Source organism: Streptomyces sp. PKA51, from assembly GCF_057552455.1.
Genome location: NZ_BAAJPZ010000020.1, coordinates 1 through 96829 on the forward strand (window position 1 = coordinate 1; position 96829 = coordinate 96829).

Annotated in this window: 94 protein-coding genes and 1 pseudogene; 34 read left to right on the plus strand and 61 right to left on the minus strand. The window is 71.8% G+C overall.

All coding sequences use genetic code 11. From position 1 onward, the window contains the following. Window positions 1-167: 167 nt before the first annotated feature. Both AC27L3_RS24060 and AC27L3_RS24065 read right to left on the minus strand, forming a co-directional pair. Complete coding sequence (locus tag AC27L3_RS24060; protein ID WP_487236140.1) at window positions 168-713, minus strand: hypothetical protein; 546 nt, start codon at window positions 711-713, stop codon at window positions 168-170. A gap of 20 nt (window positions 714-733) precedes the next feature. After that, window positions 734-1039 (minus strand): SH3 domain-containing protein, encoded by a 306-nt coding sequence (locus AC27L3_RS24065; RefSeq protein WP_487236141.1) that lies wholly within the window; start codon window positions 1037-1039, stop codon window positions 734-736. Between the two features lie 115 nt (window positions 1040-1154). Here AC27L3_RS24065 and AC27L3_RS24070 point away from each other — a divergent pair, with 115 nt between their 5' ends. Beyond that, window positions 1155-3302, plus strand: coding sequence for a serine/threonine-protein kinase (locus AC27L3_RS24070; RefSeq protein WP_487236216.1), 2148 nt, complete (start codon window positions 1155-1157; stop codon window positions 3300-3302). Between the two features lie 226 nt (window positions 3303-3528). On the opposite strand, the gene ilvD is transcribed toward AC27L3_RS24070, so the two are convergent. The 4 genes from ilvD to AC27L3_RS24090 all read right to left on the minus strand — a co-directional run bounded on the left by ilvD (window position 3529) and on the right by AC27L3_RS24090 (window position 8031). Further along, window positions 3529-5379: a dihydroxy-acid dehydratase gene (ilvD, locus tag AC27L3_RS24075; RefSeq protein ID WP_487236142.1), complete on the minus strand. Its 1851-nt coding sequence runs from the start codon at window positions 5377-5379 to the stop codon at window positions 3529-3531. A 204-nt stretch (window positions 5380-5583) separates the two neighbouring features. Next, a complete protein-coding gene (locus AC27L3_RS24080) occupies window positions 5584-6219 on the minus strand; it encodes a TetR/AcrR family transcriptional regulator (protein WP_487236143.1) in 636 nt (211 codons plus the stop codon). Next, window positions 6216-7040: a sugar phosphate isomerase/epimerase family protein gene (locus AC27L3_RS24085; protein ID WP_487236144.1), complete on the minus strand. Its 825-nt coding sequence runs from the start codon at window positions 7038-7040 to the stop codon at window positions 6216-6218. The genes AC27L3_RS24080 and AC27L3_RS24085 overlap by 4 nt, the downstream gene beginning before the upstream one ends. Before the next feature lie 58 nt (window positions 7041-7098). Then, window positions 7099-8031 (minus strand): Ppx/GppA family phosphatase, encoded by a 933-nt coding sequence (locus AC27L3_RS24090; RefSeq protein ID WP_487236145.1) that lies wholly within the window; start codon window positions 8029-8031, stop codon window positions 7099-7101. A gap of 45 nt (window positions 8032-8076) precedes the next feature. Between AC27L3_RS24090 and AC27L3_RS24095 the strand changes: the two genes are divergently transcribed. Continuing rightward, a complete protein-coding gene (locus tag AC27L3_RS24095; RefSeq protein WP_344438898.1) occupies window positions 8077-8883 on the plus strand; it encodes a DUF3109 family protein in 807 nt (268 codons plus the stop codon). 15 nt (window positions 8884-8898) lie between these two features. On the opposite strand, the gene AC27L3_RS24100 is transcribed toward AC27L3_RS24095, so the two are convergent. Next, window positions 8899-10620 (minus strand): BACON domain-containing protein, encoded by a 1722-nt coding sequence (locus AC27L3_RS24100; protein ID WP_487236146.1) that lies wholly within the window; start codon window positions 10618-10620, stop codon window positions 8899-8901. A 241-nt stretch (window positions 10621-10861) separates the two neighbouring features. On the opposite strand from AC27L3_RS24100, the gene radA reads away from it, so the two are divergent. Then, the gene (gene radA, locus AC27L3_RS24105; RefSeq protein ID WP_487236147.1) at window positions 10862-12325 is read left to right on the plus strand and encodes a DNA repair protein RadA; all 1464 of its coding nucleotides are present in this window, start codon (window positions 10862-10864) and stop codon (window positions 12323-12325) included. A gap of 171 nt (window positions 12326-12496) precedes the next feature. Further along, window positions 12497-13630 carry a DNA integrity scanning diadenylate cyclase DisA gene (disA, locus tag AC27L3_RS24110; protein ID WP_487236148.1) on the plus strand — a complete coding sequence of 378 codons (1134 nt, stop codon included), beginning with the start codon at window positions 12497-12499 and terminating at the stop codon, window positions 13628-13630. Between the two features lie 77 nt (window positions 13631-13707). On the opposite strand, the gene AC27L3_RS24115 is transcribed toward disA, so the two are convergent. Continuing rightward, window positions 13708-14532 carry a hypothetical protein gene (locus AC27L3_RS24115; protein ID WP_487236149.1) on the minus strand — a complete coding sequence of 275 codons (825 nt, stop codon included), beginning with the start codon at window positions 14530-14532 and terminating at the stop codon, window positions 13708-13710. A gap of 90 nt (window positions 14533-14622) precedes the next feature. Further along, window positions 14623-15114: a pyridoxamine 5'-phosphate oxidase family protein gene (locus AC27L3_RS24120; RefSeq protein WP_487236150.1), complete on the minus strand. Its 492-nt coding sequence runs from the start codon at window positions 15112-15114 to the stop codon at window positions 14623-14625. 129 nt (window positions 15115-15243) lie between these two features. On the opposite strand from AC27L3_RS24120, the gene AC27L3_RS24125 reads away from it, so the two are divergent. The 5 genes from AC27L3_RS24125 (at window position 15244) to cseC (ending at window position 19693) form a co-directional block, all read left to right on the plus strand. Further along, window positions 15244-16200 carry an HhH-GPD family protein gene (locus AC27L3_RS24125; RefSeq protein ID WP_487236151.1) on the plus strand — a complete coding sequence of 319 codons (957 nt, stop codon included), beginning with the start codon at window positions 15244-15246 and terminating at the stop codon, window positions 16198-16200. Window positions 16201-16411: 211 nt separating this feature from the next. Beyond that, the gene (locus AC27L3_RS24130; RefSeq protein WP_344438911.1) at window positions 16412-16963 is read left to right on the plus strand and encodes a SigE family RNA polymerase sigma factor; all 552 of its coding nucleotides are present in this window, start codon (window positions 16412-16414) and stop codon (window positions 16961-16963) included. Next, entirely contained in the window at window positions 16951-17610 is a 660-nt protein-coding gene (locus AC27L3_RS24135; RefSeq protein ID WP_487236152.1) for a hypothetical protein, read from the plus strand. Before AC27L3_RS24130 ends, AC27L3_RS24135 begins: the two co-directional genes overlap by 13 nt. Before the next feature lie 7 nt (window positions 17611-17617). Further along, a complete protein-coding gene (cseB, locus tag AC27L3_RS24140) occupies window positions 17618-18328 on the plus strand; it encodes a two-component system response regulator CseB (protein ID WP_344438914.1) in 711 nt (236 codons plus the stop codon). A 66-nt stretch (window positions 18329-18394) separates the two neighbouring features. Next, entirely contained in the window at window positions 18395-19693 is a 1299-nt protein-coding gene (gene cseC / locus AC27L3_RS24145) for a two-component system sensor histidine kinase CseC (protein WP_487236153.1), read from the plus strand. 4 nt (window positions 19694-19697) lie between these two features. Here the strand turns inward: cseC and AC27L3_RS24150 are convergent, their stop codons facing one another. After that, complete coding sequence (locus AC27L3_RS24150; protein ID WP_487236154.1) at window positions 19698-20423, minus strand: M23 family metallopeptidase; 726 nt, start codon at window positions 20421-20423, stop codon at window positions 19698-19700. Window positions 20424-20694: 271 nt separating this feature from the next. Here AC27L3_RS24150 and AC27L3_RS24155 point away from each other — a divergent pair, with 271 nt between their 5' ends. Both AC27L3_RS24155 and AC27L3_RS24160 read left to right on the plus strand, forming a co-directional pair. Further along, window positions 20695-21039 (plus strand): trypco2 family protein, encoded by a 345-nt coding sequence (locus AC27L3_RS24155; RefSeq protein ID WP_487236155.1) that lies wholly within the window; start codon window positions 20695-20697, stop codon window positions 21037-21039. Beyond that, entirely contained in the window at window positions 21036-24344 is a 3309-nt protein-coding gene (locus AC27L3_RS24160; protein WP_487236156.1) for an NACHT domain-containing protein, read from the plus strand. Before AC27L3_RS24155 ends, AC27L3_RS24160 begins: the two co-directional genes overlap by 4 nt. Window positions 24345-24431: 87 nt before the next feature. On the opposite strand, the gene AC27L3_RS24165 is transcribed toward AC27L3_RS24160, so the two are convergent. Continuing rightward, window positions 24432-26957, minus strand: a complete 2526-nt coding sequence (locus tag AC27L3_RS24165; RefSeq protein ID WP_487236157.1) for an ATP-dependent Clp protease ATP-binding subunit — start codon at window positions 26955-26957, stop codon at window positions 24432-24434. A 501-nt stretch (window positions 26958-27458) separates the two neighbouring features. Between AC27L3_RS24165 and AC27L3_RS24170 the strand changes: the two genes are divergently transcribed. After that, window positions 27459-28196, plus strand: coding sequence for an SCO3374 family protein (locus AC27L3_RS24170; protein WP_487236158.1), 738 nt, complete (start codon window positions 27459-27461; stop codon window positions 28194-28196). Here the strand turns inward: AC27L3_RS24170 and AC27L3_RS24175 are convergent. From AC27L3_RS24175 to AC27L3_RS24220, 10 genes and pseudogenes are all read right to left on the minus strand, one after another. Beyond that, window positions 28127-28465, minus strand: coding sequence for a histone-like nucleoid-structuring protein Lsr2 (locus AC27L3_RS24175; RefSeq protein ID WP_365966198.1), 339 nt, complete (start codon window positions 28463-28465; stop codon window positions 28127-28129). The two genes, AC27L3_RS24170 and AC27L3_RS24175, sit on opposite strands and share 70 nt — an antisense overlap. Window positions 28466-28628: 163 nt before the next feature. After that, window positions 28629-29147, minus strand: coding sequence for an amino-acid N-acetyltransferase (locus AC27L3_RS24180; protein ID WP_487236159.1), 519 nt, complete (start codon window positions 29145-29147; stop codon window positions 28629-28631). Window positions 29148-29156: 9 nt separating this feature from the next. After that, window positions 29157-29552, minus strand: a complete 396-nt coding sequence (locus AC27L3_RS24185) for a BlaI/MecI/CopY family transcriptional regulator (protein WP_365966195.1) — start codon at window positions 29550-29552, stop codon at window positions 29157-29159. Window positions 29553-29683: 131 nt separating this feature from the next. Further along, complete coding sequence (locus AC27L3_RS24190; protein ID WP_487236160.1) at window positions 29684-29851, minus strand: hypothetical protein; 168 nt, start codon at window positions 29849-29851, stop codon at window positions 29684-29686. A gap of 114 nt (window positions 29852-29965) precedes the next feature. Beyond that, window positions 29966-30568 (minus strand): hypothetical protein, encoded by a 603-nt coding sequence (locus AC27L3_RS24195; protein ID WP_487236161.1) that lies wholly within the window; start codon window positions 30566-30568, stop codon window positions 29966-29968. 207 nt (window positions 30569-30775) lie between these two features. After that, a complete protein-coding gene (locus tag AC27L3_RS24200; RefSeq protein ID WP_344438935.1) occupies window positions 30776-31573 on the minus strand; it encodes a type III pantothenate kinase in 798 nt (265 codons plus the stop codon). Further along, window positions 31573-32595 (minus strand): carboxylating nicotinate-nucleotide diphosphorylase, encoded by a 1023-nt coding sequence (gene nadC / locus AC27L3_RS24205; protein ID WP_487236217.1) that lies wholly within the window; start codon window positions 32593-32595, stop codon window positions 31573-31575. Before nadC ends, AC27L3_RS24200 begins: the two co-directional genes overlap by 1 nt. Window positions 32596-32613: 18 nt before the next feature. After that, window positions 32614-34296 (minus strand): annotated as a pseudogene (locus AC27L3_RS24210) (L-aspartate oxidase); the annotation flags it as partial. Next, window positions 34293-35174 (minus strand): pantoate--beta-alanine ligase, encoded by an 882-nt coding sequence (panC, locus tag AC27L3_RS24215; RefSeq protein ID WP_487236162.1) that lies wholly within the window; start codon window positions 35172-35174, stop codon window positions 34293-34295. The pseudogene AC27L3_RS24210 and the gene panC, both read right to left, overlap by 4 nt. Beyond that, window positions 35171-36091 carry a Rossmann-like and DUF2520 domain-containing protein gene (locus AC27L3_RS24220; RefSeq protein WP_365966190.1) on the minus strand — a complete coding sequence of 307 codons (921 nt, stop codon included), beginning with the start codon at window positions 36089-36091 and terminating at the stop codon, window positions 35171-35173. The genes panC and AC27L3_RS24220 overlap by 4 nt, the downstream gene beginning before the upstream one ends. A 199-nt stretch (window positions 36092-36290) precedes the next feature. On the opposite strand from AC27L3_RS24220, the gene AC27L3_RS24225 reads away from it, so the two are divergent. Next, window positions 36291-37457 carry a threonine aldolase family protein gene (locus AC27L3_RS24225; RefSeq protein WP_487236163.1) on the plus strand — a complete coding sequence of 389 codons (1167 nt, stop codon included), beginning with the start codon at window positions 36291-36293 and terminating at the stop codon, window positions 37455-37457. Window positions 37458-37787: 330 nt separating this feature from the next. Beyond that, entirely contained in the window at window positions 37788-38906 is a 1119-nt protein-coding gene (locus AC27L3_RS24230) for a DUF5937 family protein (RefSeq protein WP_487236164.1), read from the plus strand. Between the two features lie 184 nt (window positions 38907-39090). On the opposite strand, the gene AC27L3_RS24235 is transcribed toward AC27L3_RS24230, so the two are convergent. Then, entirely contained in the window at window positions 39091-39771 is a 681-nt protein-coding gene (locus tag AC27L3_RS24235) for a response regulator (protein WP_487236165.1), read from the minus strand. A 79-nt stretch (window positions 39772-39850) separates the two neighbouring features. Then, entirely contained in the window at window positions 39851-41044 is a 1194-nt protein-coding gene (locus AC27L3_RS24240) for a sensor histidine kinase (protein WP_487236166.1), read from the minus strand. A 121-nt stretch (window positions 41045-41165) separates the two neighbouring features. On the opposite strand from AC27L3_RS24240, the gene AC27L3_RS24245 reads away from it, so the two are divergent. Continuing rightward, a complete protein-coding gene (locus AC27L3_RS24245; RefSeq protein ID WP_487236167.1) occupies window positions 41166-42251 on the plus strand; it encodes an SAM-dependent methyltransferase in 1086 nt (361 codons plus the stop codon). Further along, window positions 42248-43390 carry an NADH-quinone oxidoreductase subunit D gene (locus AC27L3_RS24250; RefSeq protein WP_487236168.1) on the plus strand — a complete coding sequence of 381 codons (1143 nt, stop codon included), beginning with the start codon at window positions 42248-42250 and terminating at the stop codon, window positions 43388-43390. Before AC27L3_RS24245 ends, AC27L3_RS24250 begins: the two co-directional genes overlap by 4 nt. 35 nt (window positions 43391-43425) lie before the next feature. Here the strand turns inward: AC27L3_RS24250 and AC27L3_RS24255 are convergent, their stop codons facing one another. The 4 genes from AC27L3_RS24255 to AC27L3_RS24270 form a co-directional block, all read right to left on the minus strand. Next, a complete protein-coding gene (locus tag AC27L3_RS24255) occupies window positions 43426-44370 on the minus strand; it encodes a hypothetical protein (protein WP_487236169.1) in 945 nt (314 codons plus the stop codon). 89 nt (window positions 44371-44459) lie between these two features. Then, window positions 44460-45467: an ABC transporter substrate-binding protein gene (locus tag AC27L3_RS24260; protein ID WP_487236170.1), complete on the minus strand. Its 1008-nt coding sequence runs from the start codon at window positions 45465-45467 to the stop codon at window positions 44460-44462. Window positions 45468-45499: 32 nt separating this feature from the next. Beyond that, window positions 45500-46183, minus strand: coding sequence for an ABC transporter permease (locus AC27L3_RS24265; RefSeq protein WP_487236171.1), 684 nt, complete (start codon window positions 46181-46183; stop codon window positions 45500-45502). After that, window positions 46183-46917, minus strand: a complete 735-nt coding sequence (locus AC27L3_RS24270; RefSeq protein ID WP_487236172.1) for an ABC transporter permease — start codon at window positions 46915-46917, stop codon at window positions 46183-46185. Before AC27L3_RS24270 ends, AC27L3_RS24265 begins: the two co-directional genes overlap by 1 nt. A 154-nt stretch (window positions 46918-47071) precedes the next feature. On the opposite strand from AC27L3_RS24270, the gene AC27L3_RS24275 reads away from it, so the two are divergent. Next, the gene (locus AC27L3_RS24275) at window positions 47072-48214 is read left to right on the plus strand and encodes an ABC transporter ATP-binding protein (RefSeq protein WP_487236173.1); all 1143 of its coding nucleotides are present in this window, start codon (window positions 47072-47074) and stop codon (window positions 48212-48214) included. Window positions 48215-48362: 148 nt separating this feature from the next. Here AC27L3_RS24275 and AC27L3_RS24280 read toward each other — a convergent pair whose 3' ends face one another. From AC27L3_RS24280 to AC27L3_RS24305, 6 genes are all read right to left on the minus strand, one after another. Further along, window positions 48363-48848 carry a DUF3180 domain-containing protein gene (locus AC27L3_RS24280; RefSeq protein WP_487236174.1) on the minus strand — a complete coding sequence of 162 codons (486 nt, stop codon included), beginning with the start codon at window positions 48846-48848 and terminating at the stop codon, window positions 48363-48365. A gap of 50 nt (window positions 48849-48898) precedes the next feature. After that, the gene (gene folK, locus AC27L3_RS24285; RefSeq protein ID WP_487236175.1) at window positions 48899-49492 is read right to left on the minus strand and encodes a 2-amino-4-hydroxy-6-hydroxymethyldihydropteridine diphosphokinase; all 594 of its coding nucleotides are present in this window, start codon (window positions 49490-49492) and stop codon (window positions 48899-48901) included. Then, window positions 49489-49848, minus strand: a complete 360-nt coding sequence (gene folB, locus AC27L3_RS24290) for a dihydroneopterin aldolase (RefSeq protein WP_487236176.1) — start codon at window positions 49846-49848, stop codon at window positions 49489-49491. Before folB ends, folK begins: the two co-directional genes overlap by 4 nt. A 283-nt stretch (window positions 49849-50131) precedes the next feature. Next, a complete protein-coding gene (locus AC27L3_RS24295) occupies window positions 50132-50599 on the minus strand; it encodes a nuclear transport factor 2 family protein (RefSeq protein WP_487236177.1) in 468 nt (155 codons plus the stop codon). Beyond that, window positions 50596-51483, minus strand: a complete 888-nt coding sequence (gene folP, locus AC27L3_RS24300) for a dihydropteroate synthase (protein ID WP_487236178.1) — start codon at window positions 51481-51483, stop codon at window positions 50596-50598. The genes AC27L3_RS24295 and folP overlap by 4 nt, the downstream gene beginning before the upstream one ends. Window positions 51484-51617: 134 nt before the next feature. Then, window positions 51618-53468: a phosphatidylglycerol lysyltransferase domain-containing protein gene (locus tag AC27L3_RS24305; RefSeq protein WP_487236179.1), complete on the minus strand. Its 1851-nt coding sequence runs from the start codon at window positions 53466-53468 to the stop codon at window positions 51618-51620. 169 nt (window positions 53469-53637) lie between these two features. On the opposite strand from AC27L3_RS24305, the gene AC27L3_RS24310 reads away from it, so the two are divergent. After that, window positions 53638-54750 carry an alpha/beta hydrolase gene (locus AC27L3_RS24310; RefSeq protein ID WP_487236180.1) on the plus strand — a complete coding sequence of 371 codons (1113 nt, stop codon included), beginning with the start codon at window positions 53638-53640 and terminating at the stop codon, window positions 54748-54750. Between the two features lie 52 nt (window positions 54751-54802). Here AC27L3_RS24310 and folE read toward each other — a convergent pair whose 3' ends face one another. The 6 genes from folE to dacB all read right to left on the minus strand — a co-directional run bounded on the left by folE (window position 54803) and on the right by dacB (window position 62653). Further along, entirely contained in the window at window positions 54803-55411 is a 609-nt protein-coding gene (folE, locus tag AC27L3_RS24315) for a GTP cyclohydrolase I FolE (protein WP_487236181.1), read from the minus strand. A 142-nt stretch (window positions 55412-55553) separates the two neighbouring features. After that, entirely contained in the window at window positions 55554-57566 is a 2013-nt protein-coding gene (ftsH, locus tag AC27L3_RS24320; protein WP_487236218.1) for an ATP-dependent zinc metalloprotease FtsH, read from the minus strand. 268 nt (window positions 57567-57834) lie between these two features. Beyond that, window positions 57835-58374: a hypoxanthine phosphoribosyltransferase gene (gene hpt, locus AC27L3_RS24325; RefSeq protein ID WP_344439083.1), complete on the minus strand. Its 540-nt coding sequence runs from the start codon at window positions 58372-58374 to the stop codon at window positions 57835-57837. A 77-nt stretch (window positions 58375-58451) separates the two neighbouring features. After that, window positions 58452-59477, minus strand: coding sequence for a tRNA lysidine(34) synthetase TilS (gene tilS / locus AC27L3_RS24330; RefSeq protein WP_487236182.1), 1026 nt, complete (start codon window positions 59475-59477; stop codon window positions 58452-58454). A 210-nt stretch (window positions 59478-59687) separates the two neighbouring features. Then, the gene (locus AC27L3_RS24335) at window positions 59688-60800 is read right to left on the minus strand and encodes a zinc-dependent metalloprotease (RefSeq protein WP_487236183.1); all 1113 of its coding nucleotides are present in this window, start codon (window positions 60798-60800) and stop codon (window positions 59688-59690) included. Window positions 60801-61243: 443 nt separating this feature from the next. Then, the gene (dacB, locus tag AC27L3_RS24340) at window positions 61244-62653 is read right to left on the minus strand and encodes a D-alanyl-D-alanine carboxypeptidase/D-alanyl-D-alanine endopeptidase (RefSeq protein WP_487236184.1); all 1410 of its coding nucleotides are present in this window, start codon (window positions 62651-62653) and stop codon (window positions 61244-61246) included. Window positions 62654-62799: 146 nt separating this feature from the next. On the opposite strand from dacB, the gene AC27L3_RS24345 reads away from it, so the two are divergent. Further along, window positions 62800-63297, plus strand: coding sequence for an inorganic diphosphatase (locus AC27L3_RS24345; protein WP_344439087.1), 498 nt, complete (start codon window positions 62800-62802; stop codon window positions 63295-63297). 110 nt (window positions 63298-63407) lie between these two features. Here AC27L3_RS24345 and AC27L3_RS24350 read toward each other — a convergent pair whose 3' ends face one another. Both AC27L3_RS24350 and AC27L3_RS24355 read right to left on the minus strand, forming a co-directional pair. Further along, a complete protein-coding gene (locus tag AC27L3_RS24350) occupies window positions 63408-65096 on the minus strand; it encodes a threonine/serine exporter family protein (RefSeq protein ID WP_487236219.1) in 1689 nt (562 codons plus the stop codon). 135 nt (window positions 65097-65231) lie between these two features. Then, window positions 65232-66398 (minus strand): DedA family protein, encoded by a 1167-nt coding sequence (locus tag AC27L3_RS24355; protein ID WP_487236185.1) that lies wholly within the window; start codon window positions 66396-66398, stop codon window positions 65232-65234. A 200-nt stretch (window positions 66399-66598) separates the two neighbouring features. Here AC27L3_RS24355 and AC27L3_RS24360 point away from each other — a divergent pair, with 200 nt between their 5' ends. Further along, window positions 66599-66967 carry a YbjQ family protein gene (locus tag AC27L3_RS24360; protein ID WP_344438993.1) on the plus strand — a complete coding sequence of 123 codons (369 nt, stop codon included), beginning with the start codon at window positions 66599-66601 and terminating at the stop codon, window positions 66965-66967. Between the two features lie 46 nt (window positions 66968-67013). Here AC27L3_RS24360 and AC27L3_RS24365 read toward each other — a convergent pair whose 3' ends face one another. Beyond that, on the minus strand, window positions 67014-67778 hold the full coding sequence (locus AC27L3_RS24365; RefSeq protein ID WP_487236186.1) for a MerR family transcriptional regulator: 765 nt from the start codon (window positions 67776-67778) through the stop codon (window positions 67014-67016). A 165-nt stretch (window positions 67779-67943) separates the two neighbouring features. Between AC27L3_RS24365 and AC27L3_RS24370 the strand changes: the two genes are divergently transcribed. Further along, window positions 67944-68570: a Uma2 family endonuclease gene (locus tag AC27L3_RS24370; RefSeq protein ID WP_487236187.1), complete on the plus strand. Its 627-nt coding sequence runs from the start codon at window positions 67944-67946 to the stop codon at window positions 68568-68570. Window positions 68571-68577: 7 nt separating this feature from the next. On the opposite strand, the gene AC27L3_RS24375 is transcribed toward AC27L3_RS24370, so the two are convergent. Both AC27L3_RS24375 and AC27L3_RS24380 read right to left on the minus strand, forming a co-directional pair. After that, complete coding sequence (locus AC27L3_RS24375) at window positions 68578-69567, minus strand: aromatic ring-hydroxylating oxygenase subunit alpha (protein ID WP_487236188.1); 990 nt, start codon at window positions 69565-69567, stop codon at window positions 68578-68580. A gap of 25 nt (window positions 69568-69592) precedes the next feature. Further along, window positions 69593-70099 carry an ATP-binding protein gene (locus AC27L3_RS24380; protein WP_487236189.1) on the minus strand — a complete coding sequence of 169 codons (507 nt, stop codon included), beginning with the start codon at window positions 70097-70099 and terminating at the stop codon, window positions 69593-69595. A gap of 187 nt (window positions 70100-70286) precedes the next feature. Between AC27L3_RS24380 and AC27L3_RS24385 the strand changes: the two genes are divergently transcribed. From AC27L3_RS24385 to AC27L3_RS24395, 3 genes are all read left to right on the plus strand, one after another. Then, entirely contained in the window at window positions 70287-71051 is a 765-nt protein-coding gene (locus AC27L3_RS24385) for a helix-turn-helix domain-containing protein (RefSeq protein WP_487236190.1), read from the plus strand. Further along, window positions 71048-71251: a DUF397 domain-containing protein gene (locus AC27L3_RS24390; protein ID WP_487236191.1), complete on the plus strand. Its 204-nt coding sequence runs from the start codon at window positions 71048-71050 to the stop codon at window positions 71249-71251. The genes AC27L3_RS24385 and AC27L3_RS24390 overlap by 4 nt, the downstream gene beginning before the upstream one ends. 201 nt (window positions 71252-71452) lie before the next feature. Beyond that, a complete protein-coding gene (locus AC27L3_RS24395) occupies window positions 71453-72271 on the plus strand; it encodes a hypothetical protein (RefSeq protein WP_487236192.1) in 819 nt (272 codons plus the stop codon). A 334-nt stretch (window positions 72272-72605) separates the two neighbouring features. Here AC27L3_RS24395 and AC27L3_RS24400 read toward each other — a convergent pair whose 3' ends face one another. Then, on the minus strand, window positions 72606-73142 hold the full coding sequence (locus tag AC27L3_RS24400) for a DUF4232 domain-containing protein (protein ID WP_487236193.1): 537 nt from the start codon (window positions 73140-73142) through the stop codon (window positions 72606-72608). A gap of 182 nt (window positions 73143-73324) precedes the next feature. Between AC27L3_RS24400 and AC27L3_RS24405 the strand changes: the two genes are divergently transcribed. From AC27L3_RS24405 to AC27L3_RS24415, 3 genes are all read left to right on the plus strand, one after another. Next, window positions 73325-74569, plus strand: a complete 1245-nt coding sequence (locus AC27L3_RS24405; protein ID WP_487236194.1) for a helix-turn-helix domain-containing protein — start codon at window positions 73325-73327, stop codon at window positions 74567-74569. Window positions 74570-74728: 159 nt separating this feature from the next. Beyond that, window positions 74729-75580 carry an LLM class flavin-dependent oxidoreductase gene (locus tag AC27L3_RS24410; RefSeq protein WP_487236195.1) on the plus strand — a complete coding sequence of 284 codons (852 nt, stop codon included), beginning with the start codon at window positions 74729-74731 and terminating at the stop codon, window positions 75578-75580. Between the two features lie 100 nt (window positions 75581-75680). Beyond that, window positions 75681-76418 carry an SDR family oxidoreductase gene (locus AC27L3_RS24415; protein ID WP_487236220.1) on the plus strand — a complete coding sequence of 246 codons (738 nt, stop codon included), beginning with the start codon at window positions 75681-75683 and terminating at the stop codon, window positions 76416-76418. Between the two features lie 387 nt (window positions 76419-76805). Here the strand turns inward: AC27L3_RS24415 and AC27L3_RS24420 are convergent, their stop codons facing one another. From AC27L3_RS24420 to AC27L3_RS24435, 4 genes are all read right to left on the minus strand, one after another. After that, window positions 76806-77264, minus strand: coding sequence for a GNAT family N-acetyltransferase (locus tag AC27L3_RS24420; RefSeq protein WP_487236196.1), 459 nt, complete (start codon window positions 77262-77264; stop codon window positions 76806-76808). Window positions 77265-77274: 10 nt separating this feature from the next. Then, window positions 77275-77787: a carboxymuconolactone decarboxylase family protein gene (locus AC27L3_RS24425; protein ID WP_487236221.1), complete on the minus strand. Its 513-nt coding sequence runs from the start codon at window positions 77785-77787 to the stop codon at window positions 77275-77277. Between the two features lie 333 nt (window positions 77788-78120). After that, on the minus strand, window positions 78121-81951 hold the full coding sequence (locus AC27L3_RS24430) for a wHTH domain-containing protein (protein WP_487236197.1): 3831 nt from the start codon (window positions 81949-81951) through the stop codon (window positions 78121-78123). Beyond that, on the minus strand, window positions 81929-82780 hold the full coding sequence (locus tag AC27L3_RS24435) for a nucleotidyltransferase domain-containing protein (RefSeq protein WP_487236198.1): 852 nt from the start codon (window positions 82778-82780) through the stop codon (window positions 81929-81931). Before AC27L3_RS24435 ends, AC27L3_RS24430 begins: the two co-directional genes overlap by 23 nt. A 101-nt stretch (window positions 82781-82881) precedes the next feature. Here AC27L3_RS24435 and AC27L3_RS24440 point away from each other — a divergent pair, with 101 nt between their 5' ends. Together AC27L3_RS24440 and AC27L3_RS24445 are read left to right on the plus strand one after the other, a co-directional pair. Next, window positions 82882-84108, plus strand: coding sequence for a protein kinase domain-containing protein (locus AC27L3_RS24440; protein WP_487236199.1), 1227 nt, complete (start codon window positions 82882-82884; stop codon window positions 84106-84108). Between the two features lie 71 nt (window positions 84109-84179). After that, on the plus strand, window positions 84180-84353 hold the full coding sequence (locus tag AC27L3_RS24445) for a CsbD family protein (protein ID WP_365970067.1): 174 nt from the start codon (window positions 84180-84182) through the stop codon (window positions 84351-84353). A gap of 146 nt (window positions 84354-84499) precedes the next feature. Here AC27L3_RS24445 and AC27L3_RS24450 read toward each other — a convergent pair whose 3' ends face one another. The 5 genes from AC27L3_RS24450 to AC27L3_RS24470 all read right to left on the minus strand — a co-directional run bounded on the left by AC27L3_RS24450 (window position 84500) and on the right by AC27L3_RS24470 (window position 89538). After that, on the minus strand, window positions 84500-85567 hold the full coding sequence (locus AC27L3_RS24450) for a cobalamin-independent methionine synthase II family protein (protein ID WP_487236200.1): 1068 nt from the start codon (window positions 85565-85567) through the stop codon (window positions 84500-84502). A gap of 109 nt (window positions 85568-85676) precedes the next feature. Next, entirely contained in the window at window positions 85677-86261 is a 585-nt protein-coding gene (locus AC27L3_RS24455; RefSeq protein ID WP_487236201.1) for a PadR family transcriptional regulator, read from the minus strand. An 81-nt stretch (window positions 86262-86342) separates the two neighbouring features. Further along, the gene (locus tag AC27L3_RS24460) at window positions 86343-86897 is read right to left on the minus strand and encodes a DinB family protein (protein ID WP_487236202.1); all 555 of its coding nucleotides are present in this window, start codon (window positions 86895-86897) and stop codon (window positions 86343-86345) included. Window positions 86898-87062: 165 nt separating this feature from the next. Next, window positions 87063-88529, minus strand: a complete 1467-nt coding sequence (locus tag AC27L3_RS24465) for an aldehyde dehydrogenase family protein (protein ID WP_487236203.1) — start codon at window positions 88527-88529, stop codon at window positions 87063-87065. A gap of 145 nt (window positions 88530-88674) precedes the next feature. After that, on the minus strand, window positions 88675-89538 hold the full coding sequence (locus AC27L3_RS24470) for a helix-turn-helix domain-containing protein (protein WP_487236204.1): 864 nt from the start codon (window positions 89536-89538) through the stop codon (window positions 88675-88677). A gap of 332 nt (window positions 89539-89870) precedes the next feature. Between AC27L3_RS24470 and AC27L3_RS24475 the strand changes: the two genes are divergently transcribed. After that, window positions 89871-90413 (plus strand): ATP-binding protein, encoded by a 543-nt coding sequence (locus AC27L3_RS24475; protein ID WP_487236205.1) that lies wholly within the window; start codon window positions 89871-89873, stop codon window positions 90411-90413. A gap of 9 nt (window positions 90414-90422) precedes the next feature. Here the strand turns inward: AC27L3_RS24475 and AC27L3_RS24480 are convergent, their stop codons facing one another. The 4 genes from AC27L3_RS24480 to rpmG form a co-directional block, all read right to left on the minus strand. Then, window positions 90423-90662 carry a DUF397 domain-containing protein gene (locus AC27L3_RS24480; RefSeq protein WP_487236206.1) on the minus strand — a complete coding sequence of 80 codons (240 nt, stop codon included), beginning with the start codon at window positions 90660-90662 and terminating at the stop codon, window positions 90423-90425. Window positions 90663-90871: 209 nt separating this feature from the next. Continuing rightward, the gene (locus AC27L3_RS24485) at window positions 90872-92035 is read right to left on the minus strand and encodes a GTP-binding protein (protein WP_487236207.1); all 1164 of its coding nucleotides are present in this window, start codon (window positions 92033-92035) and stop codon (window positions 90872-90874) included. Beyond that, window positions 92035-92298, minus strand: coding sequence for a type B 50S ribosomal protein L31 (locus tag AC27L3_RS24490; RefSeq protein ID WP_487236208.1), 264 nt, complete (start codon window positions 92296-92298; stop codon window positions 92035-92037). The genes AC27L3_RS24485 and AC27L3_RS24490 overlap by 1 nt, the downstream gene beginning before the upstream one ends. 2 nt (window positions 92299-92300) lie before the next feature. Next, on the minus strand, window positions 92301-92468 hold the full coding sequence (rpmG, locus tag AC27L3_RS24495; protein ID WP_487236209.1) for a 50S ribosomal protein L33: 168 nt from the start codon (window positions 92466-92468) through the stop codon (window positions 92301-92303). Between the two features lie 50 nt (window positions 92469-92518). Between rpmG and rpmB the strand changes: the two genes are divergently transcribed. Beyond that, window positions 92519-92755, plus strand: a complete 237-nt coding sequence (gene rpmB, locus AC27L3_RS24500) for a 50S ribosomal protein L28 (RefSeq protein ID WP_487236210.1) — start codon at window positions 92519-92521, stop codon at window positions 92753-92755. Then, on the plus strand, window positions 92755-93060 hold the full coding sequence (rpsN, locus tag AC27L3_RS24505) for a 30S ribosomal protein S14 (RefSeq protein WP_487236211.1): 306 nt from the start codon (window positions 92755-92757) through the stop codon (window positions 93058-93060). Before rpmB ends, rpsN begins: the two co-directional genes overlap by 1 nt. Before the next feature lie 18 nt (window positions 93061-93078). Here rpsN and AC27L3_RS24510 read toward each other — a convergent pair whose 3' ends face one another. Beyond that, window positions 93079-93381, minus strand: coding sequence for a UBP-type zinc finger domain-containing protein (locus tag AC27L3_RS24510; protein WP_487236212.1), 303 nt, complete (start codon window positions 93379-93381; stop codon window positions 93079-93081). Between the two features lie 206 nt (window positions 93382-93587). On the opposite strand from AC27L3_RS24510, the gene AC27L3_RS24515 reads away from it, so the two are divergent. Further along, on the plus strand, window positions 93588-94616 hold the full coding sequence (locus AC27L3_RS24515) for a rod shape-determining protein (protein ID WP_487236213.1): 1029 nt from the start codon (window positions 93588-93590) through the stop codon (window positions 94614-94616). Window positions 94617-94726: 110 nt separating this feature from the next. After that, on the plus strand, window positions 94727-95182 hold the full coding sequence (locus tag AC27L3_RS24520) for a tellurite resistance TerB family protein (protein WP_344439069.1): 456 nt from the start codon (window positions 94727-94729) through the stop codon (window positions 95180-95182). A gap of 97 nt (window positions 95183-95279) precedes the next feature. Here the strand turns inward: AC27L3_RS24520 and AC27L3_RS24525 are convergent, their stop codons facing one another. Beyond that, complete coding sequence (locus tag AC27L3_RS24525) at window positions 95280-96377, minus strand: type III polyketide synthase (RefSeq protein ID WP_487236214.1); 1098 nt, start codon at window positions 96375-96377, stop codon at window positions 95280-95282. Window positions 96378-96570: 193 nt separating this feature from the next. After that, window positions 96571-96829: acyl-CoA carboxylase biotin carboxyl carrier protein subunit (locus AC27L3_RS24530; RefSeq protein ID WP_487236215.1), on the minus strand; the 259-nt coding region annotated here is incomplete at its 5' end.

Genomic DNA, 96829 nt, shown 5'->3' on the forward strand with positions numbered 1-96829 from the left:
GGCCTTTCGGCCCCCGGCGTGATCACTACTTTAGCGGATTTCCCTCCCGGCTCCTAATCGGAGCCCGGTCCGAAATTCGGACACGCCGAATTCCATCCCGTTAAGGGGACCCGTACACGTAGTGGGGTGTGCTGCCGTGTGGCAACCCGGAGAACTCTACACGAGGTTCAGGGGTGCTTGCGCCGTCCCTTGGGCTTGTTCTTCCCGGGGCGGGCGGCCGGGTTGCCGGTGCGGGCGGAGCGGCGGCGCTCGTGGCGGGCCAGGGCCTGCTCGTACTCGGTCCGGTGGAGCTTCTCGCCCGGTGCCTCCATAAGGCTGCGGGCGAAGTAGGCGAGGAGGGCGCCGATGAAGCCGATCATGCGGAGGCTGTGCATCGACCGCTCCACGGCCGGGTCCGCCGGCGCCTCGGGGCGCCGGACGAACCCCTCCCACGTGCGACGGAAGGCCAGGGCGCTGCACACCGCGAAGGCGACGACGACCATGGCGTTGACGAAGCCGCCGACCTTGGCGATGGTCAGTCCCTCGTAGCCGAGGCGCAGGACGAAGGCGCCCGCCGCGGCTGCCGCCAGGGAGCCGAGGGCGACGCCGGCGCGGCGCAGGGCGTAGCCGCCGTCGTGGTCGACCCAGGTCGTCCCGAAGAACCGGATCGGCTCCGGTCGGGGGCCGCCGGGCTCGGGGGCGGCCCCGTTGGTTGCCTTGTTCTCACCGCTCATGGGCCGATTATCGCCGTCGCTCAGCCCGAGCAGTGCGGGGCGACGAGGCCGCTGCTGCCGGTCTTCACGTACGCGTCGGAGACGTACTGGCCGGGGGCGATGCAGTCCCAGACGTCCGTGGTGCCGCAGGGGCCGGAGACGGTCTCGCCGCGGGTCTGGCAGCGGATGGGCACGCTGGAGCCCTGCGGGAGGGTCTTGACGACTTCGCTGTCGGTGCTCGGGCCCCGGCGGACGTTGACCTGGTAGCCGGGCGCTATCGGGTAGGTGGCCATGTGCGGGTCCCCCGTGTTCTGGTGCCGGAAGTGTCCGGGAAAGTCGAAAGGCATGCGCAGGCTAGCAACGCGCGGTGCCGCCTCCCCGTTCGGCCCGGGGCGATCGATTAGGCTCCGCAAGCCGGAGATGCGGCCGGATTTCATGGGTGACGGTGACACGGGGGTGGGCATGCCGCCGCTGCGCAATGCCGGGACGGGACCGGGGGCGGACGACGATCCGGAATATGTGGGCCGGTACCGGCTGGAGGGTCGTCTCGGTTCCGGTGGCATGGGCGTGGTGCATTTGGCGCGCTCGGCGTCCGGGCTGCGCCTCGCGGTGAAGGTGGTGCATGCCGAGTACGCGGAGGATCCCGAGTTCAGGGCGCGGTTCCGGCAGGAGGTGGCGGCGGCCCGGCGGGTGAGCGGTGCGTTCACCGCGCCCGTGGTGGACGCGGATCCGGAGGCGGAGCGGCCGTGGATGGCGACGCTCTACATTCCCGGTCCGACGCTTTCCGCTCAGGTGAAGCGGAACGGTCCGCTGAAGGCGGACGAGCTGCGGCGGCTGGCGGCCGGGCTGGCCGAGGCCTTGCGCGACATTCACCGTGCGGGCGTGGTGCACCGGGATCTCAAGCCGAGCAATGTGCTGCTGGCCGCGGACGGCCCGAAGGTCATCGATTTCGGTATTTCCCGTCCGTACGACAGTGAGCTGCATACGGAGACGGGCAAGCTGATCGGTACTCCTCCGTTCATGGCGCCCGAGCAGTTCCAGAGGCCGCGCGAGGTGGGGCCGGCGGCGGACGTGTTCGCGCTGGCGTCGTTGCTGGTGCACGCGGCGACGGGACGGGGGCCGTTCGAGTCGGACAGTCCGTACCTGGTGGCGTACCAGGTGGTGCACGACGAGCCGGATCTGGCGGGTGTGCCGGAGGATCTGGTGCCGGTGGTGCGGGCGTGCCTGGCGAAGGATCCGGCCGATCGCCCCACGCCGGACGCGGTCATGGCGATGCTGCCGCCCGCGGCGGCCGGTGCTCCCGTGTGCGTGCCCGTGCCGGTAGCCGTACCAACGCCGCCGGTGCCGGTCGCCGCGTCCGGTCGGCGGCCGCGGGGTCGGCGACGGATCACCAGCGGCATAGTGGCCGCGGTGGCGGTCGTGGCGGCGGTGGTGACCGGGGGCGGCTGGTTGCTGGACGAGGTGCGCGAAATAGGGGCGCTGGACGGGCGGCCGTCCGCGTCCCGCTCCGCGCCCGCCGCCGCGGCCTGGCGCCCGTGGGAGACGTCCGTGCCCGCCGATGCGGCGGGCACCGGGGAGGCGCGGGCAGGTTTCTGCACGTACGCGGCGGGGGCGCTGTACTGCTCGGCGCGCGGGGTGCACGCGGCCCGGATCGAGGCCGGGAGCGGCACGGTGGCCTGGCGGCGGGAGGCGTCGGGCCGCGCGCCCGGCGCGGGTGTGCCGAGTGCGCCGGTGGTCTGCGGCGGGCTGGTGCACGTGCTGGATCCGGGCAAGCGGGAGCTGGTGGCCCTGGACCCGGCCGACGGCCGGCCGCGATGGACGCGGGACGTGTCGGCGTACGGCGGGCGGGTGTACCACGCGGGCGACACCGTGCTGCTGGTCGCCGGCGACGGCACGGTGACGGCGGTCGACGGCGCGACGAACAGGGAGCGGTGGCGGCACGGACTGCCGGGTACCGGTGGAGCGAAGGCGGTGTTCTCCTCCTTCGGCAGTGGGCCGGCCTTCGGTGTCACCTTGTCGCCGGACGGGCGGCGTACGCATGTGGTGGCCGTCGATCCCGTCAGTGGCAGGACGCTGTGGGAGTGGACGCGGGACGGCAGTCTGACGGTGGTGGGGGCCACGGCCCGTGGTGACGTCGTCTATTTGTCGGAGGCGGATTCTCAAACGCGGATTTCCGCGGTGATTCGTTACGCCCCGGGAATCGGACGGGAGCGTCGGGTTCCGTTGGAGACGCCGCTGGAGGCGATGGGGGCCACGGCGCGCGGCGACACGGTCTACGTCCTGTCGGCGGACGGTGGCCTGACGGCCGTGGACACGGGGGCTTCCGGGACGGGGAGCAAGTGGCGGATGGAGACGTCCGTGGCCAACGGGTCGGGGCTGGTGGCGGACGGGGACCGGCTCTACTTCTCCGCTGCCGACGGCCGGCTGCTGGCGGTGGATGCGGCGCGGGGTGCCCTGCTGGGGCAGACGTCACCACGGCTGGGCCGGGCGGGGCGGGGCTTCCTGCAGCTGCTGCCGCTGCCGGTGGTGGCGGAGGGGAAGGTGTTCGGCGCGGCGCCGGACGGGACGGTGTTCGCGGTGGACGCGCGGAATCCCGCGGCGTGGCGATGACGCGGCCCGCGACCGGGCCCTAGGGCCTGTCCGGCGCCACCACGGCGCCCCGTAGGGGCGCGGGGAACTGCGCGACAAGCCACGACGCGCCCGCACGTGAGTGCCGTGCTGCGCCCGGGTCCCAGGGTGGTGCGTCGACTGCGGGCCGTCGGTGGCCGATCGCGCAGTTCCCCGCGCCTCTGACGGGGCGCCATGGTGCCCCGCGACGAAGACCCGCCGACAGGCCCTAGCCCAGTTTGGTCACGTCGCGCACCGCGCCCTTGTCGGCGCTCGTCGCCATCGCCGCGTAGGCGCGCAGGGCCGCGGAGACCTTGCGGTCGCGGTTCTTCGGGGCGTACGTGCCGCCCAGGGCTTCCCGGCGGGCGGCCAGTTCGGCGTCGGGCACCAGGAGCTCGATCGACCGGTTCGGGATGTCGATGCGGATCCGGTCGCCGTCGCGGACGAGGGCGATCGTGCCGCCGGAGGCGGCCTCCGGCGAGGCGTGGCCGATGGACAGGCCCGAGGTGCCGCCCGAGAAGCGGCCGTCGGTGATCAGGGCGCAGGCCTTACCGAGGCCGCGGCCCTTGAGGAAGGAGGTGGGGTAGAGCATCTCCTGCATGCCGGGGCCGCCGCGCGGGCCCTCGTAGCGGATGACGACGACGTCGCCCTCCTTGATCACCTTGCCGAGGATCTTCTCGACCGCTTCCTCCTGCGATTCGCAGACGACTGCGGGGCCCTCGAAGGTCCAGATGGACTCGTCGACGCCGGCGGTCTTCACCACGCAGCCGTCGACGGCGAGGTTGCCCTTGAGGACGGCGAGGCCGCCGTCCTTGGAGTAGGCGTGCTCGGCGGAGCGGATGCAGCCGTTCTCGGCGTCGAGGTCGAGCGACTCCCACCGCTCGGACTGCGAGAAGGCGGTCGCGGAGCGGACGCAGCCGGGGGCGGCGTGCCACAGTTCGACGGCTTCGGCGGAGGGGGAGCCGCCGCGCACGTCCCAGGTCTTGAGCCAGTCGGCCAGCGTGGGTGCGTGCACGCTGTGCACGTCCTCGTCGAGCAGGCCGGCGCGGTAGAGCTCGCCGAGGATGGCGGGGATGCCGCCGGCGCGGTGGACGTCCTCCATGTAGTACGTACCGCCGGGGGCGATGTTGGGGGCGACCTTGGCCAGGCAGGGGACGCGGCGGGAGACGGCGTCGATGTCCTTGAGGTCGTAGTCGAGCCCGGCCTCCTGGGCGGCGGCGAGCAGGTGGAGGATCGTGTTGGTGGAGCCGCCCATGGCGATGTCGAGGGCCATGGCGTTGTCGAAGGCGGCCCGCGTGGCGATGTTGCGCGGCAGGACGGACTCGTCGTCCTGTTCGTAGTAGCGCTTGGTGATCTCGACGACGGTGCGGCCGGCGTTCTCGTAGAGGGCCTTGCGGGCGGTGTGGGTGGCGAGGACGGAGCCGTTGCCGGGCAGGGAGAGGCCGATGGCCTCGGTGAGGCAGTTCATGGAGTTCGCCGTGAACATGCCCGAGCAGGAGCCGCAGGTCGGGCAGGCGTTCTCCTCGATGCGCAGGACGTCCTCGTCGGAGACCTTCTCGTCGGCCGAGTCGACGATGGCGTTGATCAGGTCGAGCTTGCGGACGGTGCCGTCGACGAGGGTGGCCTGGCCGGCCTCCATGGGGCCGCCGGAGACGAAGACGACGGGGATGTTCAGGCGCAGGGCGGCCATGAGCATGCCCGGGGTGATCTTGTCGCAGTTGGAGATGCAGATCAGCGCGTCGGCGCAGTGGGCCTCGACCATGTACTCGACGGAGTCGGCGATCAGGTCGCGGGAGGGCAGCGAGTAGAGCATGCCGCCGTGGCCCATGGCGATGCCGTCGTCGACGGCGATGGTGTTGAACTCGCGCGGCACGCCGCCGGCGGCCTTGATGGCGTCGGAGACGATCCGGCCGACCGGCTGCAGGTGGGTGTGGCCGGGGACGAATTCGGTGAAGCTGTTGGCCACCGCGATGATCGGCTTGCCGAAGTCCTCGCGCGCTACGCCCGCGGCGCGCAGAAGGGCTCGGGCGCCCGCCATGTTGCGGCCGTGGGTGACAGTGCGGGACCTCAGCTCGGGCATCGGGCTCCACTCCTCGCGTCCTGGGTGCTGGGCCTTCGAGCCTACGCGGACGGCCCGCGATCCGGACAGTGTTTCCGGGATGCGAGACGTCGGCGGGGGGAGAGAGACGGGACGCCGGATACGAGGCTGCTTCCCCGGACCGGACCGAACCGAACCGGACCGAACCGGACCGGACCGGACCGGACCAGACCAGGCCGGACCGGCTCAGCCCTCGGCGCGGAGGTGGTGCTGCACCACCGGTGCCGTCGCCGCGACGATCTCCTCCAGGTCCGCCGAGGCCAGTGGCTCCAGCCCGATGACGTGGCGCATCATGACCACCCCCACCAGCTGGGCGGCCGCGAGCTCGGAGCGCAGCCGGGTGTCGGGCCCTTCCAGCCGGCCGGCCACCCGGGCCATCAGCCGGGTGGCGACGAGGTCGCGGAAGACCGCCGCCGCGGTCCGGTTGGCCACGGCCGAGCGCAGGACGGCCAGCAGAGGCTCGCGGGTGACGGGGTCCTCCCAGATGCCCAGGAAGAAGCGGGTCAGCCGTTCCCCGGCGCCCTCGGGGTCGCCCTCGGCCACGGCGTCGGGGGCGCCGAGGGCGGGCGTCATGGTCACCTCCACGGCGGCGGCGAAGATCTGCTCCTTCGGGCCGAAGTAGTGGTGGACGAGTGCGGGGTCGACGCCGGCGGCCTTGGCGATGCCGCGGATGGATGCCTTGTCGTAGCCGTGCTCGGCGAACTCGGCGCGGGCGGCGCCCAGGATCCGCTCGCGGGCGCCGGGGCCGGAGCCCGCGTCCGTACGGGCGGGCCGGCCGCGCCGGCGGGGGGCGGGCGTACGGGGGGCGTCGTCGTCCGTCACCGGCCCGGCACTCCCGTGGGCGAGGCCAGGTGCAGGCGGGTGTAGGCCAGGGCCTCGGCGAGGTCGGCCTCGCGCTCGGCGGCGGACATGGCCCGCCGGGTGTTGACCTCGATCACCACGTGGCCGTCGAAACCGCTGGTCGCCAGGCGTTCGAGCACCTCGGCGCAGGGCTGCTTGCCGCGGCCGGGGACGAGGTGCTCGTCCTTCGCGGAACCGTTTCCGTCGGCGAGGTGGATGTGCGCGAGCCGGTCGCCCATGCGCTCGATCATCTGCAGGGCGTCGCTGCGCGCGGTGGAGGTGTGCGAGAGGTCGATCGTGAAGTGGCGGTAGTCGTCGTTGGTGACGTCCCAGTCGGGCGCGTAGGCGAGCATCTCGCGGTCGCGGTAGCGCCAGGGGTACATGTTCTCGACGGCGAACCGGACGTCGGTCTCGTCGGCCATGCGCCACAGCCCGCGCACGAAGTCGCGCGCGTACGAGCGCTGCCAGCGGAAGGGCGGGTGGACGACGACGGTGCTCGCGCCGAGCTTCTCGGCGGCGGTACGGGCGCGCTGGAGCTTGACCCACGGATCGGTGGACCACACGCGCTGGGTGATCAGCAGACAGGGCGCGTGGACGGCCAGGATCGGCACCCGGTGGTAGTCGGACAGTCTGCGCAGGGCGTCGATGTCCTGGCTGACGGGGTCGGTCCACACCATGACCTCGACACCGTCGTAGCCCAGCCGGCCGGCGATCTCGAAGGCCGTCGCCGTCGACTCCGGGTAGACCGATGCCGTGGACAGCGCGACCTTGGCGTCCGGGATGCGCACCACTGGCTCTGTCACGAGGGACAGCGTATGCCCGCCCCTTCCGTGGCGGGCAGGTGGTCCTGCGCACGGGCCCCTAGGGAGTGGGCAGGTGGTCCAGTCGGCGCAGGATGACGCCCTCGCGCAGGGCCCACGGGCAGATCTCCACTTCGTCCACGCCGAACAGTTCCATGGCCGCCTCCGCGACGAGGGCTCCGGCAAGTACTTGTGCCGCGCGCCCGGCGGAGACGCCGGGCAGCGCGGCGCGCCGGGACTCGCTCATCGCGGCGAGCTTGGGTACCCACTCCTCCAGCGACTTGCGGTTGAGCGTGCGCTGGACGTACAGGCCGTCGGCGGAGCGGGCGGCGCCGCAGATGCGGGCGAGCTGGCGGAAGGTCTTGGAGGTGGCCACGGCGTGGTCGGGGCTGCCGTGCCGGGCGAATGCGCCGACGTGCCGGGCGATCTCGGTGCGCACGTGGCGGCGCAGGGCCCGTACGTCGGCGGGGTCGGGCGGGTCGCCGGGCAGCCAGGCGGCGGTCAGGCGTCCGGCGCCGAGCGGCAGGGAGGCGTCGGCGACGGGTTCCTCGTCCAGGCCGAAGGCGACCTCCAGGGAGCCGCCGCCGATGTCGAGGACCAGGAGCTTGCCGGACGACCAGCCGAACCAGCGGCGGGCGGCGAGGAAGGTCAGCCGCGCCTCCTCGGTGCCGGTGAGAACCGGGAGGGTGACGCCGGTCTCCTCCTTGACGCGGGCGAGCAGCGCGTCGGCGTTGGTGGCCTCGCGCACGGCGGAGGTGGCGAACGGCAGCACCTCCTCCACGCCCTTGTCCTCGGCCGCCTGCAGCGCCTCGTGGATCACCGTGATGAGGCGCTCTATGCCCGCGTCGCCGATCGCGCCGGCCTCGTCGATCAGCTCGGCGAGGCGCAGTTCGGCCTTGTGCGAGTGGGCGGGCAGGGGGCGGGCACCGGGGTGTGCGTCGACCACCAGCAGGTGGACGGTGTTGGAACCCACATCGAGGACGCCGAGTCTCATGGCCTGAACGCTACTGCTGTCGCTCCGGCCACTTACGCTTGAGGGGTGGCGAAGACGAAGAAGTCCAAACCGGACAAGACGCGAGAAAAGTCGCGGGGAGCGGCCGTGGCCGACGAGGTGGGGCTGGATTTCGCCCGCGCCTGGGTCACCTTTCCCGATCCGGCGGACGACGACCAGGTCTTCCGCTGCGACCTGACCTGGCTGACCTCGCGCTGGCACTGCGTGTTCGGCAGCGGCTGCCAGGGGATCAAGGCGGGGCGCGCCGACGACGGCTGCTGCACGCTGGGCGCGCACTTCTCCGACGAGGAGGACGAGCAGCGGGTCGCCGGGCACGTGGCCCGGCTGACGCCCGAGATGTGGCAGTTCCACGACGTGGGCGCCGATTCGGGCTGGACGCAGCTCGACGACGACGGCGACCGGCAGACCCGGCGCTGGAAGGGCTCGTGCATCTTCCAGAACCGGCCCGGTTTCGCGGGCGGTGCGGGCTGTGCGCTGCACATCCTGGCGCTGAAGGAGGGCCGCGAGCCGCTGGAGACCAAGCCGGACGTGTGCTGGCAGCTGCCGGTGCGGCGGACGTACGACTGGATCGACCGGCCGGACGACACCCAGGTGCTGCAGGTCACGATCGGCGAGTACGACCGGCGCGGCTGGGGCCCGGGCGGGCACGACCTGCACTGGTGGTGCACCTCGGCCCGGTCGGCGCACGGCGCGGGCGACCCGGTGTACGTGTCGTACCGGGCGGAGCTGATCGAGCTGATGGGCAAGAAGGGCTACGCGCGGCTGGTGGAGCTGTGCGAGGAGCGGATGGCCTCGGTGCTGCCGATGGCCCCGCACCCGGCCGACGCCCGCTGACCCGGGCGCATCCGGTCAGCCGGTGCGCGAGGGGTCGGGGGCCTGGCCGGCCGGGGGCGGCGGCGGGCTCGTCGGGCCGGCCGGCGGGGGCGTGGTGGGCTGCGGCTCGGCGCCGCGCCCCTGGATGGTGACGACGGTGCCGCCCGGTGCGATGGCCACGCGGGCGGTCCAGGGCCCGGCCGGTTCGCGGCCGTGGTCGACGGTGACGGTGATCGTCACGCACTGGCCGGGCTGGAGGACGCCGCCCGGCTGGCTCAGGTGCAGCCAGGGCGCGGTGGCGGACATCGACCAGCTGACCGGCTCGCCGCCGTCGGCGCTGAGGGTGATGAGGGTGCTGGTGCCGCTGGGCCGGGCCGTGACGGTCAGCCGGCCGGGCCCGGCGACGACCCGGCCGGACCGGGCGGCCTGCGGCGGTGCGTCCGCCATGGCCGGCGGCGTCGGCCCGGCGGTGACGGGCGGGGTGCTCGTGCCGTCGGGGCCGAGGACGGCGACGGCGACCTGGGGCGCGTGGCGGCCGGGTACGGGAGCCGTGCCGCCGGTGCTGCGGGTGGGGCCGGCGGGTGCCGGCTGTTGTTGGTACGGGCCGGTGTACGGGTCGGCGTAGGGGTCCGGGTAGCTGCTGTGGTGGGCGCCGCCGCCGAGGCTGTCGGTGTCGGTGGCGGAGACGGAGGCCCCGCCGGCGTCGGAGTCGGCGCCCAGGGGGCCGCTGCGGTAGGCCGCCCACAGGGCGAGCAGCGGCGCGGCGACGACGGTGGCCACGACGGTGGTGGTCAGGGCGCGGGTGCGCAGGCGGCTGCGGCGGCCCGAGCGGTCCTTGGGGGCGAGGGGGAAGCCGCCGCGGTCGAAGCGCGGGGCGCCGGCCGAGCGGCGGCGCGGGGCGCGGGGGGCGAGCGCGTCGAGCATGGCGGCGTGCGTGGCGCCGCGGGGCGCGGTGACGACGGGCAGGGGGGCGCAGGAGGCGGCGGTGCCGGGCCAGGGCTCGCCGGCGGTGGCGCGCTCGGCGGTGCGGCGGCAGTCGGCGCACTCGTCGACGTGCCGGACCAGTTCGCGCCGCAGGGCGGCGCCCAGCAGGACCTCCTTCCCGCCGTCGCCGGTGAAGCGGCTGACGACGGGGCAGCGGCCGGACTCCACGACGGCCAGCGCGGTGCGGGTGCGCTCGACCTCGCAGGCGGCGGTGGCCAGCAGGGTGCGGGCGGCGTCGTGGTCGAGGCGCAGGACGCAGGCGACCTCGTGGGGGGCGAGGCCGTGGCGGACGGCCAGTTCGAGGGCCTCGCGCTGTTCGGCAGTGGTGCCGGCGGCCTCGGGCCAGGCGAGCCGGGCCAGTTCGGCGGCCTCGGGGCCGGTAGGGGCGGCGCTTTCGCCGGCCGGGAGGTCGTCGGCGGTGCCGCGCTCGGCGAGCCGGCGCAGGCATTCCCAGCGGGCCAGGGCGTACAGCCAGGCGCGGTGCGTCTCCTCGGCGGCGGGCGCGCGGTCGGCACGGCGCTCGGCGAGGGCGAGGACCTCGCCGAGGGCGGCGACGGCGGCGGCGTGGTCGCACAGCACCGACAGGCAGTAGGTGAACAGGCCGTCCAGGTGCGGCTCGTAGCGGGAGGGCGGGGTCTGGACGAGGGTGTGGTGCTCGCCGGCGGGGTGCGGGGGGCGCTCGGCGGCCGGGGACAGGTCCGTGCGCGGCGCACTGCTGGGTGCGCGGTGCGCGCCGGTGGCATGCGTGGGGGGCTCGGGCCTGCTCGTCATCATCCCGGGACGGTAAGGGGGTGCCACGGGCCCGTCGGCCCTGCTCACGGAGGTTTAGCCCATACGGGTGACCGTCTCCCTCGAAAGGGGACAGGAACGACACATTCCGACCCGATCAGGTGACTCCTGGACCGTTGGTACGCGCGGACGATCGAACGCCTGCCGTCCCGCGCCCGCCCGGCGCCGGACGGTCCCCGCACCGTCCCGGCCGGCGTTGTCGGTGCCCGCCGCTACGGTGGTGCGCATGGCTGCTGCCCGTACCTCCCGCTCGTCCGCCAAGGACCGGCCGTCCTTCCGCTGCACCGAGTGCGGCTGGACCACCGCCAAGTGGCTCGGCCGCTGCCCCGAGTGCCAGGCGTGGGGCACGGTCGAGGAGTTCGGCGCGCCCGCGGTGCGCACCACCGCCGCGGGCCGGGTGACGTCCGCGGCGCTGCCCATCGGCCAGGTCGACGGCCGCCAGGCGGCCGCGCGCAGTACGGGCGTGGCCGAGCTCGACCGCGTCCTGGGCGGCGGCCTGGTGCCGGGCGCGGTGGTGCTGCTCGCCGGCGAGCCCGGTGTCGGCAAGTCGACGCTGCTGCTGGACGTGGCGGCCCGGGCGGCCGGCCCCGAGCACCGCACGCTCTACGTCACCGGCGAGGAGTCGGCCGGGCAGGTGCGGCTGCGCGCCGACCGCATCGGCGCCCTCTCCGAGGACCTGTACCTGGCGGCCGAGACCGACCTGTCGGCCGTCCTCGGCCACCTCGACGCGGTCAAGCCGTCCCTGCTGATCCTCGACTCCGTCCAGACGGTGGCCTCCCCCGAGATCGACGGCGCCCCGGGCGGCATGGCGCAGGTGCGCGAGGTCGCCGGCGCCCTGATCCGCGCCTCCAAGGAGCGCGGCATGGCCACGCTGCTGGTCGGTCACGTCACCAAGGACGGCGCCATCGCCGGCCCGCGTCTGCTGGAGCACCTGGTGGACGTGGTGCTGCACTTCGAGGGCGACCGGCATGCGCGGCTGCGCCTGGTGCGCGGGGTGAAGAACCGCTTCGGTGCCACGGACGAGGTCGGCTGTTTCGAGCTGCACGACGAGGGCATCACCGGTCTCGCCGACCCCAGCGGCCTGTTCCTGACCCGTCGCGCCGAGCCGGTGCCGGGCACCTGCCTGACGGTCACCCTCGAAGGCCGCCGCCCGCTGGTGGCCGAGGTCCAGGCGCTGACCGTGGACTCGCAGATCCCCTCCCCGCGCCGGACGACCTCGGGCCTGGAGACGTCCCGGGTCTCGATGATGCTCGCCGTCCTGGAGCAGCGCGGCCGCATCAGCGCCCTGGGCAAACGGGACATCTACAGCGCCACGGTGGGCGGAGTGAAGCTCTCCGAGCCGGCCGCCGACCTGGCCGTCGCGCTCGCCCTGGCCAGCGCCGCCAGCGACACCCCGCTGCCGAAGAACCTCGTGGCGATCGGCGAGGTGGGCCTGGCCGGCGAGGTCCGGCGGGTCACCGGGGTGCAGCGCAGGCTCTCGGAGGCGGCCCGTCTGGGCTTCACGCACGCCCTGGTGCCGGCCGATCCCGGCAAGGTGCCCGAGGGCATGCGGGTGCTGGAAGTGGCCGACATAGGCGAGGCCCTGCGGGTGCTGCCGCGCCGGCCGCGGCGCGAGGGCGGCCCCGCCGCGGGCGGGCAGGCCCGCGGCAGAGCGGCGGCGGGCGCGGCGGCCGTGCCGGAGGACGGCTGAGGACAGCTCCCTAATAGGCTGTGCGCCAGTAGACTTTCCCCTGGTCCCGCCCGCCCGTACGTACGCTCCGACGCACACGGCCCGCGCGACGCGCACGGCGTGCACGACGGCGCGTGGTACGAGCAGCCGGGCGGCCCGCGGCACCGTTGACCTTGCGACCGGAGGAGTGCAGTGGCAGCCAACGACCGGGCCTCGGGCCCCGGCAAGGCCGGAGGCGGCTCCGGTGGCTCCGGCCTCGACGCGCTGATGCGCGCTTCGCTGAGCGCCGTCGCGCCCGGCACGGCCCTGCGCGACGGCCTGGAGCGCGTCCTGCGCGGCAACACCGGCGGGCTCATCGTCCTCGGCATGGACAAGACCGTCGATGCGATGTGCACCGGCGGCTTCGTCCTGGACGTGGAGTTCACCGCCACCCGGCTGCGCGAGCTGTGCAAGCTGGACGGCGCCCTGATCCTCGACAAGGACATCAGCAAGATCGTGCGGGCCGGCGTCCAGCTCTACCCGGACGCGTCGATCCCCACCGAGGAGACCGGCACCCGGCACCGCACCGCCCAGCGCGTGTCCATCCAGTCCGGCTTCCCCGTGGTCTCCGTCAGCCAGTCGATGCGGCTGATCGCCCTGTACGTGGGCGGGGAGCGCCGCGTCCTGGAGGAGTCGGGCGCGATCCTCTCCCGCGCCAACCAGGCGCTGGCCACCCTGGAGCGCTACAAGCTGCGCCTGGACGAGGTCGCCGGCACCCTCTCCGCCCTGGAGATCGAGGACCTGGTCACCGTCCGGGATGTCACCGCCGTCTCCCAGCGGCTGGAGATGGTCCGCCGTATCGCCACCGAGATCGCCGAGTACGTCGTCGAGCTCGGCACCGACGGCCGGCTGCTGTCCCTGCAGCTGGACGAGCTGATCGCCGGCGTCGAGCCGGAGCGGGAGCTCGTCGTGCGGGACTACGTGCCCGAGCCGACCGCCAAGCGCACCCGCACCGTCCCCGAGGCCCTCGCCGAGCTGGACTCCCTCACCCACGCCGAGCTGCTCGAACTGCCCATCGTGGCCCGGGCGCTGGGCTACAGCGGCTCGCCCGAGACGCTGGACTCCGCGGTCTCCCCGCGCGGCTACCGGCTGCTGGCGAAGGTGCCGCGGCTGCCCGGCGCCATCATCGAGCGGCTCGTGGACCACTTCGGGGGGCTGCAGAAGCTGCTCGCCGCGAGCGTGGACGACCTGCAGACGGTCGACGGCGTGGGCGAGGCGCGCGCCCGCTCGGTGCGCGAGGGCCTGTCGCGGCTGGCGGAGTCCTCGATCCTCGAACGCTACGTGTAGGAACCGCTGCGTGTAGGAACCGGCATGGCTGAGGGGCCCCGCATCGCGGGGCCCCTCAGCCATGCCGTGCGGTGCTCTCAGGCCCGTTCCAGGACGAAGTCGGCGTGCTCGGTCACCCCGGCCACCTTCACCTCGACCCGATAGGTGCCCGGCGTCACGGCCTGCGCACCGGACGGCGTGGCGCACTGCGGGGCGCTGGGCCGGCGGTCCCACTCCAGCGTGTGCCGGGACTCGCCCGCGCCCGGCACCTCGAAGAGGACGGCGCCGGTGCCGCGCGGGCAGTCGTCGGACTGCCACACGTGCGCCTCGCCCTTGCTGTCGGTGATCTTCAGCAGGGCGGCGGTGGCACCGAAGTTCACCTTGCAGGCGCTGTTGCCGGCGTTCTTCACGACCAGCTCGAACTTCGGCTTCTCGTCGGGCTTGTAGGAGTCCTTGACGCTGCGGATGGCCAGCCGCACCGACCCGGGCCCGCAGTCGGGCAGGGACGAGGCGGCCGGCACCGTCCTGCCGCCGCCGACCTGCACCCCGGCGCCGCCGCCGAAGCCGCCGGCCGCACCGCCGCCCGTACCGCCGGCCCCGGTGCCACCGGTCCCGCTGCCCCCGCCCGTACCGCCGCCACCGCCGGTGGTGCCGCCCGCGCCGGAGTCGCCGCGGCCGCCGGGGCGTTGGCTGATATGCGGGCCCGAGGGGGTGGGTCCGGGGGTGATGGTGCTCTCGGCCGGGGACTCGCCGTTCTTGGAGCCCTCGCTCTGGGCACCGCCCGATCCCCCGCCGTCACCCCCCAGGCTCATCAGCCACATGACCAGCAGGACGAGAAGAACGAGCAGACCAAGCGCAACTGCCCTCCGCCGCCAGTAGATGGAGGAGGGAAGCGGCCCGATCGGATTGCGCAGTGATCCCACGCGAAGACTCTACGAGAGAACCGGGGGCGGACCAGCCAGTACCCGCCGTTGGAGTGCCTACTTTTCCCATGATCTGCCCGCAAGCGGGCTCTAAGCGGGCGGCGTCCACTCGGTCTTGTGCCCGAAACCCCGTCCGTTGTCGATGAGGCGAAGCCAGTTCGGGCGCAGCTCCCACAATCCGGTGCGCGCCATCGCCTCTTTCAGCCGCTCGGTGCTTTCGACATAGGGGAAGCGCGAACTGTAGGCGTTCCAGGCCGCTTCGCGTGCTTCTCCTGTCAGCAGGCGGCAGGTGCCGCGTCCCTGAATACCGGTCAGCACCGACCAGTCCTGGCCATCGGCCTGCGCGGTGAAGGCGACGCGCGCGTCGCCGGAGAGCAGAGCGCGGCCGTGGCGGGTGGTTTCGGCGGTGACGAAGAGCAGGGTGGGGTCGGAGCCGGGGCCGTCCGCGAGGGCGTACAGCACGGCGCATGCCTGGGGGCCCTGTTCGTCCACGTAGGCCAGGGTGAGCGTGGTGTGCGCCCGGAGGGCCGACCGGATCGCATCGAGGGGCTGCTGTGACGGCTGGGGCGCTGCGGCAGTCATGGGAACCAGCCTAGGCGGGCCGGTTGCGCGGCTGCGGTCACCCGAACGGGGCGGCTCCGGGCGCTCGTGGCCGACGCGGGCCCGGTCCGTTTCGCGGCGTGGCGCGGGCGTGCCAGGATCGAAGGCGACATGACTGCGACGCCCGACACCACCGCGATGCCCCGCCCGGCGGCCCCCGTCCGGGCGGCCGTACCGGCCACCACGCCCCAGACGTCCACCCTGCTGCACGCCCCGGTGATCGACTGGTTCGCCGTGCACGCCCGCGACCTGCCCTGGCGGCGCCCCGAGGCGGGCCCGTGGGGAGTGATGGTCAGCGAGTTCATGCTGCAGCAGACGCCGGTGAGCCGGGTCCTGCCCGTGTACGAGGAGTGGCTGGCCCGCTGGCCGCGCCCGGCCGACCTGGCGGCCGAGCCGCCGGGCGAGGCGGTGCGCGCCTGGGGCCGGCTGGGCTACCCGCGGCGGGCGCTGCGGCTGCACGCGGCGGCCTCGGCGATCACCGAGCGGCACGGCGGCGAGGTGCCGCAGGATCACGCCAAGCTGCTGGCGCTGCCGGGCGTGGGCGAGTACACGGCGGCCGCCGTGGCCTCCTTCGCGTACGGGCAGCGGCACGCGGTGCTGGACACCAACGTCCGCCGGGTCCTGGCGCGGGCGGTCAGCGGCGTGCAGTACCCGCCGAACGCCACCACGGCCGCCGAGCGCCGGCTCGCCCGCGCCCTGCTGCCCGAGGACGAGCCCACGGCCGCCCGCTGGGCCGCGGCCACCATGGAGCTGGGCGCGCTGGTGTGCACGGCGCGCACGCCCTCCTGCGCCCGTTGCCCGATCGCCGCCGAGTGCGCCTGGCTGGCCGCCGGCTCGCCCGCCCACGACGGCCCGCCGCGGCGCGGTCAGACGTACGCGGGCACCGACCGCCAGGTGCGCGGCAAGCTGCTGGCGGTGCTGCGCGAGGCGGTGTCACCGGTGCCGCAGGCGGCGCTGGACGCGGTGTGGCACGAGCCGGTGCAGCGCGCCCGGGCGCTGGACGGGCTGGTCGCGGACGGCCTCGTCGAGCCCCTGGCGGACGGACGGTACCGACTGCCGCTGACGTAGGTACCGGGGCGATGTGACCTTGGTTCCGAAACGGACAGAGCCGCTCTTTCTTTGATCTATTCCTCCGGCTGTTACACAACCTATGGACAGCTGTGCCTCAGCCGAAGGGCTGGTGCACATCGCGTCGCAACAGCCCCTCCGTAGCGTCCTACCCGTGCTGGAGGACCACCAGCGTGGCGCGGGGAACGCGAGTGGAATGGAGGCTGTGAGTATGGCCAGCAGCAGCGGTCAGGTTCTGGACTTCGAAGAGTACGTGCGCAACCGTCAGGACGCCCTCCTGCGCAGCGCCCGGCGGCTCGTCCCGGACCCCATCGACGCGCAGGACCTGCTCCAGACCGCCCTCGTGCGCACCTACGGCCGCTGGGACGGCATAGCGGACAAGTCGCTGGCGGACGCCTACCTGCGCCGTGTCATGATCAACACTCGTACGGAGTGGTGGCGCGCCCGCAAGCTCGACGAGGTGCCCACCGAGCAGCTCCCCGACGCCAGCGTCGAGGACGGCACCGAGCAGCACGCCGACCGTGCGCTGCTGATGGACGTCCTCGGGGTGCTCGCACCCAAGCAGCGCAGCGTCGTCGTGCTGCGACACTGGGAGCAGATGAGCACCGAGGAGACCGCGGAGGCGCTCGGCATGTCGACCGGCACGGTCAAGAGCACGCTGCACCGGGCCCTGGCCCGGCTGCGCCAGGAGCTGGAGAGCCGCGACCTGGACTTCCACGCCCTCGAGCGCGTCGACCGGGGGCGGGAACGGTGCGCCGCCTGAGCAACACCGCCGGCCGGGTGCCGGCTGCGATCACCGGTGGCACGGTCACGGCGTTGGCCGCTGCCGCCGGTCTTCTGCTTGCCGGGTGCGGCACCGGCAGCGAGGGCGTGCGCAAGGAGGGGCCCGCGCAGAACCAGCCCGCCGCCAAGGCCGCCACCCGCACCCCCTCCGCCTCGGCCTCGGCCAGCCCGGCCCGGAAGGTCGACGCGGTCGCCCTGATCAAGGCCGACCCCAAGGTCAGCGAGCAGGTCAAGAAGAACCTCAAGCCCTGCGTGAAGGACCAGTACCCGGTCGACGTCACCTACGGCCAGCTCACCGGCACCGGCCGCGCCGACGTCGTGGTCAACGTGCTGACGTGCGGGGATTCCCTCGGCATCGGCTCGTATGTGTACCGTCCCAAGGGTGAGTCGTACGAGAATGTGTTCACGGTCGAGCAGTCGCCCGTGTACGCGGACATCGACCGGCGGGACCTGACGGTCACCAAGCAGGTCTACGGCCCGGGCGACGCGGTGTGCTGCCCCTCCGGAGTGGACGTCCTGACGTACCACTGGTCGGGCGGCGCCTTCCAGGAGACCGGCCGTACGCACACCGACTACAACAAGGCCGGCAACACCGGCAAGGCGCCGAGCGAGGGATCGGAGGGCTGAGGACAGCGTGGCCGATACGCATGTGCTCTTCGTCGAGGACGACGACGTCATCCGGGAGGCGACCCAGCTCGCCCTGGAGCGCGACGGCTTCACGGTCACCGCGGTACCGGACGGCCTGCTGGGGCTGGAGAGCTTCCGGGCCCGCCGCCCCGACATCGCCCTGCTGGACGTGATGGTCCCCGGGCTGGACGGCGTGAGCCTGTGCCGCCGGATCCGCGACGAGTCCACCGTTCCCGTGATCATGCTGTCCGCGCGGGCCGACTCCATCGACGTCGTGCTCGGCCTGGAGGCCGGCGCCGACGACTACGTGACCAAGCCCTTCGACGGCGCCGTGCTCGTCGCCCGCATACGCGCCGTCCTGCGCCGCTTCGGGCACGCCAGCGGTGCGGCCGGCGGCGGCGCCGGCAACGACGCGGACGAGGGCATCGAGGGCGGCCTGCTGCGCTTCGGCGACCTGGAGGTCGACACCGAGGGCATGGAGGTCCGCAAGGCCGGCACGCCCGTCGCACTGACCCCCACCGAGATGCGGCTGCTGCTGGAGTTCTCCGCCGCGCCCGGCACGGTGCTCTCCCGCGACCGGCTGCTGGAGCGCGTGTGGGACTACGGCTGGGGCGGCGACACCCGGGTCGTCGACGTCCACGTCCAGCGGCTGCGCGGCAAGATCGGCCAGGACCGCATCGAGACGGTCCGCGGCTTCGGCTACAAGTTGAGGGGCTGACGATCCCGGGACCGGCGACCTCGGAGGTCGGCGGTCCCCCGAGGTTTTCGGTGACATGGTGAAGTCGTGGTGAAGCTCGCGCTCCGCAGTGGTCTGCGCTGGAAGGTCAGCCTGGCCATCGCGGGCGTCGGCGCGCTCGTCGCCGTCGCGCTCAGCCTCGTCGTCCACAACGCGGCCCGCGTCTCCATGCTCAACAGCAGCCGCGACCAGATGGACGACCGGGTCCAGATCGCCCAGCGCTACTACGAGTCCACGGGCGGCAAGCGCATGCTGCGCGCCCAGGTCAACGACCCCGCCCTGCCCAAGCCCCTGCGCGAGGCCGCCGAACTGGGCATGCGCGCCACCTACCTGCAGGACAACGGCAGCGGGGCACCCGAGGTGTGGGCCTCCACCCCGCTGCGCGACGGCAAGATCCTCTCGATCCACACCCGGTTCAAGGACCGCTACGACATCCTCAAGGACCTCGACCGCGCCCTGATCATCGGCTCTGTCTCCGTCGTGCTCGGCGGCACCGCCCTCGGCATCCTCGTCGGCGGCCAGCTCTCCAGCCGCCTGCGCAAGGCCGCCACCGCCGCCCGCAAGCTCGCCGACGGCGACCCCGACGTGCGCGTGCGCGACGCCATCGGCGGCCGCGTGCGCGACGAGACGGACGACCTCGCCCGGGCCGTCGACGGCATGGCCGAGGCCCTGCGCGACCGGCTGGAGGCCGAGCGGCGCGTCACCGCCGATATCGCCCACGAGCTGCGCACCCCCGTCACCGGCCTGCTCACCGCCGCCGAACTGCTGCCGCCCGGCCGGCCCAGCGAGCTCGTGCGCGACCGCGCCCAGGCCATGCGCACGCTGGTGGAGGACGTCCTGGAGGTCGCCCGTCTCGACGGCTTCGCCGAGCGGGCCGAGATGCAGGACATCGAGCTCGGCGAGTTCGTCCAGCGCCGGGTGCACTCCGTCTCGCCGGAGGCACAGGTCACGGTGGTGCGGCGGGCGTACGTCTCGACCGACCCGCGCCGCCTGGAGCGGATCCTGGGCAACCTGCTCGCGAACGCGGCCAAGCACGGCAAGGGCCCGGTCGAGGTCACCGTCGAGGGCCGGGTGCTGCGCGTGCGCGACCACGGCCCCGGCTTCCCGGAGGAGCTCCTGCGCGAGGGCCCCAGCCGCTTCCGCACGGGCAGCGAGGACCGCGCCGGCAAGGGCCACGGCCTGGGCCTGACGATCGCCGCGGGTCAGGCCCGCGTCCTGGGGGCACGGCTGACCTTCCGCAACGCCGACCCCGGGACGGAGGGCAGCGGCGCGATCGCGGTGCTGTGGCTGCCGGAGTCGTCCCCGACCAGTACGGGGACGTTCCCGATCATCCAGGTGCCGGACTGAGGGGTCAGAGCTCCCCGCCGCGCTCCTTCAGGAAGCCCACGGGCTCGACGGCGGTGCCGTAGTTCGGGGTCGTGCGGACCTCGAAGTGCAGGTGCGGGCCGGACGAATTGCCGGTGGAACCGGACAGGCCGATGACCTGGCCGGTGGTCACGCTCTGGCCGACCGAGACCTTCACCTGCGAGAGGTGGGCGTACTGCGAGTACGTGTTGTCGTCGTGCTTGACGACGATGGCATTGCCGTACGCGGGACCGTCACCGCCACCGTTGGGGCCGGCCTTGACGACGGTGCCGCCGTGCACGGACTTCACGGCCGTACCGGTGCCGACCACCAAGTCCTGGCCACTGTGCTTGTTGGCCCACATCGAACCGGCCTTACCGAACGGCTGGCCGATCTGATAGCCCTCCACGGGCGCCACCCACTCCGCGGTGCGCTTGCGCGAGGCCTCGGCCTTCTTACGGGCCTCCTCGGCCTCCTTCGCACGCTTCTCCTGCTCGGCCGCCTTGCGCATGGTCTCGGCCTGCTTGTGCAGCGCGTCGCTCGCGGCGACGACGGAAGCGAACGCGGGGAACTCCGCGACCGGAGCGGCCTGCGCCTCGGTCTCCGTACCGGCCGCCAGCGCAACCCCGGAACCCAGCACGACCGACGCGCCCACGCCTGCGGCGACGAAGCCGGCGACACGGGTACGGAAAGCGGCCTTGCTCGGATTACGGAAAACGGTGCGCTTCGACATACGGATGGAAACCTCCGGGAAAAGACAGGTCCCGGCCTTCCGACCGGGATCGCCATTCCTTGGTAACCAGCGCTCGGGGGGCCTGCCAAGCCGGGCATTCACCGGGTGCGGTAGTAACGATCAGCGGCGGAATCTCGCGTCGGCCTGGCGCTGTGCGGACTCCCAGCCGCTAAGCCGCCTAGTAGACGCCGAAAACCCTGTGCGTCTTGTCACCTCGCGGTACGCTCACCGTCATCCGACAGGCACGCGGCGTCGCGGGGGGAGCCAGGGGATGGGCAACGCTTTCGAGGACATAGAGCTGGAGGAAGCGGTCCGCGCCATCCGGGCCGGCCTGACCGGCGCAGCAGCCGCCGGCGCCGGCGAGGACCTGGCCTTCGACGTCGGCGACATCGCCCTGGAGTTCACGGTCGAGCTGCGGCGCGACGCGAAGGCGGGCGGCAAGGTGAAGGCGTGGATCGTCGAATCGGGAGCCGACGCCTCCCGGTCCTCCGCCCGCACCCACAAGGTCGCCTTCACGCTGACGCCGAAGGACCGGCGGACGGGAGAGGGCTGGAAGGTCGGCAACGACAGGCCGCCCGGCTTGTCGGGATTCGGGGCGGCGACACCTGACCGGTGACCACCGGGAAGGCGTTCCGCGCCAACGAGAGTCGTCTGGCGGCGGTTCTCGGGGAACGGCAGGGCAGCGGGGTGCTGCTCACGTCGGACCTGGTGCTCACGAGCGCTCACGTCGTGGGTTCCCGGAGCACGGCAACGGTCCTGCCGATGGGCGGCTATACGCACAGCAATTGCGACGTCGTATGGCTCGACACGGACTGTGACGCGGCGCTTCTCTTCGCAGGCACACCAGTGCTTTTGACCGCGAGACCGCCGGTGCGCATGGGCACCCTGGCCGGTGACTGGCCCGTGCCCGACTGCCAGGCCTTCGGCTTTCCCCAGGTGCAGCGGTACGGGCGCGGGCAGCTGGAAGCCGTGCAGGTCACGGGCACGGTCATGCCGGTGTCGGGGCGCTCGCGCAAACGGTACGTCCTGCGCAGCGAGCACCACCCGCCGGCCGATGTACCGGACGGTTCGTCGCCGTGGGCGGGGCTGTCCGGCGGCCCGGTGTTCGCGGGTCCGGTACTTCTCGGGCTCGTCACGGAGGACTCGGCGGGCTGGGAGCATTCGGCCCTCACCACGGTCCCGATCGAATCCGTCCTCTTCGCCCCGGGATTCTCGGCCACGGCGCGGGCGCACGGCCTGCGCCATGCGCTGGAAATCGTCGGTTCCGGCGGACCGGCGGACCTTTCCTACGAGGACCGGTACGCCAAGTCCGTCAAAGCCCGCTACAGCCGCATGGAAATCTTCGGCCTCGACGACCTGGGCACCAACGAGAACAGCTGGGATCTGGACACCGCCTATCTCAGCCTGGAAGCACTGACCTCCCACGGCACCGCCCACGTCCGGTCCGAGCCGCAGCGCATCGAGGAGGTGCTCGCCCGGCGTCCCCGGGCCGTTCTCCGCGGCGAGGCGGGCGCCGGAAAGACGACGCTCGTGTGGTGGCTGGCCTCCCACGCCATTTGCCGGACGATGCCGGAGGAACTCGCCGCGCTCAACGGGCTCATTCCCTTCGTCGTCCCCCTGCGCAGCCTGGCCGCACGAGGCATCACCACTCCTGCTCCGGCGCAATTGCCGACCATCGCCCAGCTCCAGGTGGACGAGGCGCCCGCAGGATGGGCCGGGCGCGTCCTGGAAATGGGCAGGGCCCTGCTCCTGGTCGACGGCCTGGACGAATTGCCCCGGGCCGATCGCGGCACGGCGCGCCGGTGGCTCGCCGATCTGTTGCGGATGTACCCGGCCACCCGCTGTCTGGTGACCGCGCGCCCGCTGGCGGTCGAGCGTTCGTGGCTGGAATCCGAGGGCTTCGAGGAGCTGCAGCTCCTGCCCATGAGCGACCACGACATCCAGGAGTTCGTGGCGGCCTGGCACCGGGCCGCCCGCCTGGAGTGCGGCGCTTTCGCCGACCCGCTGAGGGCCGAGCAGGAACGCAACCGGCTGGTCGGGCTCGAACGCAACCTCTCACAGGAGTTCGAGCGCACTCCCGCCCTGCGCGACCTGGCCCGTACGCCCCTGCTGTGCGCCGTCATCTGCGCCCTGCACCGCCGCCGCAGCGGTCTGCTCCCCCGCACGCGCTGGCACCTCTACGAGGCGGCCCTTGCCATGCTCCTCGGCAACCGTGACGCGCACCGCCGCATCGGCACGCCGGAAGGCATCGCCCTGGACGTCGAGGAAAGCCGCCAGCTCCTGCAGCGGATCGCCATCTGGCTGGTGCGCAACGGACGCGCCGAGCTGTCGCACGAGCAGGCCGTCCGCCAGCTGGAAGCCGCGCTGCAGGGCCTGCGCAAGGTCCGCGAGCAGGGATCGGCGGAGCAGGTCCTGGCGCATTTGCTCAACCGCAGCGGGCTTCTCCAGGAGCGCGCCACGGACTCCCTTCATTTCATTCACCGGACGTTCCAGGACTATCTCGCCGCCAAGGAATTCCAGGACAGCGACAGCCTCGACGAACTGCTGTCGCACGCCGCGGAGGAACAGTGGCAGGACGTCGTCCGGCTGGTGATCGGCCACTGCGGACGCGGTGAAGTACGCCGGGTCGTCGCCGGGCTGATCGCGGCCGGTGACGCCGCATCCGAGCGGGAGGCCCGCTGGTCGCTGCGCACGCTGGCGGCGGAGTGCGCCCAAAGCGCGCGCTATCTCGACGAAGAGCAGCACGACGAGGTGTGGAGGAAGGTCAAGGAGCTCGGCCCTCCCCTCGGCGACCGGGACGTCGAACTCCTGAGCTCGCTCGGGCCGGACGTCCTGTCGGTCCTCCCCGACGCCGAGGGCATTCGCAGAAGGGCCGCCCTGCACGTCGTGCACCTGCTCTCGCAGCTGGGCGACGCGGCGATCCCGTCACTGGCGCCTTTCGGAAGACTCAAGTCCAGGACCGTCCGGCACAAGGTGGCCGACGCGTGGTCACGCATGGACGCCCGGATGTATGCGGAGCAGGTTCTCGCTCCTATGGACCTGCACAACATTCTGATCGCCGTGGGGTCCGCGTCCAGGCTTGAGGTGATTCCCTCCCTGGGTCCGGTCGGCTCTTTCCGGATCCGGGGCGATCATCCGCATGAGAGCCTGGCCCGGGCATTCGCCGGACGGGCGATTCGCTCCTTGGACATCCGGCGCAACCAGGCACTGCACGATCTCGGCTTCCTCGCGGACCATCCGGACCTCGAAGAGCTGAAACTTTCCGAGTGTCCAGGGGTCCGCGACATCACGGCCCTGCAGAGGACTTCCGTACGCGCCCTGCACCTGCGCCATGTACGACTCCCCCACCCGGCCGTCGAAACCATCGCCGGTCTCGCCGACCTCTCGCTCCTGTCCTTGGACTCGGTGTGGAGCGATGCGAGAAACAGGCTTCCGCCACCGCACCCGGGCGTTTCGCGACTATGGGTCTCCGGCGATACGGGCGCCCCGCTCGATCTGGACGGCATCGACTGCTGGACGGGGCTTCAGTCGCTGAGCCTCGCCGTACCGCTGGCCGCTCCGAAAGATCTCGGAAAACTGGCCGGGCTTTCGCAGCTGCGCAGCCTGAAGGTCCGATTGGACAGCGCTCGCGTTCTCGCCGGGGTCGCTCCCCTGCCCGAGGTCAGGTCGGTGGCTCTCACCCTGTGCGACGAGCCTCGCGTGGACGCGACGCTCTTCACGGTTTTCCCCGGTCTTCGCACGCTGCGGCTGACGAGTCTCCTGCCCGGTCGCATCGTGCTCGATCTTTCCGGCCTGCCGGTGCTCCCCGAGCCCTTGGAAGTGTGGCCGGGGCATTCGGACAACGAGCTGGAGCTGATCGACGCCGACCGTTTCGGCGACCGTCTGGAGGTCAGGGGCGCCGGGCTCGACGCCGGCGATTAGCCGAAAAACGGGTCGGCCCCGGAAGCCGTGCTGCACACGGTTCCGGGGCCGCCTGTTTGCTGGGCCGCCAAGGGGCGCTACGCGCCTTTAGGCGTCCTTCGAGAGGTTCGGGCCGGCACCGCCGGTCGCCGACTCCACCGGCGGGGTGTCGGGCAGGGCCGACTTCTCCTCGCCGCGGAAGGTGAACTTCTTCTCCTCGCCCTCGCCCTCCGTGCCGACGACCACGATGTGGCCGGGGCGCAGGTCGCCGAAGAGGATCTTCTCCGAGAGGACGTCCTCGATCTCGCGCTGGATGGTCCGGCGCAGCGGGCGGGCGCCCAGGATCGGGTCGTAGCCCTTCTTCGCCAGGAGCTGCTTGGCGTCCGCGCTGAGCTCGATGCCCATGTCGCGGTCCTTCAGCCGCTCGTCCACCTTGGCGATCATCAGGTCGACGATCTGGATGATGTCTTCCTGCGACAGCTGGTGGAAGACCACCGTGTCGTCGACACGGTTGAGGAACTCCGGCCGGAAGTGCTGCTTGAGCTCTTCGTTGACCTTCGCCTTCATCCGCTCGTACCCGGTCTTGACGTCGCCCTGGGCGGCGAAGCCCAGGTTGAAGCCCTTGGAGATGTCCCGGGTGCCGAGGTTCGTCGTCATGATGATGACGGTGTTCTTGAAGTCGACCACGCGGCCCTGGGAGTCGGTCAGGCGACCGTCCTCCAGGATCTGCAGGAGCGAGTTGAAGATGTCCGGGTGGGCCTTTTCGACCTCGTCGAAGAGGACGACGGAGAACGGCTTGCGGCGCACCTTCTCGGTGAGCTGGCCGCCCTCCTCGTAGCCCACGTAACCGGGCGGGGAGCCGAAGAGGCGGGAGACGGTGTGCTTCTCGCTGAACTCCGACATGTCGAGGGAGATCAGCGCGTCCTCGTCGCCGAAGAGGAACTCCGCGAGCGTCTTGGACAGCTCGGTCTTACCGACACCGGAGGGGCCGGCGAAGATGAACGATCCGCCCGGACGCTTGGGGTCCTTCAGGCCCGCACGCGTGCGCCGGATGGCCTGGGAGAGCGCCTTGATGGCGTCCTTCTGGCCGATGACGCGCTTGTGCAGCTCGTCCTCCATGCGCAGCAGGCGCGAGGACTCCTCCTCGGTGAGCTTGAAGACCGGGATGCCCGTGGCGGTGGCCAGCACCTCGGCGATCAGCTCGCCGTCGACCTCGGCGACGACGTCCATGTCGCCGGCCTTCCACTCCTTCTCCCGCTTGGCCTTGGCGGCCAGGAGCTGCTTCTCCTTGTCGCGCAGGGAGGCGGCCTTCTCGAAGTCCTGGGAGTCGATGGCCGACTCCTTCTCCCGGCGCACGTCGGCGATCTTCTCGTCGAACTCGCGGAGGTCCGGCGGAGCGGTCATCCGGCGGATGCGCATCCGGGAGCCGGCCTCGTCGATCAGGTCGATCGCCTTGTCCGGCAGGAAGCGGTCGGAGATGTAGCGGTCGGCGAGGGTGGCCGCCTGGACCAGGGCCTCGTCGGTGATGGAGACGCGGTGGTGCGCCTCGTAGCGGTCGCGCAGACCCTTGAGGATCTCGATGGTGTGCGGCAGCGACGGCTCGGCGACCTGGATGGGCTGGAAGCGGCGCTCGAGCGCGGCGTCCTTCTCCAGGTGCTTGCGGTACTCGTCGAGCGTGGTGGCACCGATGGTCTGCAGCTCGCCGCGGGCCAGCATCGGCTTGAGAATGCTGGCGGCGTCGATGGCGCCCTCGGCGGCGCCCGCGCCGACCAGGGTGTGCAGCTCGTCGATGAACAGGATGATGTCGCCGCGGGTGCGGATCTCCTTGAGCACCTTCTTCAGGCGCTCCTCGAAGTCACCGCGGTAGCGGGAGCCGGCGACCAGCGCGCCGAGGTCGAGGGTGTAGAGGTGCTTGTCCTTGAGGGTCTCGGGCACCTCCCCCTTGACGATGGCCTGGGCCAGGCCCTCGACGACGGCGGTCTTGCCGACGCCGGGCTCGCCGATGAGGACGGGGTTGTTCTTGGTGCGGCGGGACAGCACCTGCATGACCCGCTCGATCTCCTTCTCGCGCCCGATGACCGGGTCGAGCTTGGATTCGCGGGCCGCCTGGGTGAGGTTGCGGCCGAACTGGTCCAGAACGAGGGACGTCGAGGGGGTGCCCTCGGCGGGGCCGCCGGCCGTGGCGGCTTCCTTGCCCTGGTAGCCGGAGAGCAGCTGGATGACCTGCTGCCGCACCCGGTTCAGGTCGGCGCCCAGCTTCACGAGGACCTGGGCGGCGACGCCCTCGCCCTCGCGGATCAGGCCGAGCAGGATGTGCTCGGTGCCGATGTAGTTGTGGCCGAGCTGAAGGGCCTCGCGGAGCGACAGCTCCAGGACCTTCTTGGCACGGGGGGTGAAGGGAATGTGGCCGGACGGGGCCTGCTGGCCCTGGCCGATGATCTCCTCCACCTGCTGGCGGACCGCCTCGAGCGAAATCCCGAGGCTCTCCAGGGCCTTAGCGGCGACACCCTCACCCTCGTGGATCAGGCCCAGGAGGATGTGCTCGGTGCCGATGTAGTTGTGGTTGAGCATCCGGGCTTCTTCCTGAGCCAGGACGACAACCCGCCGCGCGCGGTCGGTGAACCTCTCGAACATCGTTAATCGCTCCTCAGAGCGGTCAGGCAGTAAGGGGTCGGTCCCCTCCCTGTCCTTCCGCATGCTAGTCCCGCTGGGCGGGACAGCTCATTCCAACTGCCGACACCCGTCCGGATCACCCCCGCGTTGGCGGGGAAACCTGCTGCCGAACAGCCGACATCTCCTCCAACCCGATGGTGGGAGACGATGTTCCCGCAGGCCAGGCATATACGCCCACCACCACTACGCCGACGGCGAACGCCGGGCCTTCCCGGCGCGCCCGCCCGCGACGGGGCGGAACCCCCCGGCAATACGCCCCAGCCCCCGCATTACCGCCTCTTCCTACGGGGAATGTCCTACCCCTGGCCACCGGCACTCCATGCGGCGCGACCCCTCCGCATCCGCTACGGGCGAACACCCCCGCACCACCCGGAGCGCCTGTGCGCCCCGGAGGTCTTATACGCAGCGTGCCCAACTCTCCACACTGCGTAACCTCTTGGGCTTTCCACAGTTGCACCGTTCATGACGGTAGTCCTTCCGCGCCCGTGCCGCCCCTTGGACGAGCCGCCCCCGGCAGGGGCGGGCCCGGGGCACTGGCGCCGCCACCGCCAGTGGTACGAGTGCGTCCTCGGCTGGCCCACGGCGCCGACCGCGGCCGGGCGGCCCGTCGAGCTGCTGACCGGCGTCCGGTTCGACGCCCTCGGGATGCCCGCCGAGGCGGGCGTCGCGGTGCTCGCCCGCGTCCCGGCCACCGGGCCGGTGGCGCTGGACGGGCGGGCCGGCAGGATGTGGTTCCTGACCGCCCCGGGAAGCGCGGAGGAGCTGCCCGGGCTGCTCACCTGGCTGGAGTGGAGCGGCATCGCCCTGGAGCTGAGCGCGCTGGGGCGCGGCGGCAGGATCCCCGCTCCGGCCCCTGTGGGCGCGGCGGGGCCCGGCTGCGCCCCGGAGGGCGGGGCCGCCGCCCACGGCGCCGTGGGCGGCCCGGGAAGGGCTGTGGAGGCCGTCTGGGTGCGGCCTCCGGAGCCCGGGTGCGAGGTCGAGACCACGTTGCCGGTCACCGGCCTCGGGGACGGGGCGGGCGCCCCCGATCTCGTACGGCTCGTGGGCGCGGCGGCCACGGAGTGCCACCGGACCCGGCTGCTGCGCGCCGCGGCGGCGCGCAGTGATCGGCCACCGGACGGGGCGGACGGTCAGCCGTTGGCCTTCTCGTACGCCTCGCGGATGTCGGCGGGGACACGGCCACGGTCGTTGACGTTGTAGCCGTTCTCCTTCGCCCAGGCGCGGATCTTGGCGGTGTCCTGGGCGCCGGCGGTCGCGACGGCACGACCCTTGCCGCGGGCGGCGGCGGCACGGCCACCGGTGCGGCGGGCGGCCTTCACGTAGTCGGCGAGCGCCTCGCGCAGCTTGTCCGCGTTGTCCGTGGTGAGGTCGATCTCGTAGGACTTGCCATCCAGGGCGAACGTCACCGTCTCGTCGGCCTCGCCGCCGTCGAGGTCGTCGACAAGAAGGACCTGAACCTTCTGCGCCACGGGGGATTCCTTTCGTCAGCGGAAAAGGGATTACGGAGGAATAGCAAACCGCCTTTCCCGGAAAAACACAAACCCCCCGGGAAGGTTCAGCCGGGCATCCGCATGGGAACGATGGCTTCCGGGCCCGCGCGATAGGGGCGCGATTCGGACATAGGGACCGCGATCACAGATGCAGAAGCATCCGGCTGTTGCCAAGGGTGTTCGGCTTCACTCGTTCGAGACCCAGGAACTCGGCAACGCCCTCGTCATAGGAACGCAGCAGCTCGCTGTAGACATCACGGTCCACGGGGGTCTCGCCGATCTCGACGAAGCCGTGCTTCGCGAAGAAGTCCACTTCGAAGGTGAGGCAGAAAATGCGCCGCACGCCCAGCCAGCGCGCCGTCCGGACGAGCTTCTCCAGCAGCTGGTGGCCCACTCCGGTGCCCTTGGCCTCCGGGTCGACGGCCAGCGTGCGCACCTCGGCGAGGTCTTCCCACATCACGTGCAGGGCCCCGCAGCCGATGACGGTGGCGTCCTCGTCCCGCTCGGCCACCCAGAACTCCTGGATGTCCTCGTAAAGCGTCACCGTGGCTTTGTCGAGGAGGATGCGGTCGCGCGCGTAGGCGTTGATGAGCCGGCGGACGGCGGGCACATCGCTGGTGCGGGCCCTGCGGACGGTGACGGCTTTTGAGAGACGCGGCATGTCCGGACGCTATCGCCCCGGCTCTCCCGGGGTCTCGTCGGGCCCGTCCAGTTGCACGACCCGGATCGCGTCGCGCAGCGCTTCGCGTTGTTCGGCCGACATCATGCCGAAGAAGGCGACGAGAGCGGCCGCGGGGTTGTCGCTGAGCGACCAGGCTTCGTTCATCAGTGCGGCCGAGTAGGCGGCGCGGTTCGAGACCGCCTCATATCGATAGGCCCGCCCTTCGGCTTCCCGGCGCAGCCAGCCCTTCTGATACAGGTTGTCCATTACGGTCATCACCGTGGTGTAGGCGATGGACCGTTCCTGCTGAAGGTCTTCCAGGACTTCCCGAACGGTGACCGGCCGGTTCCACTCCCACACGCGCGTCATCACGGCGTCTTCCAGTTCACCCAGGCGTCGAACCACACGCGAATAATAGTGGGAGATGTCTTGAATGCCGGTTTATCGGCGCGGCAATCCGGGCGGCAAAAAGGGTGTACGGACCGCTGCGCGGTCCGTACACCCGGTGTCGGTGCGGGGCCGAGGCCCCGGGCGGCTCAGGCGCCGGTCTGCTTCGCCGCCTCGGCGCGGGCGAGGGCCGCGTCGACGATGGCGTCCTCCTTGGCCTTGTTCGCCCCGCCCTGGCTCTTGACGATCGTGACGACGAGCGCGGTGAAGGCGACCGCCATCACCACGGGCGGGACCAGCGCGGCGACATAGTCCATGGCCGTCGGCTCCTTCTGGATCGGTGGTGCTGCGAGCGACCCGTCCAGAGTACGCGCCCGCCCGTTTCGCCCCACCGACCGGGTGGGGCGAAACGGGCGGGCGTGCGGCGTACGTCAGTGGCGGGCACCGGCCAGCCGGGACCCGGCCGGCGGCGCGGGTTTGCGGCGGGGCGGGAAGACCTCGCCCGGGGTGGGAATGGGCCGGTCCGGCCGGGGCGGCTTGGGCGAGGGAGCCGCCGGCGGGGGCGTCGGGGCGGGCTTGGAGGGCGGAGCCGGACGGGGCTGCCGGGCGGGCTCCTGCTCGCCGGCCAGCTCCGTGCAGCGGGCCAGCAGGGCCTGCCGGCGCGCGGTCTCCCGGGGCCCGGCGGGCAGGGCGCACAGCGAGCGCAGGGCGGCGAGGTCCGCCCGCTCGGGCCGGTGGCCGCCCGCCAGGGCGTCCTGCAGGCGCCGCAGGTAGCCGGGGGCGGCGCCGGGCAGGGCGGAGCGGTGCCGGTCGAGGTCGGCGACCAGGAAGGCGTGCAGCCTGTCGCCTTCCCGGCCGGCCTCGGCCACGGCCTCGGCGAGCCGGAGGCAGTCCCTCACCTCCGCGTCCCGGGCGGGCCCGGGACGGCCGGTGGAGGAGTGGGGGCGGAGTGCGATGTCGAGGGCACGGCGCAGCACGCGCAGCTCGTCCGCGCTGAACGCCATGCCGCCGCGGGATCCATAGGGCGTGGGCATGGGGCGACTTTAAGTGCTAAACGGACAAAATCCGCTGAGCCCCGCCCCCCGGCGTGGCACGGCCGCAGGGGCGGGCCCCGCCGGGGGCGGTCGGCCGCAGGCACGGCCGGCCGCGGGGGCCGGTCGGCCGCGGGGGCCGGTCGGCCGCGGGGCACGGTCAGCCGCGGGGGGGGGCAGCCGCGGGGGGGGGGCAGCCGCGGGGGGCGGTCAGCCGCGCATCATGTTGCGCTCGTAGACCAGACGCAGACCGATCAGTGTCAGCCAGGGCTCGTGCTCGTCGATGACCGTCGCCTCGCCCAGCACCAGCGGTGCCAGGCCGCCGGTGGCGATGACGGTGACGTCGTCCGGGTCGTCCGCCAGCTCCCTCGCCATCCGGCCGACGACGCCGTCCACCTGGCCGGCGAAGCCGTACAGGATGCCGGACTGCATGGCCTCGACGGTGTTCTTGCCGATGACGCTGCGCGGCCGGGCGATCTCGATCTTGCGCAGCTGGGCGCCGCGTACGCCCAGCGCCTCCGTGGAGATCTCGATGCCCGGGGCGATCACCCCGCCGGCGTACTCGCCACGGGCACTGACCGCGTCGAACGTGGTGGCGGTGCCGAAGTCGACGACGATGGACGGGCCGCCGTACAGCTCGACGGCCGCCACCGCGTTGATGATGCGGTCGGCGCCGACCTCCTTGGGGTTGTCCATCAGGATCGGCACGCCGGTCTTCACACCGGGCTCGATCAGCAGCGCGGGCACGTCGCCGTAGTAGCGGCGGGTCACCTCGCGCATCTCGTGCAGCACCGAGGGCACGGTCGAGCAGATGCAGATGCCCTCGATGCCGTCGCCCAGCTCGTCGCCGAGCAGCGGGTGGCGGCCCATCAGCCCCTGCAGCAGGACGGCCAGCTCGTCGGCGGTGCGGCGCGGGTCGGTGGAGATGCGCCAGTGCTCGACGATGTCCTCGCCGTCGAACAGGCCGAGGACGGTCTGGGTGTTGCCGACGTCGATCGTGAGCAGCATCAGGCGCTCTCTTCCCTCAGGTCCAGCCCGATGTCCAGGATGGGCGACGAGTGGGTGAGCCCGCCGACCGCCAGGTAGTCGACGCCGGTCCCGGCGTAGGCCCGGGCGTTGGCCAGCGTCAGCCGTCCGGAGGACTCCAGCTTGGCACGGCCGGCGACCAGTTCCACGGCCTCGCGGGTCTGCTCGGGGGTGAAGTTGTCGAGCATGATCAGGTCGGCGCCCTCGGCGAGCACCGGCTCGATCTGGTCGATCCGGTCGACCTCGACCTCGATGGGCAGGCCGGGGAACTCCCTGCGCACCGCGCGGAACGCCTCGGCCACCCCGCCGGCGGCGACGACGTGGTTGTCCTTGACCAGCGCGGCGTCCGACAGCGACATGCGGTGGTTGACGCCGCCGCCGCAGCGCACCGCGTACTTCTCCAGGGCGCGCAGGCCGACCGTCGTCTTGCGGGTGTCGCGCACCGCGGCGCCGGTGCCCTCCAGCGCGTCGGCCCAGGCGCGGGTCGCGGTGGCGATGCCGGACAGGCGGCACAGGAGGTTGAGCATGCTGCGCTCGGCGGTCAGCAGGTCGCGGGTGCGCGTGCGCACGGTCAGCAGCTTCTGGCCGGCCTCCACCCGGTCGCCGTCCGCGACGTGCCGCTCGACCTCGAACTCGTCGGTGGCCACCACCGACAGGATCGCCTCCGCCACGCGCAGGCCGGCGATCGTGCCGGCCTCGCGGGCGGTGAAGTCGCCGGTGGCCACCGCGTCCTCGGCGATGGTGGCGACGCTGGTGACGTCGACGCCGCCGTCGAGGTCCTCCTCGATGGCCAGGTGCGCGATGTCCTCGACCTGCAGCGGGTCCAGGCCGGAGGCGACCAGCAGGGCCGCCAGCTCCGGGTCGAGGCCGCACTCGAGGGTGCCCTCGCCGAACTCCTCGCCCGCGCAGCCGCAGGCGTCGCCGCAGCCGCCGGCCGTGGCCTCGGCGGCCTCCTGGCCGGGGCGGCCGATCTGGTGCAGGGGGCGGTCTTCGGACGTGCTCACGGTGTTCTCCTCGGAGGCGGCGGCAGGAGTGACGGGTGGGAAGGCGGCCGTTGCCGTGGCGGACACGGCGAGGGTGCGGTCCGGGCGCAGGGCCAGGAGCAGGTGACGGCGGGAGTGCTCGTCGTCGCGGTCCGGGCGGTCCTCGCGCCAGTGGCAGCCGCGGGTCTCCTCGCGGCGCAGCGCGGCTTCGACAAGTACTTGTGAGACCAGCAGGAGGTTGGTGGTCTCCCACGCCTCCGTGCCCGGGACGACGGCCTTGTCGACGCCGTCGCGGATGCGGGCGAGCTCGGCGGCCGTACGGCTCAGGGACTCCGCGGAGCGCAGGACGCCGGCGCCCCGGGTCATGGCGCGCTGGATCGCCGTACGGGCCTCGGGTGCGACGAGCCGCAGCTCGGTGCCCTCCGGAGCGGGCTCGGCGGCCGGTGCGGGCTGCTGGGCCTCGGGCAGGTCGGCGATGCGCCCGCCGATGTGATCGGCGATGCGCTCGGCGAAGACCAGGCCCTCCAGCAGCGAGTTCGACGCCAGGCGGTTCGCGCCGTGCACACCGGTGCAGGCGACCTCGCCGCACGCGTACAGCCCCGGCACGGTCGTACGGCCGTGCAGGTCGGTGCGCACCCCGCCGGAGGCGTAGTGGGCCGCCGGCGCGACCGGGACGAGCTGGGTGACCGGGTCGATGCCGTGCGAGCGGCAGGCGGCGAGGATGGTGGGGAAGCGCTGCTCCCACTTCTGCGCGCCGAAGTGCCGGGCGTCGAGGTACATGTGCTCGGCGCCCTTCTCCTGCATGCGCCGCATGATGCCCTTGGCCACGATGTCGCGCGGGGCGAGCTCGGCCAGCTCGTGCGCGCCGACCATGAAGCGGTGGCCGTCGGCGTCCACCAGATGGGCGCCCTCGCCGCGCACCGCCTCGGAGACCAGCGGCTGCTGGCCCTCGGCGTCGGGGCCCAGCCACAGCACGGTGGGGTGGAACTGCACGAACTCCAGGTCCGAGACCTCGGCACCGGCGCGCAGGGCCAGCGCCACGCCGTCACCGGTGGAGACCGCCGGGTTGGTGGTCGCGGAGAACACCTGGCCCATGCCGCCGGTGGCCAGCACCACGGACCGGGCGCGCACCGCGCCCACGCCGTCGTGCTGACCCTCGCCCATGACGTGCAGGGAGACGCCGGCCGCGCGGCCCTCGGCGTCCTTGAGCAGGTCCAGCACGAGGGCGTGCTCGATCGTCTCGATGCCCGCGGCGCGCACGGCCTCGACCAGGGCGCGGGAGATCTCGGCGCCGGTGGCGTCGCCGCCGGCGTGGGCGATGCGGTTGCGGTGGTGGCCGCCCTCGCGGGTCAGCAGGATCTCGCCGGTGCCGGCGTCGGTGTCGAAGCGGGCGCCGGTGGAGATGAGGCGGCGCACGGCGTCGGGGCCCTCGGTGACGAGGGTGCGCACGGCCTCCTCCGAGCACAGCCCGGCGCCGGCGACCAGGGTGTCGTCGAGGTGTTGCTCGGGGGTGTCGCCCTCGCCGAGCGCGGCGGCTATGCCGCCCTGGGCCCAGCGGGTGGAGCCGGCGTCCAGGCGTGCCTTGGTGACGACCGTGACCCGGGCGCCGGCTGCGGCGCAGCGCAGTGCGACGGTCAGCCCGGCGACGCCGGAGCCGATGACGACGACGTCGGCGTCGACCGCCCAGCCGGGGCGGGGGGCGGTCAGTCGTATGCCGGTCATCGCGTCGCTCCCAGCGGGGTCGGTCCCAGGGTCAGGGGGAGGTTGTCGATCAGGCGGGTGGTGCCCACCTTGGCGGCGACGGCCAGGACGGCCTCGCCGGTGTGGTCGTCGGGGACCTCGGTGAAGTCGGCCGGGTCGACCAGGGCGGCGTAGTCCAGCTGCAGGGGTGGCTGCAGGCCGGCCGCCTCCGTCAGCACGTCCTGCGCGGCGCGCCGTACGGCAGCGGCGCCGCGCGGCGCCTCGGCCTCCGCGGCGAACAGGGCCCTGGACAGGGCGAGTGCGGTGACCCGGTCGGCCTCGGAGAGATAGCGGTTGCGGCTCGACAACGCGAGGTTGTCGCCTTCGCGGACCGTGGGCACGCCGAGGATCTCGACGGGGAAGTTCAGGTCGCGCACCATGCGCCGGATCAGGGCCAGCTGCTGGGCGTCCTTCTGGCCGAAGAGGGCGACGTCGGGACGGGTCAGGTGCAGCAGCTTGGCGACGACGGTGAGCATGCCGTCGAAGTGCCCGGGACGCGAGGCGCCTTCCAGGCGCTCGCCCATGGGACCTGCGGTGACGCGCACCTGGGGCTCGCCGCCGGGGTAGACCTCCTCGACGGAAGGGGCGAGGACGAGGTCGGCCCCGGCCTCCCGGGCGACGACCATGTCGGCGTCGAGGGTGCGGGGATAGCGGTCGAGGTCCTCGCCGACCCCGAACTGCAGGGGATTGACGAAGACGGTGACGACGACCTGGCCCTCGGGGCCGGCGGCCTGCCGCGCGGTGCGGATCAAGGTGGCGTGGCCCTCGTGCAGGGCGCCCATGGTCATCACGACGGCGCGGCGGCCGCCGCCCGGGAGCGCCTGCAGCTCCTCGGCGGTACGGATGAGCCGGGTGGTCACTGGTTGCCTCCGTCCGCGAGGACGCCGAGCAGGTCCTCCGCCAGTTCGGGTTTGAGCAGGCCGTGCGCGAGCGCGCGGTCGGCGGTCGTACGGGCCATGGCCAGGTACCCGGCGACGGCCTGGGGCGCGTGGGTGCGCAGCTGCTCGATGTGGGCGGCCACGGTGCCGGCGTCGCCGCGTGCGACCGGGCCGGTCAGGGCGGCGTCACCGCTGCGCAGGGCGTTGTCGAGGGCGGCGCCCAGGAGCGGGCCGAGCATGCGGGCGGGGTGCTCGACGCCCGCGGTGCGCAGCAGCTCCATGGACTGGGCCACCAGGGTGACCAGGTGGTTGGCGCCGATGGCGAGGGCCGCGTGGTAGAGCGGGCGGGCGGACTCCTCGATCCACTCCGGCTCGCCGCCCATCTCGATGACGAGGGCCTCCGCCGCCAGCCGCAGCTCCTGGGGGGCCGTGACACCGAACGAGCAGCCGGCCAGGCGCTGGACGTCGACGGGGGTGCCGGTGAAGGTCATGGCCGGGTGCAGGGCCAGCGGCAGGGCGCCGGCGCGGGTGGCCGGGGCGAGCACGGCGGTGCCGTGGCGGCCGGAGGTGTGCACCAGGAGCTGGCCGGGGCGCACGGCGCCGGTCTCGGCGAGCCCGGCGACCAGGCCGGGCAGCGCGTCGTCGGGCACGGTGAGCAGGACGAGGTCGGCGTGGGCGAGCACATCGGCGGGCGCCATGACGGGGACGTCGGGCAGCAGGGCGGCGGCGCGCCGCAGGGAGGCGTCCGAGACCGCCGAGACCGCGACCGGTCGGTGCCCTGCGAGCTGCAGCGAGGCGGCGAGGGCGGGGCCCACGCGGCCGGCGCCGACGACGCCGACGGCGAGCCGGGCCGGGCGGTCCTGGGGGCCCGGGTGGTCCGGGGAATGAGGTGCGTTCACGCGGCGGGGTGCCTTCCGTTCCAGTCCGCGGGGGTACCGGACGATTCCTTTGTCATGCTACGCGAGGCGTGGCGCGCGCCCTCCCGGCTGTCCACAGGGGTGGAAGGACCATCACACCGCACGGTGGATTGTCGTACTGCAGCCCTGGACTGTGGATATCCCGTCGCAGCCGAGCCGGGTGCCGGGCCATGCTCTCCCCATGAGCGACGAGATGACCTTGGCCCGCAGGATCGCTGCCGTGCGCGGCTCCGAACGGGTGCTGTCGGGCGGCCGGATGGGGGTGTCCCTGGGCGAGCTCCTGAGCGACCTGGCCGAGACGGCCCCGGAGCTGTACGCCATGGACGATCGCCCCGACATGTACGGCGACGGTGTCGTGGCCCGGCTGGAGGAGCGGGTCGCCGAGCTGCTCGGCATGGAGGCGGCCGCGTTCTTCCCCACGGGCACGATGGCCCAGCAGGTGGCGCTGCGCTGCTGGGCGGGGCGGACGGGCAACCCGACGGTGGCCCTGCACCCGCTCTCGCACCTGGAGAGATTCGAGCGCAGCGCCTATGCGCAGGTCAGCGGCCTGCGCGGGGTGCACACCACCGATGAGCCGCGGACGCCGACGGCGGACGAGATCCGCGAGCTGGCGGAGCCCTTCGGCACGCTGACCCTGGAGCTGCCCCTGCGCGATGCCGGGTTCCTGCTGCCGACCTGGGAGGAGCTGGTCGAGGTGGTCGAGGCCGCCCGGGAGCGGGAGGCGGTCGTCCACTTCGACGGGGCGCGGCTGTGGGAGTCCACCGAGCACTTCGGGGTGGGGCTGCAGGAGATAGCGGCCCTGGCGGACTCGGTGTACGTCTCCTTCTACAAGTCGCTCGGGGGCGTCTCGGGCGCCGCGCTGGCGGGCCCGGCGGCCTTGATCGAGGAGGCGAAGACGTGGCGGCACCGCTACGGCGGCACCCTCTTCCAGCAGTGGCCGGCGGCGCTGTCCGCGCTGGCGGGGCTGGAGCGGGAGCTGCCCCGGCTGCCGGAATACGTGGCGCACGCCAAGGTGGTCGCGGGCGCCCTGCGGGAGGGGTTCGCCGAGGCCGGGGTGCCGTGGTCGCGGGTGCACCCGGAGGTGCCGCACACCCATCAGTTCCAGGTGTGGCTGCCCTATGAGGCGGACGCGCTGACCGCGGCGGGGACACGGCTGGCGGAGGAGACGCGCACGACGCTCTTCGGCGGCCGCTGGATGCCGGCGCCGGTGCCGGTGCCGGGGCTGGCGTTCACGGAGGTCACCGTGGCCGAGTCAGCTCTGGCCTGGACGGCTGCAGACGTCCGCGAGGCGGTCGGCGCCCTGCTGGACCGGCTCGACCGGCCGGAGCGGGCGGGCGGAGGCCGGTGAGGAAGGGGCAGCGGCCGGGCGAGGCGTCGTGGCCGGGCGGAGCCTGGAGAGCAGGGCCGTCCAGTGGGCACGGCGAGCGGCGACGCGCTCGTCCACCACTGCCCGGAACCGCCACCAGGTGCGCACTTCCCGCAGGGTCCGCAGGTCGGCGGTGCCCGGCGCCGGAGGGGCCGGGTCCTGGTGGGAGGCGGAGCGGTAGAGGTCGAGCAGGTGCTGCTGGGTTGCGTTCATGCACTCCACGGTGGGCCGCCTCCGACGCCGCTTGCGCATGGATTGACGAGGAACGTCAAATGACGGCCCGGCCCGCCGGGAGAGAGGCACGATGAGCCCATGAGCGTCATGATCGACATTGCGGGGCTGCCGCCCGAGCGCATGGTCTTCCGGGCGTCCCCGCTGGCCGAGCTGTGCGCCGCCCTGCACGCGCTGGCCGAGCCGGTGCACCACCCGGGGCTGCACGGCTGGACCACCGCGACCAACTCCGCCCTCAAGCCGGACCTCGCGGACCGCCTGTGCGAGGCGGACTTCCTGTGGCGTTCGACGTTCTCCGACATCTCCTTGCCGTGCGCCGCGCTGCCGCACACGCAGGGCGTGCCCGGCGCCACCCTCGCCGAGGACCTGGACCTGCTCGACCGGCTCGACGACGAGGTGTTCGTCAACGCGGCGCTGGAGATCTCGTGCTCCAGCCGCTACAGCCGGCCCGGGCCGTCCCCCCTGGTGGACGCCGAGGCCCGGCACTACGCGATGGAGCGCGCCATGGCGCGCGGGCCCCGGGCGGTGGAGTTCGCCCGCCGGATCCTGGACGACCCGCCGGCCGTGCGTGCCTGGCTGCGGCGGCTCTTCGAGGACTGCGCCGACGCCTTCTTCAACGACACCTGGCAGCGGGTGCGCGTGCAACTGACCGCCGACGCCCGGCACAAGACCGAGGTGCTGCGCCGCAAGGGCCTGACCGAGGCCCTCGCGGAGGTCTCGCCCGCGGTGACGCTGACCGAGGACGGCACCCGGATCAACGTCGACAAGCTCGGCAACGGCCGGACCACGGCGGTCGACCCCGCCATCGGCCCGGGCGTGACCTTCGTGCCGTCCTCCTTCGGCTGGCCCCATGTGTGGGTGCTGCACGCCCCCGGCTGGCGGCCGGTGATCCACTACCCCGTGGCCGCGGCGGAGCTGCCCGGGCCGGAGTCCCTGGAGCTGCTCAAGCTGCGCCTGGAGGCCCTGTCCCACCCGATGCGCATACGGATGTGCCGCTACCTGGCCCGCTCCGCGTACACCACGGGCGAGCTGGCCACGGCGCACGACATCAGCGCGCCGGAGGTCTCGCGGCACATATCCGTGCTGAAGAAGGCGGGCCTGCTGACCACCCGGCGCCGCGGCCGGTACGTGCTCCACCAGCTGGACCTGACCGTGGTGGCACGGCTCGGCAGCGACTTCCTGGAGGGCGTCCTGCGGTAGGCCGTGTCCGGCGGATCATGCGGTGCCCCGTAGGAGCGGGGGGCAGTGCCGATCTGCGGCTGCCGCCGCGTGGGCGCGATCGGCCGGCGACGGCCCGCGGCCGAGGCACGGCAGTCCGACTGCGGGCACGCTGTGGCTCATCGCGCAGTTCCCCGCGCCCCTACGGGGCGCTTCGAGGAGGCCCCTACTGGGCGGCTCCGCCGCCTCCGGCTCGGACCAGACCGCTCTCGTAGGCCATCACCACGACCTGCACGCGGTCCCGCAGGCCGAGCTTGGTGAGGATCCGGCCGACATGGGTCTTCACCGTCGCCTCGGACAGCACCAGGCGGGCGGCGATCTCGCCGTTGGACAGGCCCTGGGCCACCAGCAGCATGACCTCGCGCTCCCGCTCGGTCAGGCGGGAGACCTCGGCGCTGACCGGCTCGGCGCTGGTGCTCGGCAGCATGGGGGTGAAGCGGTCGAGCAGCCGGCGGGTGGTGCTCGGCGCGACCACCGCGTCGCCGCTGTGCACGGCCCGGATGGCGCCCAGCAGCTCGTTGGGCGGCACGTCCTTGAGCATGAAGCCGCTGGCCCCGACCTTGAGCGCGGAGAAGGCGTACTCGTCGAGGTCGAAGGTGGTCAGGATCAGCACCTTGGGCGGATCGTCCTGGGCGCAGATGCGGCGGGTCGCCTCCACCCCGTCCAGCCGCGGCATGCGGACGTCCATCAGCACCACGTCCACCTCGGTGCCGGCCAGCACCTCGAGCGCCTCGGCACCGTCCCCGGCCTCGGCGACGACCTCCATGTCGGGCTGGGCGGCCAGCACCATGCGGAAGCCGGTGCGCAGCAGCACCTGGTCGTCGACGAGCATCACGCGGATCGCCATGCGGGGTTCCCTTTCACAGGTTCACGGATCGAGCAGGAGCGGGGGTTGATCGATGGAGGGTTCCATGGTGGCGGCGGGGTCAGCGGCCCGGCCTGATCGGCAGCAGCACGCTGATGCGGAAGCCACCGCCCGGGCGGGGCCCCGCGTCCAGAGTGCCGCCGACCATGCCCACGCGCTCGCGCATGCCGATCATGCCGTGACCCATGCCGTCGGCGCCGCCCGCCTCGTACAGCTCCTGCTGCGCGCCCCGGCCGTCGTCCTCCACCAGCAGCCCCAGGCCGTCGTCGAAGTACGTCAGCCGCACGCTGGCGCCCACGTCCGGGCCGCCGTGCTTGCGGGTGTTGGTCAGGGCCTCCTGCACGATGCGGTAGGCGGTCAGCTCCACGCCGCTGGGCAACGGGCGCGGCGCGCCCTCGATCTTGAAGTCCACCGGCAGGCCCGCGCTGCGGACCTGCTCCACCAGCTCGCCGATCCGCTCCACGTCCGGCTGCGGCACGTACTCGCCGCCCGGTTCGCCGCCCTCCTCGGTGCGCAGCACGCCCAGCAGCCGGCGCATCTCGGCGAGGGCCTGGCGGCCGGTGGCGGAGATCGTCGACAGCGCCTGTTTCGCCTGATCGGGCGAGGCGTCCAGCACGTACGCCGCGCCGTCGGCCTGCACCACCATGACCGACACGTTGTGGGCGACGACGTCGTGCAGCTCGCGGGCGATCCGGGCGCGCTCGGCCGTGACCGCCATCCGCGCCTGCTGCTCGCGCTCCTTCTCCAGCCGCTTCGCCCGCTCCTCCACTTGCGCCCAGTAGGCGCGGCGGGTGCGCATCGAGTCGCCGAGCACCCAGGCGAGCAGGAAGGGCACCGCGAGGAAGACGGTCACCAGGAGGTTGGTGGAGAGGGAGTTGTGCTCGTTGGGCCAGCGCAGCTGGGCGAGCGGTGCCGCCACGAAGCTGCCGGCCAGGGCGAAGCGCGAGGCCCAGCGGACGTGCCCGGACGCCACCGTGTAGACGATCACGAGCATGGCGAAGTCGGCGACGCCTGCGGGCTGGTTCAGCACCAACTGCGCCACACCGGTGGCGGTGGCGAGCAGCAGCATCTTCTGCGGGGCCCGGCGGCGCAGCGCCACGACGAGGCACAGCGGCAGGGACAGCAGGACCGGCACGGCCGGAGATCCGCCGCTGAAGTCCGCCGCAGACAGCAGGCTCATCCCCAGCAGCAGGACGGCCCAGAAGCTGTCCACACAGGTGGGGTGTCTGCGGAGGAAGTCGTAGAGACGCTGCACGTCACCCAGCGTAGGCATGCGGAGTCGGTGCCCGGGTCAGCCCGGGGGGCGATCCATGCCCCGGGCGACTACTCCCCAAGGTGGAGGGTCGCCTCCGGACGCTCCCGCTTACCGTGGGCACATGGCGAGTGCGAGCAGCGGCCCGGGCGGAACGCGGACCTGGCGGGAGGCGGCCGATGCCGCCCTGTACGGCCCCGGAGGCTTCTACCGGCGCCCCGAGGGGCCGGCGGGCCACTTCCGTACGTCGGTCCATGCCTCTCCGCTGTTCGCCGGGGCGGTCGTGGAGTTGCTGCGGCGGGTGGACGCGGCCCTGGGGCACCCGGCGGAGCTGGCCTTCACCGATGTGGGTGCCGGGCGGGGCGAGCTGGTGCGCGCGGTGCTGGAGCGGTGCCCGCAGGATCTGGCGGCGCGGCTGCGCCCGTACGCGGTCGAGATCGCGGACCGCCCGGCCGGGCTGGACCCGAGGGTCGTCTGGCTGGAAAAGGTCCCCGAAGGCGTCGAGGGACTGCTGTTCGCGAACGAGTGGCTGGACAACGTTCCGGTGGACGTTGCCGAGGCCGACGGCGCGGGCAGCGCCCGCCGGGTGTTCGTCGGCGAGGACGGTGAGGAGCTGCTGGGCGAGCCGGTCGCGGGAGAGGATGCCGCATGGCTGGCCCGCTGGTGGCCGCTGGAGGGCGCACCGCCCGGGAGCCGGGCGGAGATCGGGCACCCGCGCGACACCGCCTGGGCGCACGCCGTCGGCAGCCTGCGGGCCGGGCTCGCGGTGGCCGTGGACTACGCCCACGAGCGCGCCACCCGGCCGCCCTTCGGCACTCTCGCCGGCTTCCGCGACGGCCGCGAGGTGCGGCCGGTGCCGGACGGCAGCTGCGACATCACCGCGCACGTCGCCCTGGACGCCTGCGCCGCGGCCCGGCCCGGCACGGGCGCCGCGGTGACCACGCAGCGCCGGGCGCTGCAGGCCCTGGGCGTGGACGGTGGTAGGCCGCCGCTCTCGCTGGCCTCCTCCGATCCCGCCGCCTATGTCCGGGCGCTGGGCACCGCCGGGGAGGCGGCGGAGCTGACGGCACCGGGCGGGCTGGGCGGCTTCGGCTGGCTGCTGCAGCCGGTCGGTGACGCCTGTGTGCCCGTGGTGGCCGAGGTGCTGGGCGCGCCCGACGGTGACGGCCGGGACGGGTCGTCCGGCGGGGCTGAGAAACTGTTCCCATGACGGAGACGACAGTCGGCATCGGCGGCGCGGCGGAGAGCACCGACATGGTGCTCAACATCGGGCCTCAGCACCCGTCCACCCATGGCGTGCTGCGGCTGCGCCTCGTCCTGGACGGCGAGCGGATCATTTCGGCGGAGCCGGTGATCGGCTACATGCACCGGGGGGCGGAGAAGCTCTTCGAAGCCCGCGACTACCGGCAGATCGTCATGCTCGCCAACCGTCACGACTGGCTGTCGGCGTTCTCCAACGAGCTGGGCGTGGTCATCGCCGTCGAGCGCATGCTGGGCATGGAGGTGCCCGAGCGGGCGGTGTGGACGCGCACCCTGCTGGCCGAGCTGAACCGGGTGCTCAACCATCTGATGTTCCTCGGCTCCTACCCGCTGGAGCTCGGCGGGATCACGCCCGTCTTCCACGCGTTCCGCGAGCGCGAGGAACTGCAGACGGTCATGGAGGAGATCTCCGGCGGCCGGATGCACTACATGTTCAACCGCGTCGGCGGCCTGAAGGAGGACCTGCCGGCCGGCTGGCTCGGCCGGGCCCGGCACGCGGTGGCCGAGGTGCGCTCCCGGATGGACGTCTACGACCGGCTGGTGCTCGGCAACGAGATCTTCCGCGGCCGTACGCGGGGGGTGGGCGTGCTGACGCCGGAGACGGTGCACGCCTACGGGGTGAGCGGGCCGATCGCCCGGGCCTCCGGCGTCGACTTCGACCTGCGCCGCGACGAGCCGTACCTGGCCTACGGCGAGCTGGGCGACGTGCTGAAGGTCGTCACCCGGCAGGAGGGCGACTGCCTGGCGCGCTTCGAGTGCCTGCTGGAGCAGACGCACAACGCGCTGGAGCTGGCGGACGCCTGCCTGGACCGGATGGCGGAGCTGCCCCCGGGCCCCATCAACCAGCGGCTGCCCAAGGTGCTCAAGGCGCCGGAGGGCTCGACGTACGTGTGGACGGAGAACCCCCTGGGGCTCAACGGCTACTACCTGGTGTCCAAGGGCGAGAAGACGCCGTACCGGCTGAAGCTGCGGTCGGCGTCCTTCAACAACATCCAGGCGCTGGTGGAGCTGCTGCCGGGGACGCTCGTCGCGGACATGGTGGCGATCCTGGGATCGCTGTTCTTCGTCGTCGGCGACATCGACAAGTAGACGTCGGCAAGGAGACGTCCCCGGCCGGGGCTCCGTCAGGAGATCGCGGTGCGCAGTTCGGCCACGTCGATCTGCTCGGTCTCGTCGTGGGCGGTGAGGTCTATGACCTTGCCGTCCTCGTCGACGGCGGCCGCCTCGGCGAGGGCCTCCTCGCCGACCACGTCGGCCAGGTCCTGCTCGTCCACCGGCTTGTCCTTCTTGGCGTTGCCGAAGAAGTCGAAGCCGCCCTGGGTGCGGGCCACCTTTCGGCGGGCGGCCGGCACCGGCGGGGTCGCGTCGGCCTTCGTCGTCTTCTTGGCGGCCGGCTTCTGCTTCTTCGCGGCGTCCTGCGCGTTCTTCGCGGCGTTCCTCGCTGCGTCCTTCGCGGCGTTCTTGGCGGCGGCTTCCTCGGCGGCCTTTGCCGCGGCCGCGGCCTCGGCGTTGCGCTCGAGGGTGCGCAGGGCGTCGGCGGCCCGCCGGTAGGCGTCGGGGCCGATGCCGGCCGGGGGCAGGGCCTTGGCCTCGCCCGGTGCCGCGGGCTTCGCCCCGGCGCCCTTCTCCAGCAGGCGGCGGCCCTCCAGGGCGCTGGCCCGCTCGGTCTCGGCGGTGGCGTAGCGGCGCAGCAGGTCGGCGTGCTCGGTGCGGAGGCGGGCGAGCTCGGCGCGCTTGTTGCGGAGCTTGACCTCGACCCGGGTGCGGGCCAGCCGGGTCTCCTCGAGGTCCGTCTCCAGCTCGGCGATGCGCTCCTCGGTCTTCCACTCGTCCCGGGTGCGGGCGGCGGAGAGCTGGGCGACGCGCTTGCCTGCCGCGCGGTCCCAGCGGCGCATCATCACCGAGCCGACGACGGCCGCGGCCGCGGAGGCCGCGGCCAGGGCGCGTATGACGAGCGGCTCGCCCACCACCAGGGCACCGGCGGCGCACGCGACGGATGTCGCGGCGACCGACAGCGGGGGAAGAAGCCGGTGCAGGGGTGCGGAATGGCGGTGGCGTCCTCGTGGCATGGCCTGAAACTTACCGTGCGTTGCCTCGGGAGTGTGACCCCGCCACCAAACTCTTCCCTTGATCTTACTTCTCCCCTACACCGTCGCTGCTACTTCGTCAGGAGCTTCTTCTCCTTGAGGTACTGCGCGGCGACATCGGCGGGCTTGAGCCGCTCGGCGTCGACCTTCTTGTTGAGTTCGGTGAGATCGGCCGTGGTCAGAACCCTGTTGAGCCGTTCCAGCACTTCCGTGATCTTCTCCGAGCCGGCCTTCTTGGCATTCACCACGGGCAGCACGTTGTCGGAGTTCTGCAGCTTCTTGTCGTCTTCGAGGAGCACCAGACCGAACTGCCGGAGGGTGGCGTCGGTGGTGGTGGTCAGGAGCAGCTGCGCCTTGCCGTCCTTGACCGCCTGCTTGGCCTGGGGGCTGCCGACCTCCAGCGGCAGGATGCCGGAGACCTCGATGCCGTAGGTCTTCTCCAGCCCGGGCCGGCAGAAGGGCCGCTCCCGGCATTCGTCGCCCGCGGCCAGCTTGACCTGCTGCTTCGACTTTCCGAGGTCGGAAAGCGTCGTGAGGTGGTGTTCGTTTGCGAACTCGCCGGTGACGGCGAAGGCGTTCTGGTCGACTGCCCGGCCCGGTTCGAGCACCTTCAGCCCGCGCGGCTCGGCGAGTTTCCGCAGGGCCTTCACGGTGGCCTCCGGATCGGAGGAGGCGACCTGCGGGGCGTCCTTGCCGTTCTGCTTCTTGTTGAGGAATTCGGCGAGCGTGGCCGCGTACTCCGGGACGACGTCGATCTCGCCCCGCTCCAGCGCCGGCTCGTACAGCTCGCGCGCGTCGACGGTGTGCACCGTCGTGGAATATCCGGCGTTCTTCAGCAGCCCCGCGTATATCTCCGCCAGAACCTTCGATTCGGTGAAGGATGCGGAGCCGATGACCAGGGACTTCTCCCCCGAGCCGGAGCCTGCGCCACCCGCCCCGCCGGACTTCTCCAGGCTGTCGCCGCCGCAGCCGGCGAGCCCCGCGGTCAGGGCCGCGACGCCGGCGGCCGCCAGCAGGGCGCGGGCGCGGCGCGCCCGGCGCGCCGTTCCCGGCAGCAACGGCAGCGTTGTCCTGGGCATAGGTGACTCCATCCGTCCGATTGGTTCGCTCGTCATGCGCGTGCGGTCGCCACCTGCCCGCGCATCGGGTCCAGCAACCGCTCCAGCAGCACGAACGCCCCCTCCACCGCCAGCGCCAGCACCGCCACCAGCAGGGCGCCGGCCACCACCTGGGCGGTGTCGGTGAGCCGGAAGCCGGCCGTGATGATGCGGCCGAGCCCGCCGCCGCCGGGCAGTGCCGCCAGCGTCGTCGTGGCCACGACCTGCACGGCGGCGGACCGGATGCCGGTCATGATCAGAGGCAGGGCCAGGGGCAGCTCGACGCGCACCATCATCTGACGGCCTGTCATTCCCATGCCGCGCGCGGCTTCCACCGTCCCCCGGTCGACCCCGCGCATGCCCACGTAGGCGTTGGTGAGCACCGGGGGTATCGCGAACAGCACGAGCGCGATGACCGTCGGCCAGGATCCGTGCGTACCGAGCGGACTGAGCAGCAACAGCACCAGAACCGCGAAAGTCGGCACCGCACGGCCCGCGTTGGAAATGTTGACGGCGAGCGCGCCGCCCTTGCCCAGGTGGCCGAGCAGCAGGGCGACGGGCAGCGCGATCGCGCACGAGATCAGCAGGCACACGACGGTGAGGAAGAGGTGTTCGCCCAGCCGGTGCCACACCCCGTCCGTGCCGGACCAGTGGGCGGAGGTGCTCAGCCACTCCCACGTACGACCCAGGACGTCCATCAGGCCACCGCCTCGCCCGGCAGATCCTTCGCAGGCCGCCGCGCCAACACCCGTTTCCTCGGCCGCGCTCCCGCCCGGGCCCACGGCGTCAGCAGCCGCTGGACGCCCAGCAGCAGCACGTCAGCCACCACGGCCAGCAGGACGCACAGCACCGACGCCGTCAGCACCTGGGCCTTGAAGTAGCTGTGCATGCCCTCGTAGATGAGGTTGCCCAGGCCGCCGTAGCCGATGATGGCGCCCACCGTCGTCAGCGAGACGGTCGAGACGGTGGCAATTCTCAGACCCGCCATCAGAGCCGGTACGGACAAGGGAAGTTCGACCTGGAACAGCAGCCGGGCCGGCCCGAAGCCCATGCCCCGCGCCGCCTCCCGCGCCTCCTCCGGGACGGACGCGAGGCCGGCCAGTATGTTGCGCACCAGGATCGTCAGCGAATACAGCACCAGACCGGTGACCACCACGGCCGCCGAAAGACCGAACACCGGCACCAGCAAGGAGAACATCGCCAGCGAGGGCACCGTGTACAGAATCGTGGTCGCCCCCAGCACCGGCGCCGCGATCCCCCGCCATCGGCGGGCCAGCAGCGCCAGCGGGAAGGCCACGAGCAGGCCGATCAGCACGGACGAAAGAGTGATGCCGATGTGCTGGAGGGTCGCCTCCGTCAGCTCCGTGCCGCGCGTGCGGACGTACTCCCCGCAGACCCAGTCGTTGGCGATCAGGCAGTTCTGACCCGCCATCCGTGCCCTCACCTCCCCCTCGGCTTTCACGGTCGGTTACCAGCGACCCTAACCCGGCGCACTGACATTCGCCTCCGGCGGTCATTCGACGGCACCATGTTCGAAGGCCGTCCCGACGGCCGACGGTCAGCCAACCGGGCAACAATGGGGAACCATGATCCGCTTCGAGCACGTCACCAAGCGCTACGCCGACGGCACGACCGCCGTCGACGACCTCTCCTTCGACGTCGCGGAAGGGGAGCTGGTCACGCTCGTCGGACCATCCGGCTGCGGCAAGACCACGACCATGAAGATGGTCAACCGGCTGATCGAACCCACCAGCGGCCGCATCCTCGTCGACGGCCGGGACATCGCCGACGTCGACCCCGTCGAACTGCGCCGGCGCATCGGATACGTCATCCAGCAGGTCGGCCTCTTCCCCCACAAGACCGTGCTCGACAACACCGCCACCGTCCCGCACCTGCTGGGCTGGTCGCGCAAGAAGGCCCGCGCGCGAGCCGCCGAACTGCTCGAACTCGTGGGGCTCGACCCCGCCCGCTACGGGGACCGCTACCCCGAACAGCTCTCCGGCGGACAACGCCAGCGCGTCGGGGTCGCCCGGGCGCTGGCCGCCGACCCGCCCGTCCTCCTGATGGACGAACCCTTCGGAGCCGTCGACCCCGTCGTGCGCGAACGACTGCAGTCCGAATTCCTGCGCCTGCAGTCGCAGGTACGCAAGACGGTGCTGTTCGTGACGCACGACATCGAGGAAGCCGTACGGCTCGGCGACCGCATCGCGGTGTACGGGAACGGGCGCATCGAACAGTTCGACGCACCGGCCGCGGTGCTGGGCGCTCCCGCCACACCGTACGTCGCGGACTTCGTGGGCGCCGACCGGGGGCTCAAGCGGTTGTCGGTCACGCCGATCGAGGCGGGGGATCTGGAGCAGCCGCCGGTGGTGCATCTTGACGACCGGCTGGCCGACGCCGCGGAACGGCTGACCGCCGACGGGGCGCGGTGGGCCGTCGTTCTCGACGACGCGGATCGGCTGCACGGGTGGGTCTCCGCGGAGGCGGTCTCCTCCGGTGGCGGAGTCGTGCGGGACGTCGCGCGGCGGATGGATGCGTGGCTGCCGCTGGGGGCGTCGCTGAAGCAGGCGTTCAGCACGATGCTGCAGCACGATGCGGGGTGGATTGCGGTGGTGGACGGGGAGGGGGCGGATCACTTCTTGGGCGTGCTCACGCCCGGGGGGTTGCATGCGGCGTTGCGGCGGTCCGTGGGTGGGGACGCGGACGTGCGCACCGTCAGCGGGGTGTGAGGCGGCACCGAGGTGCGGGCGGGGTGGTTCCGCCGGTGGGCGGGTTTGTGCCCACCCGTCCCTCCTCCAGCTACCGCTGGGAGGTGCCCCCAGCGGGACGATTGCCCACAAACCCGCGGGCGGCGGAAGCCTGCTCACAAACCAGCCGTCAGGCTCGGCTCGTGCCGCCGTTTTCGTCGTCGTCTTCCGGGAGGCGGCAGACTCGTTCCATGAAGAAGGCCGCTGCCACCACGCAGGCGCCGGCCAGGACCGAGGCGCCGGCGTAGATGGCCTGGTCGCGGCGGACGGGGACGTCGAGGCCGTCCATGAGGAGGAAGACGCCGACGCCGCCGTACATGCCGGCCACCAGGGCGGCGACCAGAGCGCTCGCCTGGCCGAAGACGACGGCTCGCGCCGCCAGGAGCGGGTCGACGCCCTTGGCGCCGGGGCGGCGCTCCCGCTGGGCGCGCAGGCGTGCCCTCAGCGAGAGGCCGGTGGCGAAGAGGACGACGGCGATGACGGCCAGCACGATGGGCGCGGCCACGGGCACGCTGGGCAGCGTGCCGAAGGAGTCCCACAGCCGGGCCGCCGCCCAGGACAGCACCCCGGCCACGGCGAACAGCCCTGCCAGCATCCCGATCCGCAGTTGTTTCACGTGGCTGTCGCCCCTTTGTTTTTTGTCGCTCGCCGCCACCCGCCCAACGGCTACTCGGGCAGGCGGAGTTCCAGGTCGGTCCGGACGGACACGCCTTCCTTGCCGACCGTCGTCAGCAGGTCGGCCAGTGCGCCGTGGCCCGGGACGACGGCCTCGGGGTCCACGTCGTACCACGGGACGAGGACGAAGGCACGCTCGTGGGCGCGCGGGTGGGGCAGGGTGAGTCGCGGGTCGTCGGAGACGACGTCCTGGTAGGTGACGATGTCGACGTCCAGGGTGCGCGGGCCCCAGCGCTCGTCCCGCACCCGTTCGAAGGCTTCCTCGATCGCGTGACCGCGCTCCAGCAGGGAGTCCGGCGGAAGAGTGGTCTTCACGAGCACGACGGCGTTGAAGTACGACGGCTGGGAGCCCGCCTCGACGCCCCACGGCTCGGTCTCGTAGACGTGGGAGACGGCTTTGACGCGCAGGCCGGGGGTGTCCTCCAGGGCGTCGATGGCGCCCTGGAGGGTCTCCAGGCGGTTGCCCAGGTTGCTGCCGATGGAGATCACGGCGCGCTTGGGGTTGTGCAGGGTGAAGTCGGCGGCGTCCACCTGTTCCACCACGGAGGCGGGCACCGGCTGCACGGTCGGGTCGCTGCTGCTCATACTCGGCTCCGGGTGATCGTGACGGTCACGTCGTCGAAGGGAACGGTGATCGGGGCGTCCGGCTTGTGGACGACGACCTCGACCTGCTGCACGGGCTCGTGCCGGAGGCACTGCTGGGCGATGCGCTCGGCGAGGGTCTCGATGAGGTCGACGGGCTCGCCCTCGACGATGCCCACGACCTCCTCGGCCACGATGCCGTAGTGCACGGTCTTCGTGAGGTCGTCGCCGGCCGCGGCGGGCCGGGTGTCCAGGCTCAGCACCAGGTCCACGATGAAGGTCTGGCCCTCCTCGCGCTCCCGCGGGAACACCCCGTGGTTGCCGCGAGCCTTCAAGCCGCGCAGCGCGACACGATCCACACGAATCACTCCTGCTGGTCGTCGGTACGGGCCCGGCGCGGCAGGCGGCCGCCGGGTGGCCCACTTCGAATCTACCTGCGGGCACCGACACGGCCGGTCCTCGGGTGCTATGGACAGGAGCTTCGGGCGGTGCTAGGCACCTCCCTCGCCCTCTGTCCCCGTCCCCGCCTTTCCACCCCCGGCCTGGGCCGACGCGCCTGCGGGGTGGTCCGGCCAGGGGTGACATACCCGTGCGGGGGACGTGTCGTACGCCACATCACCCCGACGGGTCAGCCCGCCCGGGTCAGGGTGATTCGTCCCCCTCGTCCTCATCGTCCTCCTCGCCCGCCAGTACCGGCGAGCCGTGGTGGGACCAGACCTTCCACTCGCCGCCGGCCGTGCGCCGGAAGACGTTGGTGGCCACGACCAGCTGGCCGACCAGCGGGCCGAGCTCGCCCTCGTTCTCGGCGGGGGCGCCGCTGAGGATGTTCTCCGTGCAGGTCACCAGGGCGGTGTCGCCGGTGACGGCGACCTCCACGTCCGTCAGGAAGAACTGGATGTAGTCCGTGCTCGCCATGATCAGGGCGTACGAGCGCAGGACCTCGCTGCGGCCGCGCAGCACCGGCCACCCGGGGTGCACGCACGAGACCTCGACGCCGGGCTCGTTCAGCCACAGCTGCTCCATGGCCGCGGTGTCGCCGCGCTCGACCGCCTCGTACAGCGCGGTATTGGCCAGCTCGACCCGCTCACTCTCGGTACGGGCGGTGCTCACACCGCCTCCTCGGCGGCCGTGGCACCGGTGACGGCGGCGACCACGCGCACGGCGTCGGCGCTGGCCCGCACCTCGTGCACCCGGACCGCCCAGGCGCCGTCGCGGGCGGCGAGGGCCGAGACGGCGGCGGTGGCACCGTCCCGCTCGCGGGCCGGCGGCGGTTCGCCCCCGGGGCCGGCCAGCACCCGGCCGAGGAAGCGCTTGCGGGAGGCCGCGACCAGCACCGGCAGGTCGTCGAGCTCCTGGCGGAACCTGCGCAGCCCGGCGACCAGGGCCAGGTCGTGCTCGGCGTTCTTGGCGAAGCCCAGGCCCGGGTCGACCACGATGCGCTCGGGCTCGACGCCTCCGGCGACGACGGCGTCCAGCCGCTGCCGCAGCTCGCCGATCACCTCGCCGGCGACGTCCGGGCCGTAGACGGCCCGGCTGTTCATGTCGGCGCTGAAGCCGCGCCAGTGCATGACCACGAACGGCACCCGGGCGTCGGCGACCACCGGCACCATGGCCGGGTCCGCCAGGCCCCCGCTGACGTCGTTGACGAGCACCGCGCCGGCCTCGACGGCGGCCTCGGCGACGGCGGCGCGCATGGTGTCCACGGAGACGACGATGCCCTCGCCCGCCAGCTCGCGGACGACCGGGACCACCCGGCGCAGCTCCTCGTCCTCGTCGATCCGCGTCGCACCGGGCCGGGTGGACTCGCCGCCCACGTCGACGAGGTCGGCGCCGGCCGCGGCGAGCTCCAGGCCCCGCTTGACCGCCAGGGCGGTGTCGAACCAGTGGCCGCCGTCCGAGAACGAATCGGGCGTGACGTTCACCACGCCCATCACGGCACAGCGGTCCCACGCGGGCAGTCCGACCGGCCCCACACGGCCGCGCAACGTACTCATACCAACCAGCCTAGGGCGTGGGGGCGCCCCGTTCACCGCCCGCCCGGGGGCACGGGAGAAGCGCGAGCACGGGAAAAGCGAGGGGCCCCCGCCCGGACGGTGTCCGGTGCGGGGGCCCGCGGGGCCGGCTGCGGTCAGGCCGCGCGCGTGACCTCGCTCTGCTCGACGGCTTCCTCGTCGTCCACGATCACCGAGGGGTCGGCCGGGCGGCGGCGCAGCAGGCGCGGCAGCTCCAGGAAGCCCTCGGCCTGCATCATCGCGAAGCCGATGCGCGGCAGGTCGCGGCTGTTGGGGAAGACCACGAAGCGGGGCTCCCAGATCGGGCGGAACTTCTCGTTGAACTTGTACAGCGACTCGATCTGGAACCAGCGCGACAGGAAGATCAGCACCGCGCGCTGGATGCGGACGACCGGGCCCGCGCCCAGCTTGCCGCCGCGCTCCAGGGCGGAGCGGAAGAAGGCGAAGTTCAGCGACATGCGCTTGATGCCCAGCTCGGGCGCTGCCTGCAGGAAGGCGACGATCAGCAGCTCGTTCATGCCGGGGTCGGCGCTGCGGTCGCGGCGCATGAGCTCCAGGGAGCTGCCGTCCGGGCCCCAGGGGACGTAGTGCTGCATGGCCCGCAGGTCGCCGAAGGGCAGGTCCTCGCCCTCCTCCGGGTCCTTGTGGGCGGTGGCGATGATCGCGTCCAGGTCCTTGGGGTCGCCGATGCGGCCCAGGGCCATGGAGAAGCCGCGCTCGTCCTCGGTGTCGCGCCAGGCGTTGGCGGCCTTCTGGACGGCCGCCAGCTCCTCGGGGTTCAGGTCGCCCACGCGGCGCACCTTGGTGGTGTAGCCGTTGCGCTCGATGCGCTTGACCATCTGGCGGACGTTGCGCATGGAGCGGCCGCTCAGGCTGAAGTCGGCGACCTCGACGATGGCCTCGTCGCCCATCTCCAGGGCGTCCAGGCCGGTCTCGCGGGTCCACACCTCGCCACCGGTCTGGCTGCAGCCGGCGACGGCGGGGGTCCAGGAGTGGCGCTTGGCCAGCTCCATGAACTTCTCGATCGCGCCGGGCCACGCCTCGACGTCACCGATCGGGTCACCGCTGGCGAGCATCACGCCGGAGACGACGCGGTAGGAGACGGCGGCCTTGCCGGACGGCGAGAAGACCACGCTCTTGTCGCGGCGCAGCGCGAAGTGGCCGAGGGAGTCGCGGGCGCCGTGCTTGGCCAGCAGCTCGCGCAGCCGGTCCTCGTCCTGCTCGGTCAGCAGCGGGGCCGGGTACTCGGGGCGGAAGAGCAGGTACGCGGTGGAGAGCACGGTCAGCAGGCCGAGGGCGCCCAGCGAGTAGCCGACGACGTAGTCGGTGCCGCCGGTGTAGCGCACGGAGCCCTCGAAGCCGAACAGACCCCACACGACGTGCTCGATCTGCTCCAGCACCGGCGGGTCGCCGACCATCTGGTTGGCGTGCGAGCCGACGATCACCCAGCCGAGGGCGAAGCTGACGCCACCCATGACGATCAGGTTGGCGAGCGCCTTCCAGCGGCTGCGCGAGTCCGGCAGCGCGTTGAACGCCTTCTTGTGCCGCAGCAGGTAGACGAAGAGCAGCAGCGAGAGGATCGTGCCGATCCTGGAGTGGCGGTAGATCAGCTGGGCCGCGGCGCCGATGGGCAGCAGGACCACGGCGGCCATCCAGGCCCGCTTCTTGGCCCGCTTCAGGCCGTGGGCCAGCATCAGCAGCAGGATGCCGACGATGATCGAACCGGCGGCGGCCAGCTGCGTCACCGTGCCCGGCAGCACCTCGGCGAGGGCGTGCACCTTGCTCCAGCGCCACCGGGGGATGACTCCGGCCGCGACATCGGCGAGGCCGATGAGCGCCGCGATCGTGCCCACGACGGTGGGGACGTTCTCGGGCTTCGGGCCTTTGACGATTCGCGCAAGCCCCGTGAGCCACTTCGAACGCGAAGCAACCTCGTCGGACTTATTGCCATCTTCCCTGACAGACATCTCTTCCCGTCGTCCTGTCGACTGGAGCTGCGCCGTTCGGCAGCAGCACCCGTGCAATGTGCGCCCTGTAGGACGACGGTTTCGGGGTTGAGGTTCCGCGGGGGGCCGAGCCCGGAAAGAAGTAACCATTCCGCGACTCGGCGCCGGGTCGCTCGGCAGAAAGCACCTCATGGGTCTCACCAGCATGGCAGTACTGCTGCTTGCCATCGCGGCTGCGGTAGTGCTCTTCGCGTTGACCATTTGGCTCTGGCCCCGGCTGGGCAGGAAGAGCGTGGGCGCCGTGGCCGCCCGCGTGGGCATGATGCTGGCCACGCAGCTCTCCCTGTTCGCCGCGATCGGACTGTGGGCGAACCAGTCCTTCGGCTTCTACGGCTCCTGGGCCGACCTCTTCGGCCAGGTCAAGGACGAGGGCGTGGTCGTCGACCACAGCATGGGCGCCAAGCGCGTCCAGGTGGTCGGCGCCCAGGCGGTCAAGGTCCCGCGGGGCAACGTGCCGCGTGTCGGCGGCAAGATCGAGAAGATCAACATCGTCGGCATGGAGTCCAGGATCAGCAGCCCGGCGTACGTCTACCTGCCGCCGGAGTACTTCCAGCCGCGGTACGCGAACAAGACCTTTCCGGCATCGGTCGCCCTGACCGGCTACCCGGGCACCGCCGAGGCGCTCATCAAGGGCCTGGACTACCCGGTGCGCGCGCACAAGCTCGCCAAAGAGAAGAAGATGCAGCCCACCATCCTCGTGATGATGCGGCCCACCGTCGCCCCGCCGCGCGACACCGAGTGCATGGACATACCCGGCGGCCCGCAGACCGAGACCTTCTTCGCCAAGGACCTGCGCAAGGCCATCTCCGAGCAGTACCGCGTCGGCACCAAGGCCGCGAACTGGGGCATGATCGGCGACTCCACCGGCGGCTACTGCGCGCTGAAGATCGCCATGCGCCACCCGGACTCCTACAGCGCCGCCGCCTCCCTCTCCGGCTACTTCAAGGCCCCGCAGGACCCGACCACCGGTTCCCTCTTCGGCGGCAGCAAGCAGGTGGAGAACGAGAACGACCTGCTGTGGCGGCTGAAGAACAAGCCGCTCCCGCCGGTCTCGCTGCTGGTGACCAGCAGCAAGAAGGGCGAGCACAACTACAAGGACACCCTGAAGTTCATCGACATGGCCTCGAAGTCCCCGACCCGGGTCTCGTCGATCATCCTCGACAGCGGTGGCCACAACTTCAACACGTGGCGGCGTGAGCTGAACCCCACCCTGAAGTGGATGGGCAGCCGGCTTTCCGCGTAGCGGATTCCACGAAAGGGCCCGCCGAATGGCGGGCCCTTTCTCATGCCTCGATTCAGCGCGCCGCCATGATCAGGCTCATCGCCTCCGCGCGGGTCGCGGGGTCGCGGAGCTGGCCGCGGACGGCGGAGGTGAGGGTCTTGGCGCCGGGCTTGCGGATGCCGCGCATCGACATGCACATGTGCTCGCACTCGATAACCACGACCACGCCGCGCGGCTCCAGGATCTCCATCAGGGAGTCGGCGATCTGCGTGGTCAGCCGCTCCTGCACCTGCGGCCGGCGGGCGTAGACGTCCACCAGGCGGGCCAGCTTCGACAGGCCGGTGATCTTGCCGGTCGTGGACGGGATGTAGCCCACATGGGCGACGCCGTGGAAGGGCACCAGGTGGTGCTCGCAGGTGCTGTAGACCTCGATGTCGCGGACGAGCACCATCTCGTCGTGGCCCAGGTCGAAGGTCGTGGTGAGCACGTCCTCCGGCTTCTGCCAGAGGCCGGCGAATATCTCCCGGTACGCCCGTGCCACTCGAGCCGGGGTTTCTCGGAGGCCCTCGCGGTCGGGGTCCTCACCCACCGCGAGCAGCAGTTCGCGGACCGCGTTCTCGGCCCGCTTCTCGTCGAATTCTCCGATGGTGCCCTCGGCGTCCAGCGTCACCGGGTCGGTCATGGGCTTGCCTCGTTCTCTCGTCCGTCGCGCCGTCGTGCGGGCCCAGCAAGGGGCGGCGCCGACGCCGAAATGCGCGATGCCGCGCCCCCAGGCTAAAACCTGGGTGACGCGGCATCCATTCCGGGCCTTGTTACGGGGCCGGTCAGCTCTCCGGGGTGGCGGGGCTGTCCTTCGACAGCTCCACGGTGTCCACCGAGGCGGCGCCGTTGTTGCTGGGGGCGAGCTCCTTGGGGGAGAGCACCGGCGGGCGCGTGGAGGGCGTACGCCGCGAGGAGCCGGTCCAGGCCGGGCGCGGCGGGCGCTTGACCACGTGCTTGAAGATCTCGGCGATCTCCTCCTTGTTGAGCGTCTCCTTCTCCAGGAGCGCCAGCACGAGGTTGTCGAGGATGTCGCGGTTCTCGACGAGGATCTCCCACGCCTCGTTGTGGGCGTTCTCGATCAGCTTCTTGACCTCTTCGTCCACCAGGGCGGCGACTTCTTCGGAGTAGTCGCGCTGGTGGGCCATCTCGCGGCCCAGGAAGGGCTCGGAGTTGTCGGAGCCGAACTTGATCGCACCGAGGCGCTCGGTCATGCCGTACTGGGTGACCATCGCGCGGGCCGTGGCGGTGGCCTTCTCGATGTCGTTCGCGGCGCCCGTGGTGGGGTCGTGGAAGACGAGCTCCTCGGCCGCGCGGCCGCCCAGCATGTAGGCCAGCTGGTCGAGCATCTCGTTGCGCGTGGTCGAGTACTTGTCCTCGTCGGGCAGGACCATGGTGTAGCCCAGGGCCCGGCCGCGGGACAGGATCGTGATCTTGTGGACCGGGTCGGAGTTCGGGGAGGCCGCCGCGACCAGGGCGTGACCGCCCTCGTGGTACGCGGTGATCTTCTTCTCCTTGTCGCTCATGATCCGGGTCCGCTTCTGCGGGCCGGCCACGACGCGGTCGATCGCCTCGTCCAGCATGTGGTTGTCGATCAGCTTGCGGTCGCTGCGGGCCGTCAGCAGGGCGGCCTCGTTCAGCACGTTGGACAGATCGGCACCGGTGAAGCCGGGCGTACGGCGGGCGACGGCCGCGAGGTCGACGTCCGGGGCGACCGGCTTGCCCTTCTGGTGGACCTTGAGGATCTCCAGACGGCCCTGCATGTCCGGGCGGTCGACGGCGATCTGCCGGTCGAAGCGGCCGGGGCGCAGCAGCGCGGGGTCGAGGATGTCGGGCCGGTTGGTGGCCGCGATCAGGATGACGCCGCCCTTGACGTCGAAGCCGTCCATCTCGACGAGCAGCTGGTTCAGCGTCTGCTCGCGCTCGTCGTGGCCGCCGCCGAGGCCCGCGCCGCGGTGCCGGCCGACGGCGTCGATCTCGTCGACGAAGACGATGGCCGGGGCGTTGGCCTTGGCCTGCTCGAACAGGTCGCGGACGCGGGAGGCGCCCACACCGACGAACATCTCGACGAAGTCGGATCCGGAGATCGAGTAGAACGGCACGCCCGCCTCGCCGGCGACGGCGCGCGCGAGCAGCGTCTTGCCCGTACCGGGCGGGCCGTACAGCAGCACACCCTTGGGGATCTTGGCGCCCACGGCCTGGAACTTCGCGGGCTCCTGCAGGAACTCCTTGATCTCGTGGAGCTCCTCGACGGCCTCGTCGGCACCGGCCACGTCGGCGAAGGTGGTCTTCGGGGTGTCCTTGGTGATCAGCTTGGCCTTGGACTTCCCGAAGTTCATCACCCGGGAGCCGCCGCCCTGCATCTGGTTCATCAGGAACAGGAAGACCACGACGATCAGAACGAAGGGCAGCAGCGAGAGCAGGACGCCGATGAAGGGGTTCTGCTTGGAGGTCGAGACGTTGTAACCCTCGGGCAGCGTGCTCGAGTCGTCGTCGTCGGCCTTGGCCTGCAGATCCTTGGAGATCTCCACGCCCTGGTCGCCGATGTAGTTGGCCTGGACCTTGCTCGAGCCCTTGATCTTGACGCCGCTCTTGAGCTCGACCTTGATCTTGTTCTCGTCGCCGGTCGTCAGCTCGGCCGACTTCACCTGGTTCTTGTCGATCGCGTGTACGACCTGGCTGGTGTCCACCGACTTGTAGCCGCCGGACGAGCCGACGACCTGCATCAACACGACCACGGCGAGGACGGCCAGCACGATCCACATGACCGGCCCACGGAAGTAGCGCTTCACGTCCATCCATACGGGGCGCGAGCGCCCCGTCCCTCCTGCCACAGTGAGGCACGGTCACCCCGGAACGAGGTGCTGTGCGTGCGGTGTCCTGCTCGACCTTGAAAGCTTGAAAAAAGACTGACCTTCGGACGGTACCCCAGCATTGTCACCCGATGACGCCGCGGACGGTCAACAAACCCGCCTTCCCCTGCTCCAACGGCGGGAAACCGTGAAGGGTTCCCGCGCGCCGGAACACACGACCACCACCGGGCCCCACCAGGGCCCGCGGACCGCTCTAGCCGCCGTAGACGTGCGGCGCGAGCGTGCCCACGAAGGGCAGGTTGCGGTATTTCTCCGCGAAGTCGAGACCATAACCGACGACGAACTCGTTCGGGATGTCGAAGCCGACCCACTTCACGTCGATCGCGACCTTCGCCGCCTCCGGCTTGCGCAGCAGCGTCACGACATTGAGCGACTCCGGCTCGCGCGAGCCGAGGTTCGACAGCAGCCACGACAGGGTCAGGCCGGAGTCGATGATGTCCTCGACGATCAGGACGTGCTTGCCCTTGATGTCGGTGTCGAGGTCCTTGAGGATGCGCACCACGCCCGAGGACTGGGTGCCCGCGCCGTAGGAGGACACGGCCATCCAGTCCATGGTGACGGGGTTCGACAGCGCCCGCGCCAGGTCCGCCATGACCATCACGGCGCCCTTGAGGACGCCGACGAGGAGCAGGTCCTTGCCCGCGTACTCCTCGTCGATGAGCGCGGCCAGCTCGGCCAGCTTCGCGTCGATCTCTTCCTTGGTGATGAGCACCGACTTCAGATCGGTGCCCATGTCCTTCACGTCCACCCGCGCCACTCTCGCTCGTACGACTCGTCCGGCCCGGCGGCGCGTCGATCGCCCCGCTCGCGTCAGCCCTGCCGGAGCACCAGTCTGCCACCCTGCCTGCGAACGGCCACGCGCCCGGGCAGGTTGATCGCCCCCTGACCGCGCCAACCGGTGATCAGCCGGTCGACTTCCTCCAGGTGACGGGCGAAGAGCGAACCCGCCGGCGAGCCCGCGGCGATGGCCGCGCGGCGCAGCACGCGGCGGCGCACGGCGACGGGCAGGGCGTAGAGCTTGGCGACCTCCAGGTCGCCCGCGGCGTCCCGGACGGAGGGCTCGACCGCGGCGGCCCAGGAGTCCAGGGCGTCGGCGTCGTCCCGGGAGAGCTGGGCGGTACGGGCGAGGGCCTCCACGACGCCCTTGCCGAGCGCCTTCTCCAGGACGGGCAGGGCCTCGTGCCGCACCCGGGAGCGGGTGTAGGCGGGGTCGGCGTTGTGGGGGTCGTCCCAGACGGGGAGCGCCTGGACCATGCACGCCTTGCGCGCGGTCTGCCGGTCCAGGCCGAGGAACGGCCTGCGGTAGCGGCCGCCGTGGCCGGAGGTGATGGCCATCCCCGACAGCGAACGGATGCCGGAGCCGCGGGCCAGGCCCAGCAGAACCGTCTCGGCCTGGTCGTCGCGGGTGTGACCGAGGAGGACCGCGGTGGCACCGTGCCGCTCGGCGACGGCGTCCAGCGCGGCGTAGCGGGCGTCACGGGCGGCGGCCTCCGGACCGCCGTCCCGGCCCACGTCGACCTGCACGGCCTCCACCGGGTCGAGGCCGAGGGCCCGCAGGCGGCTGGCGACCTCGGCGGCACGCAGGTCGGAACCCGGCTGCAGACCGTGGTCCACGGTCACCCCGCCGGCCCGCAGGCCCAGCCGGGGAGCCTCGAAGGCGAGCGCGGAGGCGAGCGCCATGGAGTCGGCGCCGCCGGAGCACGCGACCAGGACGAGCGGGGGGCGGCCGTCCTGTGCGAGGGGCTTCGGGGAGGAGTCGGGGGGCATGGTCAGGACGTCGTGGAGGACGCGGCGAACCGCCAGGCGTATCGCCGCGACCGCGGGGTGTGGACCCATGTCCGTGTGTCCAATCGTTCCATTCGGAGGGGGTGCCCGAGGAAGTATCGCGAGACTTCCGCTGCCTTCCGTCACGCTGTGTACGTCGATGGTGACAGAGACGAGCCTTTACCCGAGCATCGCACGCCCACCCTTGCCTTACGGTCCCTCGGACGGGTGATTACGGGAGCGTTCTTCCGGTACGCCCCGCGACCACGGGGCGTGACCGGCTCACCCGGCCGTCGTGCCGTGCACCCGTGCGACCCAGTCCGCCGGTTTGGCGATCTCGGCCTTCGTCGGCAGTGTGTTCGGCGACGTCCAGACCCTGTTGAACCCGTCCATGCCGACCTCGTCCACCACGGCCCGTACGAACCGCTCCCCATCACGGTACTGCCGCAGTTTGGCGTCCAGACCCAGCAACTTGCGCAGCGCCGCGTCCAGCCGGCCGGCACCACTGGCCCGCCGCTTCTGGAACTTCTCCCGGATCTCCGCGACCGACGGCACCACCTGCGGGCCCACGCCGTCCATCACATAGTCCGCGTGCCCCTCCAGCAGCGACATCACCGCCGTCAGCCGGGCCAGCACCTCCCGCTGCGCCGGGGTCTGCACCAGCTCCACGATGCTGCGCCCCTCCCCCTCTGGCGGCCGGCCCCCCGCCAGCGACTGCGCCGCCTCCCGCACCCGCTCCAGCAGCGTCGCCGGATCGACGTCCGTCTCGCTCAGGAACGTCCGGATCTCGCCCTCGATGTGGTCCCGCAGCCACGGCACCGCCGCGAACTGCGTCCGGTGCGTCTCCTCGTGCAGGCACACCCACAGGCGGAAGTCGTGCGGATCCACCTCCAGCTCGCGCTCGACCTGGACGATGTTCGGCGCGACGAGCAGCAGACGGCCCCCGCCGCCCGGCAGATCCTCGCTGCCGGGCGCGAACGTCTCGTACTGGCCCAGCACGCGCGAGGCCAGGAACGACAGCAGCATCCCCAGCTCCACGCCCGTCACCTTGCCGCCGACGGCCCCCAGGACCGCCCCGCCGGGCAGATTGCTGCGCCGGTCGGACATCTTGTCCAGCAGCGGCGTCAGCAGCGCGCGGAAACCGGCGACGTTGGCGCGGATCCAGCCGGGACGGTCCACGACGAGGACGGGGACGGGGGTGTCGGACGCCGCCACCATGCGGGTGAACCCGCGGACGTGCTCCTCCGCCGCGGTCGCATGCCGCCGGAGCTCGGCGACGATGTCGCGGGCCTCGTCACGGGTGACGTCCGGCCCGGGGCGGACGAGACGGGCCGCGGTTGCGGCTGCGAGCTTCCAGTCGACCATTTCCGGTGCGTTGCCGTTGCCGCTTGTCATGCCTTTCACGGTACGTGCGCCGCACGGTGGTTGGGGCGGTGGTCTTTCCCCAATCCCGCCCCTCCCCACTCCCCGGGGCTCCGCCCCGGACCCCGGACCGGTGCACGGGTGCCCCGTCAGGGGCGCGGGGCGGTGTCGATCTGCGGCTGCCGCCGCGTGGGCGCGATCGGCCCGCGACGGCCCGCAGCCGACGCACCACCCCGAGGCCGACTGCGGGCACGTCGTGGCTTGTCGCGCAGTTCCCCGCGCCCCTGACGGGGCGCGCCCCCGGGCCGGTGCACCTGCCGGTTGGTGGGCAATCGTGCCGCTGGGGGCACCTCCCAGCGGTAGCTGGGGGAGGCACGGGTGGGCACAAACCGGCCCACCGGCGTGCACCGGCCCGGGGGGCCGGGGCGGAGCCCCGGTTTCGGGAAGGGGCGGGGTGGGGGAAAGGCCCCGCAGGGTCAGTCCGTCGTCGACGCCAGCGTTGTCGCCAGGCGGTCGAGTGCCTTCTGGGCCGCGTCCGCGTCCGTCGTGCCCGATGCCAGGAACGCGAAGGCGAGCAGGCGGCCCGACGGCGTCACCACCGTGCCGGCCAGCGTGTTCACGCCGGTGAGCGTGCCCGTCTTGGCCCGTACGAGGCCGCGTCCCTGCGTTCCCGCCACGTACCGCTCCCGCAGGGTCCCCGTGAAGCCCGCCACCGGCAGGCCCGTGAGGACCGGCCGCAGGCCGGGGCGGCCGGGGCCGGCGGCGGTCACGAGCAGGCGTGCCAGGAAGTCCGCGGTCGCGCGGTCCGCACGGTCGAGGCCGCTGCCGTCCGCGATGCGGACGCCGTCCATCGGCAGGCCCAGCTTCGTCAGCTGCGCCGTCACGGCCCGCGCCGCACCCGCGAAGCCGGCCTCCTCGCCGCCCGCGATCGCCGTCTGCCGGGCGAGGGCCTCGGCGATGTCGTTGTCGCTGTTGGTGAGGGCCCGTTCCACCAGGGCCGCCAGCGGCGCGGAGGAGACGGAGGCCAGGCGCGGCGCGCCCGCCTGCGCCCGGCCTTCCGCGACGTCGCCGTCGATCTCGATGCCCCGCTCCCGCAGCATCGCCGCGAAGGTGCGGGCCGCATCCCCCGCCGGGTCCGCCGTGCGCTCCGCCGGGCCGCGGTCGGAGTCGTCGAGGCGGCCCTCGTCGACCATGAGGGCGCTGACCGGGGCGATGTTCTCGTTCGGCCCGATGACGTGCAGCGGGGGCCCCGCGTACCGCGAGGCGTCGTACCCCAGCCGGACCCGCTCGGTGCCGCGCGCCTTGAGCGACCCTGCCGTCGCGTCCGCGAGCTCGGCGAGGCTGGCGCCGGCGGAGCCGCCGTCGCGTTCCGGGCGGGCGGTCAGGGTGGGGTCCCCGCCACCGACGAGCACGATGCCGCCGTCCGGGCCGCCGCCCACCACCGTGGTCGCGATGCGGTGCTCCGGGCCGAGCGCGGCCAGCGCGGCGGCGGCCGTGGCGAGCTTGATCGTGGAGGCGGGGGTGTACGCGTCGCGCTCCCCGGAGCCGTACAGCTTCTCGCCCGTCAACGCGTCGACCACCGCCGCCGCCCGCCCGGCGGAACCGAGTGCCGGATCCTGCAGGAGCGGTTCCAGGGCCGCCGCGAGCCCCGCCGGTTCGCCGCGACCTGCGCGCAGGGCACCCAGTACCGGCGGTACGGGCGCCGCCTGCGGCCCGGCGTGACGCGCGCCACCCCCGACACCCGCCCGGACGTGCTCCGCACGCGCCCGTTCGGCCGTACGCTGACCTCCGTCCCAGGGCCCGGCCACGGCCGCCGCACCGGTCCCGAGCGCCAGGCCGGCCACGGCCGAGGCGGCGACGAACCGCACGGTCCGGCGCCGCGTCACAGGGGCGTCACGCCATGCCCCACGCCACCGCCCGACCTGCCAGCGCCCGGCCTCCGGCACCACGGACCAGCCCCTTTCGCCACCACACACCTGCGTGGGGGACACTTAATCACCAGACGTATGTGTTGATCATGAAGGAGCCACCCGTGGAGTTCGACGTCACCATCGAGATCCCGAAGGGTTCGCGGAACAAGTACGAGGTGGACCACGAGACCGGTCGCATCCGTCTGGACCGCCGCCTGTTCACCTCCACCAGCTACCCGGCCGACTACGGCTTCGTCGAGAACACCCTCGGCGAGGACGGCGACCCGCTGGACGCCATGGTCATCCTGGACGAGCCCACCTTCCCGGGCTGCCTCATCAAGTGCCGCGCCATCGGCATGTTCCGCATGACGGACGAGGCCGGCGGCGACGACAAGCTGCTGTGCGTGCCGGCGAACGACCCGCGCATGGAGCACCTGCGCGACATCCACCACGTGTCGGAGTTCGACCGCCTGGAGATCCAGCACTTCTTCGAGGTCTACAAGGACCTGGAGCCCGGCAAGTCCGTCGAGGGTGCGGACTGGGTCGGTCGCGCGGAGGCCGAGGCGGAGATCGAGGCGTCCTACAAGCGCCTTGAGGCGGCGGGCGGCGCCCACCACTGACCCCTACGGGGTCGTTTTGCGGGTAGGGGTGCCCTCGTGGGCCCCCTGCCCCGCACGCCGTGACGAGCGCCCCGTAGGGGCGCGGGGCGTACCTCTGCGGGGCGCAGCCCCTAGAAGCCGCGGGTGCGCTTCGCGGCGCGGCGGTGGGCCGCCTCGCCCGGGACCTTCAGGAAGAGGCGCGCCATCTCGCTTCCGAGGTTCACCCCGATCGCAATGGCCAGCGCCAGCGCCGCCGCCTTCGTCAGGCTCGCGATCCCCGTGTTGAGCTCGTTCTTCGCGAAGTTCAGCAGCGCGAAGTACATCGCGCTACCCGGCAGCAGCGGTCCGATCGCCGCCGTCACGTACGGCAGTGCGGACGTGTACCAGTACCGCGACATCAGCTGCCCGAAGAGGCCCACCAGTCCCGCCGCGATGGCGGTGGCCGGCACCGGGTCGAGTCCGGCCGTGTCGGCGAGCGCGCCGTAGACGATCCAGGCCACGGCCCCGTTCAGGGTGGCCGCGAGCACCGTGTTGCGTTCCTGTTGCAGCAGGACCGCGAAGGCCGCGACCAGCAGCATCGCCGCCACGATCTGGATGACGGGACGTTCCTGTCGTTGCAGGACCGCTTCCGGGTTGAGCGTGCCGCCGCCGATGTGTACGCCGCCGTACAGCACGACGAGGACGCCGCAGACGATGCCGACGACCAGGTAGACGACTTCGAGCAGGCGCGCGGCGGCGGTGATGTAGAAGCCGGTCAGGCCGTCCTGCACGCCCGCGACCAGTGCGCGTCCGGGCAGCAGCGCGAACAGCCCACCGGTGATCACCGCGGACGCCTGGACGTGGACGTACTGCTGGCCGGCGCTCAGTGCCACGCCCATCGCCGCCGGCGGCATGGCCGCCGCCACGAACTGGTAGAACTCCGGCAGCCCGCGCCCGGACGCCAGCCACGCCAGCCGGTCGCCGAGCATCGCTCCGGCGGCCGCCGCGAGGAACACCACGATCCCGCCCCCGACGAGCAGGGACGCCCCGCCCGCCAGCAGGCCGGCCGCGGCCGTCAGGGCCCAGCTGGGGTACGGGTGGCGGTTGCGCCGTATCTCGGCGAGCCGCCGGTACGCCTCCTCCAGGGTCAGGCCCTGGGTGGTGATGTCGTGGACGAGCCGGAAGACCGCCGACAGCCGCGTGTAGTCCGTGCCGCGCCGCCGTACCGTACGGCTGGCGGTGACCGGGTCCTCGACCAGCGACGGCTGGTAGCTGACGGACAGCAGCGTGAACGTCACCGTCGGCTCGCACCGCGCCAGCCCGTACGCGTGGGCGACGCCGAACATCGCCGCCTCGACGTCCTCGGCCCCCTCGCCGCCGGCGAGCAGCAGTTCGCCGATGCGCAGCGTCAGGTCGAGGATGCGGGGCACCGGCAGGGCCGGTTCCTCCTCCTGCTTCTCCATCCGCTCGGGCACCGGGCGCTCGGCGAGCGGCATGCGCAGCATGGTGCGCATGCGGTCCTGCCAGGGGGTTTCCTTGGTCAGGCTGATCAGGGGCATGCCGTACGGCGGGGTGAAGGCGGGGTGGACGGGCGGTCCCTGCACGCCGGCCGGTACGCCGCGCCCGCCAGGCGGGGCGAAGGCGGAACGTTCCTCCGGCTCGGTCTCGGGCTCCGCCACCCCGTTCGGAAGGGCGAACTCCGACGTCGGATGCTCGTCCTCCGGCGGTGGGGGCAGCGGCACGCCCAAGGGCGGGGTGAAGGCGCTGCGCGCCTCGTCGGACTGCGGCTTGCGGTCTTCCGGTTCGGAAGCGTCGCCGCCGCGCTGCCGATCAGCCACCACGTGCTCCACGTGCTCCTCGTCAGGCACTCCTGTTACCGCCAGCATGCATGGAGGCCGGAACGGCTGCGCACCGGGGGCCCATAAACGGAATGAGGGGCCCCGCGGGGGCCCCTCATTCGTCGCAAACCACCGATATCAGTAGCGGGCGTGCCGCCCGTGCCCGTCGTGGGGCCAGTCGTCGTCGGGGTCGCGCCGCTGGGGCTGCTGCGGGTACTGCTGCTGGGGGTACTGCGGCTGCTGCGGCTGCGGATACTGCGCCTGCGGCTGCGGCTGCTGGTACTGCTGCTGCGGGTACTGCTGGTGGTCCTGGTAACCCTGCTGGTCACCATTCTGGTAGCCGCCGTACGCAGCGTCCCCGTACGCACCGTTCCCGTACGCAGCGTCCCCGTACGCACCGCCCTGGTAGTCGCCGCCCTGCTGGTAGCCGCCACCCTGCTGCTGGTAGCCACCGCCGTGCTGCGCGTACCCGCCCGGCTGCTGGTACCCGTAACCGGGCTGCTGCTGGTAGCCACCCTGGTACTGGTAGTCGTACCCGCCCGGGGCCTCCATCCCGGGAGCGGGCGCCGGCACCGCGGCCGCGGCCGCCGGGGCCGGCACCGGCGCGTACGACGCAGGCGCCGGCACCCGCACGGGCTCCGGCTCCGGCTCCAGCTCCGGTTCCTCGGCCGCCGCCTTCTTCGCCTTGCTCCGCGCCCGCAGGAACTCGATCGCGATCGGCACCACCGACACCAGCACGATCGCGACGAGCATCGCCTCGATGTTCTTGTGGACGAATTCCACATTGCCCAGCGCCGCCCCCAGCAGCGTCACGCCGGCACCCCACAGCGCGCCGCCGATCATGTTGAAGATCAGGAAGGAGCGGTAGTTCATCCGGCTCACGCCGGCGATGATCGGCGTGAAGGTGCGCACGATGGGCACGAAGCGCGCCAGGACCAGCGACTTCGGTCCGTACTTCTCGAAGAATTCGTGCGCCTTCTCGACGTTCTCCTGCTTGAACAGCTTCGAGTCGGGCCGCCGGAACAGCGCCGGGCCCACCTTCCGCCCGAACAGGTAGCCCGCCTGATCGCCCAGCACCGCCGCCAGCCAGACCATGACGCACACGGCCCACAGGGGGTAGTGCAGCTTGCCCGTCGTGACCAGGAGCCCCGTCGTGAACAGCAGCGAGTCGCCGGGCAGGAAGAAGCCGATGAGCAGGCCGGACTCGGCGAAGACGATGGCCAGGACACCGAAGATGCCGAATTGGCCGATCAGGTAATCCGAGTCCAGCCACTGCGGGCCGAGCGCGAGGGTGATCGGGGTCACGGGGTGAGCTCCTGGGTGGAGGAGAAGAGAGGAGGCGGAGGCGAGAGGCGAAAGTACGAAAGTACGGCCGTGCGGCTCAAAGGTACCAACGCGAACCGCCGCCCCCCGGGTTCCACCGTACGGCGCAACCCCGCCGCTCCGGCGTGCGTCACGGACAGCAGACGGCAAAACTGCACATACAGACGGAAGAGGTGGCTCACATGGGCATCGACGAGTACGGCGGCGGTCAGGCGGAGAACCCCGATGTCCTCGTGGTCACGACCAACGACATCCCCGGCTACCGCGTCGACAAGGTCATCGGCGAGGTCTTCGGTCTGACCGTCCGCTCCCGTCACATCGGCAGCCAGATCGGCGCCGGTCTGAAGTCGCTGATCGGCGGCGAGCTGCGGGGCCTGACCAAGACCCTCGTCGAGACCCGCAACCAGGCCATGGAGCGCCTCGTCGAGCAGGCCCGCGCGCGGGGGGCCAACGCCGTGCTCATGTTCCGCTTCGACGTCACCGAGGCGGCGGACGTCGGCACGGAGGTCTGCGCCTACGGCACGGCGGTCGTGGTCTCCCCGCACGCATGACGCCAGGCGCCCCGCAGGGGCGCGCCCCTTACAGGGCGCGCCCCCCTTACAGAGCGCTGTGGCGGGACGCGTTCGCGGTGATCGCGTCCTTGAGGTAGGCCGCCATGCCCGGGCGGATCGCCTCGTACGTGGCGGTGAACCGCTCGTCCGCCACGTACATCTCCCCCAGGCACGTGTGCATCTCGTACGAGCAGTCGTAGTAGAACTGCGCGATCTGCTGCCGGTGCTCCTCGGCGAGGTCCATCGCCGCCTCCGAGTCGGCGGCCGCGCCGGAAGCCATCAGGTCGGCGATCCGCCGGTTGAGGTCGTCGGCCGCGGCCTGGATGCGCAGCCAGTCCTCCTTCGTGTACTTCGCCGTACGCTCCTGCGACTGCCGGTACGCGTCGGTGTCGCCCCAGCGCTCCTGGACCTCGTCCTTGTACTGCTCCGGGTCGAAGTCCCCGAAGACCTCGAACTTCTCCTCCGGCGTGAGGTTGATCCCCATCTTTCGTGCCTCCATGGCGTGCTCCACGGCGGCGGCCATCTGCTGCAACCGGTCGATCCGTCCCTGCAGCAGCTCGTGCTGCCGGCGCAGGTGCGCCATCGGATCGGCATCCGGGTCGTCCAGCAGTGCCGCCACCTCGTCGAGCGAGAACCCGAGCTCCCGGTAGAACAGGATCTGCTGCAGCCGGTCGAGATCGGCGTCCTCGTACCGCCGGTGCCCGGCAAGGCTCCGGCCGGAGGGCACGAGCAGCCCGATCTCGTCGTAGTGGTGCAGCGTCCGCACGGTGACACCGGCGAAGTCGGCAACCTGTCCCACGGAATAACTCATGTCCGCGCTCCTTCTTTCTCTGGCGCGCTCCACGATGCGTCCTCACGTGACGTGAGGTGCAAGTCCGCTGGATGCGGGGGCGATTTCGGTACCGCATCACCCGGTCGGGTGGCGGTAACGTCGTTTTCGAGGCGTCACGCCCTTGTCCGACACCACGATCCCGCCATGGGAGCAGCGATGGCCGCAGAAGCCGCACACCACTCGCCGTGGGAGAAGGCGACCCCTGAGAACTGGATGTACCCGCCGGCAAACGGCTGGGCGTACGACCAGGTGAAGGAGCTGGTCCTGCCGTTCGACTGGGAACTCGTGGATGGGAACATCGTGGTACGAGGCGCAACCGTGTGGTGGCATGACGAAGTGCGGGACTCGCTCTTCCTCCGCCTGAGGATGGCCCAGCGTGCGCCGTGCCACGTCAACGCCGAGCGCTGGGTGATGATCGACGAGCAGAATGCGCCACGCCCGGATGTCGTGGTCTTCGACAAGAGCGGCCTGGACCTCCAGACCCTGGAGTGCGTGCCTGTCGAACGGGTCTCACTCATTGTGGAAGTCGTCTCCCGCGGGTCCCGCAAGGAAGATCGCTTCATGAAGCCGGGCATGTTCGCCGAATCCGGGGTCGACGCCTACTGGCGCGTCGAGCGCGGCGAGGACGGCGCTCCGGAGGTGCACGAATACCGGCTCGATCGCGAAACAGGCCGGTACACGCCGGAGCCCCTCCACCATGTCGGCACCCTCAAGACCGACTTTCCCTTCCCCATCGAGATCGACCTGCGCGACGTGAGCGACGGGGTGTGAGCCCGGCTCACGCCCCCCGCGGGTAGAACTGGCGGGCCCAGCGCCGCAGCTCCCCCACCGGCCCGTCGTCGGGCGTGAGGCACGGCTCCGCCAGGTACCGCTTGCGGTGCCAGATCTCGACGTCCCGCCGTACGTCCTTCGCCAGCCACGCCACCCCGCACCGCGTCACCAGCCACGCCGCGGCCGCCGCCGGCGGCTCCCACGGCAGGGTCACCGCACTGCACACGAACACCCGCAACTGCGTCCGCCACGCCCCCACCGGCGTCGGGTTCACCCACATCCGCATCGACAGGCCCAGCGGTGCGATCTCCACCTCCGCCAGCACCAGCCCCAGCCCGAACTGCCGCACCGTGTACTCCACCGGTACCCGCCCCACCACCGGCAGGTTCCGCAGCGCCCGCAGCCGTACGCTGCGCACCGGGCCCTCCGTCCGCGCCGACACCAGCACCTGCGTCTCCGCGAACCCGTGCACCGGCCCCATGTGGCCGTAGTCGGAGATGTTCTCCGCCACCTCCTGCGGATGCGTGTCCGCCAGGAGCAGCCGCTGCCCCGGCACGCTGTAGCAGCCCGGTTCCGGCAGCTCCGGCGGGTGCCAGTCCGGCTCCGCACCCCGCTCGTCGTACCAGACGTACACCATGCCGTTCGCCTCGCGCACCGGCAGCATCGACAGCCGCGCCGCGTCCGGCGGCTCCCCGCCGCCCGGCCTGCGCCGGCACGTGCCGTCCAGCCCGTACGCGAACCCGTGGAACGGGCAGACCAGGTACTCCCCGTCCACCCTCCCCCCGAACCCCAGGTGCGCCCCCAGGTGCGGGCAGTACGGGCGCGTCGCCCGCACCCGCCCGCCCCGCGTCCGGTACAGCACCACGTCCTCGCCGGCCAGCCGCCGCGTCGCCACCGTCCCCGCCTTCAGCTCCTTGCTCGACGCCAGGCAGAACCAGCCGCGCGGGTACGGCAGCGGCGCGGGGCGATTGGGGTTCGCGGACGGGATGACCTCCACGGCCAAATACTGCCGTTGCGCATACTCACCCAAACGAGGAGCGATCACCCCCGCCCTCTGAATGATGCATTCCGTTTTCGTGCGCCCCCGCGTGCGCCCCCGAGCCGTCCGGCCCGATCGTCAGCTCGCACCACACCGTCTTCCCGATCCCGTACGGCCGCGGAACCGCGCCCCACGCATCCGCCAGCGCCGCCACCACGCGCAACCCGCGCCCGGCCTCCGCCAACGGCCTCGGCTCCCTCACGCACGGGAAGCCGTCACCCGCATCCGACACCTCGATGCGCAGTTTTTCGCCACGGACCACGCACAACGCGTGGACCTGCCTGCCGGGCGACACGCGTGCGTGCCGGCACGCGTTGGCGACCAGCTCACTGAGCAGCAGGACAGCGGTCTCGGCGGTCCCGGCCGGCAGCTGCCACAGCCGGGCCCGCTCCCGGAGAAGGGCACTCGCCCGCGCGGCACTACGAGCGTGCCGCGGCAGGCGCCACCAGACGTACTGGGCGGGTGCGTCTACGGAGACGAGGGTGGGCATGAGAGGTCCTCGGATGGGGGTCTGTTTTCGCAACTACGCGGCTCAAACCCTCCTGGCCTGGAATCGTCGGACGGGAGTACCGACGTTGGTACGGATCGCGTGCGTACGCATGGGACCCGGGGAGGGCAGCACGGTGAGGAACGGAAACCCCGAACCGCCAATTGCTTGGCGATACTGCGGCCACCAGATGAAGCTGTGGCGCACGCTCGCCGGCGTCAGCCGGGAGCAGCTGGCCGAAGAGGCGGGATTCAGCGTCGAGTTCATCAAGTCGGTCGAACAGGGTCGACGCCGGGCGAACCTCCACCTGCTGCAGGTGACGGACGACCTGTGCGGGGCGCGGGGGTTGGTGGTGGCGGCGCATGAGTACCTGGAGCCGAGCCGTCATGCGCCTCAGTACCGTGAATTCTTCGCCGCGGAGGCCGAGGCGCTTTCGGTCTCGTCTTACGAGACCTTGTACGTCCCCGGGTTGCTGCAGACAGAGGACTACGCTCGCACCCTCATGGGCCGCGGCGCTTGGCCGCCGGTGGACGAAGAGCTCGTGGAACAACGCGTAGCTCAGCGTCTGCAGCGACAGGCGAAGCTCCGGCGCAAGCCGCTTGCCCCATTCCACTACGTGATCTACGAGGCGGCACTCCGGACGAACGTAGGAGGCCCGGCCGTCATGAAGGCACAGTTGGAACACCTGCAGGAAGTCAGCCAACTGCGCAATGTCTGGTTGCAGATTCTGCCTGCGGACAGGCAGACCCCGACCAGCCTCTCCGGACCGTTCACCTTGCTGGTGACACCCACCCATCGGCTCCTCGCCTATGTGGAGGGGCAGAACATCAGCGCGCTGCATTCCGACGCGGGCATTGTCAGCGACTTCAACCACCGCTACGGGCTGATCCGCGCCGAGGCACTGAGCGCCGAGGAAGCTGTGTCATTCATCGAAAAGGTGTTGCAAGAGCTATGAGATGGTTCAAGTCCAGTCACAGCAATGACGACGGCGGGCAATGCGTTGAAGTGGCCATGCCCCACGGCAAGGTGCTAGTCCGGGACTCGAAGCTCGGGTCCTCCCGAATACGGATCGCGCCCGCGAGCTGGGCCCGGTTCACGGCCGAGCTTCGGGCGTCGGGAGTCGAGCGACCCCATAAGGAATGGGCGGTGGGTTGAAACCCACCCACCCTCCCAAGTGCCGCCCCAGCACACGCACATGACTTTGCGCAAGCGGGTCGCCACGCCCCGCACTCGCCCTGTAGCGTGCGCAGCAACAAGCAACCCCCGCCGGTGCGCCAACACCGAAACGGGGGTCTGACCACCAAGATCGATAAGGGCGATCCCGTGGCTGAAGCCAAGACTATCCCTGCCCCTCCCATGGCCGCAGCCGGCTACGGCAAGCAGTCGGCGCCGGAGCAGGCGCCCCGTGCGCGGGAGATGTTCGCGCACCTTCCCGTCCGCGAGGCGTACATCGCCACGTACGTGGACCGGCTCCCCGACGGGGCCGCGATGGACATCAAGACGCTGGCCAGGGCATTGCCCTACGGCCAGCAGGCCGTCCGCAGGGCCCTGGAGAACCTCTCCGAGGCCGGTCACCTGCGGCGCGTGCGCGAGACCGTGGGCGAGGGGCGTACGCAGTGGGTGTGGCGTACGTACTTCTCGCGTACCGCGCGCGACGACGCGTGGTGGAGCGCGTACCTGAAGGTTGACGCGCCGCCCGAGCCGAAGGCGCAGGCGGCCGCACCGGCCGACGAGCGGGAGGCGTACGAGGCGCTGGCCGCCGTCGGGCGGGCCGACAGCCGGATGGGCCTCTCGCACGCGGAGTGCGTCACCCTGGCGCCGCTGGCGGCGCTGTGGCTGGCGAGAGGGGCCACGCGGGAGGCACTGGTACGGGCGCTGACCGCCGGGCTACCGGCGGTGGTGCACGCGCCGGGGGCCCTGGCCCGTACCCGGTTGCGGGGCAAGCTGCCGCCCGTACCGCCGGCACCGGCGGCGGCCGTCGTACGGCTGCTGGAGTGCACGGGGTGCGGGACGCCCGGGCGGCCGGAGGCGCTGGCGGGCGGCCTGTGCCGGGCCTGTCACGGCCGTCCGCCGAAGGAACCGGCCACCGTGGACGTCGCCGCCCTGGCCGCCGCCGCGAGGGCGGCGAGCCGGGCGGGGCGGGACCGGTTCGTCACGTCGCTCACGCGGGCCTAGCCCGGCACCCCGCCTGCGGGCACGCCGTGGCTTGTCGCGCAGTTCCCCGCGCCCCTGACGGGGCACCGCACCGCCGCACGACAAAAGTGGCCCACCGGGCCCCAACGGAGCGCCCCATAGGGGCGCGGGGAACTGCGCGATCAGCCACCAACGGCCCGCAGCCGAACACGCCACCCCCGAGCACCCCGCCTGCAGGCACGCCGTGGCTCGTCGCGCACCGCCGCACAACGAAGGCGCGCCACCGGCCGCCCCATAGGGGCGCGGGGCAGAGTCGCTCTGCGGCTAGCGCCAGGTGGGCGCGATCGGCCACCGATGGCCCGGGGCCGGGCGCCGGTCACCAGGACAGGGCGCTCTCCGCATCCGTCTGCCAGTAGGTGACCCAGGCGGTGTCGTCGATCCACGTCTTCTGCGGGAGGCGGACGGTGACGGTGCCCGCGCTCTCCCCGTCGCCGGCGTCCAGGCCGATGCGGGCGGTCCCGGCGAAGTAGCCCCACCTGGCGCTGTCGTCCGCCGCGGACGTCTTGATGCCCGCGTAGGCGGACTGCCCCGGCCGCAGGGTGACGGCTGCCTGCGGTGCGGACGCTTCGAGGGAGCCGATGACGTACTGGTTGTCGTCGAAGCCGACGAACGGCGCGCGCACGGCATTGCAGGGCGCCGAACCGGTGTTGGTGGCGACCAGCAGCGCATGGTTGATCGGACGGCTGACGTTCCGGACCGTGAAAGACAGGTCCTTCAGGTCGCACGTGGCAGTGACCGCGCCGTGCCGCGTCTGCGGAACGGGCGCGGCCGCCCGGGCCTGCGAGGTGGTCATGGCGCCCGCGAGAAGCGCGGCGGCGAGGGCAGTGACGGCAGCGGACGTACGGATACGCATGAGTGCTCCTCCTGAGGTGGATGCGCAGTGCACTCAGCTTTCGAGATGACCGATTCCGGCTTCAACACCTGCCGTGTCTTACGGGACATTCGAACGCTTCCACCTAGGCTGACCTGGGGGAATTCCGGCCCTTGGAACACGGGACCGGAACGGTCGACGTCGTACGAGGGGGTTGCCGGGCGGTGACCGGACGAACGGAAGCGCTGGCGCGAGCGCTCAGCGAACTGAAGGACCGGGCGGGCCTGAGCTACGCGGCCCTGGCGAAACGGCTGCACATGAGCACGTCGACGCTGCACCGGTACTGCAACGGGGCGGCCGTGCCGGCCGAGTACGCGGCGGTGGAACGGTTCGCGCGAGCGTGCGGGGCCGAGCGGGAACAGCTGGTCGAACTCCACCGGCTGTGGATCCTCGCCGACGCGGAACGCGAGGCGGCGCGCAAGGCGCCGGCGCCGGAGCCTCCGGCGGAGGCGGATCCGGAGCCGGAGCCCGTGGCTCCCGTGGCGGCGGTGGGATCCGGCCAACGCCGCGTCCGTATGGCGTTGATAGCCGCGATGGCGATCGGCGTCGCGACGGTCGGGACCGCCTTCGCCGGCAGCTACTTCTCCGCCGACCACGGCACGGGCGCAACGCCTCGCGCCGCCGCCGGATCCGCTTCCGGGAGCGGCAGTCCGAACCCATGGAACGTGGAACCCGACCGGGGCTCGGCCCCGGACACGAACATCTCCCGCTCCCCCGGGCTGCCGTTCCCCCAGTGGGACCCGGCCGGCCCCTCCCCCCTCCCCACCACCCCGGGCCCGCCCCCGCTGGCGGCGGACATCCGCGCGTACTCGCTGGAGGACCGGTGCGGCTCGATGTACGTGTCGGGGCGCACCCCCCGCGAAGTACCGGCGCCCCCGGAAGGAACCGACGCCCGCCGCTGGGTCACCGGCATGCGCGCAGTAGCGGGCGGACGCATGCAGATCCAGGTGACCGTCCAGGGGAAGGGACGCGAAGCCGTCGTCCTGCACGGACTGAGCGTCCACGTCGTCGACCACACGGATCCCCTGGAATGGACCGGCTACTCCATGGGCGAAGGATGCGGCAGCGGACTGACACCGCGGACCTTCGACATCGACCTCGACACGGACCGCCCGGCCGCCCGACCGAAGGCGGGAGTCCAGAACGACGTCGAACTCCCGGCGGCCCGCTTCCCCTTCCGGGTCTCGGCCTCCGACCCCGAGGTCCTTGACGTGGTCGCCCACACGGACACACGGGCCGTCGCCTGGTACCTGGACCTGGAATGGAGCAGCGGCGCGAGGCGCGGGACGCTACGGATCGACGACAACGGCCGGCCGTTCCGCACGAGTGCGGTGAAGTCGCGGCCGCAGTACACGTACAACATGGCGAAGAAGGCGTGGGAGCCACTGGAGGACTACGCGCGGCATTAACGCGATGGCGGCGGCATGCCGCTCGTGGTAATTTCGCCGCACTCTAAAGATCACGCTCTCTGGAACACAGCCGCAGAACGGGAGCAAGCCCGCGCACAGCAGCGCGGAGCCACGGAGGGGCGGCACCCGAATTCGGCATGCCCTCCGGAGGATTTCCCCATGAAGATCGGCCTCGGCCTCCCCATCGACGACCCCGCCCTGCTGCTGACCTGGGCCCGACGTGCCGATGCCGGGCCGTTCAGCACCCTCGGCCTGCTCGACCGGCTCGTCTTCGACAACCCCGAGCCCCTCGTCACCCTTGCGGCCCTCGCCGGCGCCACGTCGCGCATCCGCCTCCAGACCGAGGTGCTGATCGCGCCCGTCCACAACACGGCGATGCTCGCCAAGCAGACGGCCACCCTCGACCGCATCTCGGGCGGCCGGTTCACGCTCGGCATCGGCATCGGCGGTCGCGAGGACGACTGCCTGGCCGCAGGCATCGACATCCGACGCCGGGGCCGCCGCCTCGACGAGCAGATGCCCCTGCTCCGGCGGGCGTGGCGCGGCGAGGCGTACGGCGAAGGCGTCGGCCCCATCGGCCCCGCGCCCGCGACGCCCGGCGGGCCGGAAGTGCTCTTCGGCGGCTTCGCCCCGGCGGCGATCGAGCGGGTCGGCCGGTTCGGCGACGGATTCCTCGGTGCCGCGCTGCCGCCGCAGTTCATGGCCGGCCTGTTCCGCGACGTCGAGGCCGTCTGGACGAAGCACGACCGTCCCGGCCGGCCGCGGCTCGTCGCCCAGGCCAATGTCGCCCTCGGACCGGCCGGCACGGTCGAGCAGGCCCGGCGCAACATCCGTGCGTACTACGACTTCAGCGGCCGCGCCGACCACGTGGCCAACGGACTCCTCACCACGCCGGAGACGATTCGCAAGGCGGTCGACGACTTCGTCGCCATCGGCGCCGACGAGGTCATGCTCTACTGCTGGTCGCCCGATGCCGATCAGATCGACCGCCTGGCCGACGTGCTGGTCTGAGAACGCCACCTGATCGGCCGCTGCGTCGCGGACTGGACGGGACGGCCACACCATCGAGGATGGGATCCGCATGACCATCCGACCGAAGGAAGGCCGGCCCATGGAGTTCGCAGTCATCGGCGGGACCGGGCTCATCGGATCCCGGGTCGTCGAGAACCTCAACGCGGCCGGGCACCGAGCCGTACCGCACGCGCTGTCCACCGGCGTGGACGTCGTCAGCGGCGACGGGGTGGAAGCAGCCGTCACCGGCGCCGACGTCGTCGTCAACCTGACAAACTCGCCGACCTTCGACAACGCCTCCCTTTCCTTCTTCCGGACCTCGATGGACAACCTTCTCGCCGCGAGCGCGAAGGGCGGGGTCCGGCACTTCGTCATCCTCTCGATCGTCGGCGCCGACCGTGTGCCCGGCCTGGACTACTACCGCGCCAAGGTCCTCCAGGAGGACGTTTTGAAGGCCGGGCCGATCCCTTACTCGATCGTCCGCGCCACGCAATTCATGGAATTCATGGAGGCGACGATGGCCATGACCGCGGACGACGGCACGGTGCGCTTGCCGCGCACTCTTGTGCAGCCGATCGCTGCTGCGGACGTCGCCGCGGTGGTGGCCGAGGTCGCCTCGGGCAGGCCCTTGAACGGCGTCCTCAACATCGCAGGGCCGGACGTGTACCCCCTCGACGAACTCGGTCGCCGCACGGTGGCCGCCAAGGGCGACGGGCGCACCGTCGTCACCGATGACGGTGCGGGGTTGTTTGCGGCCGTTGAGGGGGACGTCCTCACGGTGTCGGGGGACGCCGGTGCCCGCATTGCGCCCACGCGCTATGCCGACTGGCTGGCTTGAGGGTTCCGGGTTCTCGCGCAGTTCCCCGCGCCCCTTTGGGGGTGGGCCCTGCGTGGGTTGGTGCGGCGCCGTCCTGGCTTGTCGCGCAGTTCCCCGCGCCCCTTGGGGTGGGCTGGGGCCTGGTCGGTGGGTCAGGCGGCGCCCCGTAGGGGCGCGGGGAACTGCGCGATCGGCCACCGACGGTCTGCAGTCGACGTACTACCCCGTGGCCCGGGCGAGGCACGGCACCCCGTCTGCGGGTGCGTCGTGGCTTGGCGCGCAGTTCCCCGCGCCCCTGGGGGCGGACCCTGCGTGGGTTGGTGCGGCGCCGTCGTGGCTTGTCGCGCAGTTCCCCGCGCCCCTGCGGGGCGCCGTGGTGGCGCGTGACGAAGATCCGCCGGACACGGCCTAGAGGGGGAGTTTGAAGCCCTCGTGGGTGGGGGTGAAGCCCAGGGTGGAGTAGAAGCGGTGTGCGTCCTCCCGTCGTTTGTTGCTCGTCAGCTGGACCAGTGCGCACCCCCGGGCCCGGGCGCGCTCGGTCGCCAGCTCCATCAGGATCCGGCCCAGGCCGCCACCGCGCCGGTCCGCCCGGATGCGTACCGCCTCGATCAGTGCCCGCTCGGCCCCGCCCTTGCCCAGGCCCGGGATGTACGTCGCCTGCAGGCACCCCAGCACCGCATCGTCGTCGGGATCGACGAGGACGAGCATTTCGTTGCGCGGGTCCGCGTCGATCGCCGCGAACGCGCGCTCGTACTCCTCCGTGACCCTGATCGTCGCCGGGTCAGTCACCGTGTCCTCGTCGGCGAGCAACGCCAGGACGGCCGGTAGATCGGTGCGGGTGGCGGGGCGAAGGGTGGGCATGTTCATGCCCGGGAGCCTAGCTCCAGGGCTCGTTGAACGAACGGCCCGGCACCGGCTTGGCTATGAGCGCGATCGGAATGAAGAAGTTCACCTGGCCGATCGCAATCATCAGCGTGGCCAGGGCCTTCTCGTCGTAGTGCTCGGCCACCGCGGCGTAGAGCTCGTCGGACACCCGCTCCCCCTGCGCCGAGGGCTGCAGCACCGCCTCCACCAGGGCCAGCGCGGCGCGCTCCGGCGCGGTGAAGTACGGAGAGTCCTGCCAGGAGGCGACCGAGGTGATGCGCTCCTCGGACTCCCCCATCTTGCGCAGGAACCCCGTGTGCAGAACGGTCAGGTACGTGTTGGCGACGATCTGCCCGGCGCGCAGCTGCACCAGGCTGATCGTGCTCCGCGGCACCGAGTGGTTGCCGGTGGCCTTGAACAGGGCCGCGGACACCTCCGCGAGCTCGGGCACGAGCTCCACCGGATCGGACATCCGCGGACCCACCTGCACCTCGGCAGTGATCGAACGCGCAGCCGTCGTCGTCATCGTCGTCATCGCCATCTCCCCTTCGGGCGTCTCAGCGTCATCACGTTGCTCTCACTGCTTTGACGGATGGCGACGCACGAGTGTGACGAGAGCCGGCGAGAAATTTCAGGGGTTGTCGGTGAAGGACACACCACAGTCCGCGCACTCGCAGTACGCGGACGACCCGTCTTCCTGCGGGAAGACGGTGATGTTGTCGCTCCCACAGTTGGGGCAGTTCATGGCCGGCGATCCTCCGCTCCTCGACTCCTCGTCCCCCGCTCCCTTCTATGCCCAGGCGCGGGGGCGCATGCGCGTCGCGCGGGGGCACGGTGCGGGTGCGCGTCCGCGCGGGGGTCAGGATGCGCGCGGGATCCGCGGGATCGCTTCGCGGAGGGCGGCGGGGAGGTCGATCACGGGCAGGCCGAGGGCCCGGTACCAGTGCCATGTCTGGACGACGGTGGCGCCGATGCGGCGGGAGTCCTCGATCAGACGGGCGAGCGGAGCGCGGGGGGCGGCGTCGTTGAGGTCCACCAGGTCCTTTCCGTCGATCAGCTCACTGGCGGCTTCCCGCGACATGCCGTCCGGCATCCGCCGGCACGAGAGCTCCACCCCGTAGTGGTCCAGTAGCCGCACCAGCTCTTCCGGAGCGGTCGCGATGGCACGCGACATCAGCAGGACGCGTGCAAAGGGCATGACGTCCTCAGTGGTCAGGCCACCCCAGAAGTCCTCGTTGAAGAGCAGGACCCTGTCCAGGACCGTGAGCCGACGCGGAATCGCCAGGGGGATGTCGAACCCGTACTCCTCCAGCCTTTCGATGGCCCTTCGCACCCCGGCCGGACCCACCCGGAAGAGATGTGCGTATCGGATGGGCCTGCCAGGGCGCAGGAAGGGATCGTCCCTGTTCATGTCGTCGTAGAGCAGGTTCAAGTCGTCGGGGCGAACGTCCACCGGGAAGCAGGACGGGGCCTTGAATCCCAGCCCGGCCAGCCGCTCACAGACGATGGAGAGCTCCATTCCGAGGTCACGGGCCACGGCAATCACATGGCCGGGCGGCACCTCTTCCGAGCGGTCCAGCCACGGCCCGCCCGCCGGCCCCTCGCCGAGAAACCGCAGCAGATCCTCTTCGGGCCGATCGGGCAGAAAACCGGGATCGACCTGAAACCCGTAGCGCCGGAAACGATCACAGACTTCGGAAACGCTGATCCCCAGGGTCACGGAAGCAGCTGCGATCTGCCCGGGTGGGACCGGGCCGGTGTAAGGCAGGTAGCCCATTCTCTCCTCGGTTTCGCGAGAGAACAGAGGATGGTCGACGGCTTCCCTGTACAGCATCAGAACGTCGTCCGGAACGTGTGCACCCACGCAGCGCCACGCCGCGACAACATCCTCCGCGCTCACCCGGAGCGCGCTGACCGCATCCATCACCCGCTCAACCGTCACCTCGTATCCCGGCCCCACGCGGCTTCCCGTGCGGTTGAACAGGACCGTGAGGGCCGGACCGCCGCCGGAGGCCACAGCCGCAACCACGTCAGGATTCCGTTCGTGGATACCGAGGGCGAATACCCGCTCCAGGACCTCCTCGGGTGATGCGCCGGTCGCCGTGGCGAGCCGTGCCATGTGGGTTCCGGTGATGGCGACGCGGCGCCAAGACCACAGAACATGCCTGTCGGCCTCCGTGGCCAGGACTTCCATATCGGACGGCAAGGCCAGTCGGACCTCGCCGACCTCGGCGAGCTCCGGGCACACCGCGGCGAGTTCTTCGAGGACGGCTTCGGCCCGGTGAGCCAGCAGTCGCCACAACACGATGACGTCAGGTGGATAGCCGGTCACCCAGAACCGTGACTCCCGGTCCATGAGCGTCTCGGCGACAATCGACAGGTCGGCGGGGAAGCACCCTTGCTGCTTCAACGAGAACGTCACCCCGTCGAGGTGGAACGTCCGGCCCGCGCTCATCGCCGCGACCGTTATCAGGTCCCCGAGCGCTCCGTTGGTGCTCGACACGTGAACAATCCACTCGTAAGTGGGCAGTGGTGCATCGGCGCGCACCACGTCGTGGGCCGCGCTGCCGAGGATCTCCTGCAGCGTGCCGGAGATGTCGTCCAGGACGTTCGCCCTGTCCGCCGAGAGCCGGTCGGGAGCCAGCGGACCGAAAAGGTTGACGACGAATCCCCTGAGCCGGCCGTCCCGTGTCGCCAGTACGCCGCGCCGCTCCGTCGGCTGGACGACCAGGCCATCGACGAGCAGGGCACCGCCGTGCTCGCACCAGATCACCTGGGCTCCGGCGGGCGGGTCGGGCCAGTCCACCAGGTCACCGTGGGCATTGATGCCGAAGGCTTCGCCCTCCGGGGCTTCACGGGCCCGGAAGACGCCCTGCGCCCACTCGGCCGTACGGCCCCCGTGCCGTACCCGCGTCGGGAACTCCGCAATTCCCAGCAGCCGTTCCAGCACGTCGACGCACGACCAGCCCGCCCCCCGCTCTCCCTCCCGCAAATACAGCCGCACCCGCGTGCCCGCGTCCGCCTCGTCGCCCCGTTCCTTCACCTCCACGATCCGGAACAGGTGGCCCGGGCCGAAGACCCGGACCTCCAGGACCGGGCCCAGTTCGCCCTTCGCGTCCATTCGGCACGTGCGGACCCGCATTTCGTCCGCCAGCATGAAATAGCTCAGCACGCCAATGCCGAAGCGGCTGTTCGGGTGGAACTCCACCGGCGGGTCGGCCCGCGCCCAGTCCGCTCGCTCCAGTTTGAAGTCCAGCTGGTCGACGAAACGTGAGCCCGCCTTGCAGAAGACTCCGCGGAGTTCGGATTCGCCCATGCCGATGCCGTTGTCGTGGCACTCGACGTACTCGCGGCCGTCCTCGTCCGTGGCCTGGTCGAAGGAGATGCGGCCCTCGTACGCGTACGTCGCCGCCCTCGTCCGGTCGAGGTATTCGGTGCGGGCTCGGCGGTAGCGGCAGGCGTCCAGGGCGTTCTGGTAGAGCTCGCGGAGGGCCAGGTCGCGGTCCTTGTAGAGCTGGACGCCCAGGAGGAGGTCGCGGACGCGGCGCTCGTCCAGGCGGAAGCCCGCCCAACCTTTGACGACGTCGTCGGCCGGGGTGACCTCGTCGCAGGAGAGGCGGGCGGGGAGGGTGGGGAAGGGGTGGGTGATGCGTTCGTGGGCCGTGCGGCGTACCGCCGCCAGCAGCTCGTCCGTACGCGTCACGTACTCGCGCAGGCCCTCGATCACCGCCGCGTGATGGCACTCCGCGCGGAGTACCGGCAGGTCGCGGGAGCCGCCCCAGGCGGAGCGGGACAGGGTGCGGTGGAGTTGGTCCACGTCCACGGGGTCGGGGATGCCCACGTGTTCGACCACGATCTGGGGGAGGGCCGTGATGTCGCGGCTCATGCCGTAGGCGAGGGCCAGCAGGAGGACCAGGCGCTGGTCGCGGATGCGCTGCAGGCCGCCGCGGCGGACGCGGACGGCGTCGTCGGCGGGCAGGGTGTCGAGGAACTCGCGGTTGCACACGTCGGCGCCGCGGCGCAGGCCGTGCAGGAGGCGGCAGACGCGACGTACGTCCAGGACCTCGCCCATCGCATCGGCCGGCTCGCCGATGTCCGCCAGGAGCCTGCGGACCTGCTGCGGGCCCGCGAACTCCTCCCGCTGCACCAACCACCGGTGGAACAGCCAGCTGGTGAGGGTTCCCGCGGTCTCCTCGCTGCTCTGCCTGACCCGAGCCATGAGGAAGTCGTGGCTCTCAGCGAACGCCGTGAACGACGGGCCTGCCGCATCGCGCATCGTTACCGCCAGTTGCAGGTAGTGCGTTCGGTAGAGGAACGGGGTCAGGACGAGGAGTGCCGCCTCCGCCGGATAGAGGTCGAGTCCGCCGCCGCCCAGCAGGTCGTCCACGCATTCCGCGAACCGGTGCACGACGCCCTCGTCCCGTACCCAGGGGTCGTCCGGTACGTCCGTCCCCTCCCGCACATCCGCCAGCGCCGCCACCACGTCGACCACCAGCTGCCGTAACGGCTCGCTGCTGCGATCGGGCTGGACGTGGTGCCAGATGTTCGACTCCGCGGCCAGTTCCACCCAGGGGTCGCGCGGGGGCGGCGGGCCCTCGGGCAGGGAGCCGTACACATTCACCGTGTGGCCCTGCGCGATCACTGCGGCGTGTGCATTCGCCGCCGAGTTATGCGTGGTGTGGCCCTGCATCCCCGGCCTGCCTCCCCTCCGCCGCGAAGAGGGCCTCCGCCTCCGTGATCGCCGCCTGCAGAGCGTCCGGGTCGGCCTTCAGCCTCGCCAGGACGCGGTCGACGCCGCGCAGGCCGGCCCGCTGCAGCAGCGTCTTCTCGTTGGTGACCCACTCGCCGCGCGCGGCCAGCACCGCGTGCGCCGTCTGCATGGCGGCGGTGGAGAGGGCGCCCGCCACCTCGGTGAGCCTGCCGTGCGGGGCATGGTTCGCGCGGGCGTACGCGAGGGTGAGGTGCGCGTTGCCGCGCCAGAAGGCGGGGGCGGACTCGCGCAGGGCCTGCGGGTACGGCGGGCGCGGGAGCGTACCGTGCAGGACGCGGTTGATCGCGAGCTCGGCCACGACGAGGTAGCTGGGGATGCCGGCCAGGTGGAACATCAGCGGCTCCCAGTGGAAGCGACCCTGCTCCGCCTCGGCGAGTTCCTGCTCGACGACGTCGAGGTCGCGGTAGTGGACGTCCACCCGGCGTCCTTCGACGGTCAGCCACGCCCCGCCGTTGAACACGCCGCCGCCCCACTCGCCGATCCCGGACACCTCTCCCGGCCAGCCGAGGGCGCGCAGGTCGGCGGGGTCGAAGGCGCCGCGGTAGTAGACGGCGGTGTCCCAGTCGCTGTCGGGCGTGTGCGTGCCCTGCGCGCGCGAGCCGCCCAGCGTGACGGCCTCCACGGCCGGCAGCGCGGACAGGCGTTCCGTGAGGCGGTCGAGGAAGACTTCGTCCTGATCATTGACCGGATCGGCGTCCTGATCGACGTCCTGATCCTTGCGGTCGTCGTCGCGGGACTTGTCGGGCATTGCGCCTTCACCTCTCCTGCCGCGCTCGGTTGCACGCCATACTTCTTCTCACACCGGTGAGTTGTTGCCATCATCCGCCACGACGACGGGGGCGCGACCTGATGAGGCCATTGCTGCCCGCCGATCCACGGGAGGTCGGGCCGTACCGTCTGCTCGCGCGTTTGGGCAGTGGGGGGATGGGCCGGGTGTTCCTGGGGCGCTCGCGCGGGGGGCGGGCGGTCGCGGTGAAGCTGGTACGGGCGGAGCTCGCCGAGAACGCGGTGTTCCGCCGCCGGTTCGCCCAGGAAGTCGCGGCGGCCCGCCGGGTCAACGGTTTCTACACGGCGCAGGTCGTGGAAGCGGACACCGACGCCGATCCGCCCTGGCTGGTGACGTCCTACATCCCCGGCCCCTCCCTGCAGGAGGCGGTCGAGCGGTGCGGCCCGATGCCGGCGGCTGCCGTGGCGGCGCTGGGGGCGGGGCTGGCCGAGGGGCTCGGGGCCGTCCACGCCTGCGGGGTGGTGCACCGCGACCTCAAGCCCGGCAACGTCGTCCTCGCCGACGACGGGCCCCGCGTGATCGACTTCGGTATCGCCCGGGCGCTGGACGCCACCTCCCATCTGACGCAATCGGGCGTCATCGGCACCGCGGCCTTCATGTCGCCGGAACAGATGCTGGGGCGGGAGGCGACACCGGCGAGCGACGTCTTCTGCCTCGCCGGTGTGCTGGTGTACGCGGCCACCGGGCGCAGCCCCTTCGGGGCGGGGCCGGCGGCAGCCGTGGCGTACCGCGTCGTCCACGACGAGCCGGACCTCTCCGGCGTGCCGGCGGGGCTCGTCCCGCTGATCCGTGCCGCCCTGGGCAAGGACCCCGGCGACCGGCCGGCCCTCCCCCACGTCCTGGACCACTGCGCCGCGCAGGCCGGTGATGCCGGCGCATGGCCCGACGACGTCACGACGTTCATCGCCGAGCAGGTCGCGAAGACGAAGTACCTGACCACGCAGCGCGTCCCTCCGCCGCCTGCTCCGCCGCCCGCTCCGCCTCCCCCGCCCCTCGCGGTCGTGCCGGCGCGTTTCGGCATTGTCGCGGGCCGTGACACGCTCTTCATGCCGGCACTCCCCGGCCGGAACGGGCAGGGTCAGGCAGCCATCGTGGTCCTTCGGTACAAGGCACCGGGCGAACCCGTGGCCCATGGTGAACCGCTGTTGCGGGTGTCCACGGCCCAGGGCGAATTCCTGATCACCTCGCCGGTTCGAGGCGTACTTCACGCCATGGACCACGCCGTCGGCACGTCGATACCCCTCGGGGCGACATTCGCCGCCTTCGGCTCGCGCACCATCCGCTCCTAGGGTTTGCCGTGGCTCCTGGGAGGAAGACGAACCGGAGTCCACGACGCCGACGCGAATCCTGGAGGCATCGTATGAGTGCCGAGAAGAAGGCGCAGAACCTGGCCGACAAGGCCAAGGGCAAGGCCAAGGAGGCAGCCGGGTCGCTCACGGGCAACGACGCCAAGCGGGCGCGCGGAAAGGCCGAGCAGAGCAAGGCGGACGCCAAGCAGGCCGCTGAGCATGCGAAGGATGCGTTCCGGCATTAGCCGGCATTAGCCGGCATTGGGGCGTGTCCACGGTGCCCCGTCTGCGGGCGCACGGTGGCTTGTCGCGCAGTTCCCCGCGCCCCTGACGGGGCGCTGCACCGCTCCTGCCGGCCGGAGGCCCCCGGGCCTTCGGCCGGCAGGCGTGTTCAGGCCAGGCCCAGTTCGCGTTCCGCCAGGGTCGTGCCCTCGATGCGGGCACGGATCTTGGCGAAGGCCGTCTCCCGTGACGTCGAGGTGTCGTCGGCGAACGGGGAGAAGCCGCAGTCGTCGCAGGTGCCCAGGCGGTCCGCCGGAATGTGGCGGGCGGCCGCGAGGACGCGGTCGCGGACCTCTTCGGGGGTCTCGACGCGCGGGTCGACCGGGTCGGTCACGCCCACGAACAGCCGTACGTCGCCCGGCAGATGATCGGCCAGGATGCTCAGCACCTTGTCCGGATCCGGTTCACTCGCCAGTTGCACGTAGAAGGCTCCGGCCTGCAGCTGGAGGAGCTTGGGCAGCAGGCCCGCGTAGTCGACGTCCAGGCTGTGGGTGGAGTCCTGGTCGCCGCCGGGGCAGCTGTGGACGCCGATCCGGGCGCGTTCGGCGTCCGAGAAGCGCTCCAGGACGCGGTTGTTCAGGGCGATGAACGCGTCCAGGACGCCGCCCGAGGGGTCGAGCTTCAGGGACAGGCGGGCCTCGGTGAAGTCGAGCTGGACCGCGTGGGCGCCGGCGTCGAGGCAGGCGCGGACGTCGGCCTCGGCCTCGTTCGCCAGGTCGTCGAGGAATGTCTCCCTGGGGTAGCCGTCGATGGCGTTCGGCGGGTAGAGCAGGCTGAGCGCCGAAGGGGCGATCACCGCCTGCTTCACGGGTACGGTCGCGTGGCCCTGGGCCGCGCGCAGGTAGCCGGCGGCCCGGACGCCGTACCGGAAGGGACCGGAGGTCAGGGCGGGGAGCCGGCGGGTGTGGCCGTCCGCGAAGGGGATGACCACGCCGTCGGGCGACAGGCCGGGCAGCCCCGCCAGGGGGTAGGTCGCGAAGCTCGGCTTGGACTGTTCGCCGTCGGTGACCACCGGGGAGCCGAGCTCCTCCAGGCGCCGGATCGTGTCACGGACCGCGCGGTCCCGGGCGGCGGCGAGATCGTCTTCGTCGATCCTGCCGGAGGCGTGAGCTGCCATGGCTTCGAGCAGCTCGGGGGGTCGGGGGATGCTGCCGATGGGTTCGGTGGGAATCCTCACGCGGGGAGCGTAGGGAAGGGGCACCGACCCCTCAATCGGTTGCGCGGCACTGTCAGTACGTGCGAACGCAACCGGCCAGGCGCCGCCGTGCGCGCCCCGGGGCGCGTGCTCAGCGCACGACGCCGTCCCAGGGGTCGCCCTCGTCCGCCATCACGTACGCCCCCGCCTCCAGCCGCTCGATCAGGCCGCGCGCCCAGCGGACGCCGCCGGCGGCGATGTCCTCCCACAGGACGCCGATCTCGGCGATGTGGCGCCAGTCCTCGCCCTCCTCCGGCGTCCAGCGGCGGCGGACGTCCTCCCGCCACGCCTCCAGGGCCGCCACGCGCTGCCGCAGCAGTGCGACGGCCTCCGCGCGCGGCAGGTCGACCAGGAAGCCGACGCAGGCGGTCAGCACGTCGACCCGCTGGTCGTGGGAGGCGAGGGCGGTGCGCAGGAGGGAGAAGTACTCCGCCTCGCCCGCCGCCGTCAGCTCGTACTCCGTACGGGGCGGGCCGCCGGCCTCGCTGGGGGCCGTGTCGTGGGCGACGAGCAGGCCCTGCTTGGCCATGCTCTTCAGCGCGTGGTAGATCGAGCCGGGCTTGGCGTTGGACCACTCCTGGGCGCCCCACATCTCCAGGTCACCACGCACCTGGTAGCCGTGGGCGCGGCCGTGCTGCCGCACCGAGCCCAGGACCAGCAGCCGGATCGCCGACATCTCTCGTACCGCTCTCGTACCGCACTCGTACCGCTTCGCGCGGCCGCTTCTCGGGCCGCTCGGGTTCTGACCCGGACCAGCCTAGGCGGTTCCGCCCCGGCCCTCCGCCTCGGCCGCCACCAGCTCGAAGGCGGTCTTCCCGTCGAGCGACTCGCGGATGATGTCCGCGTGGCCGGCATGCCGGGCGATCTCCTCGATCAGGTGCAGCACCACCCAGCGCACGGAGACCCGCGCGCCCGGCGGGAACCAGGGGGCCTCGGGCAGGGCGAACGTTTCCTCCAGGCTCTGCACCGAGTGCACGTAGCGCTCGGTCTCGGCCGCGACGGCGGCCCAGTGGGCCAGCAGCCCCTTGACCGACTCGCCCTCGAGGAGGCGGAAGGACTCTCCCCAGTTCGATTCGTCGCGGGCGACGGCCGGCGGCAGGCCCTCGGCGCGGCGCACCCAGGACTGCTCGGTCTCGACCACATGCTTGAGGAGCCCGGCCAGCGACAGCTCGCTGGCGCTGGGCCGCGTGGCCGCCTGCTCCTCCGTGAGGCCCAGGACGGCCCGGCGGAGGCCGCCGCGCTGGGCGTCGAGGAAGGCGAGCAGGGTGCTGCGCTCGTCGGCCGGGTCCTTCTCGATCACATGCGTGGGCATGGGTGACGTCGCCTTTCGTCCACCGCGGCTGTTGCTTGCTGACAGATCAACAGTAGGGCGGATCTAGGTCGGAAGCGGTCCTATATGCGGCCCGCACGCCCGGCATGTCTCGGCCCGCACGCCCGGTGTGCACCGGCCGCGCACCCGGCGTGCCCCGGCGCGGAATCAGAACGGGAATCTGCTGCGGCCGTGCTGGATCGAGACCCACTTCGTCGTGGTGAACGCCTCCACCATCGACTCCCCGTTCAGCCGCCCCACCCCCGAGTGCTTCTCGCCCCCGAACGGCACGATCGGCTCGTCGTGCACGGTCGCGTCGTTCACGTGCACCATGCCGGTCTCGATGCGCATGGCCACGCGCACGCCCCGCTCCACGTCGCCCGTGTGGACGGCGCCGCTCAGCCCGTACGGGGTGGCATTGGCGATCCGTACGGCCTCCTCCTCGCCGTCGAAGGGAACGATCACCGCGACCGGGCCGAAGATCTCCTGCCCGTGGACGGGCGAATCGGCCGGCAGCCCGGTCAGAACCGTCGGGGCGACGAGGTTGCCGTCCGTCACCCCGCGCAGCAGGGCCGTGGCGCCGTCCGCGACCGACTGCTCCACCAGACTGGTGATGGCCTCCGCCTGTCCCGAGTTGATGAGCGGGCCGATGTGCGTAGCCGGGTCGCACGGGTCGCCGACTTTCAGGGTGCGCACCTTGGCGACGAACTTCCGCGTGAACTCCTCCTCCACCGTACGGTCCACGAGGATGCGGTTGGCGGCCATGCACACCTGGCCCTGGTGGATGAAGCGACTGAAAACGGCGGCATCCACCGCGTAGTCGACGTCCGCGTCGTCGAGGACGATCAGCGCGCTGTTGCCGCCGAGCTCCAGGACCGTGCGCTTGAAGTGGGACGCGGCGACGGTGGCCACGTGCCGGCCGACCTTGTCGGAGCCGGTGAAGGAGATGACCTTGGGCACCGGGTGTTCGATGAGTGCGTCACCGATCTCGGCGATGTCGGTGACGACGACGTTGAGGACGCCCCCGGGCAGGCCGGCGTCCTCCAGCAGCCGGGCCACCAGGGTGCCGCCGCACACGGGGGTGTTCTGGTGCGGCTTGAGGACGACCGCGTTGCCCAGCGCGAGCGCGGGCGCCACCGACTTCAAGGACAGCAGGAACGGGAAGTTGAAGGGGCTGATCACCCCGACGACGCCCACCGGGAGCCGGTAGAGGCGGTTCTCCTTGGTGTCGTCCGGGGAGGGCAGGATGCGGCCCTCCGGCCGCAGGGCCAGCTGGATCGCCTCCCGCAGGAACTCGCGGGCCAGGTGCAGCTCGAAGGCCGCCTTCGTGGCCGTGCCGCCGCATTCGGCGGTGATCGCGGCGGCCAGCTCCTCCTCGTGGTCGTCGATCAGGCGCAGGGCGCGCTCGAAGACCAGGCGGCGCTTGTACGGATTGGTGGCCGCCCAGGCCGGCTGGGCGCGCTCGGCGGCCCGGTAGGCCAGGTCGACCTCGGCGATGCTCGCCACGGTGATGGAGGCGAGCTTCTCACCGTCGTACGGGTTGAAGTCGACGATGTCCCACGAGCCGGTGCCGGCCCGCCACTCGCCGTCTATGTACTGGGCCGCTAACGCGTCGAAGCTGGATCCGTAGGACATGCGCCATCCCGTCTGCGAGGCTCTGCCGTACCTGTGCGTGCCTGTGCGTGCCTGGGCGTACTTGTGCGTGCCGACGTTCGTACCGACATGCGTGCCGACATTCGTTCCTCTGACCGGACGTCATCGTACGCGCGTGTCAGTCACGTCACAGGCGTTGCAGCAGAGCGGAGATGTGGTCGCGCGTCCGCGCCGGGGACAGGCTGTCGGCGTGCAGGCGCTCCATCACGCGCGCGTACTGGGCGACGTCCTCGGCCTTGTCCAGGTAGAGCGCGCTGGTCAGCTGCTCCAGGTAGACGAGATCGACCAGGTCGGACTCGGGGAAGCGCAGCAGCGTGAAGGCACCGCTCTCCCCGGCGTGCCCGCCGTGGGCGAAAGGCATCACCTGCAGGGTCACATTGGGCTGCTCGGAGATGTCGATGAGATGCTGCAGCTGGTTGCGCATGACCGTTTCATCGCCGTACGGGCGGTGCAGCGCCGCCTCGTCGAGGACGGCGTGGAAACGCGGCGCCCGCTCCGAGAACAGCAGCTTCTGACGCTCCATGCGCAGCGAGACCCGCCGCTCCGTCTCCGCGGCGTCCGCGCCCGGCTGGCCGCGCACGACGACGGCGTGGGCGTAGCCCTCCGTCTGCAGCAGGCCGTGCACGAACTGCACCTCGTAGATCGATATCTCGGAGGCCGCACCCTCCAGGCCCACGTACGTCTGGAACCACCCCGGCAGCACGTCGCTGTAGCTGTGCCACCAGCCGGCGACGTTGGCCTCCCGGGCCAGACCCAGCAGCGCCTCGCGCTCGGCGGGGTCACCGACCCCGTACAGCGTGAGCAGGTCCTCCACGTCCCGTGCCTTGAAGCTCACCCGGCCCAGCTCCATGCGGCTGATCTTCGACTCGGACGCCCTGATGGAGTAGCCGGCCGCCTCGCGCGTGATGCCGCGCGCCTCGCGCAGCCGCCTCAGCTGGGAGCCCAGCAGGATGCGTCGCACCACGGAACCGCTCGACTCGCTCGTGGCCATCTCTGGGACCCTTCCTCTCGCCGGGACGGCCGCCGGTCCTGCCCGGCCCCGCTCCCGGTCGCGGTCTACGGCCTTTCCGGGGCGACCCCCGCAGCCCCCGGCGCCGAAGTCTGCCATCTCCGGGCTCCGTTGCGTGCAGGTGCGGTTACGCAGACCGGCCACGGGCAGGAGCTCTACGGCGGGGGGCGTAGGGAGAATTGGCACCGAACCCCCTGTGCGCCCCCAAATCCGCCCCGTGCACGTGCATCTGCCCTTGCATCCGCCGGGCGCATTGGCAACCATGGAGCTCGCACACGTGCACGTCACGTCCTCGATTGCCAGGAGTGCCTCGGATGGGTACCGAAGGATCGACTGTGCTCTCACCCTTATGGCGAGGGCTTCCTCCGATCGACTCATCCACCGACACCACCTCGGCCTCCTGTACGCTCCCGCCCTGTTTCGAAGCGGTCGGCAGCGCCCGGCAGTTCACGCGGGCCACGCTCGACCAGTGGGAGCTGGGGACGCTCTTCGACGAGGTGGCGCTCGTCGTGTCCGAGCTGGTGACCAATTCGATGCGCTACGCCCTGCCGGCGGACCGGATGGCCCGGTTCGACGGGATGGCGGAGATGGCCGGCCCGGGGTGGGCCGGGGGGACCGAACCCCTGGTACGGCTGCATCTGATGCGGTGGACGTCACGGCTGGTGTGCGCAGTGCGCGATCCGAGCGAAACGGGACCGGGGCCGGCCGCGGGCGAGGCCGACACCGGTGCCGAATGCGGACGCGGGCTGTTCCTCGTGGAGTCGTTCAGCGACGCGTGGGGCTGGCACCCGCTCGCCGGAGCGACCCACGGCAAGGTCGTCTGGGCTCTGTTCCGACTGCCACGCGGGTGCGACTAGATCACGGGGTTAGTCGCGCATCAGGTAGTCGAACTCGCCGTCCTTGATGCCGAGCACCATGGCTTCGATCTCGGCGGGTGTGTACACGAGCGCCGGACCGTCCGGGTGGCGGGAGTTGCGCACGGCAATCCCGCCACCCGGCAGCTTGGCGAACTCCACGCACGAACCCTGGGAGTTGGAGTAGCGGCTCTTTCGCCACACGACATCTTGGATGTCCGAGGCGGCCATTCCGTTGTACGCCTGGGCCACTGGAGACTCCCGGATCGTTGCTGGGGCCGTCCTCGCATCCAGAACAACGATTCGAGGACGTCAACTCCTCCGGATCATAGCTCCGTTCATGTGCCTCTGCATGAGCCGATGCACGTGCACTGACGGTGTCCCTCCCACTACTTCACGACTCCTTCGCGGAAGCCGAACCTCCGAGTGATCCGGCTCCGGAAGGGGCCGTCGCGGGAGCTTCAGGAGACGGGGTCGAGGAGCTCGTCGAACACCGGGGGCAGGCGCCGCCAGCCGTCCGGTCCCGCCGCGTACTCGGCGTCGGTGAGCACGCACGACTCCAGCAGTTCGACCACCCCTTCGCGGTCCAGACCCGGCGAGGTGAACGTCAAGTACTGGCCGCGGTCGCCGTGCTCCGGATCCCAGTCGAGGGCTGCGGCCACCCGGCGCTCGGCCGGTACGAGGTCCCAGGCGGCGTCCGGCAGCGCGGCCAGGAAGGGGCCGGCGTTCTCGACGCACAGGGCGCCGCCGGCCGCGTCCCACGCCAGCAGCGTGTCGGGCCGGTCGGCCAGCCAGAACCGCCCGCGGCTGCGGGCGGCGGAACAGGTCAGGCCCTCCAGGGCGGCGTGCAGCCGGCCCGGGTGGAACGGCCTGTTCCGGCGCCAGACGAGGGTGGCCACGCCCGCCTCGTCGGCTTCCTGCGGCAGCAGCGCGCACGCCGGGTGGCTGCGGGCGGCCGCCGCCGCGACGTCGAAACCATCGCATGCGGACGCGGCCAGATCGATGGATTCGACCGGAACACATCGTGCCGCGGGGGCGAGCTGACGCAGCAGCGCCCGGTCGGCGTCGTCCGCCGGCTCCTCGCCCTCGGCCAGGGCCAGTACGGTGACGTACTCCAGCTGCCGGGCGAAGGTGTCGCCGACCGTCCGCATGTCGGTCGGCGCCGCCGCCAGGCCTGCCTCGGCGAGGTCGTCGCCGTTTGCGAGGGTGGGCAGCGCGAGGGCCGGGTCGACGGCCGTGAACACGCCCGTGAGCACCGCCTCCGGAGCGGCGTGGGCCGCCACCACCTCGGCCATCGCCCTGGGCTCGACGGAATCCCACAACTCGACGACGGCGAGGCGGACGCCACCGCCGGCGGCCAGGCGGCCCAGCTCGGGGACGAGGTCCTCGCGCAGGGCGCAGCAGGCGCACTCGTTGACCAGCGGCGCCTCGCCCTCGCCGAGCAGGCCCGTGCGGTCCCGGACCGTACGGCGGACCGCGCCGGAGGCGGCAGCCGTCGACAGGTCGTGGTGCAACGCGACACTGCCGGGAACGGTGTCCAGCAGCCGCTGGACGACGGCGCGGCGCGCGTCGGCGTGCAGGCCGCCGACGAGGACGACGGGCAGGGCTCTGATGCGGGCGCCCATCAACGGCCCTCGTCCGCCGGGCGCTTGCCGTAGCGGCGCTCGAAGCGTTCCACGCGGCCGGCCGTGTCGAGGACGCGCGCGGTGCCCGTGTAGAAGGGGTGGCTCGCCGAGGAGATCTCGACGTCGACGACGGGGTAGATGTTGCCGTCCTCCCACTCGACCGTCCTGTCGCTGGTCGCGGTGGAGCGGGTGAGGAAGGCGAAGTCGGCCGCCCGGTCGCGGAAGACGACGGGTCCGTACGGGGGGTGGATGCCGGGCTTCATGGTCAGCGCTCCTCTCGGAAGACGACGTGGCGGCCGACGACGGGGTCGTACTTCCGCAGTTCGAGTCGATTCGGGTCGTTACGGCGGTTCTTGCGGGTGACGTAGGTGTAGCCGGTGCCTGCGGTGGACCTGAGCTTGACGACGGGGCGCAGTTCGTTGGTGCGGGCCATGGGGGCTACTATACAGAAATGGTTTCCATTTTCATTTGGAGGTGCTGCGGATGTCCGCCCACTGCCAGCTGACCGGCCGCAGGCCGGGGTTCGGCAACACCGTCTCCCACTCCCACCGGCGCACCAGCCGCCGCTTCGACCCCAACGTGCAGCGCAAGCGCTACTGGTTGCCGAGCGAAGGGCGCTCCGTGCGGCTCACGCTCAGCGCGAAGGGGATCAAGACCGTCGATGCCATCGGCATCGAGGCGGCGGTGGCGCGCATCCGCGCGCGGGGAGGGAAGGTCTGATGGCGAAGAAGAGCAAGATCGCGAAGAACGAGGCGCGGAAGCTGGTCGTCGCGCGGTACGCGGCGCGGCGGGCCCTGCTCAAGGCGGTGATCCGCGACCCGAGGGCGACGCCCGACGCACGGGCGGACGCCCAGCGGGAGTTGCGGCGGCAGCCGCGGGACGCGAGCGCCACGCGGGTACGGCAGCGGGACGCCGTGGACGGGCGGCCGCGGGGGTACGTGGGGGCGTTCGGGCTGTCGCGGATCAACCTGCGGGCGGCGGCGCACGCGGGGCTGCTGCCCGGCGTGCGGAAGTCCAGCTGGTAGCGGGCGGATCCGGCGGCGTCAGTCCCGCAGGAGCAGGGTCGCGTCCGCGTAGCACCAGGCCCAGTTCTCGCCCGGCTCCGCCGAGCGGGCCACGTCGTGGCCGGGGGTCGTGTGCGCGTGGGCGCTCGCGTGCTGGTGGGGGGAGCTGTCGCAGCAGCCTATGTGGCCGCACACCAGGCACTCGCGCAGGTGGACCCACGTGCTGCCGATGCGCAGGCACTCCTCGCACCCCTCCGGGGTGCGAGGCTTCACGTCGCGGACCTCGCCGAGGTGGCTGCAGGGCCTGCCCTCGGCGACCCGCCAGGTGCCCGGGTCGGTCATGTCTTCGAGCTTAGGCCGTTGTCAGACCCCCCTGCCAGACTCGGCTGCGTGAGCCGGGGGCGGGGACGGGCGACGGGGGTGTCCGTCCCCCTCCGGTTCACACGACCGGCCTTCACACAGCCGGCCCCTTTCCGCGGGCAGTGCGGCGCGGCGCCTTGCACGATGGCGTTGGATCATTGGCGTCGAGCAGGGCAGGACCAGATCTGATGACCCTCAGTCTCGAACAGCTCACGCGCTGCACCGTGGCCGTCGACCTCGGAGCGTCCAGGACGCGCGTCTACCTCAGGGACAGCGGCCTGGTCGTGGACGAGCCGAGCCTCGCCGCGGTCAACTGCCGCACCGGATCCCTGATCGCCGTGGGCGCGCTGGCCGGCGGGATGGCCGGGCGGACGCCGGGGCACATCCGGGTGGTGCGGCCCATCTCCGGCGGCACGGTCGTGGACATCGACATGGCGCAGCGCATGCTGCGTTTTCTGGTCAACGACAAGATCCGCCGTGCCTGGCGCCGCAAGCCGATGCTGCGGGCCGCGGTGTGCCTGCCGCACGATGCGGAACCGATCGCGCAGCGGGCGGCCGTGGAGGTGCTCACGGCGCTGGGGGCGCGGCGGGTGGAGCTGGTGGACGCGCTGATCGCCGCGGCCGTCGGCTGCGGGCTGCCGGTGGAGCAGCCCGAGGCGACGATGATCGTGATGTGCGGGGCCGCGTCCACGCAGATCGCGGTGTTGTCGCTGGGCTCCATCGTGGCGGCGGAGAAGGTGCAGGTCGGCGGGGACGCCATCGACTACGCGGTGATCCAGCACCTGCGCAGCGAGCACGAGCTGATGCTGCCGTCGCAGGGGCTGCACCCGCTGCACCTGGCGTTGTTCGATCCGGCGCGGATGGGTACGGAGGCGGAGGTGCGCGGCCGGGACGTGGCCACGGGCCTGTCCCGTACGGTGCTGGTCAACACCGCTCACGTACGGGAGGCCGTGCACACGCCGCTGACGGCGGTGATCGATGCGATCGGCCGGGTGCTGCGGGAGTGCCCGCCGGACCTGGTGGCCGACCTCGCCGAGCGCGGGGTGATGCTCGCGGGCGGCAGCGCGATGCTGCCGGGGCTGGACATGATGATCGAGCAGGCCACCGGCATGGTGGTGCGCATCGCGGACAAGCCGGACGTGTGTGCGGTGATGGGGCTGGGCGCGATGATCGAGGGGAAGGTGCGGCCGATGCACCTGGACCCGCTGGCCGGATAGCTTGGCCGGATAACGACGCTTTTCCCGTCCTTTCCCGTCCTTGGGAACTTCTTTAACGTCCGCGACGGTTCTCCCTGTGCACCCCTATTCGCACAAGGAGAATGACGCACATGGCGCTCTGGGACCGGTTCAAGGACTCGGCCACGACGATGCAGGGCCAGCTGCTGGCGAAGAAGAACGAGCTCAAGAGCGGCGCATTCCGTGACGCGAGCATGGCGATGTGCGCGCTGGTGGCGGCCGCCGACGGCTCGATCGACGCCTCGGAGCGGCAGCGCGTCGCCTCGCTGATCGCCACCAACGACGTCCTGCGCAACTTCCCCGCCGACGATCTGCAGGCCCGATTCAACGACTACTGCCAGAAGCTGACGACCGATTTCGACTTCGGCAAGGTCAGCGTCATGCAGGTCATCGGCAAGGTGCACAAGAAGCCGACCGAGGCGCGCGCGGTGATCCAGATAGGCATCGTGATCGGCGGCGCCGACGGCAACTTCGACAAGGACGAGCAGGCCGTCGTCCGCGAGGCGTGCTTCGCGCTGGGCATCAACCCGGCCGAGTTCGACCTGTAAGGGCCCCAGGGGGCCGTTCACCGGCCCCCTGCGCGCGTGCCGGCCCCGGGCCCCCCTTCCTCGCGTCCCGGGGCCGGACGGTCCCCCGTGGGCCTCCTCACGCCCGTACGGCGGCCGACGCCCGCTCCGCCGAGCCGTCGCCGGCGCCCTTCTCCGTCCAGGTGCCCAGTGCGATCTCCGCGGTGATGCCCGGGCCGAAGCCGGCGATGATGCCGCGGGCCCCGTCGTGGGCCCCGCCGTCCACGAAGAGCCGCTCCAGGGCGTCGAAGATGACGGCACTGGCGATGTTGCCGCGCTCGGTGAGCGTCTCCCGGCTGTAGCGGAAGGTCTCCAGCGGCAGCCCCAGGTAGCGGCCGAGGTCGTCGAGGATGCGCGGGCCGCCCGCGTGGACGATGTAGAAGTCGAGCTCGGAGACGTCCCACTGGTGGGGCTCGGCCATGTCGCGCATCGCCGGCGCCAGCATCGCCATCGTGCCCGGCACCCGCTTGTCCAGCAGGAAGTGGAAGCCGGTGTCCCGTACCGCGTAGGAGATCCACTCCTCGGTGTCCGGCACCAGGTGCGAGCCGTTGCGCACGATCCGTACGCCCGTGCCGCCCTCCCCGCGCATCACGGCGGCCGCCAGGGCGTCGCCGAAGAGGCCGTTGGAGAGCAGGTTGCCCACGCCCAGGTCCGTGGGCTGGTAGAGCAGCGAACAGAACTCGCACGCCACGATCAGCACGTTGGACCGCGGATAGGCCTGGCAGAAGTCGTGCGCCCGGTTGATGGCGGCGCCGCCCGCGGCGCAGCCCAGCTGGGCGATGGGAAGTTGCCGGGTCTCGTGGCGGAAGCCCATCGTATTGATCATCCATGCCGTCAGCGACGGCATCATGAAGCCTGTACAGGACACATACACGATCAAATCGATGTCACGGGGAGTGAGCTCCGCGTGGTCCAGCGCCCTGTTCACCACGTCGGGCACCCGGGCCTTCGCCTCGCGCTCGTAGCGGGCGTTGCGCACGGTGAAGCCCGGGTGCTTGAGCGTGTCTTCGATCGGCTGTACGAGGTGTCGTTTCTGCACGCCGGTGTTGCCGATCAGCCGGAGGGCGAGCCCCAGCTGAGGATGGTCGGCGTGGAGCGTCCGTGCGAGCTCCAGCGTCTGTTCCCGGGTGATCACGTGTTCGGGAACGGCAATGGCCGGTCTGCACAGCGTCGCCATGACGGCCTCCCAGTCGCGTCGGTTCCGATGCCCAGGGCCGCCAAAACGGCGTGCCAGCATATGTCCAGTGCATGCCGCAAAGCGCGGCGCGCCACACATATGCCCGGAAAGTTCACCCGAAGAGCGGACGTATCTACGCAAACTGCACATTCGTTCGTCGAACACACAGCACGCTCATAGGAAATGCAGAGGATCAGTCCTTGATCTCGCAGATCGCGGCGCCGGACGCGATCGAGGCGCCCACCTCGGCCGCCAGGTCCTTGACCGTACCGGCCCGGTGGGCCGTGATCGGCTGCTCCATCTTCATCGCCTCCAGAACCACCACCAGATCACCCTCCCGGACGACCTGACCGTCCTCGACGGCGACCTTGACGATGGTGCCTTGCATGGGGGAGGCGAGGGTGTCGCCGGTCAGGGCGGAGCCGGACTTCTTGGTGGCGCGGCGTTTGGGT

Excerpts from the sequence above, each read along its gene's own strand:
- AC27L3_RS24060 (WP_487236140.1), bottom strand. The coding sequence starts at position 713 with ATGAGCGGTGAGAACAAGGCAACCAACGGGGCCGCCCCCGAGCCCGGC.
- AC27L3_RS24065 (WP_487236141.1), bottom strand. The coding sequence starts at position 1,039 with ATGCCTTTCGACTTTCCCGGACACTTCCGGCACCAGAACACGGGGGAC.
- AC27L3_RS24070 (WP_487236216.1), top strand. The coding sequence starts at position 1,155 with ATGCCGCCGCTGCGCAATGCCGGGACGGGACCGGGGGCGGACGACGAT.
- ilvD (WP_487236142.1), bottom strand. The coding sequence starts at position 5,379 with ATGCCCGAGCTGAGGTCCCGCACTGTCACCCACGGCCGCAACATGGCG.
- AC27L3_RS24090 (WP_487236145.1), bottom strand. The coding sequence starts at position 8,031 with ATGAGACTCGGCGTCCTCGATGTGGGTTCCAACACCGTCCACCTGCTG.
- AC27L3_RS24100 (WP_487236146.1), bottom strand. The coding sequence starts at position 10,620 with ATGATGACGAGCAGGCCCGAGCCCCCCACGCATGCCACCGGCGCGCAC.
- radA (WP_487236147.1), top strand. The coding sequence starts at position 10,862 with ATGGCTGCTGCCCGTACCTCCCGCTCGTCCGCCAAGGACCGGCCGTCC.
- AC27L3_RS24120 (WP_487236150.1), bottom strand. The coding sequence starts at position 15,114 with ATGACTGCCGCAGCGCCCCAGCCGTCACAGCAGCCCCTCGATGCGATC.
- AC27L3_RS24125 (WP_487236151.1), top strand. The coding sequence starts at position 15,244 with ATGACTGCGACGCCCGACACCACCGCGATGCCCCGCCCGGCGGCCCCC.
- AC27L3_RS24130 (WP_344438911.1), top strand. The coding sequence starts at position 16,412 with ATGGCCAGCAGCAGCGGTCAGGTTCTGGACTTCGAAGAGTACGTGCGC.
- AC27L3_RS24150 (WP_487236154.1), bottom strand. The coding sequence starts at position 20,423 with ATGTCGAAGCGCACCGTTTTCCGTAATCCGAGCAAGGCCGCTTTCCGT.
- AC27L3_RS24155 (WP_487236155.1), top strand. The coding sequence starts at position 20,695 with ATGGGCAACGCTTTCGAGGACATAGAGCTGGAGGAAGCGGTCCGCGCC.
- AC27L3_RS24165 (WP_487236157.1), bottom strand. The coding sequence starts at position 26,957 with ATGTTCGAGAGGTTCACCGACCGCGCGCGGCGGGTTGTCGTCCTGGCT.
- AC27L3_RS24170 (WP_487236158.1), top strand. The coding sequence starts at position 27,459 with ATGACGGTAGTCCTTCCGCGCCCGTGCCGCCCCTTGGACGAGCCGCCC.
- AC27L3_RS24180 (WP_487236159.1), bottom strand. The coding sequence starts at position 29,147 with ATGCCGCGTCTCTCAAAAGCCGTCACCGTCCGCAGGGCCCGCACCAGC.
- AC27L3_RS24190 (WP_487236160.1), bottom strand. The coding sequence starts at position 29,851 with ATGGACTATGTCGCCGCGCTGGTCCCGCCCGTGGTGATGGCGGTCGCC.
- AC27L3_RS24195 (WP_487236161.1), bottom strand. The coding sequence starts at position 30,568 with ATGCCCACGCCCTATGGATCCCGCGGCGGCATGGCGTTCAGCGCGGAC.
- AC27L3_RS24200 (WP_344438935.1), bottom strand. The coding sequence starts at position 31,573 with ATGCTGCTCACGATCGACGTCGGCAACACCCAGACCGTCCTCGGCCTG.
- AC27L3_RS24225 (WP_487236163.1), top strand. The coding sequence starts at position 36,291 with ATGAGCGACGAGATGACCTTGGCCCGCAGGATCGCTGCCGTGCGCGGC.
- AC27L3_RS24230 (WP_487236164.1), top strand. The coding sequence starts at position 37,788 with ATGAGCGTCATGATCGACATTGCGGGGCTGCCGCCCGAGCGCATGGTC.
- AC27L3_RS24235 (WP_487236165.1), bottom strand. The coding sequence starts at position 39,771 with ATGGCGATCCGCGTGATGCTCGTCGACGACCAGGTGCTGCTGCGCACC.
- AC27L3_RS24245 (WP_487236167.1), top strand. The coding sequence starts at position 41,166 with ATGGCGAGTGCGAGCAGCGGCCCGGGCGGAACGCGGACCTGGCGGGAG.
- AC27L3_RS24250 (WP_487236168.1), top strand. The coding sequence starts at position 42,248 with ATGACGGAGACGACAGTCGGCATCGGCGGCGCGGCGGAGAGCACCGAC.
- AC27L3_RS24255 (WP_487236169.1), bottom strand. The coding sequence starts at position 44,370 with ATGCCACGAGGACGCCACCGCCATTCCGCACCCCTGCACCGGCTTCTT.
- AC27L3_RS24260 (WP_487236170.1), bottom strand. The coding sequence starts at position 45,467 with ATGCCCAGGACAACGCTGCCGTTGCTGCCGGGAACGGCGCGCCGGGCG.
- AC27L3_RS24265 (WP_487236171.1), bottom strand. The coding sequence starts at position 46,183 with ATGGACGTCCTGGGTCGTACGTGGGAGTGGCTGAGCACCTCCGCCCAC.
- AC27L3_RS24270 (WP_487236172.1), bottom strand. The coding sequence starts at position 46,917 with ATGGCGGGTCAGAACTGCCTGATCGCCAACGACTGGGTCTGCGGGGAG.
- AC27L3_RS24275 (WP_487236173.1), top strand. The coding sequence starts at position 47,072 with ATGATCCGCTTCGAGCACGTCACCAAGCGCTACGCCGACGGCACGACC.
- folK (WP_487236175.1), bottom strand. The coding sequence starts at position 49,492 with ATGAGCAGCAGCGACCCGACCGTGCAGCCGGTGCCCGCCTCCGTGGTG.
- folP (WP_487236178.1), bottom strand. The coding sequence starts at position 51,483 with ATGAGTACGTTGCGCGGCCGTGTGGGGCCGGTCGGACTGCCCGCGTGG.
- AC27L3_RS24305 (WP_487236179.1), bottom strand. The coding sequence starts at position 53,468 with ATGTCTGTCAGGGAAGATGGCAATAAGTCCGACGAGGTTGCTTCGCGT.
- AC27L3_RS24310 (WP_487236180.1), top strand. The coding sequence starts at position 53,638 with ATGGGTCTCACCAGCATGGCAGTACTGCTGCTTGCCATCGCGGCTGCG.
- folE (WP_487236181.1), bottom strand. The coding sequence starts at position 55,411 with ATGACCGACCCGGTGACGCTGGACGCCGAGGGCACCATCGGAGAATTC.
- ftsH (WP_487236218.1), bottom strand. The coding sequence starts at position 57,566 with ATGGACGTGAAGCGCTACTTCCGTGGGCCGGTCATGTGGATCGTGCTG.
- hpt (WP_344439083.1), bottom strand. The coding sequence starts at position 58,374 with ATGGGCACCGATCTGAAGTCGGTGCTCATCACCAAGGAAGAGATCGAC.
- tilS (WP_487236182.1), bottom strand. The coding sequence starts at position 59,477 with ATGGGTCCACACCCCGCGGTCGCGGCGATACGCCTGGCGGTTCGCCGC.
- AC27L3_RS24335 (WP_487236183.1), bottom strand. The coding sequence starts at position 60,800 with ATGACAAGCGGCAACGGCAACGCACCGGAAATGGTCGACTGGAAGCTC.
- AC27L3_RS24360 (WP_344438993.1), top strand. The coding sequence starts at position 66,599 with ATGGGCATCGACGAGTACGGCGGCGGTCAGGCGGAGAACCCCGATGTC.
- AC27L3_RS24365 (WP_487236186.1), bottom strand. The coding sequence starts at position 67,778 with ATGAGTTATTCCGTGGGACAGGTTGCCGACTTCGCCGGTGTCACCGTG.
- AC27L3_RS24370 (WP_487236187.1), top strand. The coding sequence starts at position 67,944 with ATGGGAGCAGCGATGGCCGCAGAAGCCGCACACCACTCGCCGTGGGAG.
- AC27L3_RS24380 (WP_487236189.1), bottom strand. The coding sequence starts at position 70,099 with ATGCCCACCCTCGTCTCCGTAGACGCACCCGCCCAGTACGTCTGGTGG.
- AC27L3_RS24385 (WP_487236190.1), top strand. The coding sequence starts at position 70,287 with ATGAAGCTGTGGCGCACGCTCGCCGGCGTCAGCCGGGAGCAGCTGGCC.
- AC27L3_RS24390 (WP_487236191.1), top strand. The coding sequence starts at position 71,048 with ATGAGATGGTTCAAGTCCAGTCACAGCAATGACGACGGCGGGCAATGC.
- AC27L3_RS24395 (WP_487236192.1), top strand. The coding sequence starts at position 71,453 with ATGGCCGCAGCCGGCTACGGCAAGCAGTCGGCGCCGGAGCAGGCGCCC.
- AC27L3_RS24400 (WP_487236193.1), bottom strand. The coding sequence starts at position 73,142 with ATGCGTATCCGTACGTCCGCTGCCGTCACTGCCCTCGCCGCCGCGCTT.
- AC27L3_RS24410 (WP_487236195.1), top strand. The coding sequence starts at position 74,729 with ATGAAGATCGGCCTCGGCCTCCCCATCGACGACCCCGCCCTGCTGCTG.
- AC27L3_RS24415 (WP_487236220.1), top strand. The coding sequence starts at position 75,681 with ATGGAGTTCGCAGTCATCGGCGGGACCGGGCTCATCGGATCCCGGGTC.
- AC27L3_RS24420 (WP_487236196.1), bottom strand. The coding sequence starts at position 77,264 with ATGAACATGCCCACCCTTCGCCCCGCCACCCGCACCGATCTACCGGCC.
- AC27L3_RS24425 (WP_487236221.1), bottom strand. The coding sequence starts at position 77,787 with ATGACGACGACGGCTGCGCGTTCGATCACTGCCGAGGTGCAGGTGGGT.
- AC27L3_RS24430 (WP_487236197.1), bottom strand. The coding sequence starts at position 81,951 with ATGCAGGGCCACACCACGCATAACTCGGCGGCGAATGCACACGCCGCA.
- AC27L3_RS24435 (WP_487236198.1), bottom strand. The coding sequence starts at position 82,780 with ATGCCCGACAAGTCCCGCGACGACGACCGCAAGGATCAGGACGTCGAT.
- AC27L3_RS24440 (WP_487236199.1), top strand. The coding sequence starts at position 82,882 with ATGAGGCCATTGCTGCCCGCCGATCCACGGGAGGTCGGGCCGTACCGT.
- AC27L3_RS24445 (WP_365970067.1), top strand. The coding sequence starts at position 84,180 with ATGAGTGCCGAGAAGAAGGCGCAGAACCTGGCCGACAAGGCCAAGGGC.
- AC27L3_RS24455 (WP_487236201.1), bottom strand. The coding sequence starts at position 86,261 with ATGTCGGCGATCCGGCTGCTGGTCCTGGGCTCGGTGCGGCAGCACGGC.
- AC27L3_RS24460 (WP_487236202.1), bottom strand. The coding sequence starts at position 86,897 with ATGCCCACGCATGTGATCGAGAAGGACCCGGCCGACGAGCGCAGCACC.
- AC27L3_RS24465 (WP_487236203.1), bottom strand. The coding sequence starts at position 88,529 with ATGTCCTACGGATCCAGCTTCGACGCGTTAGCGGCCCAGTACATAGAC.
- AC27L3_RS24470 (WP_487236204.1), bottom strand. The coding sequence starts at position 89,538 with ATGGCCACGAGCGAGTCGAGCGGTTCCGTGGTGCGACGCATCCTGCTG.
- AC27L3_RS24475 (WP_487236205.1), top strand. The coding sequence starts at position 89,871 with ATGGGTACCGAAGGATCGACTGTGCTCTCACCCTTATGGCGAGGGCTT.
- AC27L3_RS24485 (WP_487236207.1), bottom strand. The coding sequence starts at position 92,035 with ATGGGCGCCCGCATCAGAGCCCTGCCCGTCGTCCTCGTCGGCGGCCTG.
- AC27L3_RS24490 (WP_487236208.1), bottom strand. The coding sequence starts at position 92,298 with ATGAAGCCCGGCATCCACCCCCCGTACGGACCCGTCGTCTTCCGCGAC.
- rpmG (WP_487236209.1), bottom strand. The coding sequence starts at position 92,468 with ATGGCCCGCACCAACGAACTGCGCCCCGTCGTCAAGCTCAGGTCCACC.
- rpmB (WP_487236210.1), top strand. The coding sequence starts at position 92,519 with ATGTCCGCCCACTGCCAGCTGACCGGCCGCAGGCCGGGGTTCGGCAAC.
- rpsN (WP_487236211.1), top strand. The coding sequence starts at position 92,755 with ATGGCGAAGAAGAGCAAGATCGCGAAGAACGAGGCGCGGAAGCTGGTC.
- AC27L3_RS24510 (WP_487236212.1), bottom strand. The coding sequence starts at position 93,381 with ATGACCGACCCGGGCACCTGGCGGGTCGCCGAGGGCAGGCCCTGCAGC.
- AC27L3_RS24515 (WP_487236213.1), top strand. The coding sequence starts at position 93,588 with ATGACCCTCAGTCTCGAACAGCTCACGCGCTGCACCGTGGCCGTCGAC.
- AC27L3_RS24520 (WP_344439069.1), top strand. The coding sequence starts at position 94,727 with ATGGCGCTCTGGGACCGGTTCAAGGACTCGGCCACGACGATGCAGGGC.
- AC27L3_RS24525 (WP_487236214.1), bottom strand. The coding sequence starts at position 96,377 with ATGGCGACGCTGTGCAGACCGGCCATTGCCGTTCCCGAACACGTGATC.